Here is a 115,343-nt window from a genome sequence, read left to right on the forward strand (position 1 = left end):
CTCACCTCTTCCCATCCCGAACAGAGTAGTTAAGCCCGCCTGCGCAGATGGTACTGCAATTTTGTGGGAGAGTATGTCGTCGCCTTTCTTTTAAAAATCCTCATCATTCATTTGATGAGGATTTTTTGTTTTATAATTGTTTTAAACTTTAGGTTGCTTGTTCACTCTTTAATATTATTTTATTTATTTTAGAAAATAGAGTTTTTAAATGAGTATTTCTTTAATTGAATAATAGTTTGTAGTTTAATTTTGTTAAATTATGATTATTTGTTTAGTCTTAGGTATTAATACTTTAGAATTTTTGGATTTGAATGAGTATTTTTGTCTTTAAATTATTTATTTAAACATGAAGAAAAGTATTTTACTGTTGACACTTTTTGTTATTACAAATCTTAGTGCACAACAACGTCCCAAATTAGTTGTAGGTATAGTAGTCGATCAAATGAAAATGGAATATTTATATCGATTTTCGGATGATTTTTCCCCAAATGGTTTTAAAAAATTAATGAATAATGGATATGTTTTTCAAAATATGCATTATAATTATATGCCGACTTATACTGCACCTGGACACGCTTCAATTTATACTGGTACAACTCCAGCTACACATGGTATTGTTGGTAACGAGTGGTTTAGTAGGACTCTTGGAAAAGAAATGTATTGTACAGATGATGCAGATGTAAAAACTGTTGGTGATGGAACTGCTGACGAAGGAGCTATGTCACCTAAGAATCTTCAAAGTACTACAATTACAGATGAAGTTAGAATGGCAACCAATTTTAATGGAAAAGTAATTGGGATGAGTTTGAAAGATCGTGGTGCAATTTTGCCAGCTGGGCATTTTGCCAATTGGGCATTTTGGTATAGTAAGACAGGATCTTTTATTTCTAGTACTTTTTATGGAGAGAAATTGCCAGAATGGGTTTCTGAATTTAATAATGAAAAAAACTACTTAAAATATATTAATAAAGGCTGGGATTTATATAAACCTGCTTCAGTGTATAATGAGAGTCTTCCAGATAATAATCCTTATGAAGGGAAATTGTATGGAAGTACAGCTCCTGTTTTTCCATACGATTTAAAATCAATGTACGAGAAGAATGATGCAGGAGTTATTCGTGCAACTCCTTTTGGGAACGATCTATTAGCTGAATTTGCTAAAAGAGCAATAGAAAAAGAAGAACTTGGAAAGGATAATATAACAGATTTTTTAACTGTTAGTTTTTCATCTACTGATTATGTTGGGCATTTACTTGGGCCTAGATCAATGGAACTTCAAGATACTTATTTGAGATTAGATCAAACTATTGCTGATTTTTTAGCTTATTTAGATAAGACAGTTGGAAAGGGAAATTATTTACTTTTTTTAACAGCTGATCATGCAGGAGCAGAAAATGTAATTTATTTAAAGGATCGTAAGTATAATGTAGATAATTACCCTTCTAAGCAAGTTAAGAAAAGCTTACAAGATTTTTCAACAAAAACTTTTGGAGTTGATTTGATTTTAAATTACTCAAATTTTAATGTTTTCTTTAATAGACAAATTATAAAAGATAAACGTTTAGAATTGGCTAAAGTTAAGCAAGCTTTTAAAGAGTTCTTGATTTCTCAACCACAAGTGAAAAAGGTTTATACTGAAGAGGAAATTTTAGCAAACGGAGGAAATGACTATTCATTAAATTTTGTTGCTAAAGGTTACGATGTTACTCAAAATGGAGATTTAGTAATTGTGGATAAACCTGGAGATATTGAATATTCTACTACAGGAACTTCTCATGGTACCATTTACAGCTATGACACTCATGTTCCAGCTATTTTTTACGGCTGGCATATTAAAAAAGGAGAATCTTTTGATAAAAAAGCAATTACTGAAATTGCTCCAACAATTGCACAAAAAATTAAAGTTACTTTCCCGAATGGAACTGAGGCAAAGGTTTTGCAAGAAGTTTTAGATGAAAAGAAATAATATAAAGCCTGTTCTTGAAAGAACAGGTTTTTTTAGGATAAAAAAAGGCTTTTCGATTCGAAAAGCCTTTTTAGTTTATTGCTTAGTAAGCACTTATTTAATATTGGTACTATGCGTTTGTCAATACTAATTCTTCATTGTACGGAAGATTCCATGCTTCAGCAACTCCTTTATAAAGGATTTTTCCGTTAGCAATATTTAAACCTTTTTTCAATTCTTCACTTTCAGCGCAAGCTTTTTCCCATCCTTTATTTGCTAATTGTACAGCATAAGGTAAAGTAGCATTAGTTAAAGCTAAAGTTGATGTATAAGGAACTGCACCTGGCATATTAGCTACACAATAGTGAACAATGTCGTCAATAATAAAAGTTGGGTTTTCGTGTGTTGTTGGAGTACAAGTTTCGATACAACCTCCTTGGTCAACCGCAACGTCTACTACAACAGCTCCTGGGCGCATTAATTTTAGCATATCACGAGTAATTAAGTGAGGTGCTTTTGCTCCCGGAATTAAAACAGCTCCAACAACTAGATCTGCATCTTTAATTGCTCTTGTGATGTTATAATGGTTAGACATTTCTGTATTTACATTTGCAGGCATAATATCGTCTAATTGACGTAAACGAGGTAAGCTTAGATCCATAATAGTTACTTGAGCTCCTAATCCAGCAGCCATTTTTGCAGCTTGAGTTCCTACGATTCCTCCTCCTAAAACTAATACTTTAGCAGGTGGAACACCTGGAACACCTCCTAAAAGAATTCCTCTTCCTTTTAATGGTTTTTCTAGATATTTTGCACCTTGCTGAATTGCCATACGACCTGCAACTTCAGACATTGGTACTAATAATGGTAGACTGCGATCTGTTTTTTCAACTGTTTCGTAAGCTAAACATACTGCACCTTTTTCCAGCATAGCGTGTGTTAATGGCTCTGAGGAAGCAAAGTGGAAGTAAGTAAATAATAATTGATCTTTCTTGATTAATGGATATTCTGATGCAATTGGTTCTTTTACTTTAATAATCATTTCAGCAATAGCATAAACCTCTTCAATTGTTGGTAAAACTACGGCTCCTGCTTGTGCATATTCATCATCACTAAAACCGCTACCTAAACCAGCAGTAGATTGAACATAAACAACGTGTCCGTGTTTTTTCATTTCAGAAACTCCTGCTGGAGTTAATGCTACACGATTTTCGTTATTTTTTATTTCTTTTGGAACTCCTATTATCATTTTGTTATATTTTTTTGTTTTTATTGAAATTGTTTTACAAATCTACAGATAGAGAATAAATTATGGTTTATGGGGTAATAAATAAGAAAATATTATTTTATTTTTTAATTTTACAGAAAATTATTCTTTTTAAGTGATAGATTAAATCTTCAAAGAGAAAAAAAAACTAAATTTCATAAATTTTAATACAACGTTTTCATTATGGCTTTAGATGAAATAGACAAAAAAATCTTACGTCTTTTACAAGTAGATGCACATTACACTTTAAAAGATATTGCAAACAAAATAAATTTGTCTTTAACTCCTGTTCATGATCGAGTGAAACGACTTGAAAAAGATGGAATTATAGAGAAATATGTGACCATTTTGGATAAGAAAAAACTTGGGAATAATTTGACGGTTTATTGCCAAGTAACACTGACTAAACAGACCTATGATACCTCGGAAGGTTTTAATCAATCAATTTTGAATCTGCCTGAAGTGGTAGAGTGCAATTATGTATCTGGGAATTTTGATTATATGCTAAAGATTATAATTCCAGATATGGAAAGTTACCATCATTTTCATCAAAAAAAACTTTCTATCTTGCCAGAAGTATCTCTTATAAATACTGTTTTTGTTATTTCTGAAGTTAAAAGCACTACAGTTTTACCTGTTTAAAAAGAAAAAACCATCAAGGAAACTTGATGGTTTTAAGGTAATTTGGTTTTGGTTAGGTTTAGTTAATAGTAAGTAAATCGTCTTACTTTTGCTATATATTTTGCAAGACGAATTACCTGATGGCTATAGCCGTATTCATTATCGTACCAGATATATAATACTATATTTTTACCGTCTTTTGATACAATAGTTGCGTTACTGTCATATATTGAAGGGGCAGAAGTTCCCACAATATCTGATGAAACCAATTCATTATTTAAAGAATATTTTATTTGCTCTACCAATTCTCCTTCAAGAGCATATTTCTTCATAATTTTATTGATCGCAGCAATTGAAGTGGCTTTTTTAACCTCTAGATTTAAAACTACAAGTGATCCATTAGGAACAGGAACTCGAATAGCATTTGAAGTTAATTTTCCTTCTAATGATGGTAAAGCTTTGGCAACTGCACTTCCTGCACCTGTTTCGGTAATTACCATGTTTAGAGCAGCAGCTCTGCCGCGACGGTATTTTCGGTGCATATTATCAACCAAATTTTGATCATTTGTATATGCATGAATAGTTTCTAAATGTCCTTTTACCACACCTAAAGTTTCTTCAATAACTTTTAGAATTGGTGTAATGGCATTTGTGGTGCATGAAGCAGCTGAAAAAATATCGTTTTCATCTGGGTTATATTCATTATGGTTTACACCATGTACTATATTTGGCACTCCTTTTCCTGGTGCAGTCAGTAATACTTTATTTGCTCCATTAGAAGTTAGATGTCTTTTTAAAGCTTCCTCAGTTGTGAATGCTCCCGTATTATCAATTACTAAGGCATCATTTATTCCGTATTGAGTATAATCAATTTCTTCAGGAGAATTTGCTGTAATAATATGAACAGTAGTTCCATTAATGATTAAGGCATTATTTTTTGGATCGGCAATTACTGAACCTTGAAAGTCTCCGTGAATTGAATCATAACGAAGTAAAGAAGCTCTTTTTTCTAAACTTGATGCATCATTTTTATCTCGAGTAACAATTGCTCTTAAGCGCAATTGGTTTCCTTTTCCGGTTTTAGACATTAATTCTCTAGCTAACAAACGTCCGATTCTTCCAAAACCGTATAAGACAACATCTTTTGGTTGAATTTCTTTTGATGTTTTAGCCTTTTTTAATTTTTCGATAACAAAATATCTTGCATCAGGATATTTTTCGTCTTCTAAACGATACTCATAGGTAAGTTTACCAAGGTCTATCTTTGCTGGTGGAAGATCTAATGATAAAACAACTTTTGCGATTTCTACCGAATCAAAAATTGTAATTGGCTTACCTACAAATTCACCTGCATATTGATGAAGATTAATAATGTCGCTGACATTTTTATCCAGTAATTGGTTTTTGAATAAAACCATTTCAATGGATTTGTCGTACCATAAATCACTTATTACTTTGATTAATTCGACACCAGCTCTTCTTCGGTCGACCTGTAATGATACCTCTTTTTGGTACAAAGATTTTTTGCTCATAATTGATTAAATTAAAAAAATAAAATGCTCACTATTTTAAAATTTTGCGCAAAAGTATCCATTTCAATCGATTTCGTAAACTATTTTAGCATTTATTTTTGAAATTAACATAGAGGCTTTTTCTTTTCATTAAATAAAAAAAGCCATCTTAATTATTTAAGATGGCTTTTAGCAATGTTATTTTGTAAACAGAGATTTAGATTATGATTCTAAAAATTTCACCATTTCTGTTTATCATTTCAATGCGGGAACTCTGTCCTTCGTCTTTTTTACTCAAAAGTTTAGAAACAGTTTCAACATTTGTTGCTTTTACATTGTCTATACTTAAAATGATATTACCCTGCAGCTCGTTTTGGTACTGCATTAAATTCTCGTTTGTAATATTTTTGATTTTTACACCATAATCAATTCTGAATTTCTTTTTGTCAGAAGCATCAATATTTTCTAATTCCATTCCTTTATATTCAGTACTAAAAAATTCATTTTTACTTAAAGTAACCGGAACGGTTTTAGTTTTTCCTTCTTTAATATAGGTAACTTTAATAACATCATTTGGACGTTTAGTATTAATGTAACCAGAAAGATCTGCATAAGTTGAAATATTTTGTTCATCAAGTTTTACAATAATATCGCCTTTGCCAAGACCTGCCTTTTCTGCTCCAGAATTTTTGGAAACCTTACTAATATAAAAACCTTGAGTTTCAGTAACTCCTAATTCTTTAGACACAGCACTATTCAATTCTCCGCCTTCAACGCCTAAAATTCCTCTTTGAACATTTCCAAACTCCATTATGTCCTCAATAATTTTTCGAGCAATATTAGATGGAACTGCAAACGAATATCCTACATAAGATCCTGTTGTTGACGAAATCATAGTATTAATTCCAATTAATTCACCTCTTGTGTTTACCAATGCTCCGCCGCTGTTTCCAGGATTCACGGCAGCATCTGTTTGAATAAATGACTGGATACCGCTTTGATCTAGATTTCTAGCTTTAGCCGAAACAATTCCTGCAGTTACAGTCGAAGTTAAGTTATACGGGTTTCCTACTGCTAAAACCCATTCACCAACTTTTACGCTGTCAGAGTTTGCAAAAGGCGTATAGGGTAATTTTTCGTCAGCATTAATTTTTAAAAGCGCAATATCCATCTTAGAATCCGTGCCAACAAGTTTTGCTTTATAAGACTTTTTATTATTCAATGTTATTTCAATTTCTGTAGCATCTTTTATAACGTGGTTGTTTGTTACAATGTAGCCGTCTTCAGAAATAATAACACCAGATCCAGTTCCTACTTGTTCTTGCTGTTGTTGTCCTCCATAACCATAGAAAAATTCAAGCATAGGATTACTTACAGTTCGCCTGCTGACATTTTTAACGTGAACAACAGTATGAATTGTTTTGTCTGCAGCCTCTGTAAAATCTACAGTTTCAGCAGAGAGAGCGACATTTTTTCCGAATGAATTGGGCGCAAGTGTAACAACAGAGTTTCCTTTTCCAAAAAGCGAATTGTTACTCTCAAATAATAACTTGTAAGCTCCAAGGGTAATAGCGCCACTTAAAAGTGATACTAAAAATAAGGATGAAAATCTTTTCATAATTACAATTTTGTTTAAGTTATTTAATGTAAAAATAAAGCAAAAAAATATTTTGTAAAGTGGTTTAACTCTCTTTAACAATGATTAACATTTCATTAATTATTAGTTCGTACTTTTGTATTACTTAATGACTAAAAAATGCAAATAGAATTCTATAAATATCAAGGAACTGGCAATGATTTTGTCATGATTGATAATCGTACAAATTTTTTCCCAAAAGACGATGTAAAATTGATTGAACGCTTATGTGACAGACGTTTTGGTATTGGAGCTGACGGTCTTATTCTGTTAGAAAACGACCAGGAAACTGACTTCAAAATGGTCTATTATAATTCTGATGGAAACCAAAGTTCAATGTGTGGAAATGGAGGACGCTGCCTAGTAGCTTTTGCAAATCAACTGGGAGTAATCGATAATAAAACAACCTTTATAGCAACAGACGGTTTGCACCATGCATCAGTAAATAATGATGCAATTGTTTCATTGCAAATGATTGATGTTGATGAAGTGAAAAAAAACGATTCTTATACTTTTTTAAATACAGGATCGCCGCATCATGTTCAGTTAGTTGATGATTTAGAACATTATAATGTAAAAGAAAACGGAGCAGCCATTCGCTATGGAGAATTGTATGGAGAAAAAGGAAGCAATATTAATTTTGTAAAAAAAGTTGACGATCAAACTTTTTCACTTCGTACTTATGAAAGAGGGGTTGAAGATGAAACTTTGGCCTGCGGGACAGGAGCGACCGCAGTGGCAATTGCAATGAATGCCATTGGTCAGACTGATAAAACTTCGATTGATTTAAATGTTGAAGGCGGAAAATTAAATGTTTCTTTTGATAAACTAGGAGAACATTTTACAAATGTTTTTTTAACTGGACCAGCAAAATTTGTTTTTAAAGGAACAATCGAAATCTAATATTTAATAATGATTACACTCAAAGGCGATACAATTTATCTGCGTGCATTAGAACCTAATGATTTAGAGTTTGTGTATGCTATGGAAAATGATCAGAGTATTTGGGAAGTCAGTAACACCCATACACCATATAGTCGTTTTTTAATTCGCCAGTATCTCGAGAATGCTCAGCAAGATATTTATGAAGCAAAGCAATTGCGTCTGGCTATTTGTCAGGATGAAGATTTTCCAGCAATTGGTTTGATCGATATATTTGATTTTGATCCAAAAAATAATAGAGCAGGAGTTGGAATTGTGATTCAAAAAAATGAAAATCGGAGTAAAAACATTGGTTCTGAGGCATTAGAGCTACTGATTAATTATTCTTTTTTTAATTTGAATCTGCATCAGCTTTATGCAAATATTAGTGTAAGTAATGCCGCAAGTATAGCTCTTTTTACTAAATTTGGTTTTGAGAAAATTGGAATTAAAAAAGATTGGATTTTGCTGAATAACCACTATCATGACGAAGCAATTTTTCAATTAATTAACAAAGAACATTTAAATTTATAGCTTTGAATCTAAAGAAAATCATCACAATAACTGCTGTAGCCGTAATTTCTGTTTTAATAGTTTACGGTTTTATATTAATTAGCCAAATATTTAGCGCCAATACAAAATTTCAAGAAAAAGAGGTTTATGTTTACGTTCCAACTGGCGCAAACTATACCGATGTAAAAAAGATATTAGAACCCTATATCAAGAACTTTGAAAATTTCGAAATGGTGGCAAACAAAAGAAGTTATCCAGAAAATGTAAAATCTGGGCGTTTTCTTCTTAAAAAAGACATGAACAATATTGACTTAGTTCGTGCTATGCGTTCAAATGTTCCTGTAAAATTGGCTTTTAATAATCAAGAACGTTTAGAGAATTTTGCTGGAAGAGTTGGTTCTGAAATTGAAGCGGATAGTTTGTCTTTAATGAAAGCATTTAAAGACTCAACTTTTTTGGCAGCGAATGGATTCAACGAGGATAATGTTTTTGCTATGTTTATTCCAAATACATACGAAGTATACTGGAATACATCTGCAGAAAAATTCAGAGATAAAATGATAAAAGAATATCATAATTTTTGGACTCCTGAAAGAATTGAACAAGCTAAAAAACAAGGTTTAACGCCAGTTCAGGTATCTATTTTAGCGTCTATAGTTCACAAAGAATCAGTAAAAAAAGATGAGCGTCCGCGTATTGCCGGTGTTTATTTAAACAGATTACGTTTAGATATGCCATTACAAGCAGACCCTACAGTTATTTATGCCTTAAAACTGCGAGACAATAATTTTGATCAAGTAATAAAAAGAGTTTTTTATAATGACTTGGTTATGAAATCACCTTATAATACTTATGTAAATACAGGACTTCCTCCTGGACCTATTGCAATGGCTGATATAACGGCATTAGAAGCTGTTTTGAATCCGGAGAAAAACGATTACATCTATTTTTGTGCAAGTGTAGATCGTTTTGGTTATCATGAATTTGCTTCAACTTTAGCAGAACATAATGTGAATGCAAAAAAATATTCTGACTGGATTGCAAGTCAAGGTGTAACTAGATAACTTAGTGTAGCGCTTTTTTAGAATAAAATATAAGATATTAAACCGAAGTTTTTGCTTCGGTTTTTTTATGTCATTAAATGACGACTGATTTTCAATTTAAAGCATTAAATTAAAATTGTTCGATCCTTATTGTAATATTTAAAATTTAAGAGGGTTTAGATAATAATAATATCTAAGCTAGATTTAAAATTTTTTTTTTAGAAATTGAATTTAATCTGACGAAAAGTTTGTTTTTTCTCTATGATTTTTTTCTCGATTTTTATAATTGAAGTTTTTATTCACGTTAAAAACGATATAAAAAGGTAAGTTTAATCTTTCTATTTTAACAAATTTGATAAAAATTTGATAAAAATGACATTTTATTGAATTAGTTTTTCCCCTTTTTTAAGCCTTCTTCATTTTAAAAAAATAAGCTCTAATAATGCGTGATTAAAGGGTTTAGACTAAATTTTAAAAATCTTAAAAACGTGTAAAGTGCTGATTTATAGCATTGTTTAATATTCGTTATCTTTGCAGCGTAGAAATTTCAAAAAGGTGACAGCGTTTTGAAGAAAAACAATTTATGATAAAGAAGTGGTATTTTTATGCGAGTTTGATCGTTATTATTACATTTTTAAGTTTGGGTTTTAAACCCTTTACTTTGGAAACCAAACCTTGGTTTTTAACAGAAAAAACAGATGGATCTGAGTACATATTTCCATCAACAGAAAAGGATGATTATCCTAAAGTTAGTCTAAACGTCCCATACACAGGAAATCGTCTTATTGGTTTTAAAGAAGCAGTTGCTTTTAAAGAATCTCAGGGAAAATACCGAATGGTAAATTCTCTAGGATATATGGGAAAATATCAATTTGGTTCTAAAGCATTACGTGCTATCGGAGTCAGCAATGAAAAAGAATTTCTAAAAGATCCTGCCTTACAGGAAAAAGCTTTTCTAGCATTATTATCTAAAAATAAATGGATTTTGCGTAATGAAATTGAAAAGTATGAAGGAAAAGTTGTTAGTGGTATTGAAATTACCGAATCGGGTATTTTAGCGGCAGCGCATTTAGGTGGTGCCGGATCAGTAAAAAACTTTTTTAAGAATAAAGGCAATAGACATTTTAGAGATGCTTTTGGAACTTCATTAAAAAGTTACATGCGCGATTTTGGTGGTTATGATCTCTCTTTTATTGAAGCAGACAGTAATGCGACAATAAACGATTAACATTAAAAAAAATATCCCGAGCAATCGGGATATTTTTTTTAAAATATTAGTCAATTAATATTTCTAAAATTTTGATGGCAGCTTCACTTATTTTAGTACCCGGACCAAATACTGCGGCCGCACCAGCATCAAACAAAAATTGATAATCTTGTGCAGGAATTACTCCGCCAACAATTACCATAATGTCTTCACGATCGTGTTTTTTAAGTTCTTCAATAACCTGCGGAACCAATGTTTTATGTCCTGCGGCAAGAGATGAAACGCCTAATATGTGAACGTCGTTTTCGACAGCTTGTTTAGCTGCTTCAGCAGGAGTTTGAAATAAAGGTCCTATATCAACATCAAAACCTACATCGGCATAACCCGTTGCAACAACTTTTGCACCTCGATCATGACCGTCTTGTCCCATTTTAGCAATCATAATTCTAGGTCGTCTTCCTTCTTGCTTCGCAAAAGCATCAGCTAACTGTTTTGCCTTTTCGAAATTCTCGTCATTTTTTATTGCTGCACTATACACACCGCTAAATGATTTAATTTGCGCTTTGAACCTTCCAAACACACTTTCAAGAGCATCGCTTATTTCTCCTAAAGTAGCTCTATTTCTGGCAGCTTCAATAGCAATTTCTAATAAGTTGCCTTCTTTGGTTCTTGCGCAATGAGTTAATTTTTCAAGTGATTGATTTACCTTTTGTGAATCTCTTTTTTCTTTTATTTCTGTAAGTCGTTCAATTTGTTGTTTACGAACCATTTGGTTGTCAACATCCAAAATATGAAGAGGATCTTCTTTCTCTAATCTAAATTTATTAACACCAACGATTATGTCTTGACCGCTGTCGATTCTAGCTTGTTTTCTTGCTGCTGCTTCTTCAATTCTTAATTTTGGAATTCCAGCTTCAATCGCTTTTGTCATTCCTCCAAGTTCTTCAACTTCTTCAATTAGTTTCCAAGTACTTTCTAGAATTTCATTTGTAAGCGATTCTACATAATAACTTCCGCCCCAAGGATCAACTGTTTTAGTTGTTTTAGTTTCTTCTTGTAAATAAATTTGAGTATTACGTGCAATTCTGGCCGAAAAGTCAGTAGGCAGTGCAATAGCCTCATCAAGCGCGTTAGTATGTAGAGATTGTGTGCCTCCAAATGCAGCCGCTGTAGCTTCAATGCATGTTCTGGCAACATTATTAAAAGGATCTTGTTCCGTTAAACTCCATCCGCTCGTTTGGCAATGTGTTCTTAATGCTAATGATTTGTCGCTTTTAGGGTTAAACTGTTGAAGCAGCTTTGCCCAAATCATTCTGCCCGCTCTCATCTTTGCAATTTCCATAAAATGATTCATTCCAATTGCCCAAAAGAAAGAAAGGCGAGGAGCAAATTCATCAATAGTCATTCCAGTTGATAATCCAGTTCGAATATATTCTAATCCATCTGCTAAAGTATAGGCCAATTCAATATCGGCAGTCGCTCCAGCTTCTTGCATATGGTATCCAGAAATGGAGATAGAATTGAATTTGGGCATTTTTTTGCTAGTAAACTCAAAAATATCTGCAATAATTTTCATTGAAGGCGCAGGTGGGTATATATAAGTATTACGCACCATAAATTCTTTCAAAATGTCATTCTGAATCGTTCCTGAAAGCTTGTTCAATTCAACACCTTGTTCTTCGGCAGCTACTATATAAAATGCCATTATAGGCAAAACAGCGCCGTTCATAGTCATTGAAACCGACATTTCATCAAGTGGAATTTGGTCAAATAATACTTTCATATCTTCGACAGAATCAATTGCAACACCAGCTTTTCCAACATCACCTACAACTCTTTCATGATCTGAATCGTAACCGCGATGAGTAGGTAAATCAAAAGCTATTGAAAGTCCTTTTTGACCCGCAGCAAGATTTCTTCTGTAAAATGCATTACTTTCTTCCGCAGTCGAAAATCCAGCATACTGGCGAATTGTCCAAGGACGACGAACATACATCGTAGCGTATGGTCCGCGTAAATTAGGTGTAAAACCAGCTCCAAAGTCAAGAAACTCTAAATCTTCTATGTCTTTTTCAGAATAGTTTTTTTTCAGTTCAATGCCTTCGGCAGTTGTGAAGTTATGCGTTAAAGAGTCTGAGTTATGCGTCAGTTCGTCTAACTTTTCACTTTTAACATCTAATTTAATATGTTTAAGGTCTTTTCTTATCATGGAGACGCTTCGTTATATTGTTTTATTAATTACAGATAAAGAAAAATTATTCTTGTTCAAGCCTTTCTTGTTCTAATTTTTCGGCTAATCTTTTTTCTATAATTGGTGTAATTAATGTTTTTCTAGGCTTGATTTTTACAAAAGGAAACAGCTCTAAGTCATGTTTCATTTTGTCTTCTTTATTAGGGTATTTATTTGTGCCTAATAAAACTTCCTTTCTTGAGTCGAATAATTCTTGCTCTTTAGCGGCACTTTCTTGAATTTTCTTTTTGATAGTTCCGTCGTTTAGAAGTTTTAAGAAACCTCCATTTGCTTCAATATCTTTAAAAAGCGTTAAACTTTTTTCTGCCAATTGCATTGTTAAACTTTCAATATAATAGCTTCCATCAGCAGGATTATCTACTTTGTCAAAATAGCTTTCGTGTTTTAAGACTAAAAGCTGATTGCGAGCTATTCGGTCACCAAACTCATTGTCTTTATGGTATAAAGAATCATAAGGTAAATTAGCAACAGCATCCGCGCCGCCAAGGATTGCCGACATGCATTCGGTTGTAGTGCGAAGCATATTGACATTATAATCGTAAATAGTTTTATTTCGTTTCGTTGGGGTAACTAGAAAATGACAATCTATATCAGGATTGTATTCGGTTGCAATTAATTTGAAAAGCATTCGCAAAGCACGAAGTTTTGCAATTTCAAAAAAATAGTTTGTTCCAACAGAAATTTGAAAAACAATTGGCTTTGTTATATTGGGTAAACGATTTAAATATTCATTTGCATGCGCTAAACTATAGGCGATTTGCTGTGTAATATTTGCTCCGGCATTTTGATATAAACCTAGATCAATACTAAGCAAGGAAAGGTTTTTTGCTTCGTTTGAAATTTTTTCAAGTGTTTCAAAATTATTTTTATCTGAAGTTGTAAACCAATTTCCATCACGGGCCAATTGTCCGATAGGGTCTAAATTACAATAAAAAACCGCCTTTTTTTGAATAGAAATTGCGTTTAATAATTTTACGAAATCGATTGAGATAAAACTTAAATTGAAGTAAACGATTCTGTTTTCTAAAGGAAGATTTTCTAGTAATTTTTGAATATCTGTATTTTCGTTTTGAATTGAAAAACGAAGACTTTCTGCACCTCTTTCGATTGTATCAATTGCACGTTTAATCGATTTTTCGATGTCATGTACGAAGATATTTTGACAGATTTGAAAATTTGAAGCTTGAGTTTTAACGGATGCAGCTTTTGCAAATTCATCACGATGATAAAAAGGTTTAACTTGAATGTCTTCGGGAGAATTCCAAATCATCGTTTCGTTATAATCAGCTCCATCTAATTCAAACTGAATTTTTTGTTTCCATTGTTTGGATGAAATAGGATTAAAATCGTTGAATAGTGTATTAGCCATTAGTTGCTTTTTTCTGATTATTCTTTATCTGGAATAGTATCTCCTTCGAATTGAATGATGTAAATATCTTCGCTGTCTTTTTTCATAAAATACTTTTCGCGAGCGTATTTTTCTATTTGTTCAGGATTTTTTAACTGTTTGATCTGTTCTTGATCTTTCTTTATTTCGTCCTGATAGTATTTTTTATTGTCTTGCAGCTCATTAACTTGCTGGTCTAAAAAACGATGATCAAAATAGGAATAATTGTCTAGAAATAACATCCAGATAACAAAAAAGAGAAGTACCCAAACATACTTATTGCTTAGGAGTTTAAACCATTTTTTTTCTTTATAAGGATTTTTCATTTTATTTTTCATTACCTACATTATACTGATCCCAATAAAATTAGGATCAGCTCATTTTTTAATGGTTTAAATTTACAATAAAAATTATGAAATTCTCTGATTAATTACAGCGCGAACTACATCAATTGCTACAGTATTGTATTTGTCATTAGGTATAATAATATCAGCAAAAGCCTTAGATGGCTCTATAAATTGCTCGTGCATAGGTTTTAATGTGTTTTGATAACGGTTTAAAACCTCGTCGATATCACGTCCTCTTTCTGAAATATCTCTTTTTAAACGTCGAACTAATCTTTCGTCAGAATCGGCATGAACGAAAATTTTGATATCACAAAGTTCGCGTAATTCGGGATTTGTTAAAATTAAAATTCCTTCAACGATCATTACTTTTCTAGGGTGTGTCGACACAGTATCATCTGTCCTGTTGTGCTGTATGAAAGAATAAACAGGTTGATCGATAGTTTCGCCTGATTTTAGAGCTTTTAGATGTTTTACTAAAAGTTCAAAATCAATAGATCTTGGATGATCAAAGTTAATTAATGCTCTTTCATCAAAAGATAAATTATCGGTTTGTTTGTAATACGAATCCTGAGAAATTACACCAACTTCAGTGTCTGGTAATTCGGTCATAATTTGGTGTACAACTGTTGTTTTTCCACTTCCTGTTCCTCCTGCAAGTCCAATAATGAGCATAAAATTTTTGTTTGTTATTTGTTTGGCAAAAATAATAATTTAAGTGAATTGTGTAAGCATATTAATGTATTTAACCATATAAGTAATGTAAGTAAATTTATGCCAATAGAATATTCAAACAATTTGTTACTTCATTGAACTTATATCACTTATATGGTAAAAAATATAAAAAAAATCCCGAAAGTAAACCTTCGGGATTTCGCGCAATCAGTATAGTTTTAATAAAATATTCTGAATTTAGTAAGCACGTAAAATTATTTATTCTTTTTTGCTTTTATCATCATTTCAAGCTGGTCCCAAAGCTCTTCTGGGATTGCTTCTAATAAATTGAATTGTCCTGCACCTTTCAGCCATTCGCCTCCGTCGATTGTGATAACATCTCCATTTACATAAGCTGAAAAATCAGATACTAAGTAAGCCGCCAAATTGGCTAGTTCTTGATGATCTCCAACTCGTTTCAAAGGTACTTTTTTGGCCATATCAAATTTTTCAGAAAGATCTCCTGGCAATAATCTGTCCCAAGCTCCTTTTGTTGGGAACGGTCCTGGTGCAATAGCATTAGAACGAATTCCGTATTTTGCCCATTCTACAGCAAGACTTCTTGTCATAGCCAAAACTCCAGCTTTTGCAGTAGCACTAGGTACAACATAGGCAGAACCTGTCCAAGCATAAGTCGTTACAATATTTAAAATCGTTGCCGACGTTTGTTTAGTGTCAATCCAGTGTTTTCCAAAAGCTAGTGTACAGTTTTTAGAACCTTTAAGTACAATGTCTATAACAGTATCAAATGCATTTGCAGACAAACGCTCTGTTGGAGAAATAAAATTTCCAGCTGCATTGTTCAAAAGAACGTCTACTTTTCCAAAAACTTTTAAGGTTTCCTGAAGCATATTTTCTACTTCTTCATAATGACGAACATCACATTGAAGAGGTAAACATTTTCCGCCAGTTTCACTTTCAAGTTCTGCTGCAGTTGTTTTTAGCTTTTCTAAATCTCTCGAAGTTATCGCGACTTGAGCGCCTAATTCTAGAAAATATTTTGTCATAGCTTTTCCTAAACCGCTTCCGCCGCCTGTAACAACGATAACTTTTCCTTTTAAAGCGTCATCACGTAACATTTTATCTGTATAGCTCATACTTTTCTTTTTTTACAATATTAATTAAAAAAATAGGATGCACGCATAATAAAGTTGTAAAATTTTGATAAACTTTATATTTCGCGTAGTTTTTTTGCGGCAGCTTCTAGTGTTAAATTATCTTTGGCAAAGCAAAAACGAATTAATTTCTGGTCTTTATGATCAGAGTAGAAAGTTGAAATAGGAATCGCAGCAACGCCATGATTAATAATTAGATTTTTGCAGAAAGTTACATCATCTTCATCTGAGATAGCCGCATACGAAGCAACTTGAAAGTAAGTCCCTTCACATGGTTTCAATTCGAAACGGCTGTTTTGAAGCAGTTTCAGGAAATAATCTCTTTTTCCCTGATAGAATTTCCCAAGTAAATTGACATCAACAACATCTAAATATTCGCTGATTGCAGCTTGAGAAATACTGTTTACACTGAAAACCAAAAACTGATGTACTTTTTTGATTTCTTTCATTAAATGTTCCGGTGCAATAGTGTAACCAATTTTCCAACCTGTAATATGAAATGATTTTCCAAAAGAGGAAACCGTGATACAACGATCTAAAAGGAAGTTTTTTGTATGTGCCGAAATATGTTTCTCTTCAAAAGTAATGTATTCATAAACTTCATCAGATAAAACCAAAAGATCTGGATATTTTGAAAGTATTTTTTCTAGCTGAAGAAAATCAGCTTCAGTTAATATTTTTCCTGTTGGATTATGCGGATTGTTGATGATAATCATTCGGCTTTTCTGAGAACAGGCTTTTTCGATGGTCCCCCAGTTCGGAGTATAATCATCGTTTAGCGCCACACGAACGGGGTTTGCATTACAGAGTAAAACAGGTGATTCGTATGAATCATAACTTGGATCAAGAATGATTACTTCATCATTTTCTTTAACCAAAGCCAAAATCGATGTAAAAATTCCCTGTGTTGCACCAGCGGTAATCAAAAGTTCTAATTCAGGATTTATTGTTCTGCCGTAAGAACTCTGAGTCAGCTTGGCAATTTTGCTCATCAATGGCGGATAACCTGCCATTGGTGTATATTGATGCACATTTTCCTTTGATAATCTTGCCACTATATCTGTTAATCTTTCATCAACAGGAAAATTTGGAAATCCCTGCGAAAGATTTATAGCATTATATTCGGCTGCCATTTTTGACATTACCGTGAAAATACTGGTAGTTACGTTTGGAAGTTTACTCATGGTATAGTTTAACTATTTTAAAGTTATTGGGAGTGAATATAAAACTCTAACTTTTTTGCCGTCTTTTTCTCCAGGAGACCATTTTGGGCATTTTTTTAAAACTCGAATTGTTTCAATTCCTGTGTTATAGCCTGCATCTTTAAGGATTTTTATGTCAGTTAATGCGCCATCTTGCTCTACTATAAATCTTGCGTATATTTTTTTTCCTTTTAAGTCAACACCTTCGTCAGAATATTTAAAATTGTTTTCTACGAATTTATAAAATTTCTCAAATCCTCCCGGAAAAATTGGTTTTATGTCTATTTCTGCCGTATTGTAAACTTTGTTGTCACTATTCGTTGGAATAGGTTCTTCGATGATTAAATGCGAATCGAAATAAAGATTCTTGTCTTTAATACTGTCTGGTTCTGCATTTTTTGTTTCTGAAGTTTTTGTTTTAGAAACTTGTTTAGTGTTTTGAGATAACGCAGTTTGTAGACCGCAAATCAAAATCAGGATTAAAAGCTTTTTCATTGCGAGAACTTTTAAATTTACATTTTATGAATAATAAAAATAGTAGGGCGATTGTGCAAATCCACTTTCAATTTTTTCCAATCAGAAATACGCATTGTTTTAATAAATTCTGTTGGTAATGTAATGTCAGTTGCGATACATAAATGTGTTGACGGATTTACAATCTGCAAAATATCTTCAACCAATTTATTATTTCGATATGGCGTTTCAATAAAAATCTGTGATTGGTTTTTATCATGAGATAATTTCTCAAAATGTCTCAATGCCGATTTTTTCTCGTCTTTATCAATTGGTAAATAACCGTTGAAAGTAAAGCTTTGGCCATTCATTCCAGAAGCCATCATGGCTAATAGGATAGAAGAGGGGCCGACTAAAGGTACCACCTGGATTCCTTTTTCATGCGCCAATTTTACAATAACAGCACCGGGATCAGCAACGCCAGGACAGCCGGCTTCACTCATTAATCCCATATTTTTTCCTTCTAATAAAGGTTTGATAAAATCTAAATGTTCACTTGGTTCTGTGCGTTTATTAAGAGTGAAAAGAACCAATTCTGATTGTTTTTTTTCAGGATAAACCGCTTTTATTGATTTTCTTGCAGTTTTGTCATTTTCGACAATATAGTGATCTATAAGTTCGATACTTCTTCTAACGGTTTGCGGCAAAACATCCATCGGATCGCTTTCGCCCATTGTAGTTGGAATTAAATATAGTTTTCCTAGAAGTTTCATTTTGTGATATTTTATAGTTTAAAACAAAAAATGTATTTTAATTATTTATGAATAACTAAAATACAAATTAAATTATGAATGTTTTTTGATAAGTTTTTGGGCAATTATTTCAGATGCTTCGTCCAACATTTGATAAACATTATCAAATCCGTTTACAGCTCCGAAATAAGGATCTGGAACATCTACATTTTCATCTGGAAATAATTCATTCAGAATGAGATGAACTTTGTTTTTGTGTTCGGGAGTTTTGGCAAGATGAAGGACATCACGTAAATTGGAATTATCCATTACATAGATGTAATCGAATTCGTCAAAATCAGAAGTTTTAAATTGTCTTCCTTTTTGATTGTCAATACATAAGCCGTTTTTTTTAGCTACAGCAATAGAACGTTTGTCTGGCGCGTGACCTATATGCCATGATCCTGTTCCAGCAGAATCAACGATGAATTTATCATTAGGTAATTTTGAAGCTAATATTCCTTCAGCTAAAGGAGATCTGCAAATATTTCCTAAACAAACCATTAAAATTTTTACTGGCATGATTCGCGTTTATAGCGTTAGTTTTTTGTTGATGTCTTCGACAAATTTTTTGAATTGTTTGTCTGTAGAAACTAAGTTGTCAACAGTCTTGCAGGCGTGTAAAACAGTGGCGTGATCGCGGTCTCCAATTTGTGAGCCGATATTTGCCAAAGAAGCTTTGGTGAATTTTTTTGCAAAAAACATAGCCAGCTGCCTCGCTTGAACAACGTGCCTCTTTCGTGTTTTAGATTGAAGCGTTTCAATGTCAAGTTGAAAATAGTCAGATACAATTTTTTGAATATAATCGATAGAGATTTCTCTCTTAACGTTTTTAACGAATTTCTCTACAACACTTTTTGCCAGTTCAATAGTAACTTCTTTTTTATTGAAAGAAGATTGAGCAATTAACGAAATGATTGCACCTTCTAATTCTCTAACATTAGATTTAATGTTGCGAGCAACATATTCTATAATATCTTCCGGCATTTCAACTCCATCACGATATAAAATGTTTTTTAAGATTGAGATACGAGTTTCGTAATCAGGCTGATGCAATTCTGCAGATAATCCCCATTTAAAACGAGATAATAAACGCTGTTCAATATCCTGCATGTCAACAGGAGCTTTATCCGAAGTTAAAATTACCTGTTTTCCGTTTTGATGCAAATAGTTGAAAATATGGAAAAACACATCCTGAGTTCCTGATTTTCCTGATAAAAATTGAACATCGTCAATAATCAAAACATCGATTAATTGGTAAAAGTGAATAAAATCATTACGATTATTCTTTTTAACCGAATCAATATATTGTTGCGTGAAAATCTCAGCAGAAATATATAAAACCGTTTTTTCTGGATATTTATCTTTTACTTCTACACCTATAGCATGTGCTAAGTGCGTTTTTCCTAAACCAACCCCTCCAAAAATCAATAACGGATTAAATGAAGTCCCTCCAGGTTTGTTGGCCACGGCCATACCTGCAGAACGAGCTAAACGGTTTGAGTCTCCTTCAAGGAAATTATCAAAGCTGTAATTAGGATTTAATTGAGATTCAATTTTTAAATTTCTAATTCCAGGAATTACAAAAGGATTTTTAAGCTCTGGATTTAAGTTTTTAAACGGAGCATCAACCTCTTGTGGTTTCATTGGCACTCTGTTGGAACTTGGCAGCTGCTCGGTAAACGGCTGTTTATTTCCATAAGTGTTCTCCATTTTAATTTTATAGAGTAACTTTGCGTTTTTTCCTAGTTCTTTGGTAAGCGCAACTTTCAATAATTTTACGTAGTGCTCTTCGAGCCATTCGTAGAAAAATTTACTTGGTACCTGAATATATAATGCGTTGTCGGTTAGCTCAACTGATTTGATTGGCTCGAACCAAGTTTTATAAGCTTGATCTTGAATATTGTCTTTTATAAAGGACAAACAGTTTTCCCATACCGATTGAGCAGTTTTAGTCATAGATTCAGATAAGTTTTTTTATTATTGATAAAGATTCTCCTAATAAAAAAGGAGCAATTTTATTCCGTATTTCGGGATAACAAATATGTGAACAAATTTCTGTAAAAAAAAATATTTTGGGGTCTAATTTTATAAAAAAATGTTGTAAGGACGTTTTTGAAAGTTAATTTTTTTTTAATCTGTAAATAATGAAAAATCATCAAACGCAAGTGCGTGTTCGTTACTCCGAAACTGACCAAATGGGGGTCGTTTATCACGGGAATTATGTGCCTTATTTTGAAATTGGACGCGTCGAATGGCTTAGAAACAAAGGGATTTCGTATGCCAGCATGGAAGAAAGCGGAATTGGACTGCCAATTGTTTCGATGCAGATTAATTACAAAAAATCTGCGCGCTATGATGAGCTTTTAACAATTCATACCACCTTCAAAAGTCAGTCTTCTGTTAAGATTGAATTCGACTGCGCAATTTATAATGAGTCAAATGAGTTATTAACAACAGCAGTGTTTATTTTAGTATTTATTTCGTTAAAATCGGGTCGCCCAACTGCGCCTCCAAATTACATTTTAGAATTATTTAAAACACTTGAATAATTGTTAAAATGAGATGTGTTTTAATGTTAATTTATATAATTTTAATATCGATTTCAAACATTAAATCAAAAATGTCGAATACTGATTCGGCATTTTTTTTTCGCGTTTTTGTGATTATTTTGCCAATTGGAAGTCCAGAATCTTTATCCATTTCCATTTCTTGAGAGGTAATTTCAAGTTTTCTTTCCTTTATAACTCGCATTACTTTGTTCATGTTTTTATAATCGAACGAAATTAAAAAATGAACGTCAATTGTTTTTTCAATAATTTCGCAAACTTCTAATGTCATTTGCGCCGTTGTTCGATAAGCAGCTATTAAACCGCCGACACCTAATTTGGTACCTCCAAAAATACGAACCACAACTATAAGAACGTTTGTTACGCCAAAAGATTGTATTTGTCCATAAATTGGTGCTCCGGCTGTATTGCTTGGTTCGCCATCATCATTTGCTCGGTAGGAAATTTTTGGAGCTGTACCCAATTGATACGCATAGCAGTAATGTACAGCGTGTGGATGAAGTTTTCTTAAATTCTCAATTATTGGTTTTACCTCCTCCTCATTTTCTATAGGAAAAGCATATCCAAAGAATTTGCTGCCTTTTTCTTTAAAAAGCACTTCTTCAGATTCTGAGGCAATGGTTTGATAAGTATCGCTGTATTCCAAAATTAAAATTCTAATTTTTTTTAGTCACATATTAAAAGGATTCTCACAGATTTCTTCAAATAGAAAAAATCCTTCTAATCTGTGTATCCCGATAGCTATCGGGAGTGACTAAATATTTTTATAATATTCCTTTGTTAAATAAATCAACAACATCTTCTTGGCCAACTTGCAAATTCCAAACATGAAGACCTAATATAGCTGCAGCGTCGGTATTTTCTTTTTTGTCATCAACAAATAACGTTTGTTCAGGAATTAAATTATGCTCGTCAATTAAATGCTGAAATGAATTTGCATTTGGTTTTCGCTTTCTAATCTCGAATGAAAAATGTACTTTTTCAAAACAATTGTAAAAATCAGTATAAAATGGTACGCCGCTTTTTTTCTCGAAAGTCGCAATATGAATAGAATCAGTATTACTTAACAAAAACAAGCGATACTTTTTTGAAAGCTCTTTTAGAAAGTCTAATCGATAAGAAGGAAAATCAGCCAAAACAGCATTCCAAGCTTCGAGAATTTCTTCAATGCTTGCATTTGGAAGCTGTTTTTGAAAACCAGCTACAAAATCGTCATACGAAATATCTCCAGTTTCAAATAATAGATTTAAACGATCAAGATCAGCATTCCATTCTTTTAATCCTAATTTCTGTAATCCCGAAATAGTTCCTTGTTTGTCTAGATTGATAAAAATATCACCAAAGTCAAAAATTATAGTATCAATCATGATTTCTTATATATATTAATTCGTTGTTCTGAATATAAGTTTTCGCTTCATTCTTCTTTTTGAGTTCTGGTGCTTTTGTGCCTTTTTCAAATGTATTCTTTCCAATAAAAACTCGAGCTTCGTCCCAAATGTTTTTATCAATAAAGGATTGCAGTGTTTGTTTTCCGCCTTCAATAATTACAGATTGAATTTGATGTTGATACAAAACCGTTAAAACATTCTCAATCGTATTTTTATTAAACTCAATCTTTTCAAAAAGTATATTTTCAGTAGAAATAGTGTTATCTGATTTTGTGAAAATAATTGTTTTTACACTGCCATCAAAAACAAAACTGTCTTTTGAAATTCGGTTGTTTTGATCTAAAACCACACGAACAGGATTGTTTCCGAACCAATCTCTAACATTTAATTTAGGATTATCATCAATAACGGTTTGTGTGCCAACTAAAATTGCCTGCTCTTCGCTGCGCCATTTGTGAACTAATTGACGAGAAAATGTATTTGTAATCCAAACTGGTCTGCGTTCCTGATTAGTTTCTTTTTCAGGAGCTAGATAACCGTCCAGACTTTCGGCCCATTTTAGTATAATATAAGGTCTCTTTTTTTGATGAAAAGTAAAAAAGCGTTTGTTGAGTTCATTGCATTCGTCTTCTAAAATACCCACTACAACATTGGCACCGGCTTCAACAAGTTTTCTGATTCCGTTTCCGGCTACTTTTTCATTTGGATCAACAGTTCCTACAACAACATTCGGAATTTTATTTTCAATAATTAAATCACAGCATGGAGGTGTTTTTCCAAAATGACTGCAAGGTTCTAAGCTAACATAAATTGTAGCTTTTTTTAAAAGCGATTTGTCTTTTACAGAACGTACTGCATTTACTTCGGCATGTGGTTCACCGGCTTTTTTGTGCCAGCCTTCTCCAATAATTGTATTATTATAAACAATTACACTTCCAACCATTGGGTTTGGATACGTTGTTCCGAAGCCATTTTTGGCTAGTTCAATGCAGCGTCTTATGTATTTTTCATGTATATTCACCCTGCAAAAGTAGTTATTTTTGAGTTTAGTCTCAATAATGGTTTGGATTCGATTAGGGATCAAAAAAACTATTTTACATTTACAATAAGATTGAATAATATAAGGAAAATGAATAATTGGATTATAAGAAAAATTGAAAACAAAGACAATCAGTCGGTTGCGAAATTAATAAGATCTGTTTTTGATGAAATGGAAATTCCAAAAGTGGGTACCGCATACGAAGATCCCTATTTGGATTTAATGTTTGAAGAATACAGTAAACCAAATTCGGTTTATTTTGTAGTTGAAAACGATGGTGAAATTTTAGGTTGTGCGGGAATTGCTCCATTAGAAAATAGCGATCCAAAGATTTGTGAATTGCAAAAGATGTATTTTTTGCCTGAAACGCGCGGTTTAGGAATAGGAAGTATAATGATGGAGAAATGTTTAGAGCAGGCAAGAAATTTTGGCTTTGAAAAATGTTATATCGAAACAATGCCTTTTATGCACGCCGCTCAAAAATTATATAAAAAATCAGGTTTCGAATATTTAGATGCTCCATTGGGGTCTACTGGGCACGATTCTTGCCCTGTATGGATGTTGAAAAAATTATAAGTTTATGAAAAAAAGTGTTTTTGGTTTTCTTTTGATTTCAATTTTATTTTCTTGTAAAGATACTAAAGAAGCAAAGTCGGTAAAGAATACCGTAATTGCAAAAGACTCCGTAATTACAACTGCCGAAAGTAAAATTACAGCATCAGAAGAAGAATTTAAAAATGAGTTTAATATTCTGATACCACAAAACTACCGAACTTATGACAATCAAAACCCTGTAACAGCTTTAAATGATAAATGGATTGAGTTGTATCAGGAAAATGACGAGTATTTTTTAGGGAAATCTAATTTTAAAATTGAAAAAGGATACAGCGAATGTTCAGGTGATTCTCTTCTTTCAATTTTGCCTAAAAAGAAAGTTTTGCTATTGATGGATTATCCTGAATTGAAAACAGGGAAAGTAAAATCAATAAAAATTGAAGAGGATAAAATCTGGCCAAAAGAAAAGTTGAGTTTTATTTTTGGGAATCTTAATTACACTTTACGTGGAGAAGGAAAAGTTCTTTCGGAGGAACAAGTGAGTACTGACGATGATAAAATAGAGATTTTTAAGAAAGTAGAAGATTATAAACTGTATTTAACCGTTGGTAATAATCCAGAAAAACTGCTGTTGACCGAAATGTCGTTTAACGACACTTTTGTAGAATTGCTTTTTGCAGGAGATATTGACGGAGATGGAAAACTTGATTTTGTTTTTGGGGCAAATAGAAATTACGAAGAAGAACGAGTAATTTTGTTCCTTTCTTCAAAAGCTGAAAAGGGAGATTCAGTGAAGAAAGTTTCAGAAATAGCAGTGCAGTTTGACTGCTAATTAAAAAGATTATCTAATAAGAGATATATAAAAATGAAAATTAAACAATACCGGACTCAATTTATAAAAGAATTATCGCCTTTTTATGATGCATACGAAGCGGAGAGTTTTTTCTATTTGATTTTAGAAGACAAACATAAATTAAGACAAATAGATTTAGCATTAAATCATGATTTGACTTTTAGTGAAGCTGATTTTATAGTATGGAATTCAATATTGGAAGAATTGAAAAAAGAAGTTCCAATTCAATATTTACTCGGGAAAACGCATTTTTACGGTTTAGAGTTTGAAGTAAACGAAAATGTACTGATTCCAAGACCAGAAACCGAAGAGTTGGTCGAATGGGTTATCAACGAGAATAAAGCGATTGATAAAAAGAAGAAAATTAAAATTCTAGATATAGGTACAGGAAGCGGGTGTATTGCTATTTCACTGGCCAAAAATTTACCAAATGCAGAAGTTTACGCGATCGATGTTTCGAAAAAAGCACTTGAAACAGCAAAGAGAAATGCAATAAGCAATAAAGTTGAAATAATTTTTATGCTTAAGAATGTTCTGGAATTAGAAATTTTGAAATCAAATTATGATATAATTGTTTCCAATCCGCCTTACGTGCGTAATTTAGAAAAAGAAGAAATCAAGAAAAATGTTCTGGATTATGAGCCGCATTTGGCGCTTTTTGTTGAGGATAACGATGCGTTGATTTTTTATAGAAAAATTGCTGATTTAGCAAAAAAGAATCTTTTAGAAAATGGTCAGCTGTATTTTGAAATTAACCAATATCTTGGAAAAGAAATGGCGGACTTACTGGAGGAAATGAATTTTAAAAGTATCGAATTGCGAAAAGATATTTATGATAATAATCGAATGATTAAAGGCAATATTTAAGTGTTCAGTAATAGAATATTCTAATGAATCTTCATTGAATTGAACACTTGGTACTAAAAATTATTCGTATCGAAGTGCCTCAATTGGATCTAGCTGCGAAGCTTTGATTGCGGGATATAATCCAGAAACAATGGCAACCATAAAACTGGTTGCAAATGCTGCAAAAATTGCCATCCACGGAATCACAAATGCAAAACTCATTGCGGCAGCAAAAGCAAAACCTACCAAGATTCCTAATACAATACCAACTAAACCGCCAATTTGTCCTATTAATAAGGTTTCGATAAAAAATTGAACCGAAATAGTAACTTTTGTTGCACCCAGCGCTTTTCTAACCCCAATTTCACGCGTACGTTCCGTTACCGAAACAATCATAATATTCATCAAAGCAATTGATGAACCTAGAATAGTGATGATGCTTATAATCCACGAAGCCCATCCTAAATATTTGGTGATTCCAAGAATTCGATTAATTAAATCATCGCTTCGACCGATTCCGAAATTATTATCTTTAACCGGGCTTAATTTGCGAACTCTGCGCATAACACTTGTTGCATCATCAACAGCTTGATCTAGAAGCTCTTTTTTAGAAACCATTACACTCATTGTATAATTGATATTGGGAGCGGTAAATAAGGATCGCGCCACCTGAATAGGAATTAAAACGCGTAAATCCTGACTGTTTCCAAAAGTAGATCCTTTTTCTTTTAAAACTCCAATTACCTTAAAACGAGCGCCTCGAATTGAAATAACTTTGTCAATTGGGTTAACATCTTTCAGTAAACCTTTTTCAAAATCAGAACCAACAATACAGGTGTAAGTATTATTATCAATGTCAAATTGATTAAAAGATCTGCCTAAAGTCGTTTCTAAACCAGAATTAGAAATATAATGTTCATCGACTCCAATGATCGAAATTTCAGGATCAGTTTTAGTATCCTGAAATTTTACCTCTGCTTTTGATGTGGCAGTAAATGAAAGAGAAGTTTCGGTAAAAGGATATTTGTATTTGTTTTTGAAGGCAACAGCTTCTGGATAAGAAATAATTGGATTAATAACTTCACGTTCGTTTCCGCCGCGATTTCGAACCGTATTTGCATACTGTTTGATATTGAATGTGTTAGCGCCCATTGAAGCAAAATTGGTCGAAACAGTATTCTCGAGTGCAGTTACAACAGTAAGAATTCCAACCAATGCCGTGATTCCGATAGCAATAATTAATACAGTAAGAATGGTTCGCAATAATTGTGTTTTGATAGAACCAAAAGCAATTCGGATATTTTCTTTAAATAATTTTAGCATCATGACCAATTTGTCACGAAAATACGGTTTTTGTTACAAGTTTGTTTTCGAACACGTATTATTTATTTTAAAAAGTAAGATATTTGCAAACTTAATTAAGTCGAAAGTTGGAAAGTCATAAAGTCGAAAGACTAAAGAGCCAACAATCTAAAAAAAATCTAGAAATAAATTAATTTTAAAGGTTTATAATTTTAGTTCTCAAAGAAGTCTAAAATCTAAAATCTAAAATCTACAATCTAAAATAAAAAAGATGGCTTCAAAACCAAGTATTCCACAAGGAACAAGAGATTTTTCGCCTGCAGAGGTGTCAAAACGTCAATATATAATTCAGACGATAAAAAATAATTTTGAAAAATTTGGTTTTCAGCCCATTGAAACACCTTCGTTCGAAAATTCAGATACCTTAATGGGAAAATATGGAGAAGAAGGGGATCGTTTGATTTTTAAAATATTGAATTCAGGAAACTTTTTCTTCAATAAAAATAAAATTGAATTACCAGAATCTATAGCGTCACTTCAAGTTAATTCAGCAGAAACTATCGATCTTAATCAAAGAATCGAGCTGAATAAATTTACAGGAAAAATTTCTGAAAAAGCACTTCGTTACGATTTAACAGTTCCATTTGCAAGATACGTTGTACAGCACCAAAATGAAATTGAATTTCCTTTTAAAAGATATCAAATTCAACCCGTTTGGAGAGCTGATCGTCCGCAAAGAGGACGTTACAGAGAATTCTATCAATGTGATGCCGATGTTGTTGGCTCAAAGTCACTTTGGCAGGAAGTAGAATTGGTTCAATTATATGATACCGTTTTTACTTCTTTAGGATTAGAAGGTGTAACTATTAAAATTAATAACAGAAAAATATTATCTGGAATTGCTGAGGTTATTGGGGCTTCAGATAAATTGATAGATTTTACAGTTGCTCTTGATAAACTAGACAAAATTGGCGAAGACGGTGTAAAGAAAGAAATGATTGAGAAAGGTATTTCTGAAGAAGCATTGGTAAAAGTACAACCTCTTTTTAGCTTTACAGGAACATTTGCAGATAAAATTAAACAACTTTCAGAATTATTAGCGTCATCTGAAGAAGGAACAAAAGGAGTTGAAGAACTTAAATTTATTTGTGACAATGTGGCAACTTTAGGTTTGTCTACCGCAATTTTAGATCTTGATGTGACACTTGCCCGCGGTTTAAATTATTATACCGGAGCTATTTTTGAAGTTGCAGCACCAAAAACTGTTTCAATGGGTTCTATTGGCGGCGGCGGAAGATACGACGATTTGACGGGTATTTTTGGATTAAAAAACATGAGTGGTGTTGGAATTTCTTTTGGTTTAGATAGAATTTATTTGGTTTTAGAAGAACTGCAGTTATTTCCTGAAACCGTTGCGGCGACTTCAAAAGCATTGTTTATCAATTATGGAGATAATGAGGCTTTGTATGCTTCAAAAGCCATTCAAAAATTAAGAAAAGAAAATATAAAAGTAGAATTATACCCTGACAATGTGAAAGTGGGCAAGCAGTTTCAATACGCTGATAAACGTTTGATTCCATTTGCTGTAATTGCAGGAGATCAAGAAATCGCTTCAAATTCTTACGCACTTAAAAATTTAGTGACAGGAGAGCAGATTTCTGTAGATTTTGAAGGATTAAAAAATGCTTTGCTGAGTTAATACTTAACCGTAAAGAGCACAGAGTGTTATGTGTCGTTTTGCGAGGGTTTTGCTCTATATTGCTGGGATTAAAAGGAATTTCTTTTTAAATCTCTTCGTAAAATAGTTGCTGGTAAAGAAAAAAAACTTTTAATTTGCCGACCTTAAGTTACGGGCGTAGTTCAAGGGTAGAATAGCGGTCTCCAAAACCGTTGATGGGGGTTCGAATCCCTCCGCCCGTGCAATGTTTTTTTTCGCAAAAGACGCAAGGATTTTATCTAAGATACTATCAAAAAAAAAGTTCGCAAAGCTAAATCAATACGAAGCTTTGAGAACTTTTTTTTTGAAGTTAAGAGTAAAAATCTTAGCGTTCTTTGCGGCAAATTTTTCTCAAAAAGCATAAAAAAAAGCTTCGTCTCTACTATAAGGCGAAGCTTTTTTTAATATAAGGTAAACTTGAATTAATAATTATTTATGAGGCCGAAGCCAACCCTTAAATTCAATTTTGATAGGTAATAATTTAGTTTCCAATTTTGAACTCAAATTTAGCATAAACTAAAACGTAATAGTCTTAAAATTATACTAAATTTTAATTTCGAGATACGGTTTTTAAAACTCTCATAACTAATAAAGTGACAATTTGACATTTTATAAGATTTGGCAGTACTTTTGCAATCCAACAGAAAGAATAAAAAATGAAGTTTAAAAATATTTTTAAAAATAAAAGTAATATGACTACGGAAAATACAGAATTCGATCAGGAATTAGATGATGTAACGTTAGAGAACAATGCCAACGGTGAGCAGTTAATTGTTGAAGAATTAAGTGTTGAAGAGCAATTGGCTCAAGACTTGGCAAAAGAAAAAGATAAGTTTTTGAGATTATTTGCCGAATTTGAAAATTACAAAAAAAGAACTTCAAAGGAGCGCATCGATTTATTCAAAACGGCAAATCAAGACGTTTTGCAGGCAATGCTTCCTGTTTTAGATGATTTTGACAGAGCAACTGTAGAGATCAATAAATCTGACGATGAAAATTTGAAAAAAGGAGTTGAGTTAATTCATGAAAAATTGAAAAACACTTTGATTTCTAAAGGTTTAGAGCAGGTTGAGATTAAAGCAGGTGATGCTTTTAATGCAGATATTGCTGAAGCAATTACTCAAATTCCAGCTCCTTCAGATAAATTAAAAGGAAAAATTGTTGATGTTATTGAAAAAGGATACAAATTAGGAGATAAGATTATTCGTTTTCCTAAAGTTGTTGTTGGAAACTAAAATGCAAATAAAAATTTCAAATACATTTTTAGTATTTGGTATTTTAAAATTTGGAATTTAACCTAATTATGAAAAAAGATTTTTACGAAATACTAGGCATTTCTAAGAGTGCTGATGCTGCCGAAATAAAAAAAGCGTACAGAAAAAGTGCGTTGAAATATCACCCGGATAAAAATCCAGGCGACAAAGAGGCAGAAGAAAACTTTAAATTAGCGGCAGAAGCTTATGAAGTATTAAGCGATCCTAACAAAAAAGCAAAATACGACCAATACGGACATCAAGCTTTTGATGGTTCTGGCGGATTTGGCGGTGGTCACGGCGGTATGAATATGGATGACATTTTCAGCCAGTTTGGTGATATTTTTGGTGGTGGATTTGGCGGTTTCGGAGGCGGAGGCGGTGGTCCTCGTCGTGCTAAAGGAAGTAATCTTCGAATTAAAGTGAAACTAACTTTAGAAGAGATTGCAAATGGTGTTGAGAAAAAAGTAAAAGTAAAACGTAAAGTTCAAGCCAAAGGTGTAACGTATAAAACTTGTACTACTTGTAATGGTCAAGGGCAGGTAATGCGTGTTACAAATACCATTTTAGGAAGAATGCAGTCAGCATCAACTTGTCCTACTTGTGGAGGTTCTGGTCAAATTTTAGATAAAAAACCTTCTGAAGCAGATGCACAAGGAATGGTGGTAGAAGACGAAACAGTTTCTATCAAAATTCCAGCTGGTGTTGTTGACGGAATGCAGTTGAAAGTTTCTAACAAAGGAAATGATGCGCCAGGAAATAGTATTCCGGGAGATTTAATCGTTGCCATTGAAGAGTTAGAGCATGAATTCTTGAAACGCGAAGGCGAGAACATTCATTACGACTTATACATTAGTTTTCCAGAAGCTGTTTTAGGAGCTTCAAAAGATATCGAAGCAATTAACGGAAAAGTGCGTATTAAACTGGAAGAAGGAATTCAGTCTGGAAAAATCTTAAGATTAAAAGGAAAAGGAATTCCAAGTATAAACGGTTACGGAAGTGGTGATTTACTAGTTCACGTAAACGTTTGGACTCCAAAAACATTAAATAAAGAGCAAAAACAATTCTTTGAGAAAGCTTTAAACGATGAACATTTTGTACCAAGCCCGGAAAAATCAGAGAAATCATTTTTCGAGAAAGTAAAAGATATGTTTTCATAAACCGCACTTTTTTTGAAGATGTACATAAAATCAAAACCCATTCTAAACATAAATAGAATGGGTTTTTTGCGTATTATAATGTAGATTCCGTGTGAATTATTTACTTTTACAGACTGTTGGCAAAAATAAAAAAGCCACTGAAAGAAAACCTAAAAAATAAAATGAGCAACTTACTCGAAGTACATAAAGTCGTAAAACAATATGGCGATTATGTAGCGCTTAACGAAGTTTCATTAAATGTGCCAAAAGGCAGTATATATGGACTTTTAGGACCTAATGGAGCTGGAAAAACTTCTCTTATCAGAATCATCAATCAAATTACAATGCCAGACAGCGGCGAAGTAATATTAGATGGTGAAAAATTACAGCCAAAACACGTTCAAACAATTGGATATCTTCCAGAAGAAAGAGGTTTGTACAGTTCGATGAAAGTAGGAGAGCAGTGTTTGTATCTGGCACAAATGAAAGGGCTTTCTAAAGCTGAGGCAAAGCAACAGCTTGAGTTTTGGTTTGATCGCTTAGGTATTCAAGGCTGGTGGAATAAGAAAATTCAAGAATTATCTAAAGGAATGGCGCAAAAAATTCAGTTTGTGGTTTGTGTATTGCATAAGCCGAAACTGCTGATTTTTGATGAGCCTTTTTCAGGGTTTGATCCTGTAAATGCCAATATTATTAAGGACGAGATTTTGGCTCTGAAAGAAGAAGGAGCCACTATTATTTTTTCGACCCATAGAATGGAAAGTGTTGAAGAGCTTTGTGATCATATAGCTTTAATTCATAAATCGAATAAATTGATCGAAGGAAAAGTAAACGACGTAAAACGTCAGTTTAAAACCAATAGTTTTGAAGTTGGAATTTTGACTGACAATGTTGAAGGTTTGATGTACGATATTACACAAAAGTTTACTGTTTCGCCAGCGAGTTTTAAATCTTTGAATGACGATTTGAAATTAAATATTCAAATAGGAAATACAGCTCCGAATGAATTATTGAACGTGCTGACACAACGCGGACAAGTAACACACTTTGTAGAAAAAATTCCAAGCGTAAACGATATTTTTATTCAAACCGTTACTGAAAATAAAAAACTAAACTCCAATAATTAAATTTCAAATTCCAAATTTGAGACAGAAAAAGTTAGGATTTGGAATTTTAGATTTAAAAATTAAAAAACATTTATGAGTATCATCTCGTTGATTATAAAAAGAGAATTCATTGCAAAAGTTCGTAATAAATCTTTTGTTGTCATGACTTTTTTGAGTCCGCTTTTGTTTGTGGCGATAGCTGTATTTATTGGCTATTTAAGTTCAATGAAAGCAGAAACAAAGCGTATCGCAATTCATGACGAAACTGGACTTTTTGCCGCTGATTTTTTAAAAGAGAATAAAAAAGGAGCCGAATTTAAATACTTTAATTTATCTGAAATTGAGGTAAAAGCTTTAAAAGACAGTATTACAAAAGAAAATTTCAACGGTTTAATCGTTATTCCAAAAACGGCTGAGATTAAAGATTTAGAAAGTAAAATTGAATTTATTTCAAATAATAGTCCAAGTATTTCATTTGTAGAAAACACACAAGATATCATTGGCAATAAAATAACGAAACTAAATCTAGAAAAAGCAAAATTAGACACTTTAGCAATTCAAAAAGCACAATCAGATGTCAATATCCATTTGATAAAAGCATCTGGAGAAGAAAGTTTAAAAGGCTTGAACGAAATAAAAATTGCAATTGGAGGCGCTTTTGGTTATTTGATTATGATGTTTATTATCATTTACGGAAATATGGTAATGCGAAGTGTAATCGAAGAAAAAACCAATCGAATTATCGAAATCATTATTTCATCAGTAAAACCATTTCAGTTAATGATTGGTAAAATTGTTGGAACTTCATTAGCTGGAATTTTACAGTTTATGATTTGGGCGATTATTGGTTTGGGATTAATGTTTGCTGCTTCGACATTTTTTGGAGTTAACGTTGGTCCAACGGCTAGAATTTCGCCAGAATTAATGCAATCAGCACAGCATCAACTTTCTGGTTCAGCACAAATGTATATTGCTGAATTATGGAATCTGCCAATTGCGAGTATTATAATTGGATTTATAGTTTATTTTATTGGAGGTTATTTTCTGTACAGTTCATTTTATGCGGCAATTGGTGCAGCGGTTGACAATCAAACAGATTCTCAACAGTTTTTACTGCCAATTTTAATGCCTCTTATTTTGAGTGTCTATATCGGATTTTTTACAGTTGTAAATGATCCTCACGGGACAGTTGCAGTTGCATTTTCAATGATTCCGCTTACATCGCCAATAGTTATGCTTATGCGTATTCCGTTTGGCGTGCCGTGGTGGCAAATAGCAATTTCGGTATCATTATTGTTTGCTACCTTTTTCCTTGTCGTTTGGTTCGCCGCAAAAATTTATCGCGTAGGTATTTTAATGTACGGCAAAAAACCAACTTGGAAGGAATTGTATAAGTGGCTTAAATATTAATTTTTAAAGTTGCTAAGGTACTGAGGTTCTAAGATGCGAATATTTTTTTAGCTTCTTGTAGAAAAACCTTAGAACCTTAGTATCTTAGAACCTCAGAACCTTAAAAAAATGAGTAAAATACTAATTATCGAAGACGAAGCAGCGATCAGAAGAGTTTTGGTAAAAATATTATCAGAAGAAAATGATTCCTATAAGGTAGATGAAGCAGAAGATGGTGCTGCAGGTCTTGAAAAAATAAAAAACAACGATTACGATTTGGTTTTGTGCGATATCAAAATGCCAAAAATGGATGGTGTTGAGGTTTTAGAAGAAGCAAAAAAAATAAAACCAGAAATTCCGATGGTTATGATCTCTGGTCATGGCGATATGGAAACAGCAATTCATACCATGCGTTTAGGAGCTTTTGATTATATCTCAAAACCGCCGGATTTGAATCGTTTACTGAATACCGTTCGTAATGCTTTAGATAAAAAACAATTAGTTGTTGAAAATAAAATTCTAAAGAAGAAAGTCAGCAAAAATTATGAAATGATAGGCGAGAGCGAATCAATTAATCATATTAAAGTGATGATTGATAAAGTAGCTCCAACAGAAGCCAGAGTTTTAATTACAGGTCCAAACGGAACAGGTAAGGAATTAGTTGCGCATCAATTACATGAAAAAAGTGAGCGCTCTAATTACCCTTTAATCGAAGTTAACTGTGCTGCAATTCCGAGTGAATTAATCGAAAGTGAATTGTTCGGACACGTAAAAGGTGCTTTTACATCGGCAGTTAAAGATCGTGCAGGAAAGTTTGAAGCTGCTGATAAAGGAACTATTTTCTTAGATGAAATTGGAGATATGAGTCTTTCGGCGCAAGCTAAAGTTTTGCGCGCACTTCAGGAAAATATGATTACTAGAGTGGGTGCAGAAAAGGACATTAAAGTAGATGTTCGTGTCGTTGCCGCAACCAACAAAGATTTAAAAACAGAAATTGCTGAGGGTCGTTTCCGTGAAGATTTATACCATCGTTTGGCAGTTATTTTAATTAAAGTGCCGCCATTGAATGAAAGACGTGACGATATTCCGGCTTTGATAAAGCATTTTGCAGAAAAAATTGCTTCAGAGCAAGGAAATGCTGTCAAAGGATTTTCGGCGCAAGCTATAAAATTATTGCAAGAATACGATTGGACAGGGAATATTCGTGAACTTCGAAATGTAGTCGAGAGATTGATTATTTTAGGAGGAAGTGAAATCTCTGAAACTGATGTGAAAATGTTTGCAAGCAAATAGATGCTTCGCGCAATAGGCTATAAGCTTTAAGCTTTAGGCTGTTAAAATTATAAATAATTTTTGCTTACGGCGTATAGCTTAAAGCTTAAAGCATAAAAAAATGAAACTAAAAAAAATAAACGAGAAATTACAAGACGCCCTAATTGAAAATGGTTTAACAGAAGCAAATGCTTTACAGCAAGAAACTTTTTCGACTATAAAAAGTGGTGCCGATTGTTTGATTGTTTCTCCGGAAGGAAGTGGTAAAACAACTACGATTGTATTGAATGTTATTCAGCAATTGGCAGGAAAAACTGAAGAATCGCCTCGTGCTTTGATTATCGTTGAAGATAAAGAAAAGGTGCTTGCAATGGAAGAACTTTTTGAAAAGTATGGAAAATATACTAATCTTGAGGTTTACGGTGTACACGATAAAGGCGACATGGATTACGATAAAAATTATGTTTCTACAGGGATTGATGTTTTGATTGGGACACCAAATAAATTGAGTGATATGTTTTCGACGGCTGGTTATAATGTAAACCGTTTAAAAATGTTTATTTTAGATGATGCTGATCCTATTTTGAAATTGCGTCATGAAACTAAAATAATGCGTATTTCAAACAGTATTGCAAAAACACAACGTATCGTTTTTGCTGAAACTTTGACAGAACGTATCGAGATCCTGACAGATAAAATGTTGTTAGAGCCTTATTTTTTCGATATGGATGAAGAAGGTGAAGAGGAATTGGATGAGGACGAAGAAGATATTGAAGAGGAAGAATAGTCAAAAATTAGAAAAAAATAAAGTGTCATGGGATTAATGAAAGTGTATTCAGGAAGTGAAGTATTAGCAATTGCTTTGCAGGAAAGATTAGAGGAAGCAGGAGTAGAAACAGTTAAAAAAGATAATATTCAATCGTCTCGTTTAGGAGGTTTTCCTCGCACAGATCTGGCTGTTGAAATTTTTATTCAAGAAACAGATTTTGCAAAAGCAAATCCAGTTATCGAAAATTTCAGAATGAGTATTTAAAAAGTTATCAGTATTCAGTCTGAAATGAACAGTTTTAGTAAGGCAGAATGAATACAAGAAACTGAAAACTTAAAAAGCATGCAATACAAAATGTTAGTTCTCGACATGGATGATACTTTGTTGACAGACGACCACAAAATATCTGATTTAAATAAAAAAGTGCTTCTTGAGGCACAGGAAAAGGGAGTTTATGTAGTTTTGGCTTCTGGAAGACCAACTTCGGCAATGACCGCTTATGCTAAGGAATTAGAATTAGATTTGAATGATTCCTATATCATTTCATTTAATGGTGCTATAATAAGTCAGGCAAAAGATGATCAAATTTTATTTGAACAGAAATTAACTGTTAAGCAAATTCACGAATTGTATGATTACAGCGTGAAAACAAAAACGCATATCATAACCTATTTGGATGATGAAATTATAAGTGAAACTGATTCTGAATACATTGAAGTTGAGAAAGAAATTACTGGAATGGCGCATCGCAAAGTGGCAAGTTTTAAAGATTACATCGATCGACCAGCTGTAAAATGTATTTTGCTGGAAAACCCTGCCTATTTAAAATCTGTAGAGAATGATTTAATTAAAACAATGCCGCATTTGAGTGTTTCTATGTCAAAACCATTTTTCTTAGAAGCGGCACAGCAAGGAATTGATAAAGCGGCTAGTTTAAAGCTTTTAGCCGAAAAGCTTAATATTCATCAAAGCGAAATTATCGCTGTTGGAAACGCAGGAAATGATTTGACTATGATTGAGTATGCTGGATTGGGAGTTTGGGTGGATAATGTGACGCCTGAATTGCGTGATAGAGCAGATTTAATTGTTGCTTCAAATAATAATAACGGCGTTGCCGAAGTAGTACAAAAATATATTCTGAATTAATTTCTGATGAAAGACCTAATCGAGACAGAACGTTTACTATTACGTGAAGTAATTATTTCAGACGTTGATGGAATGTTCGAATTAGATTCTAATCCGAATGTTCATATTTATATTGGAAAGAAACCTGTTACTACCATTGAACAGAGTGCAGCATACATTGAAAATCTTCAGCAGCAATACAAAGATTTTGGAACCGGACGCTGGGCTGTAATTCTTAAAGAAACAAATGAATTTATTGGCTGGTCAGGAATAAAATTTATTACCAATGAAATCAACAACCATAAAAATTTTTATGAAATTGGTTATCGCTTTATAGAAAAACATTGGGGAAAAGGATATGCAACTGAAGCAGGAAAAGCTTTTGTAGATTATGCTTTTAATAATTTAAAAGCTGATGCTGTTTGTGCCTATGCAGATGCCGGCAATGATAACTCAAGAAAAATACTAGAGAAATTAGGGTTACGTTATGTAAACTCTTTTGAGTATGAGGAAGAATTTCAAGTTTGGTATGAGTTAAAAAATCCAAACTTATAATGTCCTAAGAAATGCGTCCCAAATCTTTGTAATCTCAGTCTTTTTTAAGATTTGCAAAGATTTGGAATACAGCTCGAAGTTTTTGTAAATACCTGAAAAGTATTTTATTTTTTAGCTACAGAAACAAAATATTTATTTCCGTCACCCATTGTCAATTTAACACGTTCGTCGCAAAGATCGATTGCAAAATTAGCGCTTTCATAACAGCTGCAAGTAGTGTTTTTGTCTTTAGACATTTCAGTTTTACAATTGTTATTTTTAAAAGTAGCTAATTGCGGCGTATACAAACTCACTAAATCTGTAGAAGCAGTTACTAATGAAATAATACTTGCTGAGTTATTGTTTGTAATTCTGTAAACAATTCTATCAGTATAGTTTACTTCGTTTACAGTAACTTTACGAATATAAGTATAAGCCGTAGATCCTTCGCCTGGTTCTTTTACTTCAAATTTAAATCCAACAGCACGAATGGCAATATCAAATTGAGACTGCGAATTTAAGCTCGCCCAAGTTGTTAAGGTACTGATAGACGGAAATGGATTTGCAGCAGGAGTATTAGTTTGCGCCTGCGAACTAAAAATGGTTAAGAACATTAAGCAGATTGTGGGTAAAAATGCTTTCATAATGGAATTTTTAATTTTTAATTTTTGCCTACTCTTTCTGGTTTTCGGCGTTCCCATGCTTTTTAATAACAAAGCAACAACATAACGATTGAATTTCAAAATTGTTATGCTCGAATTGTTATAATATTAGTAATAACGGTGATTTATTTTGGTATTTTGATTAAATCCTGCTAAAGACTTAAACAAAGTTAAATGTAAGAAAATTTTAAGCTTAATACTTGAAAAAATGCATTTAATCGATGTAATTTGCACTTAATCGATGTTTTTGTCATTTTATTCTTATTGAATCCTGGTGTTTTTTTTTTAGAATAAATAATACCTGCGATTTGCGGCATAGTTGATTATGACGATTTGAAATTAGTGTTTAATGCAAAATATTGATATATAGTGTATTATTGATTTTATTTTAAAGAATATTGTACGTAAATTTGCAAACTCTTTAAAAGAGATATAAATATAATATCTTACTGCTTAAAACGTAGTGTGTTCCCATGGAAAATAGAAAAAAAGTTGCTTTTTATACGCTTGGATGTAAACTGAATTTTTCAGAAACGTCTACAATTGCCAGAAATTTTAATGACGAAGGATTCGACCGCGTCGATTTTGAAGATGTAGCAGACATTTATGTAATCAATACTTGTTCTGTAACAGACAATGCCGATAAGCAGTTTAAGCAGGTAGTAAAGAAAGCAATGAAACTTAATGATAAGGCATTTGTTGCAGCCGTGGGATGTTATGCGCAGCTGAAACCTGAAGAGTTGGCAAATGTTGACGGAGTTGATTTGGTACTTGGCGCTACAGAAAAGTTTAAGATTACAGATTATATTCATGACTTAAGCAAAAATGACATGGGTGAAGTTCATTCATGCGAAATTGCTGAAGCTGATTTTTATGTTGGAAGTTATTCAATAGGAGATCGTACTCGAGCTTTCTTGAAAGTTCAAGACGGCTGCGATTATAAATGTACGTATTGTACAATTCCTTTAGCAAGGGGAATTTCAAGAAGTGATGCTTTAGAAAATGTATTGCAGAACGCCAAAGAAATCTCGGCTCAAAATATTAAAGAAATTGTTTTAACTGGAGTTAATATTGGAGATTACGGAAAAGGAGAGTTTGGAAATAAAAAACACGAACATACTTTTCTAGAATTAGTTCAAGCTTTAGATAAAGTTGAAGGTATTGAACGTTTAAGAATTTCATCGATTGAACCCAATTTATTGAAAAATGAAACGATAGAATTTGTTTCAAAAAGCCGCACTTTTGTACCGCATTTTCATATTCCATTGCAATCAGGAAGCAACGATATTTTGAAATTAATGAAACGTCGTTATTTGCGCGAAGTGTATACTGAACGAGTGAATAAAATTCGTGAAGTGATGCCTCATGCTTGTATAGGAGTTGATGTAATTGTTGGTTTCCCAGGAGAAACAGATGAGCATTTCTTAGAAACGTATCATTTCTTAAACGAAATGGATATTTCGTATTTACACGTTTTTACCTATTCTGAAAGAGATAATACAGAAGCCATAGATATGCCTGGAGTTGTTCCTGCAAATGTAAGAGCTAAAAGAAGTAAAATGCTTCGAGGTTTATCAGTAAAAAAACGTCGTGCCTTTTATGAAACTCAATTAGGAACAAACAGAACTGTTCTTTTTGAAGGAGAAAATAAAGAAGGTTATATTCATGGTTTTACAGAGAATTACGTAAAAGTAAAAACGCCTTGGAATCCGGAACTTGTAAATACGCTGCAAGAAATTAATTTGACAAAAATTGACGAAGACGGAAGCGTTCGTTTAGAGTTTATAAATAAATTAGCGGAAGCTTAAAAAGTATAGTTGAACTTTGTCAAAGTTTATTTCAATAAATTACACAAAGTATTGTCATTTCGACCGAAGGGAGAAATCGCACTAGTTTGTCGACAAAGATTGGAGATTTTCTATGCGGAATTACTAGTGCGATTTCTCCCTTCGGTCGAAATGACAAATAAAAAAGCTATAACTACTTCTGATTTTCAGGAATTACCAATTTCAAAGAATTGATATAATCCGTATCAAATTCAATAACTCTGATTTTTTGCGGATTAAAACTCAATTCTCCGCCAAATTGACCTTTAGTATCTAAGAAATCAATTATAAGTTCTTCATCGTTTAAAGAAATCAATTTTCCTAAATAAGCTGATTTTGCTGATTTTTTAGAAATCTGAAAAATACCATGTTTATTGTTGATGAAATTTAAAATCGAATTCAAATCCCGAATCGGAATAATATCCTCGGCATTTGTTTTTAAGCCTTTTAAACGAATCACTTTTTCGGTAAAAGCTAAATCCTGATCTCTATGAACAGCTTCGATATTTTTGTTTTTTAAAATGACAAAACCATCCAAAATATAATCAACAGGATTGTTTCGAAGCAGAATCCAGTCATCAGAATAATCAATAAGAAATCCTGTGAAAATTTCTTTTTTATCCTGAAATTCTATTGCTATTAATTGTCTTAAATATTGTTCCATCATATACTTTTAAAGTTGGGATTTGTAACTTTAAGGGTTGGTTGACCAAATACTGCTGTTTTTTATAAATACTCTGCGGTTTAGTTTTAACTGTGCAACAATTAATTCTGCAATATCTTCAGATTGCATCACTTTTTCAGGATTCCCATCAGTTAAGTTTAAATCTTTTGCCATATCTGTTGCAACAGTGCTTGGAGTTAAAGCTGTAACGCGGATATTGTGTTTGCGCATTTCCTGCATTAAGGAATCCGTTAAACCCAAAACTGCAAATTTAGAAGCACTGTATGCACTTGTTAGAGCATTACCGTTTAAACCAGCCGTTGACGAAATATTAATAATGTCTCCAGTTTGTCTTTCGATCATATTAGGAATTACAGCGCGTGTTGCGTAATAAGTTCCCATTAAATTTACTTGAATAATTTTTTCAAAAGCAGCAGGCTCTAATTCAAGAAACTTCCCAAAAGAAGCAATTCCAGCACTGTTGATTAAAATATCAATATGTTTAAATTCAGCTAAAGCCTTTTCAACGGCTTTATTTATAGAATTAATATCAGAAACATCTGCCGAAAGAGCTAAAGATTTAACGCCTAAATCATTTGTTTCATCTGCCAATTGATCAACATCAGATTGAGTTCTTGAAACTAGAATTACGTTTACACCTTCTTTTGCCAAGGCAATTGCAATTGCTTTTCCAATTCCTTTTCCAGCTCCTGTAATAAGAGCATTTTTATTTTTTAAACTTGTCATGATTTATTGTTTAGAAATGCCGAAAGCATCATTTTAAGTCTTACAAAAATAAAGCTTTTGCAAACTAAAATGATGCTTTCAAGTATTTTCTTAATCTAAGTTTAACAACTTTGTTATTCTTTCAAAACCATGTCAATACACATTACGGCAGCAAGAATTAATTGTCTAAGCGAACTGTCTGCTGCTACGCTATCTTCGATTTGAAGCACGTAATTGTCAGCACTGGTAAAAAACTCTTTACCTAAACCAGCCCATTTTTTACTTACTTGAGCAAGTTGTTTGTTTTCGTGCGAAAATTTAAAATCCCAACCCGTCCATTTTCCTTGTAAAGTTGCAACTGGTTTTTCGTTTTTATCCATGATTTCAAACTTCCCACCAATAGAAAAGAATTTTTGTTTAAAAGTTCCTATCAATCTATCTTTCTCATCAAAAATTTCAACTGTTGAGCGAAACACTGCAATACCTCGTTTTACTGAGATTAATTTTTCTCCAGAAGCCGTTGTAATTTCAACATTAAAAGGAGTCATTCTTTTATAATCTGTGAAACGCAGCATTTTTGTGAAAAAACCAAGATTGTTCTCACGGCAATTCATAGTTATTTGATTTGTCTCAGGATTATAAATATCATAATTGTTAGCAGCTTTAAACATTCCGACATGTTCTTTTACTAAAAATAGATTTTGGCTTAAAATTGGATTCATACGTTTACGAAAAAATTAGTGTTTAGATTTTAGAAGCCAAATGTAATAAAATATTTATTAATTATACTGTTTTGAAGTCTCTACAAGACGGATAAATTCAGCTTTATAACCTTCGCTGTCATTTGAAATTCCTTGTCTGGCTAATTTCACAATTTCTTCTGATGATTTGTCAGCAATCAATTTAGAATCTCTTAATTTTAAACCAAACCAAGCTACAGCTGAACTGAATTTTAAATCATCACTCGCTTTATCTAAAGCAACTGATTTGTTATCAATAACCTGAACCATTTCAATACTTTTATCGCCGTCAGGTTTTTTATAACGGAATTTTATTGTCGCCAGTTCGCTACTGTAATTAGCAGAATTAGTTTCCGTTTTAGTGTATTTTAAATCATCCGGCTGAACATTTAAATAATCGCTTTTTACACCAGCTGGAATAATTTCATACAAAGCTGTAACCGTATGATTACTTCCTAATTCTCCTGCGTCGATTGCATCATTTTTAAAATCCTCTGGACGAAGTTTTCTGTTTTCATAACCAATTAAACGATACGCCTGAACTTGTTTGGGATTAAATTCAATCTGAATTTTTACATCTTTAGCAATGGCAAACATCGAACCTTTAAATTCTTTTCCTAAAAAACGATTAGCTTCTTGAATATTATCAATGTAGGCATAATTTCCGTTTCCTTTATCAGCAAGAATTTCCATTTTGCTGTCTTTGTAATTTCCCATTCCATAACCTAGACAAGTCAAGAAAACGCCTGTTTTTCTTTTCTCTTCGATTAATTTTTCCATATCAGAATTAGAAGAGCTTCCAACGTTAAAATCTCCGTCAGTTGCTAGAATCACGCGATTATTGCCATTTTTAATAAAATTCTCAGATGCAATTTTATAAGCAAGTTCAATTCCTGCTCCGCCGGCAGTACTTCCTCCAGCTTCTAATTTATCCAGCGCCTCAATTATAGTTTTTTTCTCATTTCCAGAAGTTGGTTTCAAAACCATTCCTGCAGCTCCTGCATAAACTACAATTGAAACTTTGTCTTTTGCACGTAATTCATTTACCAATATTTTTAAAGATTGTTTTAATAAAGGCAGTTTATTCATATCGCTCATCGATCCTGAAACATCAATTAAGAAAACAAGATTTGAAGCTGGTAAGTCGTTTGTTGGAATATTTTTTCCCTGCAAACCAATTTTTAGAATTTTGTTTTTTGAATTCCAAGGCGAGTCACTTACTTCAGTGTTAATAGAAAACGGATGCTGGTCTTTTGGCTGCGGATAATTGTATTTAAAGAAGTTTACCATTTCTTCAACACGTACAGCATCTTTCGGAACTTCTTGTCCGTTGTTCAAAAAACGTCTAATATTAGTGTAAGAAGCATTGTCAACATCAATCGAAAATGTAGAAAGCGGGGCTGTTTTTGGGCTTTCAAAAGCATTTTCTACAAAAGTATCGTAATCTTCCTGAGTTGGTTGAGCTGGAATTGGTCTAATAATGTTTAATTTTTTGTCTAATTCTTTTTCCGAAAGATTTTTATAAAGTTCATTTTTAGTGACAATTACAACGGCGCCGTTTGCAGCTTTACTGCCATAAAGAGAGGCTGCCGATTCGTCTTTTAGAACTTTCACGTCATCAATATCATTCGGATTAATTTTTGCCATTTGATCTGCTTTTACAGGAACACCATCCACAATGTACATAGGTTCATTTTTAGGAGAAATTGATTCAGCACCTCGTATAGTAATACTCGGAGCCGCGAGATATTGGCTATTTAATGAAATTGGAACACCTGCGGCCGTACCTCGAATCATCGCCACTGATCCTGTTGTCATTTTCTTTTTTGTAGTGGCATAAGCAGTTGTAACAACTTCTTGTAGTTGGTTAGCATTTTCTTTCAATGTAACATTAATTACATTTGAGTTTTTTACAACAACATTTTCAGTACGCATTCCAATATAACTAAAAACGAGAATATCTCCTTTTTCAGCTTTAATAGTGTACTTTCCATCAAAATTGGTGACAGCAGATGTTTTTGATTTTTTAATGAAGATGTTAGCGCCGGGAAGCGGAGCAGAATTTACATCTGTAACTGTTCCGGTAATAGTTCTTTGTTGTGCTATGGTTACGAAACATATAAGCATAGCAATGGCTGATGAAATAAGTTTTAGACTTTTCATGATAGTAAGTTTTAAGAATTAATGTTCGGATTTAGCTTTGTCAAAGCTGCAGACTTTGACAAAGCTTGGGATTATTTTTTCGGAGTAGGTTTTCCTGTTTTTGTCGTAATTATGACAACTCCTTTTTTACCTTTTTCGCCATATTTTGCTGTAGCTTCAAGGTCTTGTAAAATGGTTATTGTTTTAATGTCCTGTTTGTCTAAAGGCGCATATGGACTTGTTGGGTTATTGCCAAATAAATCATTTTCTGAATAATAAATTCCATCAATAATGTATAAAGGTTCGTCAAGAACTACAAGTGAATCTACGTTTTCTGGATTTAGATTTGGTAATTCATCCTGCATCATTTTGTCTTTTTTGACATCATCACTATGAGCCATTGCATTCCCGTTCAAAATTACTAAAGGCGTACTTTTTTTAACGCTTTGAAATTGTTTTGCGGCATAAGCAACTTTAGCCGATTCTTTGGCTTTTGAATATCTAGCTGCTGAGACTGTTTCTTCTTTAGCAAATGCAGTATTGTCTTGTTCTTCGGCATAATTTTGCTGAACTGGGGCAGCAAGTGCAGGAGCTGAAGCAACAGGTTCTGTTAAAACTATTTTATCTGCTAAAGGTTCTGTCGATTGTGCATTTGGAGCTGCTGTTTCATGAATGGCAACAGCTTCTTGTCCTTTATTTTGTTTTTCTAAAATTTTAGCAGCTTCTTCATTTGAAATAAGCGCAGAACCAGCAGAAGGAATTGTGTTTTCTTGATTTAAAACGGGTTCTTTAGATTTTTGTTTTTCATTTTCTTGAATCACCACTTTCGGAGTTTCAGTTACAGCATTGTTATCTGAAAGAAAAAATTGGGAACCTAAAGAAATCAATAAAAGAAGAGAAGCTGCAACAGCAATTTTTTTCCATAATGCGATTGTTTTTTTATCTTCTTTTTTGTCCAGTTTTTCTTCAACTCGCGACCAGACTTTTTCCATTCCTGGAAAGTCTTTAAACTCGGCGTTTTGCGAAGCTTGTTTTATTTTATCTAATAATTTATCTTGATTGTCCATGACTATTTTGCTTTTTGATAATAGAGTTTATTAACCAGTTCTTTTAATTTGGTCTTTGCGGCATTCAATTGTGATTTTGAGGTGCCCTCGGAGATCTTTAGCATTTCGGCTATTTCTTTGTGTGCAAAACCTTCAATAACAAAAAGATTAAACACTGTTTTACAGCCGTCTGGAATATGGTTTAATAAATTAAGTAAATCTTCTTCTTCCAATGTCGTTAATTCATCTGTTGAAGGCTGCGAAATCAACTTAACATCGTCAAGATACATATTGAAGTTCGTTTCTTTTCTAATGGTCGCCAAACAATGATTTACAGTTATTCTTCTGGCCCAAGCTTCAAAAGCATACGCTTCTTTCAATTGATCCAGTTTGGTGAAAATAGTAAAGAACGAATCTGCCAAAGCTTCTTCGATTTCTTCTTCCTTTTTTAAATATCGTTTGCAAAGGCGGTACAGCTTTGGCGCCATGTATTCGTACACCTGACGCTGGGCATCGCGATGCATTTTTTTACAGTTTGCTATTTGAGTCTCGTTTATCACAATTGTTGTCTTTCTTATATAGAGAGAGAAAAAGATAAAAAGGTTGGGACAGGGGTAAAAAAATATTAAAATATTTTTTTAGGTTCAAAGTTACAAAGCTACAAAGGCTCAAAGGTTTTATTGTAGAGTTGCACTGCGATGCGTTTCCATGTTATTATTGTGATAGAATAGTTTTTATTTAACTGGCAGCGTCAATTTATAAATCTTAGTTTCTAAAACTTCTGTATCATTATCTTCGCAAAGCAAGAATTCGATTTTATTATTTTCTTTTTTATAAAAAGTTAAACCTTCAAATTTATTGGTTGAAGTAATTTTTTGAGTAAAATCTATTTTCATGGTTTTCTGATCGATTCGGCCAATGAAACTTCCTAAGATTTCGCCGTCATCGTAAGTTGATTTAGTATTTTCGACTGTAGAAAGAAAATAGATTTTGTCTTCGACTAAAACAGCATCGGTAAAACTGGAACGAATGCCTTTTATTTTTGGAAGCTTATAATTCACAGAAATCAAAGCAAATTCATCACCAAGATTTTTGGCGTGAATCGTAAAAATGGTGTTTTTGTTTGAAACTCCATTTCCGCGATTAAACAAATACCAGTTTTCGCCGTCGAAAATAGAACCTTCCAAATTGAAATCTTCGGGTTTTATTTCTCCAAAATTTTGCATTAAACCGTATAAATCAACCAAATTGTTTTTTTGTAAAACAGTTTTAGATTTAAGGTCGAACTCAATCATTTTGTTTCTATTTTCGGTAGAACCAGAACCAAAAACATACAAAGTATCATTATGATTTGTCAATGATTCAAAATCTGGTTTTAAGTTTTTTGGAATATTCTGTGTCGGATTGTCAATTAAAGCATGCTGATTCAATTGCTGATTCTGCATATTGTATTCGTATAAAAATCCGCTGTTGTCGCCAATTACATAAAGTGCATTATTATTGTAAAATAATCCTGATGCTGAACCGATTCCTATGATTTGAAATAATATTTCTAATGTGAATTTTTCCATGAATGTTTCTGTTAGAGTAGCGTAATTTGATTTTTATATTCCTCTATTTCTGATTGTTTTAATTTTAATACTTTACAAAGTTCTGTAAACTCTATTTTTCCTTTTAAATAATATGAAACAAGTTCATCTTCAACTTTTCCTAAATCATATTGATTATACAATTCAAAGTTACATGTCTTTTTTTCTCCTGAATTTAGTGTAAGAGTTATACGATTTTTTATTCCGCTGGATAATGAAGAATCAAAACCATTTCTCGTTGGTTTACCGCAGTAATCATTATTTGAAATTTCAACTAGCTTGATCTCTTCAATTTGAAATTTCTCATTATCTATAATCACAGCATCTTTAAAAAATTCTAAAAATCCGCTAAACGTTCCATTTAAGGCTTTAGGTTTTATAAATCCAATTGATTTTAGTACTAATATAATAAAAGAGAATAAAAGCACAGATTTTAAAAATGCGTCTTCAGATAATCCTTTGGCTAAAGAAAAAAAGTTATTCTTGATAAAAAAAATTAAGTATAACAATATTAGTAATGAAAAAAATATTGAAGCGCTGCTCCAATGAAACTTTTTTGATTTTTTATAAATATTGAATCGCTGCATTTTTTTCTTATGTAAAAGCTTGTTTTAAAAACAACTGTTTAACCCTGATGGCAATTTATTAAAAAGTATTGCAATGAATAGCAAGAATTTGCTTCGTAAAATTACTATATTTATAATACAAAAAACTAAAAAAATATGAAATCAATAGACCCGAAAGATTTTAAAGTTACAGATAGAATCAAACTAAGTAAACTTCCTACTTTGTTAAATATTGATGCTGATGACGATGAAAAGGAAGAAAAATTGGATAAGGTTCAGGCGAAATTGAGTGATTTGCAGGATGTCATGTATGCTCATAATAAATATGCAGTTTTAATTTGCCTTCAAGGAATGGATACGTCAGGGAAAGACAGTTTGATTCGGGAAGTTTTTAAAGAATTTAATCCGCGTGGAGTAGTGGTGCATAGTTTTAAAACACCCAATTCAACAGAGCTGGAACACGATTATTTATGGCGCCATTATATTGCCTTACCCGAAAAAGGAAAGTTCGCCATTTTTAATAGAACGCACTACGAGAATGTTTTAGTAACACGAGTGCATCCCGAATATATTTTATCAGAGAATTTGCCAGATATTAAATCGATAGATGATATTACACCTAAATTTTGGGAAGATAGAATTAAACAGATCAATAATTTTGAAAAACATATTGCTCAAAACGGAACTATTGTCATGAAGTTCTTTTTGCATTTAAGCAAAGACGAACAAAAGGATCGTTTATTACGCCGTTTGGAAGAAGAAAAACACCATTGGAAATTTTCACCTGGCGATTTGAAGGAACGTGAACATTGGGCAGAGTATCAGCAATATTATGAAGAAGCAATTAATCAAACCTCTACAGATTATGCACCGTGGTATGTAGTTCCTGCCGACGATAAGGAAATGGCACGTTACATTGTGGCAAAAATTATTTGGGAAGAAATGCAAAAACATACCGATATTAAAGAACCAGAATTAGACGATAAAATAAAAGCTAATTTTGAAATGTATAAAAAAGCATTAGAAAATGATTAATTAGATCATTAGATCATTTTTTTTATAATGAACCCGATAGGTTTTTAAAACTTATTGGGTTTATTTTTTGAAGTCATGTTTTAAACATGAATAGTTTAGTTAAAACAGCTCGATAATAATTATTTAAATCCGTTTGTCAAAACACTAATGTAGTTCATCAAACTAATTTTAATAGTGATTTAGGTTTGTGCTCCTTTGCATCAAATTAATAAACATTATTATCATGAACATGTACAAATTACTATTGTTGACTGCAATTTTCGTTTTAGGATTAGTTTCTTCTAAAATTAATGCACAATCTCCGTTTCCGATTCATATTGGAATTAAAGGTGGATCTAATTATTCTGAGCTTCCAGTTTCAGATGATTATAAATCAAAATATGCTGTTGGTTATTTTGGAGGTGCTATGGCTAGATTTGATTTTAAGAGATTCTATATTCAAAATGAAATCTTATACAGCGAGAAATCTTCAGAAATCGAAAAAACGACTTCAACTGGATCTAAAAACGCAAAATGGAAAAGTCTTGAAATGCCTTTGCTTATTGGTTACGAAGTAATTGATCTTGCGGCTTTAAATGTCAGAGTATTTGGAGGCGGGGTTTATTCTTATGTTTTGGATGAAAATTTTTCGTCATTAAACCAGTTAAAAGATTCGTATAAGAAATTTGATAAATCGAATATTGGATATCAGGTTGGGGCAGGAGTCGAAATGTGGAAATTTACTGTAGATGTAATTTACCAAGGCGGATTAAATAATATAAGTAATAATTTCAGCTCTAAACCAAATTCGTTTAATGTAAGCGTTGGATACTTTTTCTTATAAGTTCACAACTTATCGTTTAGCCTTATGAACAGCACAGAATCTTTTTGGTTCTTTGCTGTTTCTTTCGAAAATATAGGGGTATTTTTGAACTCAAACATTCTCATAATTATAGATATCTTTTTTAGATGATTACAAAATATAAAAATAGGCATTGGGTATTTTTAGTCTTTTTTTGGAGCTTATTAGGTATGACAATCTGGGCGCAGATGATCGAAGATTACGATTTTTTGACGGCTACAATTCAAGCTGTTTTAGTTTTGATTTGTTCTGCCATTTTAGCTCATATTTTGAGTGATGTTATATTGCCCAAAGCGCTAAAACAAAATAAAATGAACTGGTTTGCGGTACAAAGCGTTATTGTTGTACTGCTTTTGGCATTTTGTTTGTCATTGATTTATATTGTTTTTTCAGATTCGGTTTTGAGAAGCAAAATATATCCTGAAGAAGCAGATGTGGATTCTCTTCATTTTTTATGGACACGATTTTACGGTAACATTCCTTCAGCGATTTTAATTTGCGGTACTGCTTGCGGGCTTCGATTTTATCAGGAACATAATGTCATCGAAAGAAATCACGCGCAATTGCAGCAAGTACATCTTGAAGCTCAAATCAAAATATTGCAAGATCAGATTAATCCGCATTTAATGTTTAATATCCTGAATCATATTCATATTCTAATGCAGAGTAATGTAAAATTGGCGTCTGTTTTATTGGTTCAATTTTCGGATATTTTGCGTTATCAATTGTATGAATGCAACAAAGAATATGTGCCGCTGCATCTCGAGATTAAATACTTGAAAGATTTAATTGCCGTTGAAGAAACCCGCTGGGGAAATGAATTAGAAGTAAAAAGCAAATGGAATATTGAAGACGGACAGCTTCAAATTGTGCCATTACTTTTGGTTCCGTTAATTGAGAATGCCTTTAAACATGTTTCTAGACTTCCAAATGAAAAAGGATATGTGTATTTATCGTGCGAGCAGCTAAACGATCAATTGAATTTTAGAATCGAAAATTCATATACAGAACAATATAAAATACCGTCTAAAAATCAAGGTTTAGGACTTGAAAATGTGAAGAAAAGACTGTCGATCCAGTATCCAGAAAAACATCAATTTAATATCAATAAAACCGATTCTAATTTTACGGTTACAGTAACTTTAGATTTAAAATGATTTTTTTGCCACAACCCAAGCGACAGCGAACAGGCGAAGCAATTGCACAAATTAGCACGAATTTTTAATCTGTTGCTTTGTGATCTTAGCATCGGTATAAAAAAATAAAACTTTGCGAACTTTACGGTTAAATTTTTTAGCCACAGATTGCACGGATTAAAAGGATTAAAAAAAATCTGCCAAATCTGCGTGAAATAAAAAAACACCAAACCAAACAAAAACAAGATTATGAACATGAAATGCCTCGTTATAGACGATGAACCTATCGCAAGAAACGGAATCGTAGACTTTATTTCTAAAATTGATTTTCTAGAAGTTGCAGGCACTTGTGCTTCGGCATTAGAAGCAACTTCATATATTCAGGATAAAAAGATTGATTTATTATTTCTGGATATAAATATGCCTTATCTATCTGGATTAGAGTTTTTAGAATCTTTAGAGAATCCACCATTGGTAATTTTTACAACTGCATATTCGGAACATGCTTTAGACGGATATCGTTTGCAAGTAGTTGATTATTTATTGAAGCCAATTTCATTTCAGCGTTTTTATCAGGCTTGGCTAAAAGCAAAACAATGGTATCAAATGATCCAATCTCCAAAGCAAAATCAATTGGATCCGTTTTTGTATGTACGTCAGGAAGAAGGATTTCAAAAAATTTCTTGGGTTGATATTTTGTATATTGAAGGAATGCAGAATTATGCCAAACTTCATTTTAAAGATAAAGTGCTGGTAATTCATCAAACTATGATTTCATTAGAAGAGACACTACCAGCAGAGATTTTTTTTAGAATTCATAAATCTTTTTTAGTAAATATAACACACATAGATTCTGTTTCTGGCGGACGATTGTTTATAAATGGACAAGAACTACCTATTTCAAGAACACGCCGAGAAGCATTATTGAAAGAGGTAGTGTATAAAAACTTATTAAGCCGATAGTATTAGAATTTCCATTTTAAAGCTACAGCTCCATAAAAAGTAGTAGTGAATCTTGGATCGGCTATGTCTTTTTCTTTAAAAATGTCTTTAATTTTTCGGCTGTTAGTCGAGAAATTTCGAACAATAGTACTTCCAGCCGTAGGTTCTAGTGTCCAGTGTTCTCCTAATTTTATCTGAGGACGCAATCCAGCAATAATTTGTTGATATCCTAATAACATTGATTTGTTTCCAACTCTGGTTTCGGCTGTCATTCCGCTTATTTCTGCGACAGCTTTCAAATCGAAATTGTCAGACATTCGGTAACCTAATTCTAAACCTTCTGGAAATGCAATTTTAAAATGTAAAGCCCCTTTTGACTCCCAATTAAAGTAAATACCAGGCAGAACCATCGGAACACCAAAACTATTGGTTAAAACTGGCCCCATACCAAAAGCCAAATTAGGATTGAATTGTTTGATAAAGAGAACACCTCCTTGTATTAAAACATCATCTTTATTAATTTCGACCATATCAGTATAAACCCCAACTGACAGCATTGTTAATAAAGACCAAGAGGGTGAAAGAGAGCGTAAATGCTTAACACCAATTTGCGTATTCAGCAGTTCATTTGGAAATCCTTCTTGAAATTGTGCAGGAAGAGATTGAATTTCGTAATTCTTATTCTCCATTCGAGCATAACTTCCATTTACAAAAATAGACCACAGCCTTGGACGATTGTATTGATCCATTTTTAAAGATAATGGAACTTCAAAAGCAATTTGAGCTCGTTTAAAATTACTTTCAGCATTTGTTTTAGTACTGTCCATTGGTCTAACGTACTTAGAAAAAGGAACATAATCGACTTTAAATTCTCCTGAGATTCCAGATTGTGCCCTTGTGGCAACAGAAAGCAATAAAAAAAGTAAAACTTGTGCTAAATAAAAAACTGTTTTGTTCATGATTTGATTAATTTTTCCGCGAATTACTGCCTTCTAAATCAATCCTAAAAAATCATTTGACTAATGACACTTCTCTTTTGACCAATGGTATAAAAAACAAAGCCCGATAGACTATGAAAACTATCGGGCTTGTTACCAAAAACAAAATAATAAATTAAACCTTTCCTTTTATAATTTAAAACCATAAGCTAAGCGTAACGCCACTTGGTTGGTATTGAATTTGTTATAGTCTTCATAGCGAACACTAATATCAATGTACTTATTGGCGTATCCAATTCCCGGCGCCCACAAAAATGTAGTGTCATTATATCCGTTTGTTACGGCAAAACCAGCACCTACTTCACCTAAAACGTAAAACTGGTCCTCCCAGACAAAGGCTTTAAAACCAGCTTTAGCAGGTATAAATCCAAGATCTTTTACTTCAACTCCATTTTGATCTTTCATAAACAAGTTTGTAAAACCTGTAGTTAATGTCAACGATGTTTTTTTTGATAAATCGTATTGTAAACGAACATCTCCACCAAGCGACCATCTGTAATCATTGTCAGTTGGTATTCCGCCATTTACACCAAATCCTAATCTAAAACCTTGATCGTAATTTTTTGTTTCACTGTCTTGAGCGAAAGTGGTATTGGCGTATAAAAAAGCGAAAGTCGCTATGCATAACATTTGTAATTTTCTCATGACAATTTTTTTTGAATTTTTAATATTGTAAAAGTAGGATCAAGGCCTTTGGAGCTTGTTATATAATTTTTAAAAATCGTTACATAATATTGCGTTTAGCCAAATTTCGCCTTAAAATTGGCTTATCTTTTTATTAATAGAATAGAATTCGCAGCTTCTGATTATCTTTGCACACTAAAAAAGAATAGAAGTGAATTTAAAGCAGTACACCAAAGAGTTTTCATACAATTTAAAATTAGCATATCCTATAATTTTAGGAATGGTCGGACATACCTTAATTGGTATTGTTGATAATATAATGGTGGGAAAATTAGGAAGTACTGAACTGGCCGCAGTTTCACTAGGCAACAGCATGATTTTTATTGCAATGTCTCTTGGAATTGGTTTTTCTACTGCTATTACTCCAATAGTTGCCGAAGGCGATGCCGAAAAAAACGATACTAAAATTAGATCCGCTTTTCATCACGGATTATTTTTATGTACCATTCTAGGATTAGTTCTTTTTACGGTAATCATGTTTGCAAAACCGATAATGGAATTACTGCAGCAGCCGGCAGAAGTAATTGTACTGGCAAAACCGTATTTGGGCTGGGTGGCTTTTTCATTGATTCCTTTAATTATGTATCAAGGATACAAGCAATTTGCCGACGGATTATCATTGACAAAATACTCTATGTATGCCATGATTATGGCAAACGTACTACACGTAGGAATCAATTATGTGTTGATTTACGGAATATGGATTTTTCCAAAAATGGGCATTATTGGAGCTGCTTTAGGAACTGTAATTTCTAGAATTTTCTTAGTTATGTTTATGCATATTATGCTTTCTAGAAGAAATGATTTGAAGCGTTTTTTCAAGAATTTCAGCTTTCAGGAAATTAAAAAAGCTACCATTAAAAAAATTATAAGTATTGGATTTCCATCGGCTATGCAAATGCTTTTTGAAGTTGTTTTATTTACAGCATCAATATGGCTTTGCGGCAATATTGGTAAAACGAGTCAAGCGGCCAATCAAATTGCTTTAAGTCTTGCTTCGATGACATTTATGTTTGCGATGGGATTAAGCGTAACTTCGATGATTAGAGTTAGTAATCAGAGAGGATTGCAAGATTATAAAAAACTAATTGTTGTGGCGCGTTCTATTTTCCTGCTTGCCATTATAATAGAAACCGTTTTTGCGATACTCTTTGTTGTTTTTCATGATTACCTGCCATATATCTTTTTAAATATGGAAAATACTGGGCAGATTCTTGATAATACTGAAGTAATTAGTATTGCATCAAAATTACTTTTAATCGCGGCGGTTTTTCAAATTTCTGATGGAATTCAGGTAGTTGTTCTTGGAGCTCTACGCGGTTTGCAGGATGTAAAAATTCCTATGTATATCACTTTTGTAGCCTATTGGATAATTGGTTTTCCAATTTCGTATTATTTAGGTGAACATACAGAATGGAAAGCACAAGGTGTTTGGATCGGACTTTTAGCAGGATTAACCGCGGCGGCGATTTTCTTGTTCATTCGCTTTCACTATTTAACTAAGAAATTAAATACTAATTCAGTTTCAAATACTTAAATTTGAACAGAAAATAAGAATTTGGTACGGATTAAATAAATAATAAATCCTTTTAATCCGTGCGTCTCGATAACTTCGGGAAAAGCAAAAAAATAAAACAAAATATTAAATAAACAAAAATGGAATTACCTAAATTTTTACTTGGAGATAATACTGATTTTCCAGATGATATTTTTATCATTCACCTTGATTACCCTAGATTTATAATCAATTTAAAAGATGATGAGGTTGAATTTATGGAAGAAGCTGAAGATCTTGATGAAGCAGAGTTAAATGCAGAAATGGAAGGCTTGATTGTTTTGGCAAATGAGTTCTATGACAGAGAAATAAAACGTTACGAAGAGTAGAAACGCACCAGAGTGTTTTGCTGGAGTTTGCCTTAATCAAAAAATAGTTTAAATCATCTAATGAGAAAATTACGTTATTTAAAACCTATAGTTAATTTTATTTTAATCGGATTACTGATTACTACTTTAAGCCGAATCTTTTTATTTTTTCTATTTAAAGAAAGAGTAGTAGAAACACCAAATTTCTGGTACATTTTTCCAATCGGTTTGCGAATGGATTTGATTTTACTTTGCTATTTGTCATTTCTACCAGCCGTTTTGATTACTTTTTTACCCAATAAATGGCTCAAATTCACCAATAATTTTTTGGTAATTTATAGTTTTTTATTCCTGTTTCTGATTCTTTTTGTAGAATTAGCTTCACCAGATTTTGTCAAACAATACGACACACGTCCCAATAAAATTTTCTTAGATTATCTTATTTACCCAAAAGAAGTTGTTGGAATGCTTTTAAAGAGTTATCTGACTTCTATTATTGTAACGTTTATAATTTTAGGAGTGGTAATTTATTTTGCTTTCAAAAAAGGGAAAAAGTATTTTCATACCACAACTACTGAATATAAGTTCAAATTAATGGTTTTTCCATTAGTTGCTTTTTTATTGTTTTTTGGAGCACGTTCAAGCCTTACTTCAAAGCGTCCTATTAATGCTAGTAATGCTGTTTTTTCAACAGATCAATTGACCAATACTTTAGGGTTGAACTCATTTTATACCGTTGCTTTTGCCGCTTATTCGATTAAGAATGAAGGAAACACAAAAATGTACGGTAAAATGGATGAAGCAGAAGCAATTGCTCGTGTAAAAAAATACATGATTGCCGGTCCTAATGATTTTACCGATGCTGAAATTCCTTTTCTTCATGTACAACAGCCAGATTCTCTTATGAAAAAGCCATACAATTTGGTGATTTTTTTACAAGAAAGTCTAGGTGCTGAATATGTTGGAATTTTAGGAGGAAAACCGCTGACACCAGAATTTGATAAATTATCAAAAGAAGGATTATTGTTTACCAATTTGTATTGCACAGGTACAAGAAGTGTTCGTGGAATTGAAGCTGTTGTAACTGGATTTTTACCATCGCCGTCAGAAAGTGTGGTAAAACTTGGAAATTCGCAGCAAGGATTTTTTACACTTGCTGATGCTTTAAAACAAAAAGGATACGATACGAGTTTTATTTATGGAGGAATGGCCAATTTTGATAATATGGCGTCGTTTTTCAACGGAAATGGTTTTCAGGATATTGTAGATCAGGAAGATTTTGAATCTGATGGAAATAAATATGCTTTTAAAGGTACTTGGGGGTATTCTGATGAGGATTTAGTTACTAAAGCTAATAATTATTTTAAGGCAAAAGGAGACAAACCATTTTTCTCTTTAATGTTTTCGACTTCAAATCATGAACCTTTTGAATATCCTGCTGGCAGAATAAAACAGTATGATGCAAAACCTGCAACCGTAAACAATGCTATGAAGTATGCCGATTTTTCGATTGGAAAATTCTTTGAAATGGCTAAAAAAGAGCCTTATTTTAAAAACACAATCTTTATTGTAATTGCGGATCATAATACAAGAACATACGGGAAAAATTTAGTGCCAATAAACAAATTTCATATTCCTGCATTTATTATGGGACCTGGAGTTCCAAAAGGTGCTGTTTATGATAGATTAGCAAGTCAAATTGATATTCCGCCAACATTATTGAGTTATTTAGGACTTCCGTTTGAAACACCAATGGTAGGTAGAAATCTAAGCAAACTTGATGAAAAGGTGCAAGGAAGAGCGATTATGCAGTTTAATGATATTAATGCATTTAGAGTTGAGAATCAGGTTGTAATTATGCAGCCTAATTTAAAACCACTTCAGTTTGAAGTTAAAAACGATACCACTTTAGTCCCTGTAAAATTAAACGAAGAATTGGCAAAAGATGCTTTAGCGCACGTAATTACTGCAGGGAATTTATATAAAGAGAGCAAATATAAGCTGAGAGCTAAAAAATAGGTTCAAAGAAGCATAGCAACAAAGGAACAAAGGTTCAAAAAACAGAGTTAAAAATTTTGTTTTTTGAACCTTTGTCACATTGAGCGAAGTCGAAATGCTTTGGTTCTCGACTTCGCTCGAACTGACAGTATTGAAAACACACACATGAAATTTGTCATTCCGAGGAACGAGGAATCTTCGTTGCTGCATCGACAAAGATGGGACATACTTTGTAGAGTTACTTGCGAAGATTCCTCGTTCCTCGGAATGACAAGATTGAGAAAAAACCTTTGACTCTTTGAACCTTTGCTACTTCGAACCTTTATTAAAATACAATTTTAATAAACTCTGTGCAGCTGTAAAAGGTGAAATTTCATTATTTTGAACTGCTTTTTTATTTTGTTCTAAAAGGGAGATAATTTCAGGACTGTTATAGAAATTTTGTTTTAATTGTTCGTCTATTGTCTCCATCATCCAAAAATGATTTTGTTCCTTTCTTTTTTCTTGGAAAAAGCCTGTTTCTTTTGTTAATTCAAAATACTCAGAAATTGTATTCCAGATTTCTGAAATTCCATCTTTAGTAATAGCACTGCAAGTAGTTACTTTAGGCTGCCAGTTTGATTTTTTTGGAGGAAACAAATGTAAAGCCCTGTTGAATTCAAGTTTTGCCTGATTTGCTTTCTTAATATTATCGCCGTCTGCTTTGTTAATTACAATAGCATCTGCCATTTCCATAATGCCGCGTTTAATACCTTGAAGTTCATCACCGGCGCCAGAAATTTTTAATAAAAGAAAAAAATCTACCATGCTGTGAACAGCTGTTTCGCTTTGACCAACGCCAACTGTTTCAATAATTATAGTGTCAAAACCAGCTGCTTCGCACAAAATGATTGATTCACGGGTTTTGCGAGCCACACCACCTAAAGTTTCTCCTGAGGCGCTTGGGCGTATAAAAGCATTTTCATCTTTAACCAATTCCTCCATACGGGTTTTATCACCCAGAATACTTCCGTGTGAAATAGAACTGCTTGGATCAACAGCTAGAACTGCGACTTTTTTCCCTGCCTGCGTGAGAAAAGTTCCAAATGCTTCAATAAAAGTACTTTTTCCAACTCCGGGGACACCCGTAATTCCTATTCGAACAGATTTATTTGCGTGAGACAGGCAGCCGTTTATAATTTCGTTTGCCTTCTCAGAATGTTCAGGATTTGTACTTTCTACAAGAGTAATGGCACGGCTGAGAGCCGTTCTATTTCCAGAAAGAATTCCAGAGATTAATTCATCGGCAGAAGGTTGTTGTCTGCGTTTGTTTTTAATTTGATTAATAGCCGAAACATTGGTGATTTCGGGTGGTGAAATTCCAGCTTTTTCAGATAAATTGCTCGACTGTTTCTTTAAACTTGACAAAGTACTTTTTTAATAATGTAAAAGTACTGAAAACAAATACAGTTTCAAAAAGTTAGTTTGCGACGAATTACACGAATTTCCACTAATTTGTTAAGCGAAAGTTTAAAAAGTAATTTGCGAAAATTCGTGTAGTTTGCAGCGAAAAAAAAATTAGTATCCAGCCGTAAATCTTACTTGATGATGTTTTGGGTTTTCAACTTCATCAGCGATAACAACTGCCAGATCCTCTACAGATAAGATGCTTCTTTGTTCGTCATTAAAAACTGGGTTTTCTAAACCTAAACGATATTTACCAGTTCTTCCTGTTTTAGTTCCCGCATGCATTTCAAACGCCGGACTAAAAAATGCCCAGTCTAAATCTTTTTCTTCTTTAATTATATTCAAGTAGTTTCTGGCTGCATTTGCACCATTAAAGATTTCTTTTGGAAAATCTGGAGTATCTACTGCTTGTAAATCTGGTGCAACAAATAAACTTCCCGCGCCTCCAATCGTAATAAAACGTTTTACACCTGATTTTTTTACAGCTTCTTGTATTGCCTTTGATCCGTTAAGGAAATCATCATAAATATTAGGATTCGTCCATCCTGGATTAAAAGCATTTACTACAACATCGTGTCCTTTTAAAGTTTCTGCCAAAGCATCAACATTAAAAACATCCGCCGCGATCCAAGTTGCATTTGTAGTGTCTTTTGGATTTCGGGCAATTGCCGAAATTTCATGTTTTCTGTCTGCTAATTCATTTAAGATGGCTGAGCCAACAAATCCTGTAGCTCCAATAATTGCGATTTTCATAATATGTAAATTTATTTAGTAATAAAAAATGTTACAGTTTAGGTTAAAAAAATAGTTTTAAAATTGGTTCGAAAAATCTTCAAGCGAAATATTCTCTAATTGTGCACTCACTTTCTGATTCATTTCTCTATATAAATCAGCTAGATTTTGATTGATTTTTTTTCCAACAGGACAATCTGGGTTAGGTTCATTTTTTGCATACCCCAAATTAATCGTTTCAAAAGTCATCTCAAATATCTCTTTTAAAGTCAATTTCGCAGCATCTACGGCCAATTTTGTTCCGCCATTTTTCCCTTCTTTACTTTCTACAATATGATGTGCTTTTAGGTTTGCAATTTCTTTTCGAACCAAAACAGGATTTAAATTGATACTGCCGGCAATAAACTCTGATGATAAATAATCATTAGGAAATTTAGTCAGCAAAGTAAGAATGTGAATCGTTATGGCAAATTTACCTGAAAGCATACTGTAATAAAATATGTTACAAATGTAGAAAGCTTTTACGAAATAAAAAAGATTTTAACTAAAAATTAATTTTTGAATGAAATGGGGCTGATGCATTAAAATAAAATGATTTGAGAACTCGTGTGTTTTTTATTAGTATTAGATTTGTAATTAATTTGTAACACTCTCAATTTATTACAATGAAATTTAAATTAAGATTCCTTTTCTTTTATTGTTTTTCAACTTTGATGTATGGGCAAAATCATGCGCAATATGCAGATTCTATTCGTGTTGCATACGCAATTCCAGAATTGAGTTATGCCGTTGTTAATGGCAGTAAAACGTTAGAAATTAATACATCTGGGTTGCATTCAGTAGATTTAACAGATGTGGCTGCATTAAATGACCGATTTCATATTGGTTCGAATACGAAAGCGATGACCGCTTTTATTATTGCAAAATATGTTGAAAAAGGGAAACTAAAATGGACGTCTAAATTTTTTGATTTATTTCCAGATTTAAAGAAAACTTCAAAACCAGAATATTACGCTATAACTCTCGAAAAATTATTGTCGCACCAAGCCAGAATTCAGCCTTTTCAAGGAGAAAATGACCCAGCAGTTCCTAATTTTACAGGTACTCATCAGGAGAAAAGAAATCAGTTTGGGAAATTTGTACTTACCTTAAATCCTGCAGAAATAGAGGCTGGCCACAAGTATGTTTATTCTAATGCAGGTTACACACTCGCCACAATGATGGTCGAAAAAGTAAGCGGAAAAAGCTGGGAAAAACTGGTTGATGAGGTTTTTAATAAAGATTTGAAACTTGATGTTAAATTGTCATGGCCAGAAAATTTAAAAGCAAAAGATACATGGGGACATTCTTTTGAAAACAATAAACTAAGTCCCGTTCCTTCAAATACAGATTATCATTTAGATTATACAGAACCTGCGGGTGATATTAATATTAAACTTACTGATTATATTAAGTTTATTCAGCTCAATATTCAGGGACTTCAAGGTCAGGATAATTATTTAAAAGCAAGTACTTATCATTTTATTCATAAAGGAATTGAAAGTTATTCTTTGGGTTGGTTTAATAGTTACGAGAACAATCAAGACTTTTCTACGCATTCAGGAACTGCAGGAACGTATTATACTATTGCTTCGATCGATCGAAAAAAGTTTATTGCGTACATCATTTTTACGAATTCTTTTAATGAAGCAACTGTAAACGGAGTGAGATTGTTAATGAGAAAATTAAAAAAGGATTACGGAAGCTAAAATGTTTAGCTTCTATAAAAACTTACATGCAATAAAAATGTATTTTTGAGGCTTTTAGCGCCATGAATAATTTTATACTTATATTTTTCTTTCTTGCTTTGGGTTTGATTTTACAACATGTAAAACAATTTCCAACTTCTATTTATAAGGTTTTAAATAAAATTGTCATTTATTTATGTTTGCCTGCAATTACCTTATACCATATTCCGAAAATAAAATGGAGCAACGAATTGCTGTTTCCGATAGGAGCTGGGTGGATTGCTTTTTTATTGGCAGTTGTATTTTTTCATTTCTTAGGAAAAAAGTTAGGCTGGTCAAATAAATTAATTGGCTGCTTAATTTTAACTGCTGGTTTAAGTAACTCCTCTTTTCTAGGCTATCCAATTATAGAAGCTTTGTATGGCAAAAAAGGATTAGAAACCGCGATATTGGTAGATCAGCCTGGAACTTTTGTGGTAGTTTCTACTTTGGGTGTTTTTGTCGCTGCATTTTATTCTAAAGGAAGTCCAGACGCATGGAGTATTTGCAAGAAAATAATCTTTTTCCCGCCTTTTATTACTTTTGTTGCAGCCTGTTTATTAAATGTTTTTGAATATGATTTAGAACTAAACGTACAATCTTTTTTATTAAAAATTGGCAGTTTGGTAACACCGCTTGCTTTGCTTTCGGTAGGATTGCAGCTTACTTTTGATAGAAGAAGTCAACATTGGCGATTTCTTCGTCTCGGTCTTTTTTTTAGATTGATTCTCACACCGTTTATTATTATGGTTTTGTATGTATTTGTTTTGAACCAGCATTCAGAGCCTATAAAAATAACGATTATGGAAACGGCAATGGCACCCATGATTACGGGTGCTATTCTAGCTTCGACTTATGGTTTAAAACCAAAATTGAGCAGTATGATGATTGGTTTCGGAATTCCAATTTCGTTTGTAACCCTTGCTTTCTGGTATTTTGTGATGAGCTTTATTTAGTTTAAAATAGTAATTAGATAGAGAAGATAGAATTTTAACTTTTTTTTAATTCCTGCGTGTTTTCTAAATGTATTTTTTAGTTAATTTTAGAGGAACTAAAAAATATAAATTATGTCAACATTAAGATTAGGCGATATAGCTCCAGATTTTCATGCAGAAACCACGCAGGGACCAATTAATTTTCATGAATGGTTAGGCGATTCTTGGGGAGTTTTATTTTCGCATCCAGCAGATTTTACTCCAGTTTGCACGACTGAATTAGGAACTGTAGCGAATTATGTTCCTGAGTTTACAAAAAGAAATACAAAGGTTATTGCTTTGAGTGTAGATGGTTTGCAATCGCATTTAGATTGGATTAAAGACATCAACGAAACTCAGAATACTGAAGTTAATTTTCCAATTATTGCTGATGAGGATAAAAAAGTTGCTACTTTGTATGATATGCTTCATCCAAATGCAAGTGATAAATTTACCGTGCGATCTGTTTTTGTAATTGGTGCTGATAAAAAAATCAAACTCACTTTGACTTATCCAGCATCAACAGGAAGAAATTTTGACGAATTGCTTCGTGTTATTGATAGTTTGCAGTTAACAGCAAATTACAGTGTTGCTACACCAGCAAACTGGAAAGATGGAGAAGATGTAGTAATTGCTCCAGCAATTCCAGACAGTGATATTCCTGCAAAGTTTCCTAAAGGATATACACCCATAAAACCTTATCTGCGTATGACACCGCAGCCAAATAAATAAAAAAGAAAGCCACAGATTAAAATAATTTCTGTGGCTTTTTTTATAATCTAGAATTAGATTTTAAAATGAAACGTGTGTGCTTTTTTGCATTAATTCGTTCATTCGTTTTTTATCACCTACAACCCAGATAATATCGTTTTTTTCTAAAATGATATTAGACTCAGGATTTAAGATTCGATTACCGTTACGTTCAATTCCTACAACAAGTCCGCCGGTTCTGCCTCTAAATTGACCAATACTTTTTTGAATAAAATCTTCGTTAGAAATCTCTAATTGGCGAAGTACAATATCAGATTCTTCGCTGTTGTTAGGAGCCTCAATTTCATTTTTTAGATAAGTAGTAAACTGTGCAATTTGTTCGTCAGTCCCAATTACGCATATTTCATCACCAGGAAACAATCGTTCATTTTTGGTTGGAATTGGAATTGTAATTTCTCCACGACGAATAAAAGCGATGTTTATCCCCATATTTTCTCGAATTCGCAATTCTTCAAGTGTTTTACCCGCAAGGTTTGATTCTTTTCCTATATCAAAAATAGACATGTGACCGTCCCAAGGCATTAGATTAGCATATCTTCTGTCTATTTTTTTGTTTTCGCGATCGTTTAAGTTCTTTAAAAAGTGATTTTCAATTTTATGATATTGTTCGTTTAGCTTTTTTGGAAAAATTTGATAGGCTCCAATCGCAATAATAAGTGCAACAAATGCTACTAACGGAGAGAAGAAAATATTCAACAAGAAACCTACAAAGAATAATCCAAGACTCATTCTAATTAATATAAGCATTAAAAGTGCACCTCGATATTTACGTTCTTCCCATAAAGTTTCAACTTCGTCAACTTTTACACGACGCAGCGAAAGCGCCCATAAAAAAGGAGCAATAATTACAAGCGTAATAAGCGCAGCTAAGGTGTTGCCAAAACGAGTGTCGGCAACCAGAGGGGCAACAAATTTTGATGATAATAAAATTATAGCAACAATAATTATAGTATGCAGTATGATTTGAGTTATAGATGCTCTTAATACTATTTGCCACGTGCTGACTGATTTTATTGCTTGTGCATTGACACTGTAACGATTTATGTTTTTAACCCATTTTTTTGGCAGCTTTCGCTCAAGAAATTCAGAGAAAGGATCTGAATATTTAATTAAAAATGGAGTTGTAAAGGTTGTAACTGCTGATACAGCAACAATAATTGGATACAAGAAATCGCTGGTAACTTTTAATGTCATACCTAGAGTGGCAATAATAAACGAAAACTCTCCAATTTGTGCTAAACTCATACCAGTTTGAACAGATTGCTTAAGTGGTTGTCCAGAAAGCAGTGCACCGAATGAGGAACTAAATGCTTTCCCGAAAATGGTAATAAGTGTAATCAAAGCAACAGGGAGTGCATAAGTAATTAAGGTGTCTGGATTGATTAACATTCCGACTGATACAAAGAAAACGGCTCCAAATAAATCTTTTACGGGCTGAATTAAATGTTCGATTTTTTCTGCCATCGTAGTTTCGGCAATGATAGAACCCATTATAAAAGCTCCTAATGCAGGTGAGAAGCCAACTTTTGCAGCAAATACTACCATCATTAAACATAATGCCAGCGAAATAATAAGCAGCATCTCATCTGTTAAAAGATGTTTGGCTTTTTTTAGAATCGTTGGTATGATAAAGATTCCTCCTAAAAACCAAATGATTAAAAAGAAAACTAGTTTTAGAACTGATTGTAATAATTCGGCACCTGATACTTGATCACTGACTGCAATAGTCGATAATAAAACAAGCATTAAAATGGCCACAATATCTTCGACTATTAAGGCTCCAAATACTATTCCGGCGAATTTTTTACCTTTTACTCCCAGTTCATCAAAGGCTCTAATAATGATGGTCGTTGATGAAATTGAAAGTGTTGCTCCAAGAAAAACGCTGTCCATTTTTCCCCAGCCCATCCATTGACCTACACAATAACCTATAATGGTCATGAATAAAATCTGGGTTATTGCGGTGATGGAGGAGGTGCCTCCAACTTTCATCAGCTTTTTAAAACTAAATTCGAGTCCTAAACTAAACAGCAAAAAGATAACCCCAATTTCGGCCCATACTTCAACACTTTTCATGTCGGTTATTGAAGGGAAAAAATCAAAGTGGTTTCCAGCCAAGAATCCTGCGATCAGATATCCTAAAACTAGAGGTTGTTTCATTTTTTTAAATAATAAAACAGCGATTCCAGCAGTCATCAGGATTAATCCCAGATCACTGATTAAGGGTTGTAAATGGTGTGTACTTTCGGCAGCGGCGTTTAAGGCAATCATAAAGGGTATTTTGTTTTTAAGGAGCTTAGTCCGATTTTTTATTTAAGCTGTTTACTTAAATAGCCCTTTTTAGATTGGTTCCTGGCACTTTTGTCAGCCATTCAGCAGTGGTGAAAAAAACAATATTTTTTCGATAAAAGGATTTTTGTTTGAATCTGGATTAACTTCCTGCGTTAAAAAAAAAGCTATCTCGATAAAGATAGCTTTTTTTTAGAAAATATTTTAGGTTTTATTTAAATTCCTACATAGTTACTAGGAGTTATCTGCATTAATTCAGCTCGAACAGCATCAGAAACTTCTAAAGTTGCAATGAAATTGTGAATTGCATTTTTATCAATGGCTTCATTTGTTCTTGTCAATCCTTTTAGCGCTTCATATGGATTTGGATATGCTTCGCGGCGTAAAATAGTTTGAATAGCTTCTGCAACAACAGCCCAGTTTTTCTCTAAATCTTCGGCAAATTTACTTTCGTTTAATAATAATTTGTTTAAACCTTTTAGAGTTGCTTCAAAAGCAATAATAGTGTGTCCCATTGGAACTCCAACATTACGTAAAACAGTACTGTCTGTTAAATCACGTTGTAATCTTGAAATAGGTAATTTAGCCGCTAAATGCTCAAAAATGGCGTTTGCAATTCCTAAATTTCCTTCTGAGTTTTCAAAATCAATAGGATTTACTTTATGCGGCATTGCTGATGAACCAATTTCGCCTGCTTTTATTTTTTGTTTGAAATATTCCATTGAAACATAAGTCCAAATGTCACGGTCTAAATCAATAATGATATTGTTGATTCTTTTTAAACCATCAAAGAATGCTGCAAAATGATCGTAGTGTTCAATTTGCGTTGTTGGAAAAGAATGGTGTAAACCTAAATCTGTTTCAACGAATTTATTTCCAAATTGTTTCCAGTCGATTTGCGGATATGCTACATGATGTGCATTGAAGTTTCCTGTTGCTCCGCCAAATTTAGCTGCAAATGGAACATTAAATAACAAACGCATTTGCTCTTCAAGACGTTCTACAAAAACCAAAATTTCTTTGCCTAAACGAGTTGGAGAAGCGGGCTGTCCGTGTGTACGTGCTAACATTGGAATGGCTGCCCATTCTACACTTAATTCTTTTAATTTAGAAATTAAAGCGATTAACGAAGGCATATAAACCTGTTCGAATGCTTCTTTTGTAGAAAGCGGAATTGCAGTGTTATTAATATCTTGAGATGTTAATCCGAAGTGAATGAACTCTTTGTATTGAGATAAACCTAATTTTTCAAAGGCATCTTTAATAAAGTATTCAACCGCTTTTACATCGTGATTGGTTACTTTTTCAGTTTCTTTAATCCAAAGCGCATCTTCTGTAGAGAAATTTTTGTAGATATCTCTTAAGCTGTCAAACAAACTAGAGTTTATGTCTGAAAGCTGAGGTAAAGGCACTTCGCATAAAGCAATGAAATATTCAATTTCAACCAATACGCGATATTTGATTAAAGCTTCTTCTGAGAAAAAAGGTGCTAAATTTTGAGTTTTATTTCTATATCTTCCATCAATTGGCGATATAGCATTCAGTTCGTTTAGAGTAGTCATTGTTATGTTGTTTTTCGAAAGGTGCAAATATAAGCTATTGTTAAAACTTCTGAAAATTACCGAAGCGTTATTATATAGGAACTTTTAAATTAAATACTAGTTTTGAAAATTTTATCCCAAATGGTAAAGTAAAAGCCAAAATTATGAGCTTCGTTTTTATGATGATCTCCATGAAATTTTGTTGTAGAAATCCATTTCGTCATAAAGTTTTTGTGCCAAAATGCAGGAAATAGATTTTTCTGTAAATGACCAAATATTCCGTACATCAAATTTAAAAACAGATAAATGATTAAACTGATGTAATTAAATTGAAAAACAGAAATGAGAATAAGCCATATAAAACCAAATCCGAGAGTTTCTATTGGATGAAGCACAAATAAACTATAAACATTGGTGTTGATGTGAGTGTGATGCAGTTTGTGAATGGGATAAAACCATTTTAAAGTATGCGCCAGATAATGAAAACAAAACATAAAAAAGTCCATCAAAATAATCAGCAAAAGGGTATCTGTTACAGATGAAACGAAGGAGGTAGAAAAATCAATTCGAATGAGTTGCAATTGATACAATTTAAACCCTAAAGAGGTAACTAATATATTGCAAATCAAAGTCGAAATAACCCATTTACGATCCTTTATATTTAAAACAGTGTTTTTGGGTTCAATTATTTTTCCAATTAAAACCGCCATTAGCAACAGAATTCCATTTTCTATTGTAAAAACAAGTAATTGAGCCAAGAAACCTATTTGCGATAATTGCTGTAAAAGATTTTCTACAATCATGATATTTTTTCCAGTTCAAACAATTTCTTTCTCATTTCTGCAACTCCTTCAGTCGCAGTTTTAGCAATAACTTCGACTTTGTTCTGAATATTAGGAATCGAAATTGGTTTAGGATCTATGTAAAAAACCGGAGTAATGCTGTAGGTATAAGAAATTAATCCAGCTGCTGGGTATACTTGAAGCGAAGTTCCAATTACGGCCAAATAATCAGCTTCTTCTACAATCGAAATGGCTTCTTCGAGTGCAGGAACTTCTTCGCCAAACCAAACAATATGAGGTCTCAATTGATGACCATTTTTATCAAGATCACCAGTAAGTAAATCATTGGTCCAGTCTAGAATTAATTCGCGATTTTTTGTGCTTCTTACTTTTAATAATTCTCCATGCAAATGCAAAACTTTTGAGCTTCCTGCACGTTCATGTAAATCATCAACATTTTGAGTAACAATATAAACATCAAAATGGTTTTCTAATTCAGCTAAAATCTGATGTCCTAAATTTGGATTCACTTCTTTAAGCTGCTGGCGTCTTTTGTTGTAAAAATCTAGAACTAAATCTTGGTTTTTATGCCAGCCTTCGGGAGTTGCAACTTCCATTACGTCATGGCCTTCCCATAAGCCGTCGCTGTCTCGAAAAGTTTTAATACCGCTTTCGGCACTAATTCCTGCGCCAGTCAGAACAACTAATTTCTTTTTCATTTTGTTATTTTAGCGTTAGCTTCATTAATAAATCGGTTTGTTCTTCATCTCCAAGTACGAAAATGTGTTTATCAAATTCTACGAAACCATTTTTTTTATAAAAGCTTAACGCTCTTATATTTTCTTCCCAAACACCTAACCAAATATATTTTAAATCTAAATGTTTTGCAGTTTGTAAAGCTTGATTGTATAAAAGCTGTCCTATTTTAAGTCCATGAAATTCTTTTGAAACATATATTCGTTCTATTTCTAAACCGTCTTTGTCTTGAAGTTCTGTTTGTGCTTGACCAAAATTTAGTTTTAAATAGCCTAAAATTTGATCATCAATGTAAGCAAAATAAAAAGCTGAATCTGGATTTGTTACTTCAGCTGTAAGTTTGTCGACAGCGAATTTTTGATCTAAATAGGTGGTCATGTTTTCTTCAGAATTGTGATCTGCGAAAGTTTCACGAAATGTTTCTCTACCTATTTTTTGTAATAGTTGTATTTCTGATAAGTCGATTTTTCTAATTTCTGGTATTCCCATTTATTTTTTTTACGAATTTAACTAAAGTTTTCCTGATGTTAAAGAGATGAGGTTCTTTAATCAAACTTAAAAAGAAAGATAAAAAATGTATTTTTGCAGCAAATAAAATTATAATGGTTGATTTAGATTACCTTGCTTTTCTTGAAAATATATTAACGGATAATCGTAAAGAAAGATTTCTAAACGTACTCGGAAATCGTACTAAACATTTTACTATTGCGGTTGAAGATGTTTTTCAAATGCATAATACAAGTGCCGTGATGCGCAGTTGTGAAGTTTTTGGAATTCAGGAACTAAATGTTATTGAACAGCGCTACGGAAAAAAAATCGATAAGGAAATTGCAATGGGGGCTCAGAAGTGGGTAGATATTAATCAGTTTGATTCTGTCAGCAATTGTATTTCGACTTTAAAAGATCAAGGTTATCAAATTATTGCAACTACTCCGCATGAGAATGATTGTTTGCTGGAAGATTTTGATATTACAAAACCAAGTGCCTTATTTTTTGGAACGGAAAGAGATGGATTATCTGAAGAAATATTAGAAAAAGCCGATGGTTTCCTTAAAATCCCGATGGTTGGTTTTACAGAGAGTTTGAATATTTCTGTTTCGGCTGCGATTATTATTCAAAACTTGACCAATAGATTACGAAATTCTGATATCAAATGGCAATTGTCTGATGACGAAATTCTAGAAAAACGTCTAGCTTGGGCTAGAAATTCAATTAAAGATATTAAGAGAATTGAGGCGCGCTATTATGAAGAAAATCCAAGATAAATTTTAAAGATACTAAGGTGCTAAGGTTCTGAGATGCTAAGATAAAAAACTTAGAACGTCAGAACCTTAGTCCCTCAGTACCTTTTTTTACAAAGTATAATTCAAATTAATGCTCCATCTGTAATTAGCTTCCATGTTGCCATTTGACAAATGCTGCGTTATTGGAAGCATTGCATTTACACCAATCGAAAATTTATCTTTTCCTGCTTCAATGCCAAATTTTCCAAATAAAATATCTCCCGCAGTATTTGGTAAATCAAGTCCGTGTTGCTTATTAGTTTGGTAAACTTCGCCTGCAAGTCCTGCCTGTGGAACAATTTGGAATTTATTTGCATCAAACAAATAGAAAAAAGTACCTGCATAATTAAATTGGTCGCCGTATTGGTAATTTTTACTGTTTTCAGTTTTAAAAATATAGTTTAAAGTAGTATTTAGACCTAGATTTTTGTGTTTGATTACATATTCTGAAACCAAGGGAAAATCCCAGCTTCCTGTTCCTAATTGAAAACTCTGATTTATAGTTCCTAAATTATTGATCTCTTTAAATTTTCCCGTCGGAATCTTAACTCCACCTCCTAGATTTAGTTTATGAGTAAAAACCGTACTGTCTTTTTGAGTTTCATAAACAGTATAAAGTCCCATAACAGTCATGTCGCCTAAGCCTTCAATACTTTGAGTACCTGCTGTTAATTGTCTTTCGTGAAAATGATATGGAAGTAAAGCCGAAATCTGAATTTTCTCTGAAATCGGAATCCTTGCCCAGGCTTGAACAGTGTTGAAATTTTCGTCTATCCAAGGTGAATTGGCAAAAATACCATCACGGCTTGTATAGCTTTGTTTAAAGTATCGAAGTCCAACAAAATTGTTATTCAACATCGAGCTAAAACCCATACTTCCGCCGCTTGCAGAACAACCGCAGGCATCACACTCAAAATCTTCCATTAGAGCCAGACGCTGAAAGGTGAATGTCGAAATACTGTCTTTTACAGTAGAACTAAAGGCTGAAAATCCAACCAGAAAAGTGCAAACTATTATTAATTTTTTCATTTTTATTGTTTTTAGGAGCTAATCCCGCTTTTCGTTGCAAGCTTTTTTCAAAATCCCATTTTTCTAAAAGGCTTTTCACTGCAATAGGGGCTAGGCACCTGTTTTTATAAGATTTACTTTTTTTGCCATTTTTGATAAGGCAATTCTGTTGTTTCGACGGAGGAGAAATCACACTCGTTGGTCGACAAAGATTTGCGCTTTTCTTTACGGAGTTTCTAGTGTGATTTCTCCTCCGTCGAAATAACAAACTTTGATGATGTACTTTTTTAATATTCTGAGAAACGTTTATCTGTCAAATACTGATTATCTGTCAGCGTTTTTAGAAAAGCGATTATTTGTTGTTTTTCGGTGGTAGAAAGTGCAATTCCAAATTTTCCATTCTGTTTTAAAATTGGATCTAAAGTTGGAGAATCTTCAATTCCGCTTGCGTAATGATCTAGAACACCTTCCAGAGTTCCAAATCTTCCATCGTGCATATAGGGAGCAGAAACTTCTACATTTCGTAAACTTGGTACTTTAAATTTGTAATAATCACTCGTCAGTTCTGTTACTTTATAGCGCCCAACATCATTAACGGCTGGATTTACTGCTAAACCATTATTTCGGAACGAATTATCAGTTTGTAAATCTGTTGCATGACAAGAGGCACATTTTGATTTAAATAAATCGTAACCTGCCAATTCATTAGAAGTCAAACTTCCGCCAGATTCATTTCGTCTGTATTTGTCAAATTTTGAATTTGATGAAACCACCATAACCATAAATTGAGAAAGAGCTTTCAGCATATTTTCGGTTGTAATAGCACCATCATCAAAAGCTTGTCCAAATAGTTTCTGATATTCTTTGTCGGCTTTCATCATTTTTAGAATAGCATTTAAATCGCCATTCATTTCGATCACACTTTTAAGCGGAATCAGCGGCTGTAAATCTAAATGATCGGCAGCACCGTCATACATAAAAGTTGTTTGAAACCCTAGGTTTTGAATGGATGGTGTATTTCGTGTTCCTTGTGCATTGTCTACACCATGACTTACAGTATGTCCGTGATGCGTAAAGGCATTTGCTTGTATGTGACAGAAACCACAGGAAACTACTCCATCAGATGCTAAACGCCCATCGTAAAATAATTTTTTCCCTAGTTCGAATCCTTTTACTGTTGGTGGATTTAAGGCAATATTATAAGCCAGATCTGGAAAGTTTGATGGAACTTTAAATTCCAACGGCACATTTATATATTCGTCATCTTTATCTGAGCAGCTCCATAGTAACGGAATGATCAGCCAAAGAAAATATTTTATTTTCAACATGTTTTTTTGGGTTTTAAGAAGCACAAAAGATGTTTTTTAGCCCTGACAGAAGTGATATCCTTTTACGGCGGTGTTCGCCGTGAAAGATTTAACGGATGGCGGGACGAGTGGTTTGTTAAACCATAACTTTTGTGCTCCTGAAAATAAGTTTAGTCGTTATGTACGTGATCTACTCTAAACATTGCAGAGATGTTTTGAGTAATTAATGGCAAATTAGCACCGCCCATAATCATCGCGCCCATTCCGCCCATGTTGTTGTCAGAAAGTTTGATTTTGTTTTTGCCGTCGATAATTTTCGAAAGATCTGTGATAATGTGTACAGCAGGAGTAATGTTTGTACGAACTAAAGCTTTTGTTGGAAGATCTAGCGTTACTTCGGTATAATTGTAATCAGTTCCCGTTTTTCCAGTGTGAATCATAAATGGAGTAGCAGTTGTAACAGTCGGCGAAGTAAATGTACCCTCAAGAGCTAGAAATTTATATCCGGCAGCCCATGACCACATCATTCCGGCAGCATCGGCCTGTGCTAAGAAATCGCCTTGTCCTGCAGCGCCTAATTTCCATTGTTCTTCGTCAACTCCAATTCCGAATTTTACTTTTGTGTAGTCTCCAGCAGGAATATCAGCTAATTGAAATTGTTGTCCAGCCGCAGTAGATTCATCAGCAATAAAATAGCTTTTGCTTTTTGGGTATGTAAAAGTGGTTCCGTCAGCTTTTGTAAAAACAACATTGCTGACAATATATTTTACAAGACTAATTTTTAATACTTCATTGTTAGAAGTTGTGTTTCCTTGAGTGCTTAAAATTAGATCGTTTGCTCCGTATGCATTGTCAAATTTTAAAGTGATTTTTCCGTTTCCTGTAATCGTTTCGTTGTTATCATCGTTTGAACAAGAAAATAAAGATATAGATAGTGTTACAATAGCTAAAGCTCTGTATAAAGTATTTTTCATTTTTATTAGTTTTATATAATTTAAATTTGAGATGTGCGTAAGCACGTTTCATTGCTTTTGGGCAATAAAAATGATTTCAATTGTAAAATTGAAAATAGATTTAAAAAATTATATAAAATAGGATGGAGGACGAAACGAAGTGTTCGAAACTGAAACAGGTTTTTTATCTAAAACAGAAAAGTTTTGTGTTTTAGTTTTAATAGGCACTATTAAGTTGTAAGGTGCTGTAATTGTATTTTGAATATAAACAATCTCTGATTTTTCTTTAAGATTGTTTTCCATTTTTTTCTCGTTGTCAGCGTATTTTTTCAAACTTTTTTGAAGCTCACATCGACCGTTACACGTATTGAAAACTTGTTTACGCTGTACACAAATAGTTTTTATAATTTCTTCCTGATTTAGTTTGAAATTAGTATAAACAAAGAAATTGCCAAAAGATGGCAGTAGAAGGATACCGGAAAGTAATATGATGAAGATATTCTTCAAGGCTTGATTTCGTTGTTTCGAATGCAAAAGTACATTTAATTCGTTTTGGAAAGAACTTATTTTAATTTTTTTCAAAAAAAAACTTCAAGAGGTTTAAGCAATTGAAGATTCTTTTTAAACGATAAAGCCTGCAAGTTTTTGAAAACTTGCAGGCTTTAATATGTAATTTGAAATAAAAATTATTCTTTAACAATAACCCAAGCTCCTGAAGCTAAAAGAGTTTCTGCTTTTTTATATTTCATTGTTTCTGTTTTACCAGTTGCAACTTTTTGAATAGTTACATTGTCATTACGATTGATTTTTGGCATCTCTCTAACAATGGTTTCTGTAACCTGACGTTGCTGTGTTTCTCCAGCTTCACGATTAATTTCTTCGCTGTTTACAATTTCGTCTTTGCTTAATTGTAAGTTTTCTTTTTGGCGAACTTCTCTTGCTTCGTGAATTTCAGGAACATTTTGAGCAGGTAAATCTCCTTTAAATAAGAATGAAATAACTTCTTTATTAACGTTGTCCAACATTCCTCTAAACAAATTGAAAGCTTCTAATTTGTAAATAAGCAATGGATCTTTTTGTTCGTGAACAGCCAATTGAACAGATTGTTTCAATTCGTCCATTTTACGTAAATGTTTTTTCCAAGCTTCATCAACAATCGAAAGTGTGATGTTTTTCTCAAAATCAGCAATTAACTGAGCTCCTTCGCTTTCGTATGCCTTCTTTAAGTCTGTAACAACATTAAGCGTTTTGATTCCGTCAGTAAATGGAACTACGATTCTTTCAAAATGGTTGTTTGGTTCTTCGTAAACTCCTTTAATAATTGGGAAAGCTTCTCTTGCACTTCTTTCTGTTTTTTCTGTATAGAAAGCAAGAGCTTCTTTGTATACTTTTCCAGTAATTTCAATATCTGATAATTTTGTAAAATCAGCTTCTGAGATTGGAGAAGTAATTCCGAAGTAACGAATTAAATCAAAATCGAAATTTTTGAAATCGTTTGTTACTTTATTATTGCTTACGATTAGTTCGCACGTATCGTAAAGCATATTTGCGATATCTAGTTTTAAACGCTCACCAAACAAAGCGTGACGACGACGTTTGTAAACTACTTCACGTTGTGAGTTCATTACGTCATCATATTCTAATAAACGTTTACGAACACCAAAGTTGTTTTCTTCTACTTTTTTCTGAGCGCGCTCAATAGATTTAGTCATCATCGAATGCTGAATAACTTCACCTTCTTGAAGTCCCATTCTGTCCATAACTTTAGCAACTCTTTCAGAACCAAATAAACGCATTAAGTTATCTTCTAGAGAAACATAAAATTGAGAACTTCCTGGATCTCCTTGACGACCAGCACGACCACGTAACTGTCTGTCTACACGACGAGAATCATGACGCTCTGTACCAACGATTGCTAAACCTCCTGCAGCTTTTACTTCTGGAGATAATTTAATATCGGTACCACGACCAGCCATGTTTGTTGCAATAGTTACAACGCCGGCTTTACCAGCTTCTTCAACGATTTGTGCTTCTTGCTTGTGCATTTTAGCATTCAAAACGTTGTGTGTAACGCCTCTCATTTTCAACATTCGGCTTAATAATTCAGAGATCTCTACAGAAGTTGTTCCAATCAAAACTGGTCTTCCAGCGTTTGATAATTCAGTAACATCTTCGATAACAGCGTTGAATTTCTCTCTTGTTGTTTTGTAGATATAATCTTCTTTGTCTATTCTGGCAATCGGACGGTTGGTTGGAATTTCAACAACGTCTAATTTGTAAATCTGCCATAACTCTCCAGCTTCAGTAACCGCTGTACCTGTCATACCACCCAATTTGCTGTACATTCTGAAATAATTCTGTAATGTAACGGTTGCAAAAGTTTGAGTAGCCGCTTCAATTTTTACATTTTCTTTAGCTTCAATCGCTTGGTGTAATCCGTCAGAATAACGACGACCATCCATAATACGACCTGTTTGCTCATCGACAATCATAATTTTGTTGTCCATGATCACATATTCTACATCTTTTTCGAATAAAGCATATGCTTTTAAAAGTTGTGTAAGAGTATGGATACGCTCGCTTTTTACTCCAAAATCTTGGAATAATCTTTCTTTAGCTTCAGCTTCAGCGTCTTTGTCTAATTTTTGTTTTTCGATAGCAGCGATTTCTGTACCAATGTCTGGTAAAACGAAGAAATCTGCATCAGTATCTCCAGAAAGGTATTTGATACCGTTATCTGTCAATTCTACTTGATTATTTTTTTCTTCAATCACAAAGTATAAAGCTTCATCCACTTTATGCATTTCGCGATTGTTATCCTGCATATATTGATTTTCGGTTTTTTGAAGCAATTGTTTGATTCCTTCTTCACTCAAAAATTTAATTAATGCTTTATTTTTAGGTAAACTTCTGTAAGCTCTTAATAACAAGAATCCGCCTTCTTTAGTATTTCCTTCTTTGATTAATTTTTTAGCTTCTGCCAAGAAACCGTTTGCTAATTGACGTTGTTGTGCAACTAGATTTTCGATTTTTGGTTTCAACTCATTAAATTCATGACGATCTCCCTGAGGAACTGGTCCTGAAATAATAAGTGGTGTTCTTGCATCATCAATTAATACAGAATCGACCTCGTCGACAATTGCATAATTGTGTTTTCTTTGAACTAAATCGCTAGGCGAGTGCGCCATGTTATCTCTTAAGTAGTCAAAACCAAATTCGTTGTTGGTTCCGTAAGTGATATCGGCATCGTATGCTTTTTTTCTTTGTTCAGTACTTGGCTGGTGATTATCGATACAATCAACAGTTAAACCGTGAAACTCGAATAAAGGCGCTTTCCATGTGCTGTCACGTTTTGCTAAGTAGTCATTCACAGTTACCAAGTGAACTCCGTTTCCTGTCAAAGCATTTAAGTATAAAGGAAGTGTAGCCACCAAAGTTTTACCTTCACCCGTTTGCATTTCGGCAACTTTACCTTCGTGCAGAACCATTCCTCCAATTAACTGAACATCATAATGAATCATGTCCCAAGTAATTTCTTTACCTGCTGCATTCCATTTGTTAGCCCAAGTAGCTTTGTCACCTTCAATAGTAACATAAGTTTTTGAAGCTGAGAATTCTCTGTCTTTTGGAGTAGCAGTAACTTCAATAAATGAATTGTCTTTAAAACGACGTGCTGTTTCCTTTACTACAGAAAATGCTTCTGGAAGAATTTCTAATAAAGTTTTTTCAGAAACTTCATAAGCTTCTTTTTCAAGACTGTCTATTGCATCATAAAGATCTTCTCTTTTGTCGATGTCTTCGATGTTTTCAACTTCAGCTTTAAGCGAAGCAATTTTAGCATCTTTATCTGCTCTGGCTTCTTTAATTCTATCTTTAAAATATACAGTTCTAGCTCTTAGGTCATCGTGAGATAAAGCCATTAAGCTGGTTTCGAATGTTTTAATTTTGTTTAAATAAGGTTGTAAAGCTTTGACATCTTTTTGAGATTTATCACCTACAAAGACCTTGATGATGCTGTTTATGAAACTCATAATTTATTAGTATTTCTTTATTATATGTTGTGTATTTGAACCAAAAAAAAAGCCTCGGTGATGAGACTTTTTCCTTTGGTTTATTTTTTAATATTCATCCTCATTCCAAAGATAATCTTCGTCTGTTGGATAATCAGGCCAAATTTCTTCCATTGATTCATATATCTCGCCTTCATCTTCGATTGATTGAAGGTTCTCTACTACTTCTAATGGAGCACCAGCTCTAATAGCGTAGTCAATAAGTTCGTCTTTGTTAGCAGGCCATGGCGCATCACTTAAATAAGATGCTAATTCTAATGTCCAATACATCTGTTATCTGTTTAGTTTGTGCAAAAATAATTTTTTTACTGAAAAAGACAAGTAAATTTTGATTTATTTTAATAAAATTTAAGAACGTCTTCTAAATTGCAGATTTTAGATTGTTGAATTTAGATTGATACAGTGAAAAAAAACTAAAATACGAACTCTAAAATCTAAAATTTTATTTGCGAGGTATCCATTTCACTTCCTCCGCTTTTAAGTCTGAGGACAACTTTCGTGCCAAGACAAAAAGGTAGTCAGAAAGTCGGTTTAAGTACTTGATTGCTACTTCAGGAACGTGTTCATTGTGGCTTAAATGCACTGCCAAACGTTCTGCTCGGCGGCAAATGCAGCGTGCTATATGACAATGTGACACGGTGGGATGACCGCCCGGTAATACAAAATGAGTCATTGGCGGTAAACTTTCTTCCATTTTGTCAATTTCGTTTTCAAGTAATTCAATATCAGAATCAATAATACCTAAGTTTTTTAAACGAAGTTCGCCGTTTTTTAAAACCTCTTTTTCTTGTGGTGTTGCTAATATTGCTCCAACGGTAAATAAGCGATCTTGAATTTCTATTAGAATAGTTTTATAATGAGGATTCATTTCTTGATCGCGAATTAACCCGATGTAAGAATTTAATTCATCAACAGTTCCGTAACTGTCAATCCTGATATGATCTTTAGGAACTCGCGTGCCTCCAAAAAGAGCCGTAGTTCCTTTGTCGCCTGTTTTTGTATATACTTTCATTTTTTTTTTAAGATGCTAAGGTTCTAAGTTTTTTTTTTAGATTTAGAAAATAATCTAAAATCTAAAATCAGAAATTATTTTAAAGGTTCTAAGTTTTTTTTTCCGATTAAACAATTAACCAAATAAACGATTAAACTATTTCGTCGTATCACTTTCAATTAATCCGTCTCTTAAACGAATAACGCGATGCGCATAAGCCGCAATATCTTCTTCGTGAGTTACCAGAATTACTGTATTACCTTGTGCATGAATATCGCCAAAAAGCTTCATAATTTCTACCGAAGTTTTACTGTCTAAGTTTCCTGTAGGTTCATCGGCCAAAATAATAGAAGGTTTGTTAACCAAAGCGCGGGCAATGGCAACACGCTGGCGTTGTCCTCCAGAAAGCTGATTAGGCTGATGATCCATTCTGTCTGCTAGATTAACTTGTGTTAGTACTTCAACTGCTCTTGCATTACGTTCTGATTTTGAATGTCCGGCATAAATCATTGGTAATGCAACATTGTCTAGGGCAGTTGTTCTTGGCAAAAGATTAAAGGTTTGAAATACGAAACCAATTTCTTTGTTTCTAATTCCTGCCAATTCATCGTCTTTCATCTGGCTGACATCTTTTCCGTTTAAAATGTATCGCCCAGAAGTTGGCGTATCTAAACAACCTAATAAATTCATTAAAGTTGATTTTCCAGATCCCGAAGGCCCCATTAATGCAACATATTCTCCTTTGTTGATTTCTAAATTAATTCCTTTTAAAACATATACAATTTCATTACCTAGAACAAAATTTCGTTTTATGTCGGTTATTTTAATTAATGGATTTGCCATTTCGTTTTACAATTTTTGGATTTAAAAGTACAAAACACTTTTCAATAAACGATAAGTAGTTTTAAATTGGATTATGTTACAAAATGAAGTTTTTATATTGATTTAAGTTTTGTACCTGTTTGTATAATATAAAATTAGATTTGAAAACGTTGTTATATCATTTTGAATTATTTTTATGTAATTGTCATGTTTTTTAAATTTTATTGAATTATGTTGTGTTTAATACTGTAAAAGTGATAATTATGTAATAAAACACTTAAGGTTATAACTATATTTGTTATGTAATCTTAAATAATCAGAATTATGAAAAATATACAATTAGTGTCAGGAATTGCATTTATTGCATTAATTTTTACTTCGTGTAAAGATGAGAAACAAGAAAAGGCTCAAAAAACAATAGATTCTTATGTGGCTTATGTCGATTCAGTTAAAAATGTAACTGCTGATGATTTGAAAGAAAATTGGAAGGGTGTAGAAACTGAATATGATAAAAGAGCCGAAGAAGCACAATTGGCTTTGGCAGATATTAAAGATAATACTGCAGCAACGGAGAAAATAAATACGAGTAAAGTTAAATATGAAGAGTTTAGAAATGAGATGGCTGTCCTTTTTGCCCCAACTCCAAGCCCAAAACAGCAATTACGAAATGCCTTATTTGGTGAAGGCAAGATTGGTGATGATATGAATTTTGCTTGGGTAAATGCTAAAAATATTCACAGTGTTTACCAGCAATTTGTTCACACAGTTGAGAATAATAAAGATAAGTATACAAGAGAAGACTGGGATGAAGTTAAACTTATGTATGAGGCACTTGACAGTCGTAAAAATACTGTCGAAAAAGAAGGGCTTACTGCCGAAGATAACAGGAAAATTGCCGGTTTGAAACTTAAGTTTGCACCAATGTATACAGTAAACAGAATAGGAGCGAAGTCTGAAGAAACTGCAGTTGCTAAAAAGTAATCTTCAAAGTTTTATTGAAATAAAAAAGACGATCAGTAATGATCGTCTTTTTTTATGTTCTAATTGTAAAATGTTCTTTTTCTTGTTCGTATCTAAAAAAAACAAATCCCCATTGAAAGGTATCGATAGTAACTTTTACTTTTGGGTGATTTTTTATGATTTCCCAAGTTTCTTCCATTTCTGGAGACCAATGTATATCATCAAAAATCCAAACCGAATCGTTGTTGATTGTTGGCAATAAACTTTCAAAATAAGCCAAAGTTGCTTTTTTAGAATGATTACCGTCAAAGTAAATTAGATCGTAAATTTTAGATTTTAGATTTTCAGAAACTAAGAAAGATTCAAATTCTGAAATTATGTTTTCGACGTTTTTGCAATCAAATTTTTCTAATTGATTTTTGGCAATATCTCCAGTTTGCGCACATCCTTCAATAGTAGTAACTTTTGCGTTTGTGTTTCCTAGAGCCAAAGCAGAAGTTGCTAAACCCAATGAAGTTCCTATTTCAAGAATGTTATTTGGCTTGAAATAATTAGTTACTCTAAATAATAATTCGGCACGTTTTGGCGAAATTCCTGCTGTCGATGCAATTTTAGAAATTTGTCTCTTATCTGATTTAAAGACTTTTGAACCTGCACCAAAATCAGTTACTTCGATGAAATTTTTGTTTTCAAGAAGTGATTTTCTGTATTTTTTTAGAATTTTATATTCTGGTTTGGGTTTCTTATCATAGAAACATTTTGTCAGCAGACTAAAAACGAAAGGGGAGTGAACGCCATGTTCGTTTTTAGAATTCCAAAGAAATTTTAGATAAGATTGTATTTGAAAAAGCATTCTTATAATATTTCGTTTTTCAGGCGAATTAATTTACGGTAATAAGTTTAATTTCAAATATCAAAACAGAACCTCCTGGAATGCCAGAAACAGAATAACTGCCGTATCCTAAATGTGCTGGAACAAACAAAATACCACTTCCGCCTTCTTTAAAAAAAGGTAATCCTTGCTGCCATCCTAAAATTAATTTGCTTAATGGGAAAGTTGCACCCGAAGCATTTTGATCAAAAACTTTTCCATTGGTAAGAGAGCCTTTGTAGGTAACAGTAATAGAGGATTGTGTAATGGGTTGTTTGCCGGTTCCTTCTTCTGTAATGATATAATGTAAACCAGTGCTTGTTTTTTTTGCTGTTAAATTGTTTTTAACTAGATAATCTGTAATTTCTTTTTCGTTTTCAACGCTGTAATCTATTTTTTCAGGAATTTTTTCTAATCCTGAATCACTTGAACAAGAGATAAAAAAGGTAAGAATTGAAAAAGCAAATAATAATTTTTTCATGTGGTATTTGTTTTAAAAAACGTAAATATATAAAATTAGTCTTTAGTCTATGTTTTAGTCGAAAAAATGATTTTTTTTGAAAACGAAAATCTATAACTGAAATATTAACTTTCAAGTTTAGCCGAAAGTTCAAACCAGCGTTCTTCTTTTTTATCTATTTTGTTTATGATGTTTTGCAGTTCGTTTGCTTTTTTCTCAATATCGGCATCGGCAACTTTTCCGTCAGAGAATAGTTGCTCGATTTTAGTTTTTTCGATTTCTAAATCTTTGATTTCTCTTTCGATTTTTTGATATTCTTTTTGCTCGTTGAAACTTAAATTTCCAGTAGGATTGTTTTGTTTCCAGTCTTTCTTTTCGGCTTTGTTTTCTTCTTTTTGAGCCACATCGGCACTGTCTTCATAAGCACGGAAATCAGAATAGTTTCCAGGGAAATTCTCGATTTCGCCATTCCCTCTAAAAACAAATAAATGATCGACAATTTTATCCATGAAATAACGGTCGTGCGAAACCACTAATAAACATCCTGGGTAGTCTAAAAGGAAACTTTCCAGAACGTTTAGCGTTACAATATCTAAATCGTTTGTTGGCTCATCTAGAATCAAAAAGTTTGGATTCTGAATTAAAACAGTACATAAATACAAACGTTTTAATTCTCCTCCGCTTAATTTTTCGACATAATCGTATTGTTTTTTGGCATCAAAAAGAAAACGCTCTAACAATTGCGAAGCTGAAATGATTTTTCCTTTTGCAAGCGGAATATATTCTCCGTACTCTTTTATAATATCAATTACACGCTGACCCGGTTTTGGATTAATTCCAGACTGTGTATAATATCCAATTTTAATAGTATCGCCTTTTACAACTCTACCGCTGTCTGGAGGAATTGTTCCTGTAAGAAGATTTAAAAAAGTAGACTTTCCAGTTCCGTTTTTACCAATAATTCCAATTCTCTCGCCGCGCTGAAAATCAAAACTAAAGTTGTCTAGAATAACACGGTCTTTGAATTTTTTAGAAAGTTTATGGAGCTCGATAATTTTGCTTCCCATTCTTTCCATATTAATTTCAAGCTCGACTTTGTTTTCTTTACGTCGGCTTTGTGCCTTTTCTTTAATTACATAAAAATCGTCCTGACGTGATTTAGATTTGGTTGTTCTCGCTTTTGGCTGGCGGCGCATCCATTCTAATTCTTTTACAAAAAGATTTTTTGCTTTATCGATACTAGAATTTTCAGAAGTAATTCGTTCTTCTTTTTTCTCTAAATAATAAGAGTAGTTTCCTTTGTATTGGTGTAATTTTCCGTTGTCTAATTCGATAATTTCATTGCAGACGCGTTCCAAAAAGAAACGGTCGTGCGTTACCATAAACAAGGTGATATTTTCTTTGGTAAAATAACTTTCAAGCCATTCGATCATTTCAAGATCTAAATGGTTGGTTGGCTCATCTAAAATCAATAAATCAGGGCGATTGATCAAAATGATGGCCAATGAAAGACGTTTTTTTTGTCCTCCGGAAAGATTTTTTACCTTAAGTTTAAAATCCTCCAGTTTTAATTTGAATAAAATTTGTTTGTACTGCGTTTCAAAATCCCATGCATTATGCTGATCCATCCCGTCAAAAGCTTTTTGATATGCTTCTTCGTCATTTGGGTTTTCTAGTGCTTTTTCGTATGCTTCTATTATTTTAAGCGTTTCATTGTCTGAAGCGAAAATACTTTCTTCAATCGTAAGTTCATCCTGCAAATTATTGTCCTGCGACAGAAAAGCCATTCTAATTCCTTTCCTTAAAACAACTTGTCCGGTATCTGGTTCGTCTAAACCATTAATGATACTCATAATAGTTGTTTTTCCAGAACCATTTTTGGCAATAAAAGCGATTTTTTGATCTTTATTGATTCCAAAAGAAATGTTGTCAAAAAGGACTCTTTCGCCAAATGACTTCGATATATTTTCTACAGATAAGTAATTCACTTTTGTAATTATAAGTTATAAAATATGAGTTATGAATGTTTTGAAAAACATAACTTTCTGCAAAAGTAAACTATTATCTTGCATTTGCGAATTATTTATGGAGATACGATCCTAGAAGAGGAGTCAAATCAAAATAATGTATTTGCTGCGGATTATTTAAGAAGGGTTTGCGAATCAAAGATTCATTTGTAATAAAATAATGAAGTCCGTCTTTTGTGGTAATTCCTTCAATTTGATGAAATGGGAGTTTTAGATTTATTCGACGTTTATTTCCTGATAAAAAGTTTCCATTTTTAAAATCATACAATAAATAGAGAAAAGGTTTTCCGAGTTTTGAATAGCCGCAAAGAACAATAAGTTTTTTAGACTCCAAATAAGTTGCTCCCGTAACCAGGCCTTTGGTGTCAAATGTTTGTTTCAATTGGGCAGTATATTTTCCAGGCTGATTTGGTAAAGCATAAATGCTGGTTTTTGAAGATTTCCATTGTTTAGTAAACAAATAAATACTGTCCTTTGAAACTATAAAAGCTTCACAGTCAAAATTGGTTGTGTTAGGTTTCTTTGCAGAAAAATCAGTTTGATCAGAATACTTAAATGAAATTGTTTCAATAATTGGATTCTCATTCAAAAATGATGTTTTATTTATTTTTAGAATGTTTAAGTCAGTTCTATTTCCGCTTGCATTATTCCCAAAATCGCCAATATAAATATGTGTGCTGTCTTGTGATATTTCTTCCCAATCATTATTCACAGCGTGCTCAAGAATAATTTTTCGTCTAATTTTTCCAATAGAGTCCAATCCGTAAATAGTTTTGTCATGATCGTCATTATGTGTCCATAATAAGTTGTCGAACGCAATTAGTCCTGAAGTTTCTTTAATAGAATCGCTTAATTTGATTGAATATTCAGGTTTTATTTTCGTGTTTTTATAAAGACAGCTTCCGTTATTTTGAGTTGCTTTTAGATTGTAGTTTTTCGAAAGAGGATCTGTACAGCCAGATACCTGCGAATAAGCTGAAGTAAAAATTAGAAGGAAAAAGAAAATTACTTTTTTCATTTAAAAATAGGCATTAATAAAAACAAAAGTACGGTATTAAGAGATTAACATGAAAAAGGCTTTTTTGTTGTATTTTGATTTTTGAAGTTCATTTTAAATACTATTTTAAGATAGATTCTTTTTAAAATATTTATTAGAAATAAAAAGGAGATCTCGTCTATTATTTTAAATTTGTTATTGCCAAAAACAAAGTAATTTATGAAAATTAAAGAAAATTTATACAATCAAAGGATTATATCGATAGATGCTTTACGTGGAATTACCATTTTTATAATGATTTTTGTAAATGAATTGGCTAGTATAAAAGAAGTCCCGCAATGGCTTAGACACATGCCTGCTGATGCAGATGCGATGACTTTTGTTGATGTAGTTTTTCCTGCTTTTTTGTTTATTGTAGGTATGTCAATTCCGTTTGCTTTCAATGCCAGATTACTAAAAGGAGACAGTCCTAAAGTAATTTGGATTCATACTTTAAAAAGAGCTTTAGCTCTAATCATTATTGGCGTTTTTATGGTTAATGCCGAATATGGTTTTGATGCTTCAAAAATGATTATTTCTCCGGTGCTTTGGGCGCTTTTAGCTTACGCGATGCCAATTCCTATTTGGAATAAATATCCTAAAGATTTTCCAGTTTGGTTAAAATACGGTCTTCATTACGGCGGAATGCTCGTTCTGGTTATTCTTTATTTTTTATATGTACAAGATAATGGCGAAATTGGAATAACACCTAAATGGTGGGGTATTCTAGGATTAATTGGCTGGGCGTATCTTTTTTCGGTAATTTATTATTGGCTTGTTTCAGGACGATTGTGGGCGATGATTGCATTTTTGTTTGTTTGTGTGATCGCAAATTCAATAAATCTAAGTGCTGATATTCCGCTGTCAAATCTGCCTTGGTTTAAATTTATTGCTGGACATTTAACGCACGCCGCTTTAGTGAGCGCAGGAGTAATAATTTCGTTATTGTTTTTTGACAGGAAAACGCAGCAAAAAATTAACTGGCCTGTAATTGGTTTTGCCGTTTTGTTTTTTGCAATCGGGTACTTTTTGCGTCCTTATTTTGGAATTTCAAAAATAAAAGGAACACCGTCTTGGACCATGTTTTCTGCTGGGATTTGTACGGTGTTGTTTTACTTTTTGTATTGGTTAATGGAGGTTAAGAAGCAAACAAAATGGAGTGCGTTTTTTATGCCCGCCGCAGCGAACCCTTTATTGATTTATATTCTTCCCGGAGTAATTTATTATTTCTGTAAAGCTTTAGGATTTCATATTGTTCCAGGTTACTTTAGAGTAGGAGTTCCGGGAATAATTTGGTCGCTTGTATTTTCTACAATTATGTTGTTTGTCATGAAAGTATGTAATAAATATAAAATTCAGCTTCATTTGTAACGAGGCAAACAAAAGATTCTATTTGTATTGAAACAGTTAATGAATACGAACAGATTTTATTTCTAAAACGGCGTTTGATGTTGGATTGTAGTTTACAAAATTGAATTTGCAAAGGTTATGAATGTTTAAAATCTTTCCATTTGCAAGACCGTCTTGCTTGAACTCTGTCCACGGAATTTTTAGTGTTGTAAAACTTTTGGCTGATATTGGAAGATCAACTCTTGGATGTGAGCCGCCGTGCACGCATCCAGTGCCTTCTTCATTTCCTTCACGGGCTTGAAGCTTTATCAACTCGTTTGATTTATAGGTAATACTCACATATTTTGAGTTCTCAGATAAATTTGTTGGTGAACCGTCATTCGAATTAGATTCTGAAATCATTACATTCAGTTCAATTTCACCTGTCGGATTTTCTTTTGCCGTAATCTTGATTAACCCCTTTTCTTTTCTGATTTTATTTATAGTTTCCTGTGTTTCTTTTGTCGGACCTGCAATATACCATGTCGAAGTTTTTACAAGATCTAAGTTTGAGCTCGAAAAAACAATTAAAGGCGAAAAACTGTATGAAAACAGTAAGATTAAAGAAAAAAGAAAATAGTTCAGGATAATCGACGGTTTGTTTTTCATAAAAGAGAAAGGTTTCATCATCAAAAATATAATTTTCTTTTTTATTATTTTGAAAGAGTTACCTATTCTAAATAAAATTTTAAATTTGTAAGATATTGTTTCTGAAAACTTTACGAAATGAAAAAAGCAAAATCACTACTTGTTTTATTTTTCTTTTTTGGGATGTCATTTTGTTACGCACAAAATGATTCCATTTCGAATAATCAAAAAGACATTTTAGATGTATTGTATAAGCTTTTCCATAAAAATGATTCTGTTCGAATAAAACCAGAAAAAAAAGTAGCTTTTTCTTTGCTTCCAGTTCCTATCGATGCAAATAAAAGTGCAGGATTAGTAGTTTCATTTTTAACCACCTTTTATTTAGGAGACAGCAAAACAACAAAAATGTCTCAAATTACTTTTTCTCCTTATTTTAGTTTCACCAAACAATATGTTTTTCCTGTGCAGTCCTATATATACACTGCAGATAATAATTGGAATTTTATTGGAGATTATAGGTATATGATTTATCCGCAAGATACCTATGGATTGGGAAGGCATAATACCGAAGATAAAATGTCGACTCTGGATTATCAACAATGGAGATTTTATCAATTTGCAACTCGTAAAGTTATTGGTGATTTTAGAATGGGATTAGGGGTGTTGTTTGATAATTACCAAAATATTTCTGAAGATTCCTATATAGATGAAGAAACAGATTACTTTAAATATATGAACGGCGATTTTACAGATGAAACATCGTTAGGATTTGCTGTTCAAGGTTTGTATGATTCGAGAGAAAACAATGTTAATCCAGAACAAGGTTTGTATGTAGAAGCAGATTATAGGATAAATACAAGCGGAGTTGATGGCAAAAAATGGAATTCTATTTATTTTGATGCCAGAAAATATCATTCATTTAATAAACACAAGCATCGAGTTCTAGCTTACAGAGCCTTTTATTGGTCAACTTTTGGAGGAAAACCACATTATCTTGATCTGCCAAGCATAGGCTGGGATCGAGACGGGAAAACGGGTCGTGGTTTTACCAGAAATAGATTTAGAAGTAATGCACTTATTTATTTTGAAACCGAATATCGTACTGATATTTCAAAAAATGGTTTTTGGGGCGCAGTGTTTTTTACTAATATTTCTTCAGTTTCAAAGTTAGATACCTATGAGTTTAGTAAATGGAATCCCGCTGTTGGAACAGGATTACGTATTAAATGGAATAAACAGAATAATAGTAATTTGGTGCTGGATTTTGGAGTCAGCAAAAACGATTGGTCATTGCGATTAGGTTTGACCGAAAATTTCTAACTTCCCCAAGAATCAAATTACTTAAAATTACATGCAATTATCGGTTGTTATACTTAATTATAATGTGCGTTACTTTCTCGAACAATGTATTTTGAGTGTTCAAGAAGCACTTTTAACACTTGATGCCGAAATTATTGTAGTAGATAATAATTCATCTGACGATAGTTGTTTGATGATGAAAAATAAATTCCCTAATATTAAACTAATTCAAAACGATCGCAATTTTGGTTTTCCAAAAGGGAATAATATTGGAGTTCAATTTGCGGCGGGAAAATACATTTGTATTTTAAATCCCGATACAGTTGTTGCGGAAGATACATTTACTAAAATTTTGGCTTTCGCCGAAGAAAAACAAGATTTAGGAATAATAGGCTGTAAATTAATTGACGGTATCGGAAGTTTTCTGCCCGAAAGTAAACGCGGCATTCCAACTCCTTGGGTTGCTTTTACAAAGATTTTTGGGTTGTACAAAATATTTCCAAAATCACGAATATTTAATCGTTATTATGCCCAGCATTTAAATAAAGATCAAAGCGGAAAAGTTGAGATTTTAGTGGGAGCTTTTATGCTTATGAAACGAGATCTTTACCTTGAATTAAGAGGATTTGATGAAAATTGCTTTATGTACGCAGATGATATTGACTTGTCTTATCGTGTACTTTTGAAGCAAAAATCAAATTATTATTTTCATGAAACTACTGTTTTGCATTATAAAGGAGAGAGTACAGTAAAGGACGAAAAATATATGCTGCGTTTTCAAGAAGCAATGAATTACTTTTATCAAAAGCATTTTAAGAAATCTTGGTTTTTTACTTTTTTTATTCAAATAGGAAGTTTTGTTTTTTCATTTTTCAAAATGTTTCAAGCGAAAATAAAAGTAAAACCATCGCCGGAAAGTTTTATTTTTTATTCCTTAAATCAAAATTTGTCTGAAAAATTACCATCTATTTTAAAAAATAAAGTGCAGTTTTTCGATTTAAAAAAAGAAAAAATGGTAAATTCGTGCCAGGTTTTTAAGGGGAAAAACATTGAGATAATTTTGGATAATCAGTATGTTTCATTCAAAAAATGTATCAAAATCATAGAAACTCTTAAAGATAAGAACATTACTTTTAAGATTTTCCCTAAAAATACAAATTTTATAATTGGAAGCAATTCGCGAAATGACATGGGTCAAATTGTGGAAATTGAGTAAAAAATTATATTAAATGTAATTTATATTTAAAATATTCAGTAATTTCGCAATCTGATAATCAAAATCACCCTTGAGGATAACAATATGGCAAGATTTGAATTAAAACTTCCAAAAATGGGAGAAAGTGTCGCTGAAGCAACCATTACAAACTGGTTGAAAGAAGTTGGAGACAGAATTGAAGCTGATGAAGCTGTACTAGAGATTGCAACTGATAAGGTTGACAGCGAAGTGCCAAGCGAAGTGTCGGGCGTTTTAGTTGAACAATTGTTTGGTAAAGATGATTTAGTTCAAGTAGGACAAACCATTGCTATTATTGAAACAGAAGGTGATGCTCCAGCTGTGCAAGCTGTTGAAGAAACTGTAGTTCCTGTAGAAGCAGTAGAAATTGAAAAAACAATAGAAACAGTTAAAGAAGCAGTTTCTGTACCGCAAGATTTTTCAGGATCTGATAAATTCTTTTCTCCTTTAGTAAAAAATATCGCAAAAGAAGAAGGAATTTCTGTTGCTGAATTGAATAATATTGCAGGTTCAGGAAAAGATGGACGCGTAACAAAAGAAGATATTCTAAAGTTTATAGAAAATAGAAAATCAGGCGCTCCTGCTCCGCAAACTGTTGCTGCTGCGCCAAAAGCGGCAGAGCCAATAGTTCAAAAAAGTCAGCAGGCGGTTCCAGTTTCTGTTAATGGAGGTGATGAAATCATCGAAATGGACAGAATGCGTAAATTGATTTCAGGATATATGGTGGCTTCGGTTCAAACTTCTGCACATGTACAGTCGTTTATAGAAGTTGATGTTACAAATATTGTAAAATGGAGAGAAAGAGTTAAAACTGCTTTTGAAAAAAGAGAAGGAGAGAAACTTACTTTTACTCCAATTATGATGGAAGCTGTTGCAAAAGCTTTAAAAGATTTTCCAGGAATGAATATTTCTGTTGATGGAGATTATATCATCAAAAAGAAAAATATTAATTTAGGAATGGCAGCCGCATTGCCAAATGGAAATCTAATTGTTCCTGTAATTAAAAATGCAGATCAGTTAAATCTTGTTGGAATGGCAAAAGCAGTCAACGATTTAGGAAATCGTGCAAAAGCTGGAAAATTAAAACCAGATGATACGCAAGGCGGAACTTATACAGTAACAAATGTTGGAACGTTTGGAAGTGTTTTTGGAACGCCAATTATCAATCAGCCTCAAGTTGGTATTTTAGCTCTTGGTGCGATTCGTAAAGTGCCTGCAGTTATCGAAACACCGGAAGGTGATTTTATCGGAATCCGTCAAAAAATGTTCTTGTCTCACTCTTATGATCATAGAGTTGTTGATGGAGCTTTAGGAGGAAGTTTTGTGAAAAGAGTAGCAGAATATTTAGAAGCTTTTGATGTAGATCGTGATTTTTAATCGATCGATATTTAGATACAAACCCGAAAATTAGTTTTTTCGGGTTTTTTGTTTGTAGGAAAATAAGAAGATACAATTAAGAAGAAATTGTTCTCTGATAAATTTTGATGTTAAAATGCAAAAAAGAGACTTGTTTTGGGCAAAAAAATAAAAATTTGCAAAGGAAATTCCGCTTTAAAAATTACATTTGTAAACTTATAAAATTTAAAAATGGAATTAAAGCTTAACAAACCAATTTGTTTTTTTGATCTAGAAACTACTGGAATTGACATCGGTAAAGATCGGATTGTAGAAATTTCGATATTCAAAGTTTTCCCAAACGGAAATAAAGAAAGTAAAACATGGTTAGTTAATCCTACTATCCCAATTCCGCCGCAAACAACAGCTGTACATGGTATAACTGATGAAAAAGTGGCAAATGAGCCTACTTTTACAGAATTGGCACCGCAGGTTTATAATATGATTAAGGATAGTGATTTAGGAGGTTTTAATTCAGATCGTTTTGATATTCCGTTATTAGCAGAAGAATTGCTTCGTGCAGGAGTTGATTTTGATATGAAAAATAAAGTTTCTGTAGATGTGCAGACTATTTTTCATAAAATGGAAGAGCGTACATTAAGTGCTGCTTTGAAGTTTTATTGCGGAAAAAGCCTTGAAAATGCCCATTCTGCAGAAGCAGATACAATGGCAACTTACGAAATTTTAAAAGCACAATTAGACCGTTATCCAGAATTAGAGAATGATATGAAATCATTGTCTGAATTTACAACTCGAAAAAAAATAGCAGACTTTGCTGGGATGATTGCTTTTGATAAAGACAACGAAGAGATTTTTACTTTCGGAAAACATAAAGGAGCAAAAGTAGAGAAAGTATTGGAGTCAGAGCCGGGTTACTTTAGCTGGATTCAAAACGCAGACTTTCCTTTGTATACCAAAAAAGTTTTGACTGCAATTAAATTAAGAAAATTAAATACGAAATAAGGTTCTAAGATACTAAGGTTCTGAGATTCTGAGTTTAGTTTCTTAGTGCCTTAGCATCTTAGTATCTTAGCAACTTAAGAAAAAGAATGAAGATTATTTGTATCGGTAGAAATTATACCAATCATATTGAGGAGCTAAAAAACGAACGACCAGATGAGCCTGTGGTTTTTATGAAGCCAGATTCGGCAGTTTTGTTGAAACAGCATCCGTTTGTAATTCCAGAATTTTCTGAAGAAGTTCATCATGAATTAGAAGTAATCGTAAAGATTAATAAAGTAGGAAAATATATTGAACCAAAGTTTGCTAATAAATATTACGAAGAAATTAGTGTAGGTATTGATTTTACAGCTAGGGATTTACAAGATAAATTGAAAGCAAAAGGATTGCCGTGGGAAAAAGCAAAAGCTTTTGACGGTTCTGCTGTAATTGGTGATTTTTTGCCAAAAAGTGATTTTGTTTCATTAGAAAATCTTACGTTTGAACTCAAGAATAATAATGAAACTGTTCAAAAAGGAAATACAAGCTTTATGCTTTGGAAAATTGACGAACTGATTTCGTACGTATCGCAATTTTTTACCTTAAAAATTGGAGATATTATTTTTACTGGGACGCCTGCGGGTGTTGCATCAGTTAAGCCTAATGATGTTTTAGAGGGCTTTTTAGAAGATAAAAAATTATTTAGAATACAAGTAAAATAATGGCCTTAAAGTACAACCTTTCGAAAGTGTACGCGCTTTCAGATAACGATCCTGAATTTGTAAACGAAATTCTTAATTTATTTGTTACAGAAGTCCCAGAAGATCTGAAGCAAATTAAAGAGGGAATTAAGAAAAAGGATCATAAATATGCCTATTCTTATGCTCATAAAATTAAACCTACATTAGATTTAATGGGGTTAAATGTTGCTTTTGAAGAAATTCTGCAAGTAGAAGCTTGGACAAAAGCCGAGGGAAAGAAAAAGGATATTATAGAGACTTTTAAAAGTATAAAAGTACAGGTTAAAGATGCTATCAAAGAAATCAAGAAAGATTTTGATTTGTAAGATTTAAATGTTCTTAATTCTTGTTTTTTTTAAAGAAAAGAATAAGAATTAAGGATTTTTTCTATTGTTGAGGTTGTTTTTTCAATTTCTAAAAACTTCGTTTAGTCAACATCTGGTATTTGTTGTAAAAAGAATCCAGTTTTTATTTCCTTATAAATAAAGTAAAAACAGCAATCTACTTTCTAATAACAACTTGCATTACCGCAAGTGAAAATAATATTTGTATGAAGGCAGCCATTATAACTATTGGAGATGAAATTTTGATAGGTCAAATTATTGACACAAACTCTGGTTTTATTGCTAAATCACTTGATCGAATTGGTGTTGAAGTTGCAGAAATGATTTCGATAAGTGATGATAAAAAACACATTTTAGATACTTTTGAGCAATTGCAAAACAAGGTTGATGTTGTGATTGTAACCGGTGGTTTAGGGCCTACAAAAGATGATGTTACTAAGAAAACCTTTTGCGAATATTTTAACGACGAATTAGTTGTTGATCCAGAAGTTTTGGCACATGTAACGCAGTTAATAGAAGGTTTTTATAAAAGACCAATTTCGCAATTAAACAAAGATCAAGCCCTCGTTCCGTCTACTTGTACAGTACTTCATAATCAAGTAGGTACTGCGCCGGGTATGTGGATGAAAAAAGAAAATACTGTATTTATTTCGCTTCCCGGAGTTCCGTATGAAATGAAATATTTAGTTGAAGAAGAGATAATTCCTAAAATAGTCAAAGAATATAAGCGTCCCTACATTATTCATAAAACTATTTTAACCTATGGTCAAGGGGAGAGTTTAGTTGCAGAGCGTATAGAAACTTGGGAGAATAATCTGCCGGATTTTATAAAATTAGCGTATCTGCCAAATCCAGGCAGAGTGCGTTTGCGATTAACAGCTCGAGGAACTGATAAGGCTGAGTTAGAAAAAGCAATAGAAGAAAATGTAAAAACTTTAGATGCTATAATTCATGATATAATAGTTGGTTACGAAGAAAATGAAACGATAGAAACTGTAATTGCTAAATTTCTTTCCAGGCAAAATAAAACGATTTCAACGGCAGAAAGTTGTACTGGAGGAAGAATTGCTTCGTTGTTAACTTCGGTAGAAGGTTCTTCGAAATATTTTAAAGGAAGTGTTGTTTCGTATGCAACAGAGGCTAAGGTCAATGTTCTTGGTGTTTCGCAGGATTTAATAGATGAATTTACAGTGGTAAGTGCACAGGTTGCATCAGCTATGGCTTTGAATGTGAAAGAAATACTGAAAACGGACTATGCAATTGCGACAACTGGTAATGCCGGACCCTCAAAAGGTGATTCAGATGCTGAAATTGGCACTGTTTTTATAGCTTTGGCTACCCCAACAGAGATAATTGTAGAAGAATTTAACTTTGGTCAACCACGTGAAAAAGTGATAGATAGAGCCACGATTAAGAGTTTGGAAATTTTACAGAAAGAAATTTTGAAAATTGTGCAATAATTTTTTGCTACAATGGTTTATTTTTCTTTTCTTTGCACCCTGATTTTGAATAACGATAAAAGATAAGTATAATGTCAAGAGTTTGTGACCTTACAGGTAAAAGAGCGATGGTAGGAAATAACGTTTCTCACGCTATGAACAAAACTAAGAGAAAGTTTTCTGTAAACTTAGTTAAAAAGCGTTTTTATCTTCCAGAAGAAGATAGATGGATTACTCTTAGAGTAGCAGCATCTACGATAAAAACAATTAATAAAAATGGAATCACTGCTGTTTTGAAAAAAGCGCAGTCAGAAGGATTTATCAAATAATCTTTTCCTAAATAAATATATAGCAAGATGGCAAAGAAAGGTAATAGAATCCAAGTAATTTTAGAATGTACTGAGCACAAGACTTCTGGTGTTCCAGGAACTTCTAGATACATTACAACTAAGAACAAAAAAAATACTCCAGACAGATTAGAGATTAAAAAATTTAATCCAATCTTAAAAAGAGTAACTGTTCATAAAGAAATTAAGTAATAATTAGAGATTTATAAGTCTCAGTGGTTTGGCCATTTGAGTTTTATAAAACTTCAAATAACATTTGAATCATGGCAAAGAAAACCGTAGCATCGTTACAAACATCTTCTAAGAGATTATCAAAAGCCATCAAAATGGTGAAATCTCCTAAAACTGGTGCATATACATTCGTAGAATCTATTATGGCTCCTGAAGAAGTTGATAATTTCTTGAAAAAGAAATAATTACATTTACAATATATAGAAAAGCTACTTTCATTCGGAAGTAGCTTTTTTATTTTTTATATTTGTTTAAAAATTTGTAGAAACCATACAATTTGTGTTTTTTTAAACATTAATTCCCGCCATACTCTTTATCTTTACTCTTCTAAAGGAGACAAGTAAAGGATATCGTTCCTGTCGGGGTTAAATTAAAAGCAAAAGGCATTCTATAAGCATTAGGATTGTTTTTAAGCCCTAAGAAACAGTCTACAACTAACAATAAATAAAAAATGAGTATTTTTAAAAAATTATTCTCTACCGAAAAAAAAGAGACTTTAGATAAAGGTCTTGAAAAAACAAAAACTACTTTTTTCTCTAAGTTAAGCAAAGCTGTTGCAGGAAAATCTAAAGTCGATGACGATGTTTTAGATAATCTTGAAGAAGTTTTGGTTGCCTCAGACGTTGGCGTAAATACAACGTTGAAAATCATTGAAAGAATTGAAAAACGTGTTGCCGAAGATAAATATTTAGGTACAGCCGAATTAAATCAAATTCTTCGTGATGAAATAGGTGGTTTATTATCTGAAACCAATACAGGAGAAGGAACAGAGTTTGATATTCCAAAAGATAAAAAGCCATATGTTTTAATGGTGGTTGGTGTAAACGGTGTTGGAAAAACAACTACAATTGGTAAATTGGCTTATCAGTTTAAAAAAGCTGGTTATAAAGTAGTTTTAGGTGCCGCAGATACATTTCGTGCCGCTGCAATAGACCAGTTGCAAGTTTGGGCTGATCGTGTAGATGTGCCAATCGTAAGACAAAATATGGGAAGCGATCCTGCTTCAGTAGCTTTTGATACTTTGCAATCTGCTGTAGCTCAAAATGCTGATGTTGTAATTATTGATACTGCCGGGCGTTTACACAATAAAGTTAATTTGATGAATGAGCTTTCTAAAGTGAAACGTGTTATGCAGAAAGTGGTTGAAGATGCTCCACATGATGTACTTTTAGTTTTAGATGGTTCAACAGGTCAAAATGCTTTTGAACAAGCTAAACAGTTTACAGCAGCAACAGAAGTAACTTCATTGGCAGTAACAAAATTAGACGGAACTGCAAAAGGCGGTGTTGTAATTGGTATTTCTGACCAATTTCAAATTCCTGTAAAATATATTGGTGTTGGCGAAGGAATTGAAGATTTACAAGTCTTTAATAAATATGAATTCGTTGACAGTTTCTTTAAATAAAATTATAATGAGTTTTTCTTCTTTAAAAAATATATCAGCAGTTGTTTTCTATTTTGCAAGTGTGGTGTGTTTTGTTTTAGCAAATGTTTTAAGAGATAATAGTCTTTCTTTTTATTATGTTCTGCTTGTTCTGGGAATAGGATTCTTTTTTATGGGAGTTCTTAAAAGACTGCGTACAAAACAATAGATTATTACTGTGGTTTTGATTATGAGATACTGTTTTCTTGTTTTTCTTTTTCTTGTGTTTTCTTGTAAAAAGGAGAAAAGTGAAAATGGTACCAAAAGTCAAAAAGTAATTGTTATACAACCTTTAGGTGATTTTAAAACAGAACAATCTCAAAAGGTATTTGTAGGAATTAAGTCTATAAATCCAAATGTGATTTTAAGACCAAATATTTCCTTTCCAGAAAATTCATATTATAAACCCAGAAATAGATATCGAGCTGATAGTATTATTAAAAGTCTTAAGGACAAAATTGGCAAAGATTCTGTAATTGTTGGATTGTCTAACCGTGATATTAGTACAACATATAAAGGGATTGTAGATTGGGGTGTTATGGGACTAGGTTATAGACCTGGAAAAGCCTGTGTGGTTTCTGATTTTAGATTGTCTTCAAAGAACAAAAAGGAACAGTTTCATAAGCTAGTTCTTCATGAGCTCGGACATACAGAAGGTTTGTCTCATTGTTCCGTTAAAACGTGTTTAATGCGTGATGCTGAAGGAAGAAATCATCTAGATGAAGAAAAAGATTTTTGCGAGAATTGTAAAGCTTTTTTAGTAAATCAGGGATGGAATTTAATCTTGTAAATTAGTTGTTTTGCTATTTAGTTGCCATTTTGTTCCGTCAGAAAAGACTACGTAATAAGCTCTCGCAGCAATAATAATGTTGGCATCTGTCGAAAAGTCTTCCCAGATTTTAGATTCTGTTTCTCTGGATTTTAAGAGAGATTCAGTGTGTTTTCTAGTTACTCCTTTTACGAAGAAAAATTGTCCGCTTGCTGGTTCATCAAATACATTTTCGCAGTACCATTCAAATTTAATGGCTTTGATGTTTTTTTTAGTTATGTTTTTATACGTTAGTTTAATGTCTTTATGATTAGAATATTGATTTTTTAATAGCGTGGCTGAAATAATTTTGATTGGAGAGTTCTTGTTTTTTTGAGTTTTTAAGAAGTTGTCTTTTATAGAATCTGTTGGTTTGGCTTCTTTTTCTCCCTCAATAGGTTTAATCAAATTATTTTTGCTGGTATTTGTTTCAGGCTTATTACTTTTTTTATTTGTACATGAAATTAAAGTTAGAATAATAAATACAAGTAATGTTCTTTTCATTTTTGGCTGTTGTTTGGTAGTTAGTGTGTTTTATGCTTGATATTTAAAGGAGAAGAAAAATAGGGAAAGAATGTTTTTATGTAAAAGTGCTTTATAATAAAGAATAAAATGACCTGTATAAGTTTAATTAAGAGCAGAATAAGTTTTTTGTTTTCTGCTATTTATAATTTTCTAAAAATTAAGTTATAAATACTTTTTTAGAATTTTATAAAGTTAACTTTGTGTCACAGATTTTTTAAAACTTGGAGTCCTAGCCTTGATGGGGGCAGTGTCTTTTTTCTGGCTTCTTTAGGCAGGAAAAGATATAGCAGACAGCAGGTCGGCTCCGTATTAATACTTTAAATTATTATGAAAAACACTTTTATGATTTTGGTTTTATCGCTTTTGTTTGTAAGTTGTAAACAAGAAATAAAACCTGCAGATATTGAAAAACTTAATGGTTACTGGGAAATTGAAAAAGTGGTTTTTGATAAAGGTGAAGAAAAAGCATATGGAATGAATGAGAACTTTGATTATTTCCAAATAAAAGGGAATAAGGGTACTCGTACGAAAGTTATGGCGCAGTTAGATGGTACTTTTTTAACTACAAATACTTTTGAGAATGTTTCAGTAAGATTTACTGATAAAGGAACTTTTTTGGATTATAAAACGGATTATGCCAAATGGAGTGAGGAGTTGATTTCTATTTCAGATGAGACCTTTGTGGTAAAGAACGATCAAAATAAAGAATATCATTATAAAAAAGCGGGACCAGTTAATATTTTAGAAAATGGCAAAAAGACTAAATAATCAAAGTACAATTGGCGATGTTTTACAGCAAATTATTCAGGTGAATAAATTGCAGCCTGGAATGGATCAAATTGATGTAAAAGAGGCATGGAGACAGTTGATGGGAAATGGAGTGAACACATACACCAGAAATGTTGTTTTAAAAGGAAGTACGCTTTATGTTGAACTTGCGTCAGCAGTTTTAAGGGAAGAGTTAAGTCATGGAAAATCTAAAATCGTTAAAATGATTAATGAAGAATTGGGTCGTGAGGTTGTAAAAGACGTAGTATTAAGATAAACTCATTTGGAATTCAAGATAGTTAAATTATGATAATCATAAGATCGAAGTTTAAAATTTTTCCAATTGTTTTAATTTCATATTTGAGTGCTTTGCCGCTTTTGGCTTTTTACTTATGTTTTATTTCGCCTAAGGAAAATACAATATTAGCCATTTTGTTTTTATTGTTTATTGTTGTTTTCTGGTTGACTATATTGAAGACTAGAGCGAACAGCATAAAAATGTATGAAGATAGTATAAGTGTGAAACGTTATTTTGGATTAGGAAAATCTAAAGTATATAAATACGCTGAATTAGATGGTTTTGCTACTATGTTCGAGTCTGGAAAAGGCAGTCTTTATGAGTCGGTTTTTATTCTTGAAGAAGGAAAGAGGGTAGGTTGTATTTCTAGTTTTTATCATGGCAATTTCGATGCTTTAAAGTTAAACTTGAAAAAGAATTTAGTCGATTTAGTTGAAATGGAAAATACTTTAAAAAGTGCGAACACTTAGTTGTATAGACATATAAATATAAATAAAAAGCCGTTTCAAATTTGAAACGGCTTTTTATTATGTGCAAAGCTCGGTAATTATTAGTACCGAACGTGAAATCATAAATTAGAATTGCTCTCTACCAGCAAAGTGGAATGCACCTTCGATTGCAGCATTTTCGTCGCTGTCAGAACCGTGAACTGCATTTTCTCCAATTGAAGTAGCGTATGCTTTACGGATAGTTCCTTCAGCAGCTTCAGCAGGATTTGTAGCTCCAATTAAAGTTCTGAAATCTTCTACTGCGTTGTCTTTTTCTAAAATCGCAGCAACAATTGGTCCGCGTGACATAAATTCAACTAATTCTCCGTAGAAAGGTCTTTCTGCGTGAACTGCGTAAAATGCTTGAGCATCAGCTACAGTTAATTGAGTTAATTTTAATGAAACGATTTTGAAACCACCATTAGTGATCATTGCTAAGATATTCCCGATGTGTCCGTTTGCAACAGCATCTGGTTTAATCATTGTAAAAGTTCTATTTGTTGCCATTTTTTATTTTATTAAATTTTGTGCAAAAGTATACTTTTTTTATGAATTGATTTTAATTAATTCGTAATTAAAACACGTTAGAATGATGTTTCGGTGAATAAAAGCTTTTTTAAACCATATAAGTAATGTAAGTTCATTTAAATCTGTGTGGGAAACAGCTCAGGAAGTTTTACCATTTTCTAAAATGAACTTATATTACTTATATGGTGAAACATTTTTATACTTTGAATATTAATTTGTTTCTGTAGAAGATCCATAAAATAAACGTCCAAATACAAACATAGGTCAGTGCACCAGCCAGCGAGGCGGTCATGGGATTGCTGAAAAATGGTGCAATCCCGAAACTATATAAGTAGTTTAATAGGTTGATTTTCTCTGAAGGGTTATGCGGATTTTGAAACTCGATCATTATTAAAGCCTGTGGAATAATCTGCGAAGTAAAGAAAACAATCATTGGATTTACTCCCCAAATTAAGAAAGGTTTGAAGCCTTTTTTGTAATTGCTAATATCAATTATATAGTATAAAATCGTTAGAAACACTGTAGCTAATCCTGTAGTGTACAAAACATAACTGCTTGTCCAAAGTGATTTGTTTATTGGGAAAACCGTGTCCCAGATTAACCCAAAAAAGATAAGTATTGTACCAATGATACCCATTTTTTGTGCTTTTTGTATTTTGATAGTATTTGCTTGTAAAACCTGTCCAATTAATAAACCGATAATTCCGTTTACAATTGATGGAATTGTACTTAAGATTCCTTCAGGATCCCAAGTTATGGTGCCGCGATACATATGTCCTTTTAGTAAAACACTGTCAACCCAAGAAGCTAGATTTGTTCCTTTTTCAAGGTTAGCTTCACCAATTCCGGGTACAGGAATTAAAGTCATAATTGCCCAATAACCCAATAGTAGAACAACTCCAGTTATGATTTGTGTTCTTTGAGATGTTTTTAGATACAAAAGAGAAACGACAAAATAAACGATCGCAATTCTTTGTAAAACTCCTGGAAGTCTCACGCTACTATATGCTTCAATACCGCTGTAAGTCAAAAAAAGATAAATAAAGAGAATTGAAAAGGCTAGTATGTTTTTGACTTTGGAACTGAAATTTCCCATTAAAGCATAACCTACAGCAATTGTAATGGCTAATCGGCCAATTAAGAGTGGAATTCCTTCTAGTCCAAATAACTGAATTTTTCCAAAAAAGTTAAAGAAAATCCCTAAACAAAGCATTCGCAAAGAGCGAACTAGAATTTTATTGAAAGTGGAACCATCATAAAATTTATCCGGCATTGCCAAAGGGACGGCAACTCCCATTATAAAAATGAAAAATGGAAATACCAAATCAGTAGGTGTGCATCCGTTCCAATCGGCATGTAATAAAGGCGGATAAACATTGCCCCAATCACCGGGGTTGTTTACAATTGTCATCAATAAAATAGTGAGTCCTCTAAAGACATCTAACGAAATCAAGCGCTCTCGGGTCATAGTTTTGGTAAATAGGTTAATTTTTTGTTTTTATAAAATTTTTCTATTTGGTTTAGAGAGGCAATAATTTCGAGAAGAAGGTGGTTATTTGGTTCTCAGAATTATTACTTTATTTTTTTATATTGTTATGATGTTAAAATTCATTTCTAACGGCTTCAAATTTTCTACTAAAAGCGGTACTAATTCTACGCCTTTTTCTAAATAAAACTCAGAAAAATTGGTTTGGCGTTCTTGTAAACTATTATTTGGAAACAATTCGCATTGTAAATCAATAACACGCTGTAATTGATTGTGTAATTTTCGTTTTTGTGCTTTTAATAAACGCTTTTCTAAATTTTCAAGACCTTTTGTCTGTTTTATTTCCTGTGCTTTAACAGCTCCCGAAAATGATTTGTCAGTTTGATCTGCCAGTTCGTAAAGATATTGAAATTGTGTTTTCAAAATATCTTTTTGCGGCGTCAAATCAATAGGAAATGTAGAAATTTTATGTGTGATTGTGTTAACTAAATTCTCTTGTTTGGTAAATAAATCTTTCCAGCTTAAATTCAGTTGATCTGCTTTTTTAACTTGTTTTTCTGTTGTTAAAAGAACTGAATTACGAACTAAAAGCATTGGAAACGTAATTTTTACCGCATCAAAAAAAGATTTCAATTCAAGCCAATAGGCAATTTCTCCGCCTCCGCCAATATAACATAAATTAGGTAAGATAATTTCTTGATAAAGCGGACGCATTATCACATTTGGGCTGAACTTTTCTGCATTGTTTTCTAAAAGTTTAAAAATTTCTTCTTTTGAAAACGAGATTTTCGTATTGTTCACAAAATATTTATCATTTTCAAAAATGATTCTTTCGCGTAAATGATCTTCAATATAAAATAAATTAATCTCGCGCGGATTTACCTGAACAGTATATGCTGTAAGCTGTTCAATTGTTTCCTGAACAGCTTTGTATGAAGTTTGTTTTTCTAATTCTTCTTTTATATACGGAATAAAGGCACGTTTTAAGTGTGCATCATCTGCATCTAAAATTACTAAACCGTAGTCTGCAAATAAGCTGTTGGCTAAAAAGCGAGTCGCATCGGCTAGATTGTCGTGTTTTAAATAGGCATCAGCAAAGAGTTTTTTTAATGTATTGGCATTTGTACTCGAGCCTAATTCCAAAGCATAAATTTCAAAAAACTCTGCCAAACCCTCGGTTGAAAGTCTTCCAACCGGACCATTACTTTCTTTGTTCCATCTGAATTTTTTTCCTTTAAAATTAAAATAGTTAATTTCTTCAAAATCATGATCTTCTGTTGCCATCCAGTAAATCGGAACAAAATTGTGCGATGGATATTTCGCTTTTAATTCTTTAGTAAGATTAATGGTCGAAATAATTTTATATAAAAAATACAATGGACCGCTAAAGAGGTTTAATTGATGTCCAGTTGTAATGGTAAAGGTATTTTCGAGAGCAAGAAGCTCAATGTTCTGTTTAGTAGAATTCGAAACCTCTATATTTTGATATTGCTTTTTTAAAGTCTCTACTAAAGGAATTCTATTGTTATTATCAAAGTTGGCTGTTTTTTCAGTGATTTGTTTCTGAAAATTTTCTAAAGTAGGAAAATGATTGTACAGCGGCTTTAATTCTGATTTTTGATCTAAATAATCTTGTATTAGTTTAGAAAAATATCCTGAAGTTTGGTAGCTGATACAGTCTGTAGGCATAATTTGAAATTTATTTTTGACAGCTGTAAATTTAATGAAAATATACAGTCAAAATTGGTTTTAACTATTGCTTAAGAATTGATTTTTAAAATTTAAGATAAATATCTTAAAATCAGTTTTTTAATTAAGTTTTTTGAAGGGTTGTAAAAATGTAAAAACGCATTAATTTTGTTAATAATGTGTGAATGGTTTAAAACTAATTTGTGTATCATTGAATTATTAGAGGTGAAAACCTATTTTTGCAGTAGAAATAAATATATCTATTTTACATGGAAACTAACCCAAAAAAGAAGAACTCTTTAAAACACGTTCTTTTTGGAAGCCTAATTGGTACAACAATTGAATTTTTTGATTTTTATATTTACGCTAATGCAGCTGTATTAGTTTTTCCACAATTATTTTTCCCCAGTTCAGATTCGACTATGGCGACTTTGGAATCGTTAGCTACTTTTTCAATTGCATTCTTATCACGTCCTTTAGGTTCCGCTTTTTTTGGTCATTATGGTGATAAAATAGGCCGTAAATTTACGCTAGTTGCAGCTTTGCTAACAATGGGTATTTCGACTGTTACTATTGGATTTTTGCCAAGTTACGCCAGTATAGGTGTTGCGGCGCCATTATTGTTGATGTTGTGTCGTTTTGGACAAGGGGTTGGCTTAGGAGGTGAGTGGGGAGGAGCAGTTTTGCTGGCTATAGAAAACGCACCGCCAAATAAACGCGCCTGGTACGGAATGTTTCCTCAATTAGGTGCTCCAATAGGATTGTTACTTTCGGGAGGAACATTTTTACTATTAACCGATTCTATGAGTAATGAAGACTTTATGGATTATGGCTGGAGAATTCCATTTATTGCCAGTTCACTTTTGGTTGTAGTTGGTTTTTACATTCGAACAAAAATTACTGAAACACCTTCATTCGAAAATTCTAAAAAAGAGAAAGAAGAAGTTAAAATCCCTTTTTTAGTATTGGTGAAATCATATAAAAATCAGTTGATTTTTGGAACGTTTGCTGCCATTACAACTTTTTTAGTTTTTTATTTAATGACCGTTTTTACATTGAGCTGGGCAACTTCAGATTTAGGAATTGTCAAAAGAGATGCATTATTAGTGCAATTATTTTCTGTACTGTTTTTTGCGGCTTTTATTCCAGTTTCTGCAGTAGTTGCTGATAAAATCGGACGTCGTAAAATGCTTATTATTGCCACAGGAGCTATTGCGGTTTTTGGTTTTTTCTTTTCGTACTTTCTGAGTACTGGAAACATTGTTTTAATTACCACTTTTGCCTGCATCGGAATGGGGTTAATGGGGTTCACTTATGGTCCTTTAGGAACATTTTTATCAGAGTTGTTTCCAACAAATGTTCGTTATTCTGGTGCTTCTTTAACTTTTAATATGGCAGGAATTCTTGGAGCTGCTTTTGCTCCTATGATTGCCATTTATTTGGCTTCTACTTACAGTGTCAGTTATGTAGGGTTGTATTTAACAGCTGCTGCTTGTATTTCATTATTTTCATTTTTGGTAATCAGTAAAGAGGAGCATAAGTTTTAAGATATTTCTAAAGATATAGGAAAGCAGTAATTTAAAAATTACTGCTTTTTTTTGTCAGTTTAAAAAGTATTTAGATATTTGTCTAAATATATAAATAGAATGAATGATATTTTTAAAGCATTAAATGATGCAACAAGAAGAGAAATTCTTGAGCTTTTAAGACAGAAAGATATGTCTGCAGGCGAAATTGCAGATGCATTTAATATTTCAAAACCAAGTATTTCGCATCATTTAGATATTTTAAGACGAGCGGATTTAATTACATCCGAAAAAAAAGGACAATTCATCATTTATTCCATCAATACCACCATAATGGAGGATGTCTTGCAATGGATATTAACTTTTAAAAAATAAAAAATGAATTTAGAATTTAAAAAAGAGCTTCCAATTATTGGAATTGTTTTGACTCCTTTTGTGTATTTAGGTGTGATTTGGAACAGTCTTCCCGAAAGAGTTCCAATACATTGGAATATTAATGGACAAATTGACGATTGGGGAAATAAATCTTTCTTGATTGTATTGGTTTTTATGCTGCCGGGCTTAATGTATCTTATTACGATTGCGGCTGCAAAATTTGATCCTAAAAAAAGGATTTCTTTAATGGGTTCTAAATTTTATCAATTAAAGTTTTTTCTGGTTTTGATTATGTCTTTGCTTGCATTGTTCATAATATACATCTCAAAAAATCAAACTTTTTCAAACCCGAATTTAATGTATGTTTTGATTGGTGTTTTATTAATGGCATTAGGAAATTATTTTAAAGTAATTCAGCCTAATTATTTTATAGGAATTAGAACACCATGGACATTAGAAAATTCTGAAGTTTGGAAAGCTACGCACGTATTTGCAGGTAAACTTTGGTTTGGCGGCGGTCTAATTATCATTTTAGGGGCACTTATTTTTTCAGGCCCTATTTTCGCTAAAGCTTTCATTGCTATCGGAGTTGTTTTGGCATTCGTACCGATTGCATACTCTTTTATCAAATTCAAGCAATTGGAGAAAAAAGAAGAAAAATTGTAACGATTGAAAATCAATTAAATCAATAACTTATTCAAATAAAAATGTTAAAAACAGTACTTATTATAATTACAACTTTAATTTCTTTTATAATGAACGGACAAGAAATTATAGGACAATGGAATGGACTTTTGAAGGTTCCGAACGGGCAGCTAAGAGTTGTTTTTCATGTTAATAAAACAGAAAATGGATATAATGGGACAATGGATAGCCCGGATCAGAAAGTTGCAGGAATTCCTTTGGAAAAAGTTGCTTTTGAAAATTTGATTTTGAAATTAGAAATTCCAAGTGGTCAAATTTCTTACGAGGGCACCTTGAATAAAGACAATATTGTTGTTGGAAAATTTACGCAGGGAGGACAGTCTTTAGAACTGGATTTATCTAGGGAAACTATTCAAAAACAAGTTTATGCAAGACCTCAGGAACCGCAAAAGCCTTACCCATATTATACTGAAGAAGTAAAATTCGAGAATAAAATAGATAACGTCGTTTTAGCAGGAACTTTGTCTCTTCCTAAAAAAGAGGGTAATTTTCCGGCTGTGATCTTAATTACAGGAAGCGGCAGACAAAATAGAGATGAAGAACTTTTGGGACATAAACCGTTTCTCGTTTTAGCTGATTATTTGACTAAAAAAGGCATTGCGGTATTACGTTTTGATGATCGTGGTGCAGGTGAGTCAACAGGAGATTTTTCGAACGCATCTACGATTGATTTTTCAAAAGACGTTCAGGCTGGAGTTGATTATTTAAAAACAAGAAAAGAAATTGATAAAAAGAAAATTGGATTAATTGGCCATAGTGAGGGTGGACTAATCGCACCTATAATAGCAGGGAATTCTAAAGATATCGATTTTATTGTTTTATTGGCTGCTCCTGGCTTGCGCGGCGATACATTATTACTTTTACAAACTGAATTAATAGAGAGACAAAGTGGTGTTTCTAGCGAAGCAATTAAAAAAAGACAAGAAATTTTAAAAGGAGCTTATGCCCTTGTTGTCGCTTCTTCTGCAAATGATGAAAATTTCAAAAATAGTGTAAGTACTTATTTTAATTCAAAATTTGATGAGAATCAAGCAAAAGCGGCGACAAACCAAATTACAAGTAATTGGTGGTACACTTTTATAAAAATGGATCCAGCAGTTGCTTTAGCAAAAGTAAAATGTCCAGTTTTGGCGCTTAATGGAAGTAAAGATTTACAAGTTCCGGCAGAAGTAAATTTAGAAGTTATAGAAAAGACTTTAGGAAAAGCGGGAAATAAAAAAGTGACGGCTAAAATTTTACCTAATTTAAATCATTTGTTTCAGGAGTGTAAAACAGGCTCGCCGGATGAATATGAAAAAATTGAGCAGACTTTTTCGCCAATAGCTTTAGAAGAAATATCAAACTGGGTTTTATTGCAGATTAGATAAAAAATTAAGCTAAAGCAGTAAGGTGAATCTTTTCCTAAAAAGTCTCTAAATATCCCGTATTTTTGCAAAAAAATAATTCCCTTTGAAAACGAAACTTTTTGTTATTACGCCGCCATTTACACAACTGAATACTCCGTATCCGGCAACGGCTTATATAAAAGGGTTTTTGAATACTAAAAATATCGAATCGGTTCAGGCGGATTTGGGTATTGATGTGATTTTGGAATTGTTCTCGAAGCAAGGATTAAATAATTTGTTTAAAACTTCAAGTTTTAAGTTTGAGACTTCTGGTTTTGAAATCTCAGATAACTCTAAGCGTATTTTTGCTTTGCAGGATGAATACATCAAAACCATCGATGCTGTCATTCAGTTTTTGCAGGGGAAAAATCCAACTTTGGCTTTACAGATTTGTCAGGAAGATTTTCTGCCTGAAGCTTCTCGCTTTGCACAGTTAGAAGAGCTTGATTGGGCTTTTGGAACGATGGGAACTCAAGATAAAGCCAAACATTTGGCAACTTTATATCTTGAAGATATTTCGGATTTTATTGTAGAATGTGTTGATGAAAATTTTGGCTTCAGCCGATATGCAGAACGTTTAGGCCGAAGCGCAAATTCTTTTGATGAATTATACAACGCTTTACAACAAGAACCAACTTATATTGATTCCGTTTTAATTTCTATTTTAAAAGAAAAAATTGAAGCTGTAAAACCTACTTTCTTTTTGATTTCTGTTCCTTTTCCCGGGAATTTATACAGTGCATTTCGATGTGCACAATGGGTAAAACAAAATCATCCCGAAATTAAAATTTCGATGGGTGGTGGTTTCCCAAATACAGAACTGCGATCCCTTTCAGATAAACGTGTTTTTGAATTTTTCGATTTCATCACTTTAGACGATGGCGAAGTTCCAATAGAAGAACTTATTGAAAATATGTCATCCCGAGCGGAGTCGAGGGACGAGAAGCACTATAAAAGAACCTTTTTATTAGAAAATGGAGAAGTAGTTTATAAAAATAATTCGTTAAAACACGATTATAAACAATCACAAGTAGGAACTCCAGATTACTCAGATCTGCCTTTAGATAAATACATTTCGGTAATTGAAATTGTAAATCCAATGCACAGAATGTGGAGCGATGGGCGTTGGAATAAACTTACCATGGCACACGGCTGCTATTGGGGAAAATGTACTTTTTGCGATATTTCGCTAGATTATATTAAAGTTTACGAACCAGTTGCTGCAAGTTTACTTTGTGATCGAATGGAAGAAATGATTTTGCAAACGGGTCAAAATGGTTTTCATTTTGTCGATGAAGCTGCGCCGCCGGCTTTAATGCGGGCTTTGTCACTTGAAATTCTGAAGCGAAAACTTGCAGTTACTTGGTGGACGAATATTAGATTTGAAAAAAGTTTTTCTAAAGATCTTTGTCTTCTTTTAAAAGCATCTGGTTGTATTGCGGTTTCAGGTGGTTTAGAAGTTGCTTCAGACCGATTATTGAAATTAATAGACAAAGGTGTAACGGTGGAGCAAGTTGCAAAAGTAACTCGCAATTTTACCGAAGCAGGAATTATGGTTCATGCCTATTTAATGTACGGATATCCGACACAAACGATTCAAGAAACAGTTGATAGTCTTGAAATGGTTCGTCAGTTGTTTGAAGCTGGAGTTTTACAATCAGGATTTTGGCATCAGTTTGCATTAACAGCTCATAGTCCAGTTGGATTATATCCTGAAAAATTTGGTGTCACTAAGGCTTCTGAAACTATTGGAACTTTTGCTAATAATGATATTGAATACACAGATTCAACGGGAATCAATCACGATAAATTTAGTTTTGGATTAAAGAAATCGCTTTTTAATTTCATGCACGGAATTTGTTTTGATTATGAACTTCAAGATTGGTTTGATTTTAAAATTCCGAAGACAAAAATTCACCCCGATTTTATTTTTAATGCGCTTGAAGAACAAAATGATTTCAGCACAAAACCAAATGCAAAAGTAGTTTGGCTTGGTGGAAAACCCTCGACCGATATTTTTACTAAATCAAAAAAAGGAAGAAGCTGGGAAATGATGGCGCTTACTTTTCATGATAAAAAACAAAGCTTCAGTATTCAAACAAGTAATGAAGAAGGTAAATGGTTAATCGAAATTTTAACTAAAATCTCAGTTTCAAATACTAAAAGTTATACTTTTCAAGAAGTGAAAAATGACTTTGAAACTCATTTAGAAGATTTTGAATTGTTTTGGTATTCAAAACCAATAAACACTTTACGCGAGTTCGGATTATTAGTTTTATAAATCAATATTCGACAAAAGTTCCGTCGCTTGGAATTGTAGTTTTATAGAGAAGATTATTTTCAGCAAGAGCTGTTTTCAGTTCTTCACGAGTTGTTGGACAGTGATTTAGAGCTTCAAGATGATTTGCAAAAACATTTCCAGGGGCAAGCGTTGTAAATTTCAAAATATCATTCATTCTCATTAATAAAGGCTGGCCAAAATCTAATCTGGCAGTTCCGCAGGCAACAGTTGCAATATCAGGTTTTAACTCGATGAGCGCTTTTTGCACATCATTGGTAAAAATGGTGTCAGCGCTTATGTAAACAGATTTCTCATTTTCGAGTTCAATATAAAACCCCATTACATTTCCCATTAATTTTGCAACAAAACCATAGCCATGAAGTGCGGGGATACCAATAATTTTTCCATCTAGAAAAGATTGCGGTTCCCAGTAATTTAAAGTTTGAACAATGTTAAGCCCTCTTTTTGTAAGCACTTTTTCATCTTTTGCACTGCAAATTACAGGTATGCTTTTTCGTCTTAAAAAAACTTCACCAGCTTTGTCTATATGATCAGGATGCAAATGAGTTATTAAACAATGAGTTACTTTGCTCAAAATTTCTCGGCTGTTTTTGGGCAGAGAAACCAAGGGATTTCTTTTTGGTTTGTATCGAAAGATTGTAAATGGAGGAATCGTTTTTCTTTTTCCTAACATTGGATCAACCAAAATTACATGCTTCTCTGTTTCAATAACTAAAGTCGCATTTCGCAAATGATGTATTTTCATATCTGGAAAATTAGATATTAAAAATACAAAGATTTTTCAAATTTAATTTATAGATTTTTCTTTATTTTTAACAGGATTGTTATTGATTGTGATAAGAATTTTTGACAATTTATTCAATAGAAAATCTAAAGCCAATTCCGTGAAGATTTTCAATCGAAATACCTTTTTCATTTGATAGAATTTTACGTAATCGGGAAATAAAAACATCAAGACTTCGTCCCATGAAATAATCATCAGTTCCCCAAAGAGAGGTTAGGATTTGTTCTCTTTTTAAGACAGAGTTTTTATTATCAAGGAATAATTTTAATAATTCTGCTTCGCGCTGCGTAAGTCCAATTTTTTCATCATCATTAAAGAGAATGAAGTTTTTAGTATCAAATTGGTATTTTCCAATTTCGTAGATCGATTTTTCGACCGTAATATTTCGCTGTGAGCGTTTTAGAAAAATTTCAATTTTAAGCATTAATTCTTCAATACTAAAAGGCTTTACCAAATAGTCATCAGCTCCTAAACGCAGTCCTTTTATACGATCTTCTTTTAAGGTTTTTGCCGATAGAAAAATAATAGGCACGTCTAAATCTATTTTTCTTATTTCTGAAGCCAATTCAAAACCATCCATTTTTGGCATCATAATATCAAAAATACAAATGTCAAAACTCTCTTTTTTAAAAGTTTCCAAGCCAGACTTACCATCAATACAATGAACAACTTCGTAATTGTTTTGTTCTAAATTATCCTTGGTCAAAAAGGCTAATGTTTCATCATCTTCGGTATAAAGTATTTTATAATGTTTCATTTTTTATAAGGAATAGATAAAGTTATAGTAACTCCGTTTGTGGTATTATTTTCGGCTTTAATTTTCCAGTTTTGCAGTCCGCAAATTTCTTTTACATAATATAAACCAAGTCCAAAACCATTAACTTCATTACTTTTTTCATTTTGAACTCGATAAAATTTATCAAATATAAAGGATATTTTTTTAGAAGAAATTCCGATTCCGTTATCAATAACTTCAATCTTTAAAATCGATTTTTCGTCAGATATTTTAATTGTGATTTCCGGTTTTGCATTGCAGTATTTTACCGCATTGTCTAAAAGGTTATAGATGATATTAGAAAAATGAAATATATCTGTTTCTAATAAATACTCTTTAGAATGCGTTTCAATTTTGATAACCGCCTCTGGATATTTCAGGTGAATGTTTTCAATTGCTTCTTCAATAATTGGAATAATTAAAACAGTTTCTTTTTTTAATTCTAAAGGTCTGTAATCTGATTTCGCAATATTTAAAATCTTTTCAATATGATTATTCAGTTTATTACTCTGATTGATTATAATATCAGTATAAGTATGCAGTTTTTTATTTTCCTTAATTGGATTTTGTTCTATTAAATATTTCGATGCAATTAAAATAGAAGATAATGGGGTTTTAAATTCATGCGTCATATTATTGATAAAATCACGTTGCAATTCAGAGTATTTTTTTTGTTGCAAAAGTTTAAAAATTGAATATACGTAAATTAATAAAATCAAAATTAAAGCAGTTGAAAGTACAAACCAAAAACGCATTGAACTGAATAAGTAGGTCGTTTCGTTAGGAAAACGAACTGCAAAGTAGTAAACAAGATTTTTATGTTTAGGAAAAGAAACTGTTTTTTTTGCTTTTGCTTTTTGAGACAAAGAAATATAATTTCCATACACCATTTCGTCGCTTTGACAATTGTACATCGCATATTCAAAATCGGTTGTAATGTTCATCTTTTTGAATTCTGATCTTAAATAAAATTCTAAAATATCGGGTTCAAACTCATTGTCGATGTTTACAATGTAATAATCGTTTGAAACTTTTCGAACAGGATTTTGACAAGATGGCTCGCGATCTTTTCCTTCATATAATTTTCTAGCAACTTCAAGAAGTGCAATATGGGCTTTCTGGCTAAGCTTTTTTTGTTCTAATGTAAAAGCTTCTTTTGTCCAAAGCAATTGCGCTACCAAAATGCTTATAATGGCAATTAATCCGAGGAGGATGATACTGTTAAGTCTGTTAATTTTCAAGAAAAAGGCATTTTAAAAGTGTAATATTAATCATTTTTAAGACTAAAATAAGGGATTAACAAGTCATTAACAAAGATTTGAAACTGGTTAACAGCGATTTGTTTTTGTCTGTATTACTTTTGAAATATAAAATTAGAACTATAAACCATTTAAAATATTTGACTATGAGAATCATTAAAATTTCTATGCTTGCTTTGGCTTTAGGCTTAATGTCTTTTTCAGCAATAGCACCAGTACAATCATTAGTTTCTGAAACAACAGTAATTGAAGCAGCTTCAACAATTGTTTGGAAAGCCGAAACAATTGATGTTGGACAGATACCGCAAGGTACTCCAAAAGCAATTGTTTATGAATTTAAAAATACAGGAAAAACAGCTGTAGTAATTACAGATGTAAAAGGTTCATGCGGTTGTACAGCAACTGATTATACAAAAGAACCAATTTTACCTGGTAAATCTGCAAAAGTTACTGCAACTTATAACGCTGCAAACAAAGGCGGATTTACAAAAACAGTTACTGTAACTACAAGTGCTGAAACAACACCAAAAGTACTTACATTAAAAGGAACTGTTATTTAAATAAGTTTATTTTTAGAGGTTAGTTATATAAAGTGGATACTCCAAATACATTATGTATTTGGAGTTTTTTTTTGCTTTTAACTCTATAGTCTTTTGAATAAAAATGAGATTAAAAAGGATAAAATTTATTTTTTTGCAATTGGTTTGTTTTCAGTAAAACTTTTCTATTTTTATACAAAAAATAGTATGAAAATTTGGTATTCTTTTATTGCTGTTGTGCTTCTTGCAGTTGTAGTTTCGTGTAATTCTAAAGCGGATAAAAAAGAAGAAAATCAAACCAAAACGGCAAAAGCAGTTGTTCCTGAGCTTAAACTTTCGATTGATAGTACTGCTATTGTTAATTTTTATGAGACTTATCCAAAATTAAAGGGTTTTCAAGCAGAAGTTTTTTCTTTATATAAAAAGAAAGAATCAACACAATTATGGCTTGATAATAAAGGTGTAGTTGAATTTGGGAATACTTTGTATAACAAGTACAAAAGCTTAGATAATGAAGGTTTAAAATCCAATTTTCCATACAAAGAAGTCAATTTTATTTTTGAAGGTAATGCAGATAACAAGTTGTCGCAAGTAAATACGGACTTGATGATAACCAATTTGTATTTTTATTATGGAGAAAAAGTATATCGTGGTTTTGATGAAAAAACGACTAGATCTTTAGAATGGCTTCTTCCTCGAAAAAAATTGAATTATCAAGTTTTCTCTGATTCTATTTTTCAAAAATCTACTATAAACGATGATCGAAAGAGTAAAATGTTCAGTCAGTATTATAAACTTCGCGATGTTCTTCGTGAATACAGAGAAATTGAAAAAAAAGGCGGTTGGAAAACTATTGAAATAGATGATAGTTATAAAAATCTAAAATTAGGAGATTCGTCTGATGTTATAGCCCAGATTAGAGAAAGACTTTACGTTACAAAAGATATTAAAGAGGATTCTAAAAGTCCAGTATGTGATTCGGTTTTAATGAACTCGATTAAAAACTACGAATTGCATCATGGTTTGTCTCCCAAAAATATAATCTTACGTGAACATATTGATGAAATGAATGTGCCAGTATCTGATAGAATTAAAACGATAATTGCGAATATGGAGCGCTGCCGCTGGATTGATCCTGAATTAGAAAAAGGTAAAGAATATCTAGAGGTAAATATTCCAGAGTTTAAATTGTATTTAATTCGGGATGGTAAAATTGCGTTTACATCAGCAGTTGTAGTTGGAAAAGCGATGACAAAAACGGTTATTTTCAGCGGAATGATGAATAATATTGTTTTTAGTCCGTATTGGAATGTTCCCACAAGTATTATCAATAAAGAGATAAAACCAGGAATGGCTAAGAATAAAAATTATTTAAAACAGAAAAATTTAGAATGGAATAATGGTGCAGTTCGTCAGCTTCCAGGAAAAAACAATTCATTAGGTTTAGTAAAGTTTTTATTTCCAAATTCTAGTAATATTTATTTGCATGATACACCTTCAAAAAGTTTATTCGAAAGAGAAAGCAGAGCTTTCAGCCACGGATGTGTGCGTGTGGCTAAACCTCGTGAACTGGCAATTGAATTATTAAAACAAGATCCCTCGTGGACACCTGCAAGAATTGACAAAGCCATGCATGCCGGGAAAGAAAGCTGGTACACATTAAAAAATAAAATACCTGTTTACATTGGTTATTTTACAGCTTGGGTTGATCGAGAAGGGAACATGAATTTTTATAAAGATATTTATCAAAGAGATGAAAGTTTGATAAAACTACTGACAGAAGAATAAATATAAAAGTTCTATCCGTGAATTACACGATTTAAAACTAAATTGGTGCTTATAAATTCGTGTAATTTGCAGTAAAAATTATTTATTCAAGACATCAATACACTTGTAGAAACGTTTTGTATAATGTTCCGCATCCAAAGCGGTAATGGTAACTTTTTGTGCTTTTCCAGATGAAGCATGAATAAATTTAGACTGCATTCCGTTTGCTTCACATATTATTCCAACGTGGCCCACTACAGTTTTATTTTTGTAACCATAAAAAACTAGAACATCACCAACTTTAAATTCTTCAGGCTTTAAACCTTTTCCTAAATTTTTGTAACCACCAGAACTTCTTGGTAAAGTCATGCCGAAGTTTTTAAAAACATAACCTACAAAACCAGAACAATCAAATCCTTTTTTGGGATCATTGCTGGCATATTTGTATGGTATGCCTAAGCTTTTCTTAGCATATTCGACAATAGAATCTCGGTTAATTTCGGTTTGTATTTTTGGATTAAAAAAAGCACTTTGTTGTTCGTTCTTTTTTAAAGTAAAAGAAGAAAATAAAGTAAAAGATAGTAAAGCTGTAAGGAGATATGATTTCATTTTTTTATAAGAAGAAAATATTTAATCGATAAAGATAGGTTCTAAAAATTGTAAATCAAAAGAATGAATCATATTAATTGTAAGAATTAACTGTTTTTAAAAGTCGTTCTTAGTGCATTATGGCATCTGTTATTATTACTTTTTGATATTTTAGATACATTGTTTTAAAAATTTTTATGAATCGCATTTGTGTTTTAACAAATAAAGTATGTTTAGCAAAAAAGGGGCATAATAAAAAATAATATATTTAAGTTTGTTTTCTTTCTGTTGATTTCCAATACTATGATGGCAAACGTTACACTTCCAAATTTTTTTGGTGATAATATGGTTTTACAGCGCAGCTCAAAAGTGAAAATGTGGGGTTGGGCAAATCCGAATGAGGAAATCAAATTGGTTTCGAGTTGGGATAATCAAGAGTATAAAACTGTTGCTGATAATGAGGCAAAGTGGGAGTTTTACATTAAAACACCTGAAGCTGGCGGACCTTTTGCAATCGTAATAAATGGGTTTAACGAAGTTGTTTTAAAAAATATTTTGATTGGAGAAGTTTGGCTTTGCACAGGACAATCAAATATGGAAATGTCTGTTGACTGGGGAATTGATGACGGTGAAAAAGAAGCGAAGAATGCTGCAAATTCAAATATTCGTTTTTATACCGTTCCAAAATTAACAGCCGTAACTCCGCAACATACTTTATATGGGAATTGGGTAGAATCGACTCCAGAAACTATGAGAAATTTTAGCGCTATTGGTTATTTCTTTGCCAAACACCTGCAGGATGATTTAAAAAATGTTCCAATCGGATTGATTTCTTCAAATTGGGGAGGAACTCCTGCAGAGATTTGGATGCCAGAAGAAGTTGTGCAAAATAACCCTGTTTTGTTGGAAAGTGCCAAGAAATTAAATAATCAAGAATACGATCCACATTTGCCTGGACGTGCTTATAATGCAATGATTCATCCTTTTGCAGGATTTAAAATTGCGGGCACGCTTTGGTATCAAGGAGAATCTAATGTTGGTTCTTTAGTGTATGATAAAACAGTATCGGCTTTGATCGCTTCTTAGCGAAAAGTTTGGAATGATGAATTTCCTTTTTACTTCGTTCAAATCGCTCCTTTTAAATCTGGTGCAAATAATTTTTGGAATGTCATAGTTAGAAATTCTCAAAGAAAAATTTTAAAAGAAGTCGCGAAAACGGGAATGGTTCTGACTTCGGACATTTCAGATACTACTGATATTCATCCAAAGAATAAAAAAGAAGTTGGAATACGTTTGGCA

General features: G+C 32.6%; 116 protein-coding genes, 1 tRNA gene and 1 rRNA gene (1 of these 118 running past the window's edge). 61 read left to right on the forward strand and 57 right to left on the reverse strand.

The window, feature by feature from the left end:
* Both rrf and pafA read left to right on the forward strand, forming a co-directional pair.
* Positions 1–88 (forward strand): 5S ribosomal RNA (rrf, locus tag ACHRVL_RS15555); the annotation flags it as partial.
* A gap of 258 nt (positions 89–346) precedes the next feature.
* Positions 347–1,966 carry an alkaline phosphatase PafA gene (gene pafA / locus ACHRVL_RS15560; RefSeq protein WP_395414208.1) on the forward strand — a complete coding sequence of 540 codons (1,620 nt, stop codon included), beginning with the start codon at positions 347–349 and terminating at the stop codon, positions 1,964–1,966.
* 109 nt (positions 1,967–2,075) lie between these two features.
* Here pafA and ald read toward each other — a convergent pair whose 3' ends face one another.
* Positions 2,076–3,194, reverse strand: a complete 1,119-nt coding sequence (gene ald, locus ACHRVL_RS15565; protein WP_395414210.1) for an alanine dehydrogenase — start codon at positions 3,192–3,194, stop codon at positions 2,076–2,078.
* Positions 3,195–3,395: 201 nt separating this feature from the next.
* On the opposite strand from ald, the gene ACHRVL_RS15570 reads away from it, so the two are divergent.
* Complete coding sequence (locus ACHRVL_RS15570; RefSeq protein WP_089052857.1) at positions 3,396–3,854, forward strand: Lrp/AsnC family transcriptional regulator; 459 nt, start codon at positions 3,396–3,398, stop codon at positions 3,852–3,854.
* A 62-nt stretch (positions 3,855–3,916) separates the two neighbouring features.
* Here the strand turns inward: ACHRVL_RS15570 and ACHRVL_RS15575 are convergent, their stop codons facing one another.
* Together ACHRVL_RS15575 and ACHRVL_RS15580 are read right to left on the reverse strand one after the other, a co-directional pair.
* Positions 3,917–5,365, reverse strand: coding sequence for a glyceraldehyde-3-phosphate dehydrogenase (locus tag ACHRVL_RS15575; RefSeq protein WP_395414211.1), 1,449 nt, complete (start codon positions 5,363–5,365; stop codon positions 3,917–3,919).
* A gap of 196 nt (positions 5,366–5,561) precedes the next feature.
* On the reverse strand, positions 5,562–6,962 hold the full coding sequence (locus tag ACHRVL_RS15580) for a trypsin-like peptidase domain-containing protein (protein WP_089052859.1): 1,401 nt from the start codon (positions 6,960–6,962) through the stop codon (positions 5,562–5,564).
* A gap of 138 nt (positions 6,963–7,100) precedes the next feature.
* On the opposite strand from ACHRVL_RS15580, the gene dapF reads away from it, so the two are divergent.
* From dapF to ACHRVL_RS15600, 4 genes are all read left to right on the forward strand, one after another.
* Positions 7,101–7,883, forward strand: coding sequence for a diaminopimelate epimerase (gene dapF / locus ACHRVL_RS15585; protein ID WP_395414214.1), 783 nt, complete (start codon positions 7,101–7,103; stop codon positions 7,881–7,883).
* 9 nt (positions 7,884–7,892) lie between these two features.
* Positions 7,893–8,435 carry a GNAT family N-acetyltransferase gene (locus ACHRVL_RS15590; RefSeq protein ID WP_395414216.1) on the forward strand — a complete coding sequence of 181 codons (543 nt, stop codon included), beginning with the start codon at positions 7,893–7,895 and terminating at the stop codon, positions 8,433–8,435.
* A 2-nt stretch (positions 8,436–8,437) separates the two neighbouring features.
* Complete coding sequence (gene mltG, locus ACHRVL_RS15595) at positions 8,438–9,478, forward strand: endolytic transglycosylase MltG (RefSeq protein ID WP_089052862.1); 1,041 nt, start codon at positions 8,438–8,440, stop codon at positions 9,476–9,478.
* 562 nt (positions 9,479–10,040) lie between these two features.
* The gene (locus ACHRVL_RS15600; RefSeq protein ID WP_395414218.1) at positions 10,041–10,685 is read left to right on the forward strand and encodes a peptidoglycan-binding protein LysM; all 645 of its coding nucleotides are present in this window, start codon (positions 10,041–10,043) and stop codon (positions 10,683–10,685) included.
* A gap of 46 nt (positions 10,686–10,731) precedes the next feature.
* On the opposite strand, the gene scpA is transcribed toward ACHRVL_RS15600, so the two are convergent.
* From scpA to dnaA, 10 genes are all read right to left on the reverse strand, one after another.
* Positions 10,732–12,873, reverse strand: a complete 2,142-nt coding sequence (scpA, locus tag ACHRVL_RS15605; RefSeq protein WP_395414220.1) for a methylmalonyl-CoA mutase — start codon at positions 12,871–12,873, stop codon at positions 10,732–10,734.
* A 46-nt stretch (positions 12,874–12,919) separates the two neighbouring features.
* A complete protein-coding gene (locus ACHRVL_RS15610; RefSeq protein WP_395414222.1) occupies positions 12,920–14,284 on the reverse strand; it encodes a methylmalonyl-CoA mutase subunit beta in 1,365 nt (454 codons plus the stop codon).
* 17 nt (positions 14,285–14,301) lie between these two features.
* Positions 14,302–14,628 carry a septum formation initiator family protein gene (locus ACHRVL_RS15615; protein WP_395414225.1) on the reverse strand — a complete coding sequence of 109 codons (327 nt, stop codon included), beginning with the start codon at positions 14,626–14,628 and terminating at the stop codon, positions 14,302–14,304.
* A gap of 84 nt (positions 14,629–14,712) precedes the next feature.
* Positions 14,713–15,321, reverse strand: coding sequence for a uridine kinase (udk, locus tag ACHRVL_RS15620; protein WP_089052866.1), 609 nt, complete (start codon positions 15,319–15,321; stop codon positions 14,713–14,715).
* Positions 15,322–15,575: 254 nt separating this feature from the next.
* Positions 15,576–16,457, reverse strand: a complete 882-nt coding sequence (locus ACHRVL_RS15625) for an SDR family oxidoreductase (RefSeq protein WP_053474060.1) — start codon at positions 16,455–16,457, stop codon at positions 15,576–15,578.
* 74 nt (positions 16,458–16,531) lie between these two features.
* A complete protein-coding gene (locus tag ACHRVL_RS15630; protein WP_395414228.1) occupies positions 16,532–17,659 on the reverse strand; it encodes a methionine aminotransferase in 1,128 nt (375 codons plus the stop codon).
* Positions 17,660–17,671: 12 nt separating this feature from the next.
* Positions 17,672–18,172 carry an energy transducer TonB gene (locus ACHRVL_RS15635; RefSeq protein ID WP_395414230.1) on the reverse strand — a complete coding sequence of 167 codons (501 nt, stop codon included), beginning with the start codon at positions 18,170–18,172 and terminating at the stop codon, positions 17,672–17,674.
* A 17-nt stretch (positions 18,173–18,189) separates the two neighbouring features.
* Positions 18,190–18,903: an SAM-dependent methyltransferase gene (locus ACHRVL_RS15640; protein WP_395414232.1), complete on the reverse strand. Its 714-nt coding sequence runs from the start codon at positions 18,901–18,903 to the stop codon at positions 18,190–18,192.
* A 72-nt stretch (positions 18,904–18,975) separates the two neighbouring features.
* The gene (locus ACHRVL_RS15645; RefSeq protein WP_395414234.1) at positions 18,976–19,443 is read right to left on the reverse strand and encodes a low molecular weight protein-tyrosine-phosphatase; all 468 of its coding nucleotides are present in this window, start codon (positions 19,441–19,443) and stop codon (positions 18,976–18,978) included.
* Positions 19,444–19,452: 9 nt separating this feature from the next.
* The gene (dnaA, locus tag ACHRVL_RS15650; protein WP_065451227.1) at positions 19,453–20,880 is read right to left on the reverse strand and encodes a chromosomal replication initiator protein DnaA; all 1,428 of its coding nucleotides are present in this window, start codon (positions 20,878–20,880) and stop codon (positions 19,453–19,455) included.
* Between the two features lie 188 nt (positions 20,881–21,068).
* Between dnaA and ACHRVL_RS15655 the strand changes: the two genes are divergently transcribed.
* Positions 21,069–21,473: a thioesterase family protein gene (locus ACHRVL_RS15655; RefSeq protein WP_089052871.1), complete on the forward strand. Its 405-nt coding sequence runs from the start codon at positions 21,069–21,071 to the stop codon at positions 21,471–21,473.
* 31 nt (positions 21,474–21,504) lie between these two features.
* Here ACHRVL_RS15655 and ACHRVL_RS15660 read toward each other — a convergent pair whose 3' ends face one another.
* The 3 genes from ACHRVL_RS15660 to ribD all read right to left on the reverse strand — a co-directional run bounded on the left by ACHRVL_RS15660 (position 21,505) and on the right by ribD (position 23,900).
* Positions 21,505–22,137: an IMPACT family protein gene (locus ACHRVL_RS15660; RefSeq protein WP_395414236.1), complete on the reverse strand. Its 633-nt coding sequence runs from the start codon at positions 22,135–22,137 to the stop codon at positions 21,505–21,507.
* Between the two features lie 118 nt (positions 22,138–22,255).
* Entirely contained in the window at positions 22,256–22,858 is a 603-nt protein-coding gene (locus ACHRVL_RS15665; RefSeq protein WP_395414238.1) for an HAD-IA family hydrolase, read from the reverse strand.
* Positions 22,851–23,900 (reverse strand): bifunctional diaminohydroxyphosphoribosylaminopyrimidine deaminase/5-amino-6-(5-phosphoribosylamino)uracil reductase RibD, encoded by a 1,050-nt coding sequence (gene ribD, locus ACHRVL_RS15670; RefSeq protein ID WP_395414241.1) that lies wholly within the window; start codon positions 23,898–23,900, stop codon positions 22,851–22,853. The genes ACHRVL_RS15665 and ribD overlap by 8 nt, the downstream gene beginning before the upstream one ends.
* A gap of 108 nt (positions 23,901–24,008) precedes the next feature.
* Between ribD and ACHRVL_RS15675 the strand changes: the two genes are divergently transcribed.
* From ACHRVL_RS15675 to prmC, 3 genes are read left to right on the forward strand one after another with little or no spacing between them, the layout of a single operon-like run.
* Positions 24,009–24,494: a GNAT family N-acetyltransferase gene (locus ACHRVL_RS15675; protein ID WP_395414243.1), complete on the forward strand. Its 486-nt coding sequence runs from the start codon at positions 24,009–24,011 to the stop codon at positions 24,492–24,494.
* Between the two features lie 4 nt (positions 24,495–24,498).
* Positions 24,499–25,305: a hypothetical protein gene (locus ACHRVL_RS15680; protein WP_395414245.1), complete on the forward strand. Its 807-nt coding sequence runs from the start codon at positions 24,499–24,501 to the stop codon at positions 25,303–25,305.
* A gap of 33 nt (positions 25,306–25,338) precedes the next feature.
* Positions 25,339–26,193: a peptide chain release factor N(5)-glutamine methyltransferase gene (gene prmC / locus ACHRVL_RS15685; protein WP_395414247.1), complete on the forward strand. Its 855-nt coding sequence runs from the start codon at positions 25,339–25,341 to the stop codon at positions 26,191–26,193.
* A gap of 60 nt (positions 26,194–26,253) precedes the next feature.
* Here the strand turns inward: prmC and ACHRVL_RS15690 are convergent, their stop codons facing one another.
* Positions 26,254–27,498, reverse strand: coding sequence for an ABC transporter permease (locus ACHRVL_RS15690; protein ID WP_370432648.1), 1,245 nt, complete (start codon positions 27,496–27,498; stop codon positions 26,254–26,256).
* A gap of 247 nt (positions 27,499–27,745) precedes the next feature.
* On the opposite strand from ACHRVL_RS15690, the gene hisS reads away from it, so the two are divergent.
* From hisS to ACHRVL_RS15745, 11 genes are all read left to right on the forward strand, one after another.
* Entirely contained in the window at positions 27,746–29,173 is a 1,428-nt protein-coding gene (hisS, locus tag ACHRVL_RS15695; protein WP_395414250.1) for a histidine--tRNA ligase, read from the forward strand.
* Positions 29,174–29,323: 150 nt separating this feature from the next.
* Positions 29,324–29,394 (forward strand) — tRNA-Trp (locus ACHRVL_RS15700).
* Between the two features lie 453 nt (positions 29,395–29,847).
* On the forward strand, positions 29,848–30,426 hold the full coding sequence (locus ACHRVL_RS15705) for a nucleotide exchange factor GrpE (protein WP_089052879.1): 579 nt from the start codon (positions 29,848–29,850) through the stop codon (positions 30,424–30,426).
* A gap of 68 nt (positions 30,427–30,494) precedes the next feature.
* Positions 30,495–31,604 (forward strand): molecular chaperone DnaJ, encoded by a 1,110-nt coding sequence (gene dnaJ / locus ACHRVL_RS15710; protein WP_089052880.1) that lies wholly within the window; start codon positions 30,495–30,497, stop codon positions 31,602–31,604.
* Positions 31,605–31,765: 161 nt separating this feature from the next.
* Positions 31,766–32,710, forward strand: coding sequence for an ABC transporter ATP-binding protein (locus ACHRVL_RS15715; protein ID WP_395414252.1), 945 nt, complete (start codon positions 31,766–31,768; stop codon positions 32,708–32,710).
* A 72-nt stretch (positions 32,711–32,782) separates the two neighbouring features.
* Positions 32,783–34,099 carry an ABC transporter permease gene (locus tag ACHRVL_RS15720; RefSeq protein WP_395414254.1) on the forward strand — a complete coding sequence of 439 codons (1,317 nt, stop codon included), beginning with the start codon at positions 32,783–32,785 and terminating at the stop codon, positions 34,097–34,099.
* A gap of 108 nt (positions 34,100–34,207) precedes the next feature.
* Positions 34,208–35,371, forward strand: coding sequence for a sigma-54-dependent transcriptional regulator (locus ACHRVL_RS15725; RefSeq protein WP_395414256.1), 1,164 nt, complete (start codon positions 34,208–34,210; stop codon positions 35,369–35,371).
* 100 nt (positions 35,372–35,471) lie between these two features.
* The gene (locus ACHRVL_RS15730) at positions 35,472–36,137 is read left to right on the forward strand and encodes a DEAD/DEAH box helicase (RefSeq protein WP_089052883.1); all 666 of its coding nucleotides are present in this window, start codon (positions 35,472–35,474) and stop codon (positions 36,135–36,137) included.
* A gap of 27 nt (positions 36,138–36,164) precedes the next feature.
* The gene (locus ACHRVL_RS15735; protein WP_089052884.1) at positions 36,165–36,383 is read left to right on the forward strand and encodes a putative signal transducing protein; all 219 of its coding nucleotides are present in this window, start codon (positions 36,165–36,167) and stop codon (positions 36,381–36,383) included.
* A 78-nt stretch (positions 36,384–36,461) separates the two neighbouring features.
* Positions 36,462–37,265 carry a Cof-type HAD-IIB family hydrolase gene (locus ACHRVL_RS15740; RefSeq protein WP_395414259.1) on the forward strand — a complete coding sequence of 268 codons (804 nt, stop codon included), beginning with the start codon at positions 36,462–36,464 and terminating at the stop codon, positions 37,263–37,265.
* Between the two features lie 6 nt (positions 37,266–37,271).
* Positions 37,272–37,799, forward strand: a complete 528-nt coding sequence (locus tag ACHRVL_RS15745) for a GNAT family N-acetyltransferase (RefSeq protein WP_395414261.1) — start codon at positions 37,272–37,274, stop codon at positions 37,797–37,799.
* A gap of 104 nt (positions 37,800–37,903) precedes the next feature.
* On the opposite strand, the gene ACHRVL_RS15750 is transcribed toward ACHRVL_RS15745, so the two are convergent.
* Entirely contained in the window at positions 37,904–38,422 is a 519-nt protein-coding gene (locus tag ACHRVL_RS15750) for a hypothetical protein (protein ID WP_089053087.1), read from the reverse strand.
* Positions 38,423–38,913: 491 nt separating this feature from the next.
* On the opposite strand from ACHRVL_RS15750, the gene mtaB reads away from it, so the two are divergent.
* Entirely contained in the window at positions 38,914–40,248 is a 1,335-nt protein-coding gene (gene mtaB, locus ACHRVL_RS15755; RefSeq protein WP_395414263.1) for a tRNA (N(6)-L-threonylcarbamoyladenosine(37)-C(2))-methylthiotransferase MtaB, read from the forward strand.
* A gap of 172 nt (positions 40,249–40,420) precedes the next feature.
* Here mtaB and ACHRVL_RS15760 read toward each other — a convergent pair whose 3' ends face one another.
* From ACHRVL_RS15760 to ACHRVL_RS15795, 8 genes are all read right to left on the reverse strand, one after another.
* Positions 40,421–40,930, reverse strand: coding sequence for a hypothetical protein (locus ACHRVL_RS15760; RefSeq protein WP_395414660.1), 510 nt, complete (start codon positions 40,928–40,930; stop codon positions 40,421–40,423).
* A 30-nt stretch (positions 40,931–40,960) separates the two neighbouring features.
* The gene (locus ACHRVL_RS15765; protein WP_395414265.1) at positions 40,961–41,677 is read right to left on the reverse strand and encodes a 3-ketoacyl-ACP reductase; all 717 of its coding nucleotides are present in this window, start codon (positions 41,675–41,677) and stop codon (positions 40,961–40,963) included.
* A gap of 113 nt (positions 41,678–41,790) precedes the next feature.
* Positions 41,791–42,378, reverse strand: coding sequence for an LURP-one-related/scramblase family protein (locus tag ACHRVL_RS15770; protein WP_395414268.1), 588 nt, complete (start codon positions 42,376–42,378; stop codon positions 41,791–41,793).
* 57 nt (positions 42,379–42,435) lie between these two features.
* Positions 42,436–44,559 carry a von Willebrand factor type A domain-containing protein gene (locus ACHRVL_RS15775; RefSeq protein ID WP_395414271.1) on the reverse strand — a complete coding sequence of 708 codons (2,124 nt, stop codon included), beginning with the start codon at positions 44,557–44,559 and terminating at the stop codon, positions 42,436–42,438.
* Positions 44,560–44,630: 71 nt separating this feature from the next.
* Positions 44,631–45,605: a hypothetical protein gene (locus ACHRVL_RS15780; protein ID WP_395414272.1), complete on the reverse strand. Its 975-nt coding sequence runs from the start codon at positions 45,603–45,605 to the stop codon at positions 44,631–44,633.
* A gap of 2 nt (positions 45,606–45,607) precedes the next feature.
* The gene (locus ACHRVL_RS15785) at positions 45,608–46,108 is read right to left on the reverse strand and encodes an RNA polymerase sigma factor (RefSeq protein ID WP_089053088.1); all 501 of its coding nucleotides are present in this window, start codon (positions 46,106–46,108) and stop codon (positions 45,608–45,610) included.
* Positions 46,109–46,318: 210 nt separating this feature from the next.
* On the reverse strand, positions 46,319–47,155 hold the full coding sequence (locus ACHRVL_RS15790) for a DUF6929 family protein (RefSeq protein WP_395414274.1): 837 nt from the start codon (positions 47,153–47,155) through the stop codon (positions 46,319–46,321).
* Positions 47,156–47,166: 11 nt separating this feature from the next.
* Positions 47,167–47,760 (reverse strand): hypothetical protein, encoded by a 594-nt coding sequence (locus ACHRVL_RS15795; RefSeq protein ID WP_395414276.1) that lies wholly within the window; start codon positions 47,758–47,760, stop codon positions 47,167–47,169.
* Between the two features lie 135 nt (positions 47,761–47,895).
* Between ACHRVL_RS15795 and ACHRVL_RS15800 the strand changes: the two genes are divergently transcribed.
* The 4 genes from ACHRVL_RS15800 (at position 47,896) to ACHRVL_RS15815 (ending at position 51,714) form a co-directional block, all read left to right on the forward strand.
* A complete protein-coding gene (locus ACHRVL_RS15800) occupies positions 47,896–48,774 on the forward strand; it encodes a PPK2 family polyphosphate kinase (protein WP_395414278.1) in 879 nt (292 codons plus the stop codon).
* Positions 48,775–48,997: 223 nt separating this feature from the next.
* Positions 48,998–49,597, forward strand: coding sequence for a porin family protein (locus ACHRVL_RS15805; RefSeq protein WP_395414281.1), 600 nt, complete (start codon positions 48,998–49,000; stop codon positions 49,595–49,597).
* A 125-nt stretch (positions 49,598–49,722) separates the two neighbouring features.
* Positions 49,723–50,772 (forward strand): sensor histidine kinase, encoded by a 1,050-nt coding sequence (locus ACHRVL_RS15810; RefSeq protein ID WP_395414283.1) that lies wholly within the window; start codon positions 49,723–49,725, stop codon positions 50,770–50,772.
* Between the two features lie 228 nt (positions 50,773–51,000).
* Entirely contained in the window at positions 51,001–51,714 is a 714-nt protein-coding gene (locus ACHRVL_RS15815; RefSeq protein WP_395414284.1) for a LytR/AlgR family response regulator transcription factor, read from the forward strand.
* A gap of 2 nt (positions 51,715–51,716) precedes the next feature.
* On the opposite strand, the gene ACHRVL_RS15820 is transcribed toward ACHRVL_RS15815, so the two are convergent.
* Together ACHRVL_RS15820 and ACHRVL_RS15825 are read right to left on the reverse strand one after the other, a co-directional pair.
* Positions 51,717–52,652: a DUF6268 family outer membrane beta-barrel protein gene (locus tag ACHRVL_RS15820; RefSeq protein WP_395414286.1), complete on the reverse strand. Its 936-nt coding sequence runs from the start codon at positions 52,650–52,652 to the stop codon at positions 51,717–51,719.
* A gap of 168 nt (positions 52,653–52,820) precedes the next feature.
* Complete coding sequence (locus ACHRVL_RS15825) at positions 52,821–53,336, reverse strand: hypothetical protein (protein ID WP_129022923.1); 516 nt, start codon at positions 53,334–53,336, stop codon at positions 52,821–52,823.
* Between the two features lie 190 nt (positions 53,337–53,526).
* Here ACHRVL_RS15825 and ACHRVL_RS15830 point away from each other — a divergent pair, with 190 nt between their 5' ends.
* From ACHRVL_RS15830 to ACHRVL_RS15840, 3 genes are all read left to right on the forward strand, one after another.
* Positions 53,527–54,912 (forward strand): MATE family efflux transporter, encoded by a 1,386-nt coding sequence (locus ACHRVL_RS15830; protein ID WP_129052630.1) that lies wholly within the window; start codon positions 53,527–53,529, stop codon positions 54,910–54,912.
* Between the two features lie 119 nt (positions 54,913–55,031).
* On the forward strand, positions 55,032–55,259 hold the full coding sequence (locus ACHRVL_RS15835; RefSeq protein ID WP_055095484.1) for a hypothetical protein: 228 nt from the start codon (positions 55,032–55,034) through the stop codon (positions 55,257–55,259).
* Between the two features lie 60 nt (positions 55,260–55,319).
* Entirely contained in the window at positions 55,320–57,257 is a 1,938-nt protein-coding gene (locus ACHRVL_RS15840) for an LTA synthase family protein (RefSeq protein ID WP_395414289.1), read from the forward strand.
* Positions 57,258–57,545: 288 nt separating this feature from the next.
* Here ACHRVL_RS15840 and meaB read toward each other — a convergent pair whose 3' ends face one another.
* The 3 genes from meaB to ACHRVL_RS15855 all read right to left on the reverse strand — a co-directional run bounded on the left by meaB (position 57,546) and on the right by ACHRVL_RS15855 (position 59,900).
* A complete protein-coding gene (gene meaB, locus ACHRVL_RS15845; protein WP_395414291.1) occupies positions 57,546–58,643 on the reverse strand; it encodes a methylmalonyl Co-A mutase-associated GTPase MeaB in 1,098 nt (365 codons plus the stop codon).
* Positions 58,644–58,793: 150 nt separating this feature from the next.
* A complete protein-coding gene (locus ACHRVL_RS15850) occupies positions 58,794–59,435 on the reverse strand; it encodes an NAD(P)-dependent oxidoreductase (protein ID WP_395414293.1) in 642 nt (213 codons plus the stop codon).
* Positions 59,436–59,492: 57 nt separating this feature from the next.
* Entirely contained in the window at positions 59,493–59,900 is a 408-nt protein-coding gene (locus ACHRVL_RS15855; RefSeq protein WP_395414295.1) for an RrF2 family transcriptional regulator, read from the reverse strand.
* A gap of 179 nt (positions 59,901–60,079) precedes the next feature.
* On the opposite strand from ACHRVL_RS15855, the gene ACHRVL_RS15860 reads away from it, so the two are divergent.
* From ACHRVL_RS15860 to ACHRVL_RS15870, 3 genes are all read left to right on the forward strand, one after another.
* Positions 60,080–61,162 carry a serine hydrolase domain-containing protein gene (locus tag ACHRVL_RS15860; protein ID WP_395414297.1) on the forward strand — a complete coding sequence of 361 codons (1,083 nt, stop codon included), beginning with the start codon at positions 60,080–60,082 and terminating at the stop codon, positions 61,160–61,162.
* Positions 61,163–61,224: 62 nt separating this feature from the next.
* Positions 61,225–62,136, forward strand: coding sequence for an AEC family transporter (locus tag ACHRVL_RS15865; protein ID WP_395414299.1), 912 nt, complete (start codon positions 61,225–61,227; stop codon positions 62,134–62,136).
* A gap of 111 nt (positions 62,137–62,247) precedes the next feature.
* The gene (locus ACHRVL_RS15870) at positions 62,248–62,886 is read left to right on the forward strand and encodes a peroxiredoxin (protein ID WP_395414300.1); all 639 of its coding nucleotides are present in this window, start codon (positions 62,248–62,250) and stop codon (positions 62,884–62,886) included.
* Between the two features lie 60 nt (positions 62,887–62,946).
* On the opposite strand, the gene ACHRVL_RS15875 is transcribed toward ACHRVL_RS15870, so the two are convergent.
* From ACHRVL_RS15875 to ACHRVL_RS15895, 5 genes are all read right to left on the reverse strand, one after another.
* Positions 62,947–65,196 (reverse strand): cation:proton antiporter, encoded by a 2,250-nt coding sequence (locus ACHRVL_RS15875; protein ID WP_395414302.1) that lies wholly within the window; start codon positions 65,194–65,196, stop codon positions 62,947–62,949.
* A gap of 233 nt (positions 65,197–65,429) precedes the next feature.
* Positions 65,430–66,776 (reverse strand): adenylosuccinate lyase, encoded by a 1,347-nt coding sequence (gene purB, locus ACHRVL_RS15880; RefSeq protein WP_395414304.1) that lies wholly within the window; start codon positions 66,774–66,776, stop codon positions 65,430–65,432.
* A gap of 89 nt (positions 66,777–66,865) precedes the next feature.
* A complete protein-coding gene (locus ACHRVL_RS15885; RefSeq protein ID WP_395414306.1) occupies positions 66,866–67,558 on the reverse strand; it encodes a sterol desaturase family protein in 693 nt (230 codons plus the stop codon).
* Positions 67,555–68,256 (reverse strand): SIR2 family NAD-dependent protein deacylase, encoded by a 702-nt coding sequence (locus ACHRVL_RS15890; protein ID WP_395414308.1) that lies wholly within the window; start codon positions 68,254–68,256, stop codon positions 67,555–67,557. Before ACHRVL_RS15890 ends, ACHRVL_RS15885 begins: the two co-directional genes overlap by 4 nt.
* Before the next feature lie 4 nt (positions 68,257–68,260).
* Positions 68,261–68,782: a GNAT family N-acetyltransferase gene (locus tag ACHRVL_RS15895; RefSeq protein WP_395414310.1), complete on the reverse strand. Its 522-nt coding sequence runs from the start codon at positions 68,780–68,782 to the stop codon at positions 68,261–68,263.
* 113 nt (positions 68,783–68,895) lie between these two features.
* Between ACHRVL_RS15895 and ACHRVL_RS15900 the strand changes: the two genes are divergently transcribed.
* On the forward strand, positions 68,896–69,558 hold the full coding sequence (locus ACHRVL_RS15900) for a TrmH family RNA methyltransferase (protein ID WP_395414312.1): 663 nt from the start codon (positions 68,896–68,898) through the stop codon (positions 69,556–69,558).
* A gap of 87 nt (positions 69,559–69,645) precedes the next feature.
* On the opposite strand, the gene ACHRVL_RS15905 is transcribed toward ACHRVL_RS15900, so the two are convergent.
* The 8 genes from ACHRVL_RS15905 to ACHRVL_RS15940 form a co-directional block, all read right to left on the reverse strand.
* Complete coding sequence (locus ACHRVL_RS15905) at positions 69,646–70,605, reverse strand: transporter (protein ID WP_395414315.1); 960 nt, start codon at positions 70,603–70,605, stop codon at positions 69,646–69,648.
* 266 nt (positions 70,606–70,871) lie between these two features.
* The gene (locus ACHRVL_RS15910; RefSeq protein ID WP_395414318.1) at positions 70,872–71,912 is read right to left on the reverse strand and encodes a cytochrome-c peroxidase; all 1,041 of its coding nucleotides are present in this window, start codon (positions 71,910–71,912) and stop codon (positions 70,872–70,874) included.
* A 149-nt stretch (positions 71,913–72,061) separates the two neighbouring features.
* Complete coding sequence (locus tag ACHRVL_RS15915; protein ID WP_129022939.1) at positions 72,062–72,865, reverse strand: MbnP family protein; 804 nt, start codon at positions 72,863–72,865, stop codon at positions 72,062–72,064.
* 108 nt (positions 72,866–72,973) lie between these two features.
* On the reverse strand, positions 72,974–73,426 hold the full coding sequence (locus ACHRVL_RS15920; RefSeq protein ID WP_395414320.1) for a hypothetical protein: 453 nt from the start codon (positions 73,424–73,426) through the stop codon (positions 72,974–72,976).
* Positions 73,427–73,530: 104 nt separating this feature from the next.
* Positions 73,531–76,875 carry a preprotein translocase subunit SecA gene (secA, locus tag ACHRVL_RS15925; RefSeq protein ID WP_395414322.1) on the reverse strand — a complete coding sequence of 1,115 codons (3,345 nt, stop codon included), beginning with the start codon at positions 76,873–76,875 and terminating at the stop codon, positions 73,531–73,533.
* 87 nt (positions 76,876–76,962) lie between these two features.
* Positions 76,963–77,184 carry a DUF2795 domain-containing protein gene (locus ACHRVL_RS15930; RefSeq protein ID WP_007138072.1) on the reverse strand — a complete coding sequence of 74 codons (222 nt, stop codon included), beginning with the start codon at positions 77,182–77,184 and terminating at the stop codon, positions 76,963–76,965.
* Between the two features lie 172 nt (positions 77,185–77,356).
* Positions 77,357–77,926 (reverse strand): cob(I)yrinic acid a,c-diamide adenosyltransferase, encoded by a 570-nt coding sequence (locus ACHRVL_RS15935; RefSeq protein WP_395414324.1) that lies wholly within the window; start codon positions 77,924–77,926, stop codon positions 77,357–77,359.
* Between the two features lie 135 nt (positions 77,927–78,061).
* Positions 78,062–78,748: an ABC transporter ATP-binding protein gene (locus ACHRVL_RS15940; RefSeq protein WP_089056257.1), complete on the reverse strand. Its 687-nt coding sequence runs from the start codon at positions 78,746–78,748 to the stop codon at positions 78,062–78,064.
* A gap of 303 nt (positions 78,749–79,051) precedes the next feature.
* On the opposite strand from ACHRVL_RS15940, the gene ACHRVL_RS15945 reads away from it, so the two are divergent.
* Positions 79,052–79,708: a DUF6565 domain-containing protein gene (locus ACHRVL_RS15945; protein ID WP_395414326.1), complete on the forward strand. Its 657-nt coding sequence runs from the start codon at positions 79,052–79,054 to the stop codon at positions 79,706–79,708.
* Positions 79,709–79,760: 52 nt separating this feature from the next.
* On the opposite strand, the gene ACHRVL_RS15950 is transcribed toward ACHRVL_RS15945, so the two are convergent.
* From ACHRVL_RS15950 to ACHRVL_RS15965, 4 genes are all read right to left on the reverse strand, one after another.
* Complete coding sequence (locus tag ACHRVL_RS15950; RefSeq protein WP_395414329.1) at positions 79,761–80,540, reverse strand: O-methyltransferase; 780 nt, start codon at positions 80,538–80,540, stop codon at positions 79,761–79,763.
* A gap of 28 nt (positions 80,541–80,568) precedes the next feature.
* A complete protein-coding gene (locus ACHRVL_RS15955) occupies positions 80,569–81,039 on the reverse strand; it encodes an FKBP-type peptidyl-prolyl cis-trans isomerase (RefSeq protein ID WP_395414331.1) in 471 nt (156 codons plus the stop codon).
* A gap of 104 nt (positions 81,040–81,143) precedes the next feature.
* Positions 81,144–83,006 carry an ABC-F family ATP-binding cassette domain-containing protein gene (locus ACHRVL_RS15960; RefSeq protein ID WP_395414334.1) on the reverse strand — a complete coding sequence of 621 codons (1,863 nt, stop codon included), beginning with the start codon at positions 83,004–83,006 and terminating at the stop codon, positions 81,144–81,146.
* 91 nt (positions 83,007–83,097) lie between these two features.
* The gene (locus ACHRVL_RS15965; protein ID WP_395414337.1) at positions 83,098–84,063 is read right to left on the reverse strand and encodes a T9SS C-terminal target domain-containing protein; all 966 of its coding nucleotides are present in this window, start codon (positions 84,061–84,063) and stop codon (positions 83,098–83,100) included.
* A gap of 198 nt (positions 84,064–84,261) precedes the next feature.
* Here ACHRVL_RS15965 and ACHRVL_RS15970 point away from each other — a divergent pair, with 198 nt between their 5' ends.
* Complete coding sequence (locus tag ACHRVL_RS15970) at positions 84,262–85,452, forward strand: DUF5009 domain-containing protein (protein WP_395414339.1); 1,191 nt, start codon at positions 84,262–84,264, stop codon at positions 85,450–85,452.
* Positions 85,453–85,488: 36 nt separating this feature from the next.
* Here the strand turns inward: ACHRVL_RS15970 and ACHRVL_RS15975 are convergent, their stop codons facing one another.
* On the reverse strand, positions 85,489–86,079 hold the full coding sequence (locus tag ACHRVL_RS15975) for a hypothetical protein (RefSeq protein ID WP_395414341.1): 591 nt from the start codon (positions 86,077–86,079) through the stop codon (positions 85,489–85,491).
* Positions 86,080–86,196: 117 nt separating this feature from the next.
* Here ACHRVL_RS15975 and ACHRVL_RS15980 point away from each other — a divergent pair, with 117 nt between their 5' ends.
* The 13 genes from ACHRVL_RS15980 (at position 86,197) to ACHRVL_RS16040 (ending at position 96,239) form a co-directional block, all read left to right on the forward strand.
* On the forward strand, positions 86,197–87,378 hold the full coding sequence (locus ACHRVL_RS15980) for a hypothetical protein (RefSeq protein ID WP_395414342.1): 1,182 nt from the start codon (positions 86,197–86,199) through the stop codon (positions 87,376–87,378).
* Positions 87,379–87,409: 31 nt separating this feature from the next.
* On the forward strand, positions 87,410–88,573 hold the full coding sequence (locus ACHRVL_RS15985) for a glycosyltransferase family 2 protein (protein ID WP_395414345.1): 1,164 nt from the start codon (positions 87,410–87,412) through the stop codon (positions 88,571–88,573).
* A gap of 84 nt (positions 88,574–88,657) precedes the next feature.
* Entirely contained in the window at positions 88,658–89,968 is a 1,311-nt protein-coding gene (locus ACHRVL_RS15990; RefSeq protein ID WP_395414347.1) for a dihydrolipoamide acetyltransferase family protein, read from the forward strand.
* A 210-nt stretch (positions 89,969–90,178) separates the two neighbouring features.
* Positions 90,179–90,949: a 3'-5' exonuclease gene (locus ACHRVL_RS15995; protein WP_089052928.1), complete on the forward strand. Its 771-nt coding sequence runs from the start codon at positions 90,179–90,181 to the stop codon at positions 90,947–90,949.
* An 86-nt stretch (positions 90,950–91,035) separates the two neighbouring features.
* Complete coding sequence (locus ACHRVL_RS16000; protein ID WP_395414349.1) at positions 91,036–91,647, forward strand: fumarylacetoacetate hydrolase family protein; 612 nt, start codon at positions 91,036–91,038, stop codon at positions 91,645–91,647.
* Positions 91,647–91,991: an Hpt domain-containing protein gene (locus ACHRVL_RS16005; protein ID WP_089052930.1), complete on the forward strand. Its 345-nt coding sequence runs from the start codon at positions 91,647–91,649 to the stop codon at positions 91,989–91,991. The genes ACHRVL_RS16000 and ACHRVL_RS16005 overlap by 1 nt, the downstream gene beginning before the upstream one ends.
* A gap of 224 nt (positions 91,992–92,215) precedes the next feature.
* Positions 92,216–93,469 (forward strand): competence/damage-inducible protein A, encoded by a 1,254-nt coding sequence (locus tag ACHRVL_RS16010; protein ID WP_395414351.1) that lies wholly within the window; start codon positions 92,216–92,218, stop codon positions 93,467–93,469.
* Between the two features lie 71 nt (positions 93,470–93,540).
* Positions 93,541–93,777: a 50S ribosomal protein L28 gene (gene rpmB, locus ACHRVL_RS16015; RefSeq protein WP_008468080.1), complete on the forward strand. Its 237-nt coding sequence runs from the start codon at positions 93,541–93,543 to the stop codon at positions 93,775–93,777.
* Positions 93,778–93,804: 27 nt separating this feature from the next.
* Entirely contained in the window at positions 93,805–93,987 is a 183-nt protein-coding gene (rpmG, locus tag ACHRVL_RS16020) for a 50S ribosomal protein L33 (RefSeq protein WP_008253902.1), read from the forward strand.
* A gap of 71 nt (positions 93,988–94,058) precedes the next feature.
* Positions 94,059–94,211 carry a DUF4295 domain-containing protein gene (locus ACHRVL_RS16025; RefSeq protein ID WP_071634818.1) on the forward strand — a complete coding sequence of 51 codons (153 nt, stop codon included), beginning with the start codon at positions 94,059–94,061 and terminating at the stop codon, positions 94,209–94,211.
* A 266-nt stretch (positions 94,212–94,477) separates the two neighbouring features.
* A complete protein-coding gene (ftsY, locus tag ACHRVL_RS16030) occupies positions 94,478–95,431 on the forward strand; it encodes a signal recognition particle-docking protein FtsY (RefSeq protein ID WP_395414353.1) in 954 nt (317 codons plus the stop codon).
* A gap of 7 nt (positions 95,432–95,438) precedes the next feature.
* On the forward strand, positions 95,439–95,618 hold the full coding sequence (locus ACHRVL_RS16035) for a hypothetical protein (protein ID WP_089053092.1): 180 nt from the start codon (positions 95,439–95,441) through the stop codon (positions 95,616–95,618).
* Positions 95,619–95,639: 21 nt separating this feature from the next.
* Positions 95,640–96,239: a Zn-dependent protease gene (locus ACHRVL_RS16040; RefSeq protein WP_395414355.1), complete on the forward strand. Its 600-nt coding sequence runs from the start codon at positions 95,640–95,642 to the stop codon at positions 96,237–96,239.
* Here ACHRVL_RS16040 and ACHRVL_RS16045 read toward each other — a convergent pair.
* Entirely contained in the window at positions 96,228–96,761 is a 534-nt protein-coding gene (locus ACHRVL_RS16045) for a hypothetical protein (RefSeq protein ID WP_395414357.1), read from the reverse strand. The genes ACHRVL_RS16040 and ACHRVL_RS16045 overlap by 12 nt on opposite strands.
* Before the next feature lie 348 nt (positions 96,762–97,109).
* On the opposite strand from ACHRVL_RS16045, the gene ACHRVL_RS16050 reads away from it, so the two are divergent.
* Genes ACHRVL_RS16050 through ACHRVL_RS16060 form a run of 3 tightly spaced genes read left to right on the forward strand, consistent with a single transcriptional unit; the run spans position 97,110 to position 98,318 of the window.
* Entirely contained in the window at positions 97,110–97,550 is a 441-nt protein-coding gene (locus ACHRVL_RS16050) for a hypothetical protein (protein WP_395414360.1), read from the forward strand.
* The gene (locus ACHRVL_RS16055) at positions 97,531–97,827 is read left to right on the forward strand and encodes a DUF721 domain-containing protein (RefSeq protein WP_089052934.1); all 297 of its coding nucleotides are present in this window, start codon (positions 97,531–97,533) and stop codon (positions 97,825–97,827) included. Before ACHRVL_RS16050 ends, ACHRVL_RS16055 begins: the two co-directional genes overlap by 20 nt.
* Before the next feature lie 29 nt (positions 97,828–97,856).
* The gene (locus tag ACHRVL_RS16060; protein ID WP_395414362.1) at positions 97,857–98,318 is read left to right on the forward strand and encodes a hypothetical protein; all 462 of its coding nucleotides are present in this window, start codon (positions 97,857–97,859) and stop codon (positions 98,316–98,318) included.
* Positions 98,319–98,423: 105 nt separating this feature from the next.
* On the opposite strand, the gene ACHRVL_RS16065 is transcribed toward ACHRVL_RS16060, so the two are convergent.
* The 3 genes from ACHRVL_RS16065 to bshC all read right to left on the reverse strand — a co-directional run bounded on the left by ACHRVL_RS16065 (position 98,424) and on the right by bshC (position 102,039).
* Positions 98,424–98,843, reverse strand: coding sequence for a nucleoside-diphosphate kinase (locus ACHRVL_RS16065; RefSeq protein WP_129052660.1), 420 nt, complete (start codon positions 98,841–98,843; stop codon positions 98,424–98,426).
* A 217-nt stretch (positions 98,844–99,060) separates the two neighbouring features.
* Positions 99,061–100,332, reverse strand: a complete 1,272-nt coding sequence (locus tag ACHRVL_RS16070) for an acyltransferase family protein (protein ID WP_395414364.1) — start codon at positions 100,330–100,332, stop codon at positions 99,061–99,063.
* 117 nt (positions 100,333–100,449) lie between these two features.
* On the reverse strand, positions 100,450–102,039 hold the full coding sequence (bshC, locus tag ACHRVL_RS16075) for a bacillithiol biosynthesis cysteine-adding enzyme BshC (RefSeq protein WP_395414366.1): 1,590 nt from the start codon (positions 102,037–102,039) through the stop codon (positions 100,450–100,452).
* Between the two features lie 269 nt (positions 102,040–102,308).
* On the opposite strand from bshC, the gene ACHRVL_RS16080 reads away from it, so the two are divergent.
* From ACHRVL_RS16080 to ACHRVL_RS16100, 5 genes are all read left to right on the forward strand, one after another.
* Complete coding sequence (locus ACHRVL_RS16080) at positions 102,309–103,586, forward strand: MFS transporter (protein ID WP_370432689.1); 1,278 nt, start codon at positions 102,309–102,311, stop codon at positions 103,584–103,586.
* A gap of 99 nt (positions 103,587–103,685) precedes the next feature.
* A complete protein-coding gene (locus ACHRVL_RS16085) occupies positions 103,686–103,940 on the forward strand; it encodes an autorepressor SdpR family transcription factor (RefSeq protein ID WP_089056237.1) in 255 nt (84 codons plus the stop codon).
* A 3-nt stretch (positions 103,941–103,943) separates the two neighbouring features.
* Positions 103,944–104,606 carry an SdpI family protein gene (locus ACHRVL_RS16090; RefSeq protein WP_395414368.1) on the forward strand — a complete coding sequence of 221 codons (663 nt, stop codon included), beginning with the start codon at positions 103,944–103,946 and terminating at the stop codon, positions 104,604–104,606.
* 41 nt (positions 104,607–104,647) lie between these two features.
* Positions 104,648–106,012: an alpha/beta hydrolase family protein gene (locus ACHRVL_RS16095; RefSeq protein WP_395414370.1), complete on the forward strand. Its 1,365-nt coding sequence runs from the start codon at positions 104,648–104,650 to the stop codon at positions 106,010–106,012.
* An 82-nt stretch (positions 106,013–106,094) separates the two neighbouring features.
* On the forward strand, positions 106,095–108,311 hold the full coding sequence (locus tag ACHRVL_RS16100; RefSeq protein WP_395414372.1) for a B12-binding domain-containing radical SAM protein: 2,217 nt from the start codon (positions 106,095–106,097) through the stop codon (positions 108,309–108,311).
* A 1-nt stretch (position 108,312) separates the two neighbouring features.
* On the opposite strand, the gene ACHRVL_RS16105 is transcribed toward ACHRVL_RS16100, so the two are convergent.
* The 3 genes from ACHRVL_RS16105 to ACHRVL_RS16115 form a co-directional block, all read right to left on the reverse strand.
* Positions 108,313–109,077: an MBL fold metallo-hydrolase gene (locus ACHRVL_RS16105; RefSeq protein WP_395414374.1), complete on the reverse strand. Its 765-nt coding sequence runs from the start codon at positions 109,075–109,077 to the stop codon at positions 108,313–108,315.
* A 109-nt stretch (positions 109,078–109,186) separates the two neighbouring features.
* A complete protein-coding gene (locus ACHRVL_RS16110; protein ID WP_089052942.1) occupies positions 109,187–109,873 on the reverse strand; it encodes a response regulator transcription factor in 687 nt (228 codons plus the stop codon).
* A complete protein-coding gene (locus ACHRVL_RS16115; protein WP_395414376.1) occupies positions 109,870–111,132 on the reverse strand; it encodes a sensor histidine kinase in 1,263 nt (420 codons plus the stop codon). Before ACHRVL_RS16115 ends, ACHRVL_RS16110 begins: the two co-directional genes overlap by 4 nt.
* A 164-nt stretch (positions 111,133–111,296) precedes the next feature.
* On the opposite strand from ACHRVL_RS16115, the gene ACHRVL_RS16120 reads away from it, so the two are divergent.
* Positions 111,297–111,710 (forward strand): DUF1573 domain-containing protein, encoded by a 414-nt coding sequence (locus tag ACHRVL_RS16120; protein WP_129022965.1) that lies wholly within the window; start codon positions 111,297–111,299, stop codon positions 111,708–111,710.
* A 186-nt stretch (positions 111,711–111,896) separates the two neighbouring features.
* Complete coding sequence (locus ACHRVL_RS16125) at positions 111,897–113,477, forward strand: murein L,D-transpeptidase (RefSeq protein WP_395414378.1); 1,581 nt, start codon at positions 111,897–111,899, stop codon at positions 113,475–113,477.
* A gap of 78 nt (positions 113,478–113,555) precedes the next feature.
* On the opposite strand, the gene ACHRVL_RS16130 is transcribed toward ACHRVL_RS16125, so the two are convergent.
* Positions 113,556–114,065: a C40 family peptidase gene (locus tag ACHRVL_RS16130; protein ID WP_395414381.1), complete on the reverse strand. Its 510-nt coding sequence runs from the start codon at positions 114,063–114,065 to the stop codon at positions 113,556–113,558.
* 282 nt (positions 114,066–114,347) lie between these two features.
* Here ACHRVL_RS16130 and ACHRVL_RS16135 point away from each other — a divergent pair, with 282 nt between their 5' ends.
* On the forward strand, positions 114,348–115,130 hold the full coding sequence (locus ACHRVL_RS16135) for a sialate O-acetylesterase (protein WP_395414383.1): 783 nt from the start codon (positions 114,348–114,350) through the stop codon (positions 115,128–115,130).
* A gap of 135 nt (positions 115,131–115,265) precedes the next feature.
* A protein-coding gene (locus ACHRVL_RS16140; RefSeq protein ID WP_395414385.1) for a hypothetical protein crosses the window boundary here: on the forward strand, positions 115,266–115,343 show its start. It continues 333 nt past the right edge of the window; only the first 78 of its 411 coding nucleotides appear in the window; it begins with the start codon at positions 115,266–115,268; the stop codon falls past the right edge of the window.

Origin of the sequence: Flavobacterium sp. FlaQc-28, assembly GCF_044007415.1 — a bacterium.
Lineage (GTDB): Bacteria > Bacteroidota > Bacteroidia > Flavobacteriales > Flavobacteriaceae > Flavobacterium.

Excerpts from the sequence above, each read along its gene's own strand:
- pafA (WP_395414208.1), top strand. The coding sequence starts at position 347 with ATGAAGAAAAGTATTTTACTGTTGACACTTTTTGTTATTACAAATCTT.
- ald (WP_395414210.1), bottom strand. The coding sequence starts at position 3,194 with ATGATAATAGGAGTTCCAAAAGAAATAAAAAATAACGAAAATCGTGTA.
- ACHRVL_RS15570 (WP_089052857.1), top strand. The coding sequence starts at position 3,396 with ATGGCTTTAGATGAAATAGACAAAAAAATCTTACGTCTTTTACAAGTA.
- ACHRVL_RS15575 (WP_395414211.1), bottom strand. The coding sequence starts at position 5,365 with ATGAGCAAAAAATCTTTGTACCAAAAAGAGGTATCATTACAGGTCGAC.
- ACHRVL_RS15580 (WP_089052859.1), bottom strand. The coding sequence starts at position 6,962 with ATGAAAAGATTTTCATCCTTATTTTTAGTATCACTTTTAAGTGGCGCT.
- dapF (WP_395414214.1), top strand. The coding sequence starts at position 7,101 with ATGCAAATAGAATTCTATAAATATCAAGGAACTGGCAATGATTTTGTC.
- ACHRVL_RS15590 (WP_395414216.1), top strand. The coding sequence starts at position 7,893 with ATGATTACACTCAAAGGCGATACAATTTATCTGCGTGCATTAGAACCT.
- ACHRVL_RS15600 (WP_395414218.1), top strand. The coding sequence starts at position 10,041 with ATGATAAAGAAGTGGTATTTTTATGCGAGTTTGATCGTTATTATTACA.
- scpA (WP_395414220.1), bottom strand. The coding sequence starts at position 12,873 with ATGATAAGAAAAGACCTTAAACATATTAAATTAGATGTTAAAAGTGAA.
- ACHRVL_RS15610 (WP_395414222.1), bottom strand. The coding sequence starts at position 14,284 with ATGGCTAATACACTATTCAACGATTTTAATCCTATTTCATCCAAACAA.
- ACHRVL_RS15615 (WP_395414225.1), bottom strand. The coding sequence starts at position 14,628 with ATGAAAAATCCTTATAAAGAAAAAAAATGGTTTAAACTCCTAAGCAAT.
- udk (WP_089052866.1), bottom strand. The coding sequence starts at position 15,321 with ATGCTCATTATTGGACTTGCAGGAGGAACAGGAAGTGGAAAAACAACA.
- ACHRVL_RS15625 (WP_053474060.1), bottom strand. The coding sequence starts at position 16,457 with ATGAGCTATACAGATAAAATGTTACGTGATGACGCTTTAAAAGGAAAA.
- ACHRVL_RS15630 (WP_395414228.1), bottom strand. The coding sequence starts at position 17,659 with ATGAGTAAACTTCCAAACGTAACTACCAGTATTTTCACGGTAATGTCA.
- ACHRVL_RS15635 (WP_395414230.1), bottom strand. The coding sequence starts at position 18,172 with ATGAAAAAGCTTTTAATCCTGATTTTGATTTGCGGTCTACAAACTGCG.
- ACHRVL_RS15640 (WP_395414232.1), bottom strand. The coding sequence starts at position 18,903 with ATGAAACTTCTAGGAAAACTATATTTAATTCCAACTACAATGGGCGAA.
- ACHRVL_RS15645 (WP_395414234.1), bottom strand. The coding sequence starts at position 19,443 with ATGCCAGTAAAAATTTTAATGGTTTGTTTAGGAAATATTTGCAGATCT.
- dnaA (WP_065451227.1), bottom strand. The coding sequence starts at position 20,880 with ATGACTAAAACTGCTCAATCGGTATGGGAAAACTGTTTGTCCTTTATA.
- ACHRVL_RS15655 (WP_089052871.1), top strand. The coding sequence starts at position 21,069 with ATGAAAAATCATCAAACGCAAGTGCGTGTTCGTTACTCCGAAACTGAC.
- ACHRVL_RS15665 (WP_395414238.1), bottom strand. The coding sequence starts at position 22,858 with ATGATTGATACTATAATTTTTGACTTTGGTGATATTTTTATCAATCTA.
- ACHRVL_RS15675 (WP_395414243.1), top strand. The coding sequence starts at position 24,009 with ATGAATAATTGGATTATAAGAAAAATTGAAAACAAAGACAATCAGTCG.
- ACHRVL_RS15680 (WP_395414245.1), top strand. The coding sequence starts at position 24,499 with ATGAAAAAAAGTGTTTTTGGTTTTCTTTTGATTTCAATTTTATTTTCT.
- prmC (WP_395414247.1), top strand. The coding sequence starts at position 25,339 with ATGAAAATTAAACAATACCGGACTCAATTTATAAAAGAATTATCGCCT.
- ACHRVL_RS15690 (WP_370432648.1), bottom strand. The coding sequence starts at position 27,498 with ATGATGCTAAAATTATTTAAAGAAAATATCCGAATTGCTTTTGGTTCT.
- hisS (WP_395414250.1), top strand. The coding sequence starts at position 27,746 with ATGGCTTCAAAACCAAGTATTCCACAAGGAACAAGAGATTTTTCGCCT.
- ACHRVL_RS15705 (WP_089052879.1), top strand. The coding sequence starts at position 29,848 with ATGAAGTTTAAAAATATTTTTAAAAATAAAAGTAATATGACTACGGAA.
- dnaJ (WP_089052880.1), top strand. The coding sequence starts at position 30,495 with ATGAAAAAAGATTTTTACGAAATACTAGGCATTTCTAAGAGTGCTGAT.
- ACHRVL_RS15715 (WP_395414252.1), top strand. The coding sequence starts at position 31,766 with ATGAGCAACTTACTCGAAGTACATAAAGTCGTAAAACAATATGGCGAT.
- ACHRVL_RS15720 (WP_395414254.1), top strand. The coding sequence starts at position 32,783 with ATGAGTATCATCTCGTTGATTATAAAAAGAGAATTCATTGCAAAAGTT.
- ACHRVL_RS15725 (WP_395414256.1), top strand. The coding sequence starts at position 34,208 with ATGAGTAAAATACTAATTATCGAAGACGAAGCAGCGATCAGAAGAGTT.
- ACHRVL_RS15730 (WP_089052883.1), top strand. The coding sequence starts at position 35,472 with ATGAAACTAAAAAAAATAAACGAGAAATTACAAGACGCCCTAATTGAA.
- ACHRVL_RS15735 (WP_089052884.1), top strand. The coding sequence starts at position 36,165 with ATGGGATTAATGAAAGTGTATTCAGGAAGTGAAGTATTAGCAATTGCT.
- ACHRVL_RS15740 (WP_395414259.1), top strand. The coding sequence starts at position 36,462 with ATGCAATACAAAATGTTAGTTCTCGACATGGATGATACTTTGTTGACA.
- ACHRVL_RS15745 (WP_395414261.1), top strand. The coding sequence starts at position 37,272 with ATGAAAGACCTAATCGAGACAGAACGTTTACTATTACGTGAAGTAATT.
- ACHRVL_RS15750 (WP_089053087.1), bottom strand. The coding sequence starts at position 38,422 with ATGAAAGCATTTTTACCCACAATCTGCTTAATGTTCTTAACCATTTTT.
- mtaB (WP_395414263.1), top strand. The coding sequence starts at position 38,914 with ATGGAAAATAGAAAAAAAGTTGCTTTTTATACGCTTGGATGTAAACTG.
- ACHRVL_RS15760 (WP_395414660.1), bottom strand. The coding sequence starts at position 40,930 with ATGGAACAATATTTAAGACAATTAATAGCAATAGAATTTCAGGATAAA.
- ACHRVL_RS15765 (WP_395414265.1), bottom strand. The coding sequence starts at position 41,677 with ATGACAAGTTTAAAAAATAAAAATGCTCTTATTACAGGAGCTGGAAAA.
- ACHRVL_RS15770 (WP_395414268.1), bottom strand. The coding sequence starts at position 42,378 with ATGAATCCAATTTTAAGCCAAAATCTATTTTTAGTAAAAGAACATGTC.
- ACHRVL_RS15775 (WP_395414271.1), bottom strand. The coding sequence starts at position 44,559 with ATGAAAAGTCTAAAACTTATTTCATCAGCCATTGCTATGCTTATATGT.
- ACHRVL_RS15780 (WP_395414272.1), bottom strand. The coding sequence starts at position 45,605 with ATGGACAATCAAGATAAATTATTAGATAAAATAAAACAAGCTTCGCAA.
- ACHRVL_RS15785 (WP_089053088.1), bottom strand. The coding sequence starts at position 46,108 with ATGCATCGCGATGCCCAGCGTCAGGTGTACGAATACATGGCGCCAAAG.
- ACHRVL_RS15790 (WP_395414274.1), bottom strand. The coding sequence starts at position 47,155 with ATGGAAAAATTCACATTAGAAATATTATTTCAAATCATAGGAATCGGT.
- ACHRVL_RS15795 (WP_395414276.1), bottom strand. The coding sequence starts at position 47,760 with ATGCAGCGATTCAATATTTATAAAAAATCAAAAAAGTTTCATTGGAGC.
- ACHRVL_RS15800 (WP_395414278.1), top strand. The coding sequence starts at position 47,896 with ATGAAATCAATAGACCCGAAAGATTTTAAAGTTACAGATAGAATCAAA.
- ACHRVL_RS15805 (WP_395414281.1), top strand. The coding sequence starts at position 48,998 with ATGAACATGTACAAATTACTATTGTTGACTGCAATTTTCGTTTTAGGA.
- ACHRVL_RS15810 (WP_395414283.1), top strand. The coding sequence starts at position 49,723 with ATGATTACAAAATATAAAAATAGGCATTGGGTATTTTTAGTCTTTTTT.
- ACHRVL_RS15815 (WP_395414284.1), top strand. The coding sequence starts at position 51,001 with ATGAACATGAAATGCCTCGTTATAGACGATGAACCTATCGCAAGAAAC.
- ACHRVL_RS15820 (WP_395414286.1), bottom strand. The coding sequence starts at position 52,652 with ATGAACAAAACAGTTTTTTATTTAGCACAAGTTTTACTTTTTTTATTG.
- ACHRVL_RS15825 (WP_129022923.1), bottom strand. The coding sequence starts at position 53,336 with ATGAGAAAATTACAAATGTTATGCATAGCGACTTTCGCTTTTTTATAC.
- ACHRVL_RS15835 (WP_055095484.1), top strand. The coding sequence starts at position 55,032 with ATGGAATTACCTAAATTTTTACTTGGAGATAATACTGATTTTCCAGAT.
- ACHRVL_RS15840 (WP_395414289.1), top strand. The coding sequence starts at position 55,320 with ATGAGAAAATTACGTTATTTAAAACCTATAGTTAATTTTATTTTAATC.
- ACHRVL_RS15850 (WP_395414293.1), bottom strand. The coding sequence starts at position 59,435 with ATGAAAATCGCAATTATTGGAGCTACAGGATTTGTTGGCTCAGCCATC.
- ACHRVL_RS15855 (WP_395414295.1), bottom strand. The coding sequence starts at position 59,900 with ATGCTTTCAGGTAAATTTGCCATAACGATTCACATTCTTACTTTGCTG.
- ACHRVL_RS15860 (WP_395414297.1), top strand. The coding sequence starts at position 60,080 with ATGAAATTTAAATTAAGATTCCTTTTCTTTTATTGTTTTTCAACTTTG.
- ACHRVL_RS15865 (WP_395414299.1), top strand. The coding sequence starts at position 61,225 with ATGAATAATTTTATACTTATATTTTTCTTTCTTGCTTTGGGTTTGATT.
- ACHRVL_RS15870 (WP_395414300.1), top strand. The coding sequence starts at position 62,248 with ATGTCAACATTAAGATTAGGCGATATAGCTCCAGATTTTCATGCAGAA.
- ACHRVL_RS15875 (WP_395414302.1), bottom strand. The coding sequence starts at position 65,196 with ATGATTGCCTTAAACGCCGCTGCCGAAAGTACACACCATTTACAACCC.
- purB (WP_395414304.1), bottom strand. The coding sequence starts at position 66,776 with ATGACTACTCTAAACGAACTGAATGCTATATCGCCAATTGATGGAAGA.
- ACHRVL_RS15885 (WP_395414306.1), bottom strand. The coding sequence starts at position 67,558 with ATGATTGTAGAAAATCTTTTACAGCAATTATCGCAAATAGGTTTCTTG.
- ACHRVL_RS15890 (WP_395414308.1), bottom strand. The coding sequence starts at position 68,256 with ATGAAAAAGAAATTAGTTGTTCTGACTGGCGCAGGAATTAGTGCCGAA.
- ACHRVL_RS15895 (WP_395414310.1), bottom strand. The coding sequence starts at position 68,782 with ATGGGAATACCAGAAATTAGAAAAATCGACTTATCAGAAATACAACTA.
- ACHRVL_RS15900 (WP_395414312.1), top strand. The coding sequence starts at position 68,896 with ATGGTTGATTTAGATTACCTTGCTTTTCTTGAAAATATATTAACGGAT.
- ACHRVL_RS15905 (WP_395414315.1), bottom strand. The coding sequence starts at position 70,605 with ATGAAAAAATTAATAATAGTTTGCACTTTTCTGGTTGGATTTTCAGCC.
- ACHRVL_RS15910 (WP_395414318.1), bottom strand. The coding sequence starts at position 71,912 with ATGTTGAAAATAAAATATTTTCTTTGGCTGATCATTCCGTTACTATGG.
- ACHRVL_RS15915 (WP_129022939.1), bottom strand. The coding sequence starts at position 72,865 with ATGAAAAATACTTTATACAGAGCTTTAGCTATTGTAACACTATCTATA.
- secA (WP_395414322.1), bottom strand. The coding sequence starts at position 76,875 with ATGAGTTTCATAAACAGCATCATCAAGGTCTTTGTAGGTGATAAATCT.
- ACHRVL_RS15930 (WP_007138072.1), bottom strand. The coding sequence starts at position 77,184 with ATGTATTGGACATTAGAATTAGCATCTTATTTAAGTGATGCGCCATGG.
- ACHRVL_RS15935 (WP_395414324.1), bottom strand. The coding sequence starts at position 77,926 with ATGAAAGTATATACAAAAACAGGCGACAAAGGAACTACGGCTCTTTTT.
- ACHRVL_RS15940 (WP_089056257.1), bottom strand. The coding sequence starts at position 78,748 with ATGGCAAATCCATTAATTAAAATAACCGACATAAAACGAAATTTTGTT.
- ACHRVL_RS15945 (WP_395414326.1), top strand. The coding sequence starts at position 79,052 with ATGAAAAATATACAATTAGTGTCAGGAATTGCATTTATTGCATTAATT.
- ACHRVL_RS15950 (WP_395414329.1), bottom strand. The coding sequence starts at position 80,540 with ATGCTTTTTCAAATACAATCTTATCTAAAATTTCTTTGGAATTCTAAA.
- ACHRVL_RS15955 (WP_395414331.1), bottom strand. The coding sequence starts at position 81,039 with ATGAAAAAATTATTATTTGCTTTTTCAATTCTTACCTTTTTTATCTCT.
- ACHRVL_RS15965 (WP_395414337.1), bottom strand. The coding sequence starts at position 84,063 with ATGAAAAAAGTAATTTTCTTTTTCCTTCTAATTTTTACTTCAGCTTAT.
- ACHRVL_RS15970 (WP_395414339.1), top strand. The coding sequence starts at position 84,262 with ATGAAAATTAAAGAAAATTTATACAATCAAAGGATTATATCGATAGAT.
- ACHRVL_RS15975 (WP_395414341.1), bottom strand. The coding sequence starts at position 86,079 with ATGAAAAACAAACCGTCGATTATCCTGAACTATTTTCTTTTTTCTTTA.
- ACHRVL_RS15980 (WP_395414342.1), top strand. The coding sequence starts at position 86,197 with ATGAAAAAAGCAAAATCACTACTTGTTTTATTTTTCTTTTTTGGGATG.
- ACHRVL_RS15985 (WP_395414345.1), top strand. The coding sequence starts at position 87,410 with ATGCAATTATCGGTTGTTATACTTAATTATAATGTGCGTTACTTTCTC.
- ACHRVL_RS15990 (WP_395414347.1), top strand. The coding sequence starts at position 88,658 with ATGGCAAGATTTGAATTAAAACTTCCAAAAATGGGAGAAAGTGTCGCT.
- ACHRVL_RS15995 (WP_089052928.1), top strand. The coding sequence starts at position 90,179 with ATGGAATTAAAGCTTAACAAACCAATTTGTTTTTTTGATCTAGAAACT.
- ACHRVL_RS16000 (WP_395414349.1), top strand. The coding sequence starts at position 91,036 with ATGAAGATTATTTGTATCGGTAGAAATTATACCAATCATATTGAGGAG.
- ACHRVL_RS16005 (WP_089052930.1), top strand. The coding sequence starts at position 91,647 with ATGGCCTTAAAGTACAACCTTTCGAAAGTGTACGCGCTTTCAGATAAC.
- ACHRVL_RS16010 (WP_395414351.1), top strand. The coding sequence starts at position 92,216 with ATGAAGGCAGCCATTATAACTATTGGAGATGAAATTTTGATAGGTCAA.
- rpmB (WP_008468080.1), top strand. The coding sequence starts at position 93,541 with ATGTCAAGAGTTTGTGACCTTACAGGTAAAAGAGCGATGGTAGGAAAT.
- rpmG (WP_008253902.1), top strand. The coding sequence starts at position 93,805 with ATGGCAAAGAAAGGTAATAGAATCCAAGTAATTTTAGAATGTACTGAG.
- ACHRVL_RS16025 (WP_071634818.1), top strand. The coding sequence starts at position 94,059 with ATGGCAAAGAAAACCGTAGCATCGTTACAAACATCTTCTAAGAGATTA.
- ftsY (WP_395414353.1), top strand. The coding sequence starts at position 94,478 with ATGAGTATTTTTAAAAAATTATTCTCTACCGAAAAAAAAGAGACTTTA.
- ACHRVL_RS16035 (WP_089053092.1), top strand. The coding sequence starts at position 95,439 with ATGAGTTTTTCTTCTTTAAAAAATATATCAGCAGTTGTTTTCTATTTT.
- ACHRVL_RS16040 (WP_395414355.1), top strand. The coding sequence starts at position 95,640 with ATGAGATACTGTTTTCTTGTTTTTCTTTTTCTTGTGTTTTCTTGTAAA.
- ACHRVL_RS16045 (WP_395414357.1), bottom strand. The coding sequence starts at position 96,761 with ATGAAAAGAACATTACTTGTATTTATTATTCTAACTTTAATTTCATGT.
- ACHRVL_RS16050 (WP_395414360.1), top strand. The coding sequence starts at position 97,110 with ATGAAAAACACTTTTATGATTTTGGTTTTATCGCTTTTGTTTGTAAGT.
- ACHRVL_RS16055 (WP_089052934.1), top strand. The coding sequence starts at position 97,531 with ATGGCAAAAAGACTAAATAATCAAAGTACAATTGGCGATGTTTTACAG.
- ACHRVL_RS16060 (WP_395414362.1), top strand. The coding sequence starts at position 97,857 with ATGATAATCATAAGATCGAAGTTTAAAATTTTTCCAATTGTTTTAATT.
- ACHRVL_RS16065 (WP_129052660.1), bottom strand. The coding sequence starts at position 98,843 with ATGGCAACAAATAGAACTTTTACAATGATTAAACCAGATGCTGTTGCA.
- ACHRVL_RS16070 (WP_395414364.1), bottom strand. The coding sequence starts at position 100,332 with ATGACCCGAGAGCGCTTGATTTCGTTAGATGTCTTTAGAGGACTCACT.
- bshC (WP_395414366.1), bottom strand. The coding sequence starts at position 102,039 with ATGCCTACAGACTGTATCAGCTACCAAACTTCAGGATATTTTTCTAAA.
- ACHRVL_RS16080 (WP_370432689.1), top strand. The coding sequence starts at position 102,309 with ATGGAAACTAACCCAAAAAAGAAGAACTCTTTAAAACACGTTCTTTTT.
- ACHRVL_RS16085 (WP_089056237.1), top strand. The coding sequence starts at position 103,686 with ATGAATGATATTTTTAAAGCATTAAATGATGCAACAAGAAGAGAAATT.
- ACHRVL_RS16090 (WP_395414368.1), top strand. The coding sequence starts at position 103,944 with ATGAATTTAGAATTTAAAAAAGAGCTTCCAATTATTGGAATTGTTTTG.
- ACHRVL_RS16095 (WP_395414370.1), top strand. The coding sequence starts at position 104,648 with ATGTTAAAAACAGTACTTATTATAATTACAACTTTAATTTCTTTTATA.
- ACHRVL_RS16105 (WP_395414374.1), bottom strand. The coding sequence starts at position 109,077 with ATGAAAATACATCATTTGCGAAATGCGACTTTAGTTATTGAAACAGAG.
- ACHRVL_RS16110 (WP_089052942.1), bottom strand. The coding sequence starts at position 109,873 with ATGAAACATTATAAAATACTTTATACCGAAGATGATGAAACATTAGCC.
- ACHRVL_RS16120 (WP_129022965.1), top strand. The coding sequence starts at position 111,297 with ATGAGAATCATTAAAATTTCTATGCTTGCTTTGGCTTTAGGCTTAATG.
- ACHRVL_RS16125 (WP_395414378.1), top strand. The coding sequence starts at position 111,897 with ATGAAAATTTGGTATTCTTTTATTGCTGTTGTGCTTCTTGCAGTTGTA.
- ACHRVL_RS16130 (WP_395414381.1), bottom strand. The coding sequence starts at position 114,065 with ATGAAATCATATCTCCTTACAGCTTTACTATCTTTTACTTTATTTTCT.
- ACHRVL_RS16135 (WP_395414383.1), top strand. The coding sequence starts at position 114,348 with ATGATGGCAAACGTTACACTTCCAAATTTTTTTGGTGATAATATGGTT.